At 53.0% G+C, this 115,343-nt stretch carries 104 protein-coding genes, 1 tRNA gene and 8 pseudogenes (2 of these 113 running past the window's edge); 48 read left to right on the top strand and 65 right to left on the bottom strand.

The genetic code is table 11. The annotated features are described in order from the left end of the window. Positions 1–20 carry the 3' portion of a transglutaminase-like cysteine peptidase gene (locus JCM12308_RS02970; protein WP_054782798.1) on the top strand. 601 nt of this gene lie to the left of the window's left edge, so 20 of the gene's 621 nt are visible here — the last part of the coding sequence; its start codon lies beyond the left edge, outside the window; its stop codon occupies positions 18–20. A gap of 77 nt (positions 21–97) precedes the next feature. Here the strand turns inward: JCM12308_RS02970 and JCM12308_RS02965 are convergent, their stop codons facing one another. The 6 genes from JCM12308_RS02965 to JCM12308_RS02940 form a co-directional block, all read right to left on the bottom strand. Next, the gene (locus JCM12308_RS02965) at positions 98–625 is read right to left on the bottom strand and encodes a gamma carbonic anhydrase family protein (RefSeq protein ID WP_054782797.1); all 528 of its coding nucleotides are present in this window, start codon (positions 623–625) and stop codon (positions 98–100) included. Positions 626–680: 55 nt separating this feature from the next. Further along, on the bottom strand, positions 681–995 hold the full coding sequence (locus JCM12308_RS02960; protein ID WP_008547397.1) for a DUF6949 family protein: 315 nt from the start codon (positions 993–995) through the stop codon (positions 681–683). A gap of 256 nt (positions 996–1,251) precedes the next feature. Beyond that, entirely contained in the window at positions 1,252–1,467 is a 216-nt protein-coding gene (locus tag JCM12308_RS02955) for a DUF3126 family protein (RefSeq protein WP_008547690.1), read from the bottom strand. Positions 1,468–1,549: 82 nt separating this feature from the next. Further along, entirely contained in the window at positions 1,550–2,398 is an 849-nt protein-coding gene (cysE, locus tag JCM12308_RS02950) for a serine O-acetyltransferase (protein WP_008547507.1), read from the bottom strand. A gap of 205 nt (positions 2,399–2,603) precedes the next feature. Next, on the bottom strand, positions 2,604–3,476 hold the full coding sequence (locus tag JCM12308_RS02945; RefSeq protein ID WP_054782796.1) for an alpha/beta fold hydrolase: 873 nt from the start codon (positions 3,474–3,476) through the stop codon (positions 2,604–2,606). Further along, positions 3,473–4,225 (bottom strand): alpha/beta fold hydrolase, encoded by a 753-nt coding sequence (locus JCM12308_RS02940; RefSeq protein WP_008547659.1) that lies wholly within the window; start codon positions 4,223–4,225, stop codon positions 3,473–3,475. Before JCM12308_RS02940 ends, JCM12308_RS02945 begins: the two co-directional genes overlap by 4 nt. A gap of 291 nt (positions 4,226–4,516) precedes the next feature. Here JCM12308_RS02940 and JCM12308_RS02935 point away from each other — a divergent pair, with 291 nt between their 5' ends. The 4 genes from JCM12308_RS02935 (at position 4,517) to gpt (ending at position 7,445) form a co-directional block, all read left to right on the top strand. After that, entirely contained in the window at positions 4,517–4,762 is a 246-nt protein-coding gene (locus JCM12308_RS02935) for a zinc-finger domain-containing protein (RefSeq protein ID WP_174519171.1), read from the top strand. A 95-nt stretch (positions 4,763–4,857) separates the two neighbouring features. Next, on the top strand, positions 4,858–6,057 hold the full coding sequence (locus JCM12308_RS02930; RefSeq protein WP_054782795.1) for an FAD-dependent oxidoreductase: 1,200 nt from the start codon (positions 4,858–4,860) through the stop codon (positions 6,055–6,057). 133 nt (positions 6,058–6,190) lie between these two features. Further along, on the top strand, positions 6,191–6,931 hold the full coding sequence (locus JCM12308_RS02925; RefSeq protein WP_054782794.1) for a competence/damage-inducible protein A: 741 nt from the start codon (positions 6,191–6,193) through the stop codon (positions 6,929–6,931). Positions 6,932–6,941: 10 nt separating this feature from the next. Beyond that, positions 6,942–7,445: a xanthine phosphoribosyltransferase gene (gene gpt, locus JCM12308_RS02920; protein WP_014286390.1), complete on the top strand. Its 504-nt coding sequence runs from the start codon at positions 6,942–6,944 to the stop codon at positions 7,443–7,445. A gap of 671 nt (positions 7,446–8,116) precedes the next feature. Here the strand turns inward: gpt and sfsA are convergent. The 4 genes from sfsA to JCM12308_RS32090 form a co-directional block, all read right to left on the bottom strand. Next, the gene (gene sfsA / locus JCM12308_RS02915) at positions 8,117–8,821 is read right to left on the bottom strand and encodes a DNA/RNA nuclease SfsA (RefSeq protein WP_054782793.1); all 705 of its coding nucleotides are present in this window, start codon (positions 8,819–8,821) and stop codon (positions 8,117–8,119) included. Between the two features lie 87 nt (positions 8,822–8,908). After that, positions 8,909–10,360, bottom strand: a complete 1,452-nt coding sequence (locus JCM12308_RS02910) for a TrkH family potassium uptake protein (protein ID WP_008547878.1) — start codon at positions 10,358–10,360, stop codon at positions 8,909–8,911. Positions 10,361–10,594: 234 nt separating this feature from the next. After that, positions 10,595–11,140 carry a potassium transporter TrkG gene (locus JCM12308_RS32095; protein WP_208978209.1) on the bottom strand — a complete coding sequence of 182 codons (546 nt, stop codon included), beginning with the start codon at positions 11,138–11,140 and terminating at the stop codon, positions 10,595–10,597. Beyond that, entirely contained in the window at positions 11,116–12,036 is a 921-nt protein-coding gene (locus JCM12308_RS32090) for a TrkH family potassium uptake protein (RefSeq protein WP_208978208.1), read from the bottom strand. Before JCM12308_RS32090 ends, JCM12308_RS32095 begins: the two co-directional genes overlap by 25 nt. 992 nt (positions 12,037–13,028) lie before the next feature. Here JCM12308_RS32090 and JCM12308_RS02900 point away from each other — a divergent pair. Next, positions 13,029–14,546, top strand: coding sequence for a DUF3360 family protein (locus JCM12308_RS02900; RefSeq protein WP_208978207.1), 1,518 nt, complete (start codon positions 13,029–13,031; stop codon positions 14,544–14,546). Positions 14,547–15,038: 492 nt separating this feature from the next. Then, entirely contained in the window at positions 15,039–16,817 is a 1,779-nt protein-coding gene (locus tag JCM12308_RS02895) for an OFA family MFS transporter (RefSeq protein WP_054782791.1), read from the top strand. 74 nt (positions 16,818–16,891) lie between these two features. Here JCM12308_RS02895 and JCM12308_RS02890 read toward each other — a convergent pair whose 3' ends face one another. Continuing rightward, positions 16,892–17,794 (bottom strand): LysR family transcriptional regulator, encoded by a 903-nt coding sequence (locus JCM12308_RS02890; RefSeq protein ID WP_054782790.1) that lies wholly within the window; start codon positions 17,792–17,794, stop codon positions 16,892–16,894. A gap of 248 nt (positions 17,795–18,042) precedes the next feature. Here JCM12308_RS02890 and JCM12308_RS02885 point away from each other — a divergent pair, with 248 nt between their 5' ends. Next, on the top strand, positions 18,043–18,786 hold the full coding sequence (locus JCM12308_RS02885; RefSeq protein WP_083416699.1) for a L,D-transpeptidase family protein: 744 nt from the start codon (positions 18,043–18,045) through the stop codon (positions 18,784–18,786). A 17-nt stretch (positions 18,787–18,803) separates the two neighbouring features. On the opposite strand, the gene JCM12308_RS02880 is transcribed toward JCM12308_RS02885, so the two are convergent. Beyond that, positions 18,804–18,888: transfer RNA gene (locus JCM12308_RS02880), tRNA-Leu, on the bottom strand. 378 nt (positions 18,889–19,266) lie between these two features. Here JCM12308_RS02880 and map point away from each other — a divergent pair. The 3 genes from map (at position 19,267) to JCM12308_RS02865 (ending at position 23,443) form a co-directional block, all read left to right on the top strand. Next, a complete protein-coding gene (map, locus tag JCM12308_RS02875; protein WP_014286398.1) occupies positions 19,267–20,112 on the top strand; it encodes a type I methionyl aminopeptidase in 846 nt (281 codons plus the stop codon). A 21-nt stretch (positions 20,113–20,133) separates the two neighbouring features. Next, positions 20,134–20,961, top strand: a complete 828-nt coding sequence (gene radC / locus JCM12308_RS02870) for a RadC family protein (protein WP_054782789.1) — start codon at positions 20,134–20,136, stop codon at positions 20,959–20,961. A 175-nt stretch (positions 20,962–21,136) separates the two neighbouring features. Then, positions 21,137–23,443, top strand: a complete 2,307-nt coding sequence (locus JCM12308_RS02865; protein ID WP_208608825.1) for a bifunctional diguanylate cyclase/phosphodiesterase — start codon at positions 21,137–21,139, stop codon at positions 23,441–23,443. 40 nt (positions 23,444–23,483) lie between these two features. Here the strand turns inward: JCM12308_RS02865 and JCM12308_RS02860 are convergent, their stop codons facing one another. Continuing rightward, a complete protein-coding gene (locus JCM12308_RS02860) occupies positions 23,484–24,470 on the bottom strand; it encodes an ArgK/MeaB family GTPase (protein WP_244271817.1) in 987 nt (328 codons plus the stop codon). Then, positions 24,467–27,139: a pyruvate, phosphate dikinase gene (gene ppdK, locus JCM12308_RS02855; protein WP_008548092.1), complete on the bottom strand. Its 2,673-nt coding sequence runs from the start codon at positions 27,137–27,139 to the stop codon at positions 24,467–24,469. The genes JCM12308_RS02860 and ppdK overlap by 4 nt, the downstream gene beginning before the upstream one ends. Before the next feature lie 439 nt (positions 27,140–27,578). Here ppdK and JCM12308_RS02850 point away from each other — a divergent pair, with 439 nt between their 5' ends. The 5 genes from JCM12308_RS02850 (at position 27,579) to JCM12308_RS02835 (ending at position 32,480) form a co-directional block, all read left to right on the top strand. Next, the gene (locus JCM12308_RS02850; RefSeq protein ID WP_208978206.1) at positions 27,579–28,934 is read left to right on the top strand and encodes a tetratricopeptide repeat protein; all 1,356 of its coding nucleotides are present in this window, start codon (positions 27,579–27,581) and stop codon (positions 28,932–28,934) included. After that, complete coding sequence (locus JCM12308_RS28855) at positions 28,919–29,281, top strand: tetratricopeptide repeat protein (RefSeq protein WP_208978205.1); 363 nt, start codon at positions 28,919–28,921, stop codon at positions 29,279–29,281. Before JCM12308_RS02850 ends, JCM12308_RS28855 begins: the two co-directional genes overlap by 16 nt. Before the next feature lie 22 nt (positions 29,282–29,303). Further along, positions 29,304–30,185, top strand: a complete 882-nt coding sequence (locus JCM12308_RS02845) for a 4-(cytidine 5'-diphospho)-2-C-methyl-D-erythritol kinase (RefSeq protein ID WP_054782788.1) — start codon at positions 29,304–29,306, stop codon at positions 30,183–30,185. Positions 30,186–30,594: 409 nt separating this feature from the next. Further along, a complete protein-coding gene (locus JCM12308_RS02840) occupies positions 30,595–32,055 on the top strand; it encodes a catalase (RefSeq protein ID WP_054782787.1) in 1,461 nt (486 codons plus the stop codon). 104 nt (positions 32,056–32,159) lie between these two features. Then, positions 32,160–32,480 carry a hypothetical protein gene (locus JCM12308_RS02835; protein WP_208608824.1) on the top strand — a complete coding sequence of 107 codons (321 nt, stop codon included), beginning with the start codon at positions 32,160–32,162 and terminating at the stop codon, positions 32,478–32,480. Positions 32,481–32,640: 160 nt separating this feature from the next. On the opposite strand, the pseudogene JCM12308_RS02830 reads toward JCM12308_RS02835, so the two are convergent. Further along, positions 32,641–33,653 (bottom strand): annotated as a pseudogene (locus JCM12308_RS02830) (polyprenyl synthetase family protein). Positions 33,654–33,848: 195 nt separating this feature from the next. Between JCM12308_RS02830 and JCM12308_RS02825 the strand changes: the two are divergent. From JCM12308_RS02825 to JCM12308_RS02805, 5 genes are all read left to right on the top strand, one after another. Beyond that, entirely contained in the window at positions 33,849–34,073 is a 225-nt protein-coding gene (locus tag JCM12308_RS02825) for a putative signal transducing protein (RefSeq protein WP_008547375.1), read from the top strand. An 89-nt stretch (positions 34,074–34,162) separates the two neighbouring features. Beyond that, entirely contained in the window at positions 34,163–34,966 is an 804-nt protein-coding gene (locus JCM12308_RS02820; RefSeq protein ID WP_054782786.1) for a tRNA1(Val) (adenine(37)-N6)-methyltransferase, read from the top strand. A 121-nt stretch (positions 34,967–35,087) separates the two neighbouring features. Beyond that, complete coding sequence (locus tag JCM12308_RS02815) at positions 35,088–36,047, top strand: AAA family ATPase (RefSeq protein ID WP_054782785.1); 960 nt, start codon at positions 35,088–35,090, stop codon at positions 36,045–36,047. A 9-nt stretch (positions 36,048–36,056) separates the two neighbouring features. Further along, entirely contained in the window at positions 36,057–37,292 is a 1,236-nt protein-coding gene (locus JCM12308_RS02810) for a vWA domain-containing protein (protein WP_054782784.1), read from the top strand. Between the two features lie 124 nt (positions 37,293–37,416). After that, positions 37,417–37,746 (top strand): nucleoside triphosphate pyrophosphohydrolase family protein, encoded by a 330-nt coding sequence (locus tag JCM12308_RS02805; RefSeq protein WP_008547434.1) that lies wholly within the window; start codon positions 37,417–37,419, stop codon positions 37,744–37,746. 72 nt (positions 37,747–37,818) lie between these two features. Here JCM12308_RS02805 and JCM12308_RS02800 read toward each other — a convergent pair whose 3' ends face one another. Continuing rightward, positions 37,819–38,199 carry a tautomerase family protein gene (locus JCM12308_RS02800; RefSeq protein ID WP_054782783.1) on the bottom strand — a complete coding sequence of 127 codons (381 nt, stop codon included), beginning with the start codon at positions 38,197–38,199 and terminating at the stop codon, positions 37,819–37,821. Positions 38,200–38,293: 94 nt separating this feature from the next. On the opposite strand from JCM12308_RS02800, the gene JCM12308_RS02795 reads away from it, so the two are divergent. Further along, positions 38,294–39,151 carry a LysR family transcriptional regulator gene (locus tag JCM12308_RS02795; protein WP_054782782.1) on the top strand — a complete coding sequence of 286 codons (858 nt, stop codon included), beginning with the start codon at positions 38,294–38,296 and terminating at the stop codon, positions 39,149–39,151. 11 nt (positions 39,152–39,162) lie between these two features. On the opposite strand, the gene JCM12308_RS02790 is transcribed toward JCM12308_RS02795, so the two are convergent. The 11 genes and pseudogenes from JCM12308_RS02790 to JCM12308_RS02740 form a co-directional block, all read right to left on the bottom strand. Next, positions 39,163–39,768, bottom strand: a complete 606-nt coding sequence (locus tag JCM12308_RS02790; protein ID WP_054782781.1) for an AprI/Inh family metalloprotease inhibitor — start codon at positions 39,766–39,768, stop codon at positions 39,163–39,165. A gap of 46 nt (positions 39,769–39,814) precedes the next feature. Next, on the bottom strand, positions 39,815–40,240 hold the full coding sequence (locus JCM12308_RS02785) for an AprI/Inh family metalloprotease inhibitor (RefSeq protein WP_208978204.1): 426 nt from the start codon (positions 40,238–40,240) through the stop codon (positions 39,815–39,817). A gap of 388 nt (positions 40,241–40,628) precedes the next feature. After that, on the bottom strand, positions 40,629–41,108 hold the full coding sequence (locus JCM12308_RS02780; RefSeq protein WP_054782780.1) for an SRPBCC family protein: 480 nt from the start codon (positions 41,106–41,108) through the stop codon (positions 40,629–40,631). A 148-nt stretch (positions 41,109–41,256) separates the two neighbouring features. Further along, on the bottom strand, positions 41,257–41,808 hold the full coding sequence (locus tag JCM12308_RS02775; RefSeq protein WP_054782779.1) for a hypothetical protein: 552 nt from the start codon (positions 41,806–41,808) through the stop codon (positions 41,257–41,259). A 6-nt stretch (positions 41,809–41,814) separates the two neighbouring features. Further along, positions 41,815–42,300 carry a lysozyme inhibitor LprI family protein gene (locus tag JCM12308_RS02770; protein ID WP_054782778.1) on the bottom strand — a complete coding sequence of 162 codons (486 nt, stop codon included), beginning with the start codon at positions 42,298–42,300 and terminating at the stop codon, positions 41,815–41,817. A 267-nt stretch (positions 42,301–42,567) separates the two neighbouring features. After that, positions 42,568–43,667, bottom strand: a pseudogene (locus tag JCM12308_RS02765) (branched-chain amino acid ABC transporter substrate-binding protein). A 205-nt stretch (positions 43,668–43,872) separates the two neighbouring features. Continuing rightward, entirely contained in the window at positions 43,873–44,232 is a 360-nt protein-coding gene (locus JCM12308_RS02760) for a DUF6867 family protein (protein WP_008547540.1), read from the bottom strand. Positions 44,233–44,348: 116 nt separating this feature from the next. After that, positions 44,349–45,080: an ABC transporter ATP-binding protein gene (locus JCM12308_RS02755; RefSeq protein ID WP_008547419.1), complete on the bottom strand. Its 732-nt coding sequence runs from the start codon at positions 45,078–45,080 to the stop codon at positions 44,349–44,351. After that, positions 45,077–45,925 (bottom strand): ABC transporter ATP-binding protein, encoded by an 849-nt coding sequence (locus JCM12308_RS02750; RefSeq protein ID WP_014286419.1) that lies wholly within the window; start codon positions 45,923–45,925, stop codon positions 45,077–45,079. Before JCM12308_RS02750 ends, JCM12308_RS02755 begins: the two co-directional genes overlap by 4 nt. Then, on the bottom strand, positions 45,922–47,256 hold the full coding sequence (gene livM / locus JCM12308_RS02745; protein WP_054782777.1) for a high-affinity branched-chain amino acid ABC transporter permease LivM: 1,335 nt from the start codon (positions 47,254–47,256) through the stop codon (positions 45,922–45,924). Before livM ends, JCM12308_RS02750 begins: the two co-directional genes overlap by 4 nt. Then, positions 47,256–48,191: an ABC transporter permease subunit gene (locus tag JCM12308_RS02740; protein ID WP_008548160.1), complete on the bottom strand. Its 936-nt coding sequence runs from the start codon at positions 48,189–48,191 to the stop codon at positions 47,256–47,258. Before JCM12308_RS02740 ends, livM begins: the two co-directional genes overlap by 1 nt. Positions 48,192–48,905: 714 nt before the next feature. Between JCM12308_RS02740 and JCM12308_RS02735 the strand changes: the two genes are divergently transcribed. Continuing rightward, a complete protein-coding gene (locus JCM12308_RS02735) occupies positions 48,906–49,355 on the top strand; it encodes a flavin reductase (RefSeq protein ID WP_008547823.1) in 450 nt (149 codons plus the stop codon). Between the two features lie 124 nt (positions 49,356–49,479). Further along, a pseudogene (locus tag JCM12308_RS02730) lies at positions 49,480–50,502 on the top strand (P1 family peptidase). A 340-nt stretch (positions 50,503–50,842) separates the two neighbouring features. Here the strand turns inward: JCM12308_RS02730 and JCM12308_RS02725 are convergent. The 5 genes from JCM12308_RS02725 to JCM12308_RS02710 all read right to left on the bottom strand — a co-directional run bounded on the left by JCM12308_RS02725 (position 50,843) and on the right by JCM12308_RS02710 (position 59,409). Then, positions 50,843–53,203, bottom strand: a complete 2,361-nt coding sequence (locus JCM12308_RS02725) for an efflux RND transporter permease subunit (RefSeq protein WP_208978203.1) — start codon at positions 53,201–53,203, stop codon at positions 50,843–50,845. Continuing rightward, on the bottom strand, positions 53,148–53,978 hold the full coding sequence (locus JCM12308_RS32085) for an efflux RND transporter permease subunit (RefSeq protein WP_208978202.1): 831 nt from the start codon (positions 53,976–53,978) through the stop codon (positions 53,148–53,150). Before JCM12308_RS32085 ends, JCM12308_RS02725 begins: the two co-directional genes overlap by 56 nt. Positions 53,979–54,002: 24 nt before the next feature. After that, positions 54,003–55,094: an efflux RND transporter periplasmic adaptor subunit gene (locus tag JCM12308_RS02720; RefSeq protein WP_054782776.1), complete on the bottom strand. Its 1,092-nt coding sequence runs from the start codon at positions 55,092–55,094 to the stop codon at positions 54,003–54,005. Between the two features lie 6 nt (positions 55,095–55,100). After that, positions 55,101–55,670 carry a TetR/AcrR family transcriptional regulator gene (locus JCM12308_RS02715; protein WP_008547377.1) on the bottom strand — a complete coding sequence of 190 codons (570 nt, stop codon included), beginning with the start codon at positions 55,668–55,670 and terminating at the stop codon, positions 55,101–55,103. Positions 55,671–55,923: 253 nt separating this feature from the next. Then, positions 55,924–59,409 carry an indolepyruvate ferredoxin oxidoreductase family protein gene (locus tag JCM12308_RS02710; protein ID WP_054782775.1) on the bottom strand — a complete coding sequence of 1,162 codons (3,486 nt, stop codon included), beginning with the start codon at positions 59,407–59,409 and terminating at the stop codon, positions 55,924–55,926. A gap of 154 nt (positions 59,410–59,563) precedes the next feature. On the opposite strand from JCM12308_RS02710, the gene JCM12308_RS02705 reads away from it, so the two are divergent. From JCM12308_RS02705 to rpe, 3 genes are all read left to right on the top strand, one after another. Further along, on the top strand, positions 59,564–60,049 hold the full coding sequence (locus JCM12308_RS02705; protein ID WP_008547660.1) for an Lrp/AsnC family transcriptional regulator: 486 nt from the start codon (positions 59,564–59,566) through the stop codon (positions 60,047–60,049). Positions 60,050–60,180: 131 nt separating this feature from the next. Further along, positions 60,181–61,170, top strand: a complete 990-nt coding sequence (locus JCM12308_RS02700; protein WP_054782774.1) for a hypothetical protein — start codon at positions 60,181–60,183, stop codon at positions 61,168–61,170. A gap of 96 nt (positions 61,171–61,266) precedes the next feature. Continuing rightward, on the top strand, positions 61,267–61,935 hold the full coding sequence (gene rpe, locus JCM12308_RS02695) for a ribulose-phosphate 3-epimerase (protein WP_054782773.1): 669 nt from the start codon (positions 61,267–61,269) through the stop codon (positions 61,933–61,935). A gap of 62 nt (positions 61,936–61,997) precedes the next feature. Here the strand turns inward: rpe and JCM12308_RS02690 are convergent, their stop codons facing one another. Both JCM12308_RS02690 and JCM12308_RS02685 read right to left on the bottom strand, forming a co-directional pair. Then, positions 61,998–62,765, bottom strand: coding sequence for an HpcH/HpaI aldolase family protein (locus JCM12308_RS02690; protein WP_054782772.1), 768 nt, complete (start codon positions 62,763–62,765; stop codon positions 61,998–62,000). Positions 62,766–62,930: 165 nt separating this feature from the next. Beyond that, entirely contained in the window at positions 62,931–63,254 is a 324-nt protein-coding gene (locus JCM12308_RS02685) for a DUF1476 domain-containing protein (protein ID WP_008548073.1), read from the bottom strand. A gap of 356 nt (positions 63,255–63,610) precedes the next feature. On the opposite strand from JCM12308_RS02685, the pseudogene purC reads away from it, so the two are divergent. The 4 genes and pseudogenes from purC (at position 63,611) to purQ (ending at position 65,685) form a co-directional block, all read left to right on the top strand. Next, positions 63,611–64,374: pseudogene (gene purC / locus JCM12308_RS02680) on the top strand (phosphoribosylaminoimidazolesuccinocarboxamide synthase). Positions 64,375–64,584: 210 nt separating this feature from the next. Then, complete coding sequence (gene purS, locus JCM12308_RS02675; protein WP_008548081.1) at positions 64,585–64,824, top strand: phosphoribosylformylglycinamidine synthase subunit PurS; 240 nt, start codon at positions 64,585–64,587, stop codon at positions 64,822–64,824. A gap of 36 nt (positions 64,825–64,860) precedes the next feature. Beyond that, positions 64,861–64,968, top strand: coding sequence for a phosphoribosylformylglycinamidine synthase-associated small membrane protein (locus JCM12308_RS31265; protein ID WP_014286429.1), 108 nt, complete (start codon positions 64,861–64,863; stop codon positions 64,966–64,968). A 45-nt stretch (positions 64,969–65,013) separates the two neighbouring features. Beyond that, positions 65,014–65,685, top strand: coding sequence for a phosphoribosylformylglycinamidine synthase subunit PurQ (gene purQ, locus JCM12308_RS02670; protein ID WP_054782771.1), 672 nt, complete (start codon positions 65,014–65,016; stop codon positions 65,683–65,685). Between the two features lie 61 nt (positions 65,686–65,746). Here the strand turns inward: purQ and chrA are convergent, their stop codons facing one another. Together chrA and JCM12308_RS02660 are read right to left on the bottom strand one after the other, a co-directional pair. Next, positions 65,747–66,973, bottom strand: a complete 1,227-nt coding sequence (gene chrA, locus JCM12308_RS02665) for a chromate efflux transporter (protein WP_054782770.1) — start codon at positions 66,971–66,973, stop codon at positions 65,747–65,749. A gap of 89 nt (positions 66,974–67,062) precedes the next feature. Then, positions 67,063–67,875, bottom strand: a complete 813-nt coding sequence (locus JCM12308_RS02660) for an AraC family transcriptional regulator (protein WP_008547858.1) — start codon at positions 67,873–67,875, stop codon at positions 67,063–67,065. A 145-nt stretch (positions 67,876–68,020) separates the two neighbouring features. Between JCM12308_RS02660 and JCM12308_RS02655 the strand changes: the two genes are divergently transcribed. Further along, positions 68,021–68,557 carry a peroxiredoxin-like family protein gene (locus JCM12308_RS02655; protein ID WP_054782769.1) on the top strand — a complete coding sequence of 179 codons (537 nt, stop codon included), beginning with the start codon at positions 68,021–68,023 and terminating at the stop codon, positions 68,555–68,557. A gap of 205 nt (positions 68,558–68,762) precedes the next feature. Here JCM12308_RS02655 and JCM12308_RS02650 read toward each other — a convergent pair whose 3' ends face one another. Together JCM12308_RS02650 and JCM12308_RS02645 are read right to left on the bottom strand one after the other, a co-directional pair. After that, complete coding sequence (locus JCM12308_RS02650; protein WP_208978201.1) at positions 68,763–69,671, bottom strand: FUSC family protein; 909 nt, start codon at positions 69,669–69,671, stop codon at positions 68,763–68,765. Between the two features lie 10 nt (positions 69,672–69,681). Further along, positions 69,682–70,665, bottom strand: coding sequence for an HlyD family secretion protein (locus JCM12308_RS02645; protein WP_174519169.1), 984 nt, complete (start codon positions 70,663–70,665; stop codon positions 69,682–69,684). Positions 70,666–71,024: 359 nt separating this feature from the next. Between JCM12308_RS02645 and JCM12308_RS02640 the strand changes: the two genes are divergently transcribed. From JCM12308_RS02640 to JCM12308_RS02615, 6 genes are all read left to right on the top strand, one after another. Further along, positions 71,025–71,537 (top strand): hypothetical protein, encoded by a 513-nt coding sequence (locus tag JCM12308_RS02640; protein ID WP_014286432.1) that lies wholly within the window; start codon positions 71,025–71,027, stop codon positions 71,535–71,537. Positions 71,538–71,761: 224 nt separating this feature from the next. After that, positions 71,762–73,966 (top strand): phosphoribosylformylglycinamidine synthase subunit PurL, encoded by a 2,205-nt coding sequence (gene purL / locus JCM12308_RS02635; protein ID WP_054782886.1) that lies wholly within the window; start codon positions 71,762–71,764, stop codon positions 73,964–73,966. A 114-nt stretch (positions 73,967–74,080) separates the two neighbouring features. Continuing rightward, positions 74,081–74,314: a BolA family protein gene (locus JCM12308_RS02630; RefSeq protein WP_008547869.1), complete on the top strand. Its 234-nt coding sequence runs from the start codon at positions 74,081–74,083 to the stop codon at positions 74,312–74,314. 130 nt (positions 74,315–74,444) lie between these two features. Continuing rightward, positions 74,445–74,780, top strand: a complete 336-nt coding sequence (grxD, locus tag JCM12308_RS02625; RefSeq protein ID WP_008547903.1) for a Grx4 family monothiol glutaredoxin — start codon at positions 74,445–74,447, stop codon at positions 74,778–74,780. A 117-nt stretch (positions 74,781–74,897) separates the two neighbouring features. Next, entirely contained in the window at positions 74,898–75,560 is a 663-nt protein-coding gene (locus JCM12308_RS02620) for an HAD family hydrolase (RefSeq protein ID WP_054782768.1), read from the top strand. A 93-nt stretch (positions 75,561–75,653) separates the two neighbouring features. Beyond that, positions 75,654–75,845: a hypothetical protein gene (locus tag JCM12308_RS02615; RefSeq protein WP_037036196.1), complete on the top strand. Its 192-nt coding sequence runs from the start codon at positions 75,654–75,656 to the stop codon at positions 75,843–75,845. A gap of 597 nt (positions 75,846–76,442) precedes the next feature. Here JCM12308_RS02615 and JCM12308_RS02610 read toward each other — a convergent pair. The 8 genes and pseudogenes from JCM12308_RS02610 to JCM12308_RS02575 all read right to left on the bottom strand — a co-directional run bounded on the left by JCM12308_RS02610 (position 76,443) and on the right by JCM12308_RS02575 (position 83,578). Next, positions 76,443–77,075 (bottom strand): SMI1/KNR4 family protein, encoded by a 633-nt coding sequence (locus tag JCM12308_RS02610; protein WP_054782767.1) that lies wholly within the window; start codon positions 77,073–77,075, stop codon positions 76,443–76,445. Positions 77,076–77,155: 80 nt separating this feature from the next. Next, on the bottom strand, positions 77,156–77,461 hold the full coding sequence (locus JCM12308_RS02605; RefSeq protein ID WP_208978200.1) for a hypothetical protein: 306 nt from the start codon (positions 77,459–77,461) through the stop codon (positions 77,156–77,158). A 291-nt stretch (positions 77,462–77,752) separates the two neighbouring features. Continuing rightward, entirely contained in the window at positions 77,753–78,718 is a 966-nt protein-coding gene (ttcA, locus tag JCM12308_RS02600; RefSeq protein ID WP_054782766.1) for a tRNA 2-thiocytidine(32) synthetase TtcA, read from the bottom strand. Positions 78,719–78,850: 132 nt separating this feature from the next. After that, a complete protein-coding gene (gene rpsD / locus JCM12308_RS02595; RefSeq protein WP_008547786.1) occupies positions 78,851–79,468 on the bottom strand; it encodes a 30S ribosomal protein S4 in 618 nt (205 codons plus the stop codon). A gap of 239 nt (positions 79,469–79,707) precedes the next feature. Beyond that, the gene (locus tag JCM12308_RS02590) at positions 79,708–81,153 is read right to left on the bottom strand and encodes an alanine/glycine:cation symporter family protein (protein WP_174519172.1); all 1,446 of its coding nucleotides are present in this window, start codon (positions 81,151–81,153) and stop codon (positions 79,708–79,710) included. 129 nt (positions 81,154–81,282) lie between these two features. Then, positions 81,283–81,936 carry a hypothetical protein gene (locus tag JCM12308_RS02585; RefSeq protein WP_054782764.1) on the bottom strand — a complete coding sequence of 218 codons (654 nt, stop codon included), beginning with the start codon at positions 81,934–81,936 and terminating at the stop codon, positions 81,283–81,285. A gap of 99 nt (positions 81,937–82,035) precedes the next feature. Next, complete coding sequence (murI, locus tag JCM12308_RS02580; protein ID WP_054782763.1) at positions 82,036–82,809, bottom strand: glutamate racemase; 774 nt, start codon at positions 82,807–82,809, stop codon at positions 82,036–82,038. After that, positions 82,809–83,578, bottom strand: a pseudogene (locus JCM12308_RS02575) (RNA methyltransferase). The gene murI and the pseudogene JCM12308_RS02575 overlap by 1 nt, the downstream one beginning before the upstream one ends. 293 nt (positions 83,579–83,871) lie before the next feature. Between JCM12308_RS02575 and JCM12308_RS02570 the strand changes: the two are divergent. Then, entirely contained in the window at positions 83,872–84,456 is a 585-nt protein-coding gene (locus JCM12308_RS02570) for an HdeD family acid-resistance protein (protein ID WP_008548078.1), read from the top strand. Positions 84,457–84,543: 87 nt separating this feature from the next. On the opposite strand, the gene JCM12308_RS02565 is transcribed toward JCM12308_RS02570, so the two are convergent. Both JCM12308_RS02565 and fabF read right to left on the bottom strand, forming a co-directional pair. Continuing rightward, the gene (locus JCM12308_RS02565; RefSeq protein WP_054782762.1) at positions 84,544–85,134 is read right to left on the bottom strand and encodes a DUF2585 domain-containing protein; all 591 of its coding nucleotides are present in this window, start codon (positions 85,132–85,134) and stop codon (positions 84,544–84,546) included. Between the two features lie 330 nt (positions 85,135–85,464). Continuing rightward, positions 85,465–86,727, bottom strand: a complete 1,263-nt coding sequence (fabF, locus tag JCM12308_RS02560) for a beta-ketoacyl-ACP synthase II (protein ID WP_008547908.1) — start codon at positions 86,725–86,727, stop codon at positions 85,465–85,467. 461 nt (positions 86,728–87,188) lie between these two features. Here fabF and JCM12308_RS02555 point away from each other — a divergent pair, with 461 nt between their 5' ends. The 4 genes from JCM12308_RS02555 to JCM12308_RS31255 all read left to right on the top strand — a co-directional run bounded on the left by JCM12308_RS02555 (position 87,189) and on the right by JCM12308_RS31255 (position 90,803). Continuing rightward, a complete protein-coding gene (locus JCM12308_RS02555; protein WP_008547468.1) occupies positions 87,189–88,406 on the top strand; it encodes an NADP-dependent isocitrate dehydrogenase in 1,218 nt (405 codons plus the stop codon). Between the two features lie 138 nt (positions 88,407–88,544). Then, positions 88,545–89,651, top strand: a complete 1,107-nt coding sequence (locus JCM12308_RS02550; protein ID WP_054782761.1) for a hypothetical protein — start codon at positions 88,545–88,547, stop codon at positions 89,649–89,651. Positions 89,652–89,811: 160 nt separating this feature from the next. Then, positions 89,812–90,312, top strand: a complete 501-nt coding sequence (locus tag JCM12308_RS31260) for a glycerophosphodiester phosphodiesterase family protein (protein WP_244271816.1) — start codon at positions 89,812–89,814, stop codon at positions 90,310–90,312. Next, positions 90,279–90,803, top strand: a complete 525-nt coding sequence (locus JCM12308_RS31255; RefSeq protein ID WP_244271815.1) for a PI-PLC domain-containing protein — start codon at positions 90,279–90,281, stop codon at positions 90,801–90,803. The genes JCM12308_RS31260 and JCM12308_RS31255 overlap by 34 nt, the downstream gene beginning before the upstream one ends. Here the strand turns inward: JCM12308_RS31255 and JCM12308_RS32930 are convergent. The 4 genes and pseudogenes from JCM12308_RS32930 to recA all read right to left on the bottom strand — a co-directional run bounded on the left by JCM12308_RS32930 (position 90,793) and on the right by recA (position 96,015). After that, positions 90,793–91,194 (bottom strand): cyclic nucleotide-binding domain-containing protein, encoded by a 402-nt coding sequence (locus JCM12308_RS32930; protein WP_373282324.1) that lies wholly within the window; start codon positions 91,192–91,194, stop codon positions 90,793–90,795. The two genes, JCM12308_RS31255 and JCM12308_RS32930, sit on opposite strands and share 11 nt — an antisense overlap. Positions 91,195–91,287: 93 nt before the next feature. Then, positions 91,288–91,857 (bottom strand): annotated as a pseudogene (locus JCM12308_RS32925) (ion transporter); the annotation flags it as partial. Between the two features lie 244 nt (positions 91,858–92,101). Next, positions 92,102–94,761 (bottom strand): annotated as a pseudogene (alaS, locus tag JCM12308_RS02535) (alanine--tRNA ligase). A 189-nt stretch (positions 94,762–94,950) separates the two neighbouring features. Next, positions 94,951–96,015 (bottom strand): recombinase RecA, encoded by a 1,065-nt coding sequence (recA, locus tag JCM12308_RS02530; protein WP_014286449.1) that lies wholly within the window; start codon positions 96,013–96,015, stop codon positions 94,951–94,953. Positions 96,016–96,318: 303 nt separating this feature from the next. On the opposite strand from recA, the gene JCM12308_RS02525 reads away from it, so the two are divergent. From JCM12308_RS02525 to JCM12308_RS02515, 3 genes are all read left to right on the top strand, one after another. Next, complete coding sequence (locus JCM12308_RS02525; protein WP_054782759.1) at positions 96,319–97,242, top strand: carbohydrate kinase family protein; 924 nt, start codon at positions 96,319–96,321, stop codon at positions 97,240–97,242. Between the two features lie 32 nt (positions 97,243–97,274). Then, positions 97,275–98,189 (top strand): pseudouridine-5'-phosphate glycosidase, encoded by a 915-nt coding sequence (locus JCM12308_RS02520; protein ID WP_054782758.1) that lies wholly within the window; start codon positions 97,275–97,277, stop codon positions 98,187–98,189. Positions 98,190–98,678: 489 nt separating this feature from the next. Then, complete coding sequence (locus tag JCM12308_RS02515; protein ID WP_041768701.1) at positions 98,679–99,149, top strand: hypothetical protein; 471 nt, start codon at positions 98,679–98,681, stop codon at positions 99,147–99,149. A gap of 79 nt (positions 99,150–99,228) precedes the next feature. Here the strand turns inward: JCM12308_RS02515 and cckA are convergent, their stop codons facing one another. The 7 genes and pseudogenes from cckA to flgB all read right to left on the bottom strand — a co-directional run bounded on the left by cckA (position 99,229) and on the right by flgB (position 105,328). After that, the gene (gene cckA, locus JCM12308_RS02510; RefSeq protein ID WP_008547951.1) at positions 99,229–101,793 is read right to left on the bottom strand and encodes a cell cycle histidine kinase CckA; all 2,565 of its coding nucleotides are present in this window, start codon (positions 101,791–101,793) and stop codon (positions 99,229–99,231) included. A gap of 92 nt (positions 101,794–101,885) precedes the next feature. Continuing rightward, positions 101,886–102,962, bottom strand: a complete 1,077-nt coding sequence (gene flhB, locus JCM12308_RS02505; RefSeq protein ID WP_054782757.1) for a flagellar biosynthesis protein FlhB — start codon at positions 102,960–102,962, stop codon at positions 101,886–101,888. 10 nt (positions 102,963–102,972) lie between these two features. Next, on the bottom strand, positions 102,973–103,746 hold the full coding sequence (fliR, locus tag JCM12308_RS02500; protein WP_008547388.1) for a flagellar biosynthetic protein FliR: 774 nt from the start codon (positions 103,744–103,746) through the stop codon (positions 102,973–102,975). Between the two features lie 43 nt (positions 103,747–103,789). Further along, entirely contained in the window at positions 103,790–104,056 is a 267-nt protein-coding gene (gene fliQ, locus JCM12308_RS02495) for a flagellar biosynthesis protein FliQ (protein ID WP_008547725.1), read from the bottom strand. 56 nt (positions 104,057–104,112) lie between these two features. Then, positions 104,113–104,420, bottom strand: a pseudogene (gene fliE / locus JCM12308_RS02490) (flagellar hook-basal body complex protein FliE). Between the two features lie 35 nt (positions 104,421–104,455). Then, entirely contained in the window at positions 104,456–104,881 is a 426-nt protein-coding gene (flgC, locus tag JCM12308_RS02485) for a flagellar basal body rod protein FlgC (RefSeq protein ID WP_037036190.1), read from the bottom strand. A 42-nt stretch (positions 104,882–104,923) separates the two neighbouring features. Continuing rightward, a complete protein-coding gene (flgB, locus tag JCM12308_RS02480; protein ID WP_075701806.1) occupies positions 104,924–105,328 on the bottom strand; it encodes a flagellar basal body rod protein FlgB in 405 nt (134 codons plus the stop codon). Positions 105,329–105,773: 445 nt separating this feature from the next. Between flgB and JCM12308_RS02475 the strand changes: the two genes are divergently transcribed. Further along, complete coding sequence (locus JCM12308_RS02475; RefSeq protein WP_054782756.1) at positions 105,774–107,192, top strand: flagellar biosynthetic protein FliO; 1,419 nt, start codon at positions 105,774–105,776, stop codon at positions 107,190–107,192. A 13-nt stretch (positions 107,193–107,205) separates the two neighbouring features. Further along, positions 107,206–107,964, top strand: coding sequence for a flagellar type III secretion system pore protein FliP (gene fliP, locus JCM12308_RS02470; protein WP_014286459.1), 759 nt, complete (start codon positions 107,206–107,208; stop codon positions 107,962–107,964). Positions 107,965–108,502: 538 nt separating this feature from the next. Here fliP and JCM12308_RS28845 read toward each other — a convergent pair. The 6 genes from JCM12308_RS28845 to JCM12308_RS02445 all read right to left on the bottom strand — a co-directional run. Then, positions 108,503–110,074: a tetratricopeptide repeat protein gene (locus tag JCM12308_RS28845; protein WP_208978199.1), complete on the bottom strand. Its 1,572-nt coding sequence runs from the start codon at positions 110,072–110,074 to the stop codon at positions 108,503–108,505. Then, positions 110,026–112,392 (bottom strand): hypothetical protein, encoded by a 2,367-nt coding sequence (locus tag JCM12308_RS28840; protein WP_208978198.1) that lies wholly within the window; start codon positions 112,390–112,392, stop codon positions 110,026–110,028. The genes JCM12308_RS28845 and JCM12308_RS28840 overlap by 49 nt, the downstream gene beginning before the upstream one ends. 207 nt (positions 112,393–112,599) lie before the next feature. Next, positions 112,600–113,298 carry a MotE family protein gene (locus JCM12308_RS02460; RefSeq protein ID WP_054782755.1) on the bottom strand — a complete coding sequence of 233 codons (699 nt, stop codon included), beginning with the start codon at positions 113,296–113,298 and terminating at the stop codon, positions 112,600–112,602. Continuing rightward, positions 113,295–113,870, bottom strand: coding sequence for a DUF6468 domain-containing protein (locus JCM12308_RS02455; RefSeq protein ID WP_008548127.1), 576 nt, complete (start codon positions 113,868–113,870; stop codon positions 113,295–113,297). The genes JCM12308_RS02460 and JCM12308_RS02455 overlap by 4 nt, the downstream gene beginning before the upstream one ends. Before the next feature lie 2 nt (positions 113,871–113,872). Continuing rightward, the gene (fliM, locus tag JCM12308_RS02450) at positions 113,873–115,102 is read right to left on the bottom strand and encodes a flagellar motor switch protein FliM (RefSeq protein ID WP_008547509.1); all 1,230 of its coding nucleotides are present in this window, start codon (positions 115,100–115,102) and stop codon (positions 113,873–113,875) included. 11 nt (positions 115,103–115,113) lie between these two features. Next, positions 115,114–115,343 carry the end of a flagellar basal body-associated FliL family protein gene (locus JCM12308_RS02445; RefSeq protein ID WP_008547501.1) on the bottom strand. It continues 268 nt past the right edge of the window, so only the last 230 of its 498 coding nucleotides appear in the window; its start codon lies beyond the right edge, outside the window; it ends in the stop codon at positions 115,114–115,116.

Raw genomic sequence — 115,343 nt, 5'->3', positions numbered from 1 at the left:
TGGCAAGCATCCCAGAGTAAGGCACAAACTACTCATAGCAATAAAAATGCCGCGGAACCTGTCCGCGGCTTTTCTGTTTTAAAGCGCGAATGCACCATCAAAGTTCAACAAGCTGCTCTTTAAAGCGCTGCGCATTCATCACATAACCATCAGCGGAGCGGATCAGCATTGCTTGTGCTTCTTCATCCAGCTCACGAACCACTTTGCCCGGCATGCCGACAACGAGGGAGCCATCCGGAATAACCTTCCCTTCTGGCACCAGCGCATTCGCGCCAACAATGCAGCCTTTGCCGATCTTGGCACCGTTCAGGATCGTGGCACCCATGCCGATCAGCGATCCCTCACCGATTGTACAGCCATGCAGGATAGCTTTGTGCCCAACGGTGCAGTTCGCACCAATAACAAGCGGATACCCCAAGTCCGTGTGAAGTACAGAACCATCCTGAATGTTAGAACGCGCACCAACGTGGATGAGTTCAGTGTCGCCACGCAATACGGCGCCAAACCAAACATTCGCTTCCTCATCCAGTTGCACATGCCCAATCAGACTTGCACATGGCGCGACCCAGTAGTTTCCGTTTTCAGGAACGTTAGGGCTTCTGTCTCCAAGCTTATAAAATGGCACAAGGTTCTCCTAGATTGCACAAATCAAATCCCGCGCAATCTAGCATAGGCCCCGCTTAAAGTGCCAAGAGAAAACTCAAAACAAACGTACCAGAAAGAATGCTCCACATAGCCGTTAAGCCACCTGCGGCAGCAAGCATGCCCGGACTAAAACTCTCCCAGTAATATCCCTGGATCGCATTGCGCATGAATATAAACGGTCCGGCAACCAGCCAAAGGCCGACAACAATAAGCCAGGAGACTGGCCCCTTCATCTCGGCAAAGAACTTCGGCGGCTCCCCCGTCACCAACTGATAAAAACTACCCAGAATACCCGCGGTCACAAACCCGGAAGCCGCTATAAACGCGGCCAACAACAATTCGCCCAGCATGCACTCCCCCACTCTTCGCTGCGTCATCCCAGCTCAATCGCGATACAGTGCAGTTGAAAGCAAATCCTATGCCGCATGCCATCCTCAGTTAACCTATTGTTAATATTTACATATAGGACGGCACTGGAAATATCCGGCTAGGCCAGAGTGGCAAATACGTTTCATTTCAGGATGCAGAGCGCATTCCATGTCTCATTATGATGCAAAAAGGGCCCCGAAACGGAGCCCTTCAAACCTATCAGATTTGCGTGGTGCCTTAGAGGCCTTCCACGTCAATATCGAGGATAGCCATCTGGAAATTCCAGCTCAGTTCGCCATCTTCCTCATCGCGGAAGATCACGCCGAGAAACTCGTCGTTGATATAAACTTCAGCAGAGTCATCTTTACGAGGACGCGCGCGCACTTCAAGTTCTGGCGACTTGAATGTGTTGCGCATGTAGGTTTGCACCTTACGAATTTCATCAGGCTTCACAGCCGTCTCCTTACCAGTTTCACTTCAAACTTGGGGCACAAACTATACAAGTTTATCCTCGTGCCAACCCTAGGAAACTAGCTTATCCTTGTTTGTTTTGCGAGGAAAGTCCTTGACCTTGGCCCAACATTTGATCCATGGCCCGGGCCGGTTGGTCGCAACCAGCTTCGCCCACAACCTTTGCAGGAACACCCGCCACTGTGGTGCATGGCTCAACGTCTTTCAGAACAACAGAACCAGCCGCCACACGTGAGCAATGGCCGATCTCCAGATTGCCGAGAACTTTGGCACCGGCACCAATCAGAACACCCTGACGAATCTTCGGATGACGGTCACCGGAAACCTTACCTGTCCCGCCAAGAGTAACACCCTGAAGGATGGAAACATCATCTTCAATAACGGCAGTACCGCCGACCACAATGCCTGTGCCATGGTCGAAGAACACGCCGCGCCCGATTGGAACCTGCGGATGAATGTCCATCTGGAACACTTCAGAACTACGGCTTTGCAGATAAAGAGCAAAGTCCTCACGGCCCTGAGCCCAAAGCCAGTTCGCCAGGCGGTGGGTTTGCAGCGCGTGGAAGCCTTTGAAGTAAAGGAGCGGCTCAAGAAAACGATCACAGGCTGGATCGCGATCAAAAACAGCTGAAAGATCAACGCGGAAAGACTGCGCGATCTCCGGTGCCTGATCCAGCGCATCCAGATAGGTCTGTCGAATGAGAGAAGAAGAAACAACCACGTGGCCCAGACGGTCCGCCACACGATGAACAATCGCTTCCTCCAAAGAAGAGTGATTCAGCACCGTCTCATACACAAAAGACGCAAGCGCAGGCTCAGAGCTGGCCATGGCTTGAGCTTCTGCTTTCACGCGATCCCAAACAGGATCATGAGAGGCCAGCTCCTTGGGGCTACTTGAAGAAATTTGCACCATGAAAGAATGTTCCTTTATGGATAGGACCTATTCAACCTTACATAGGTGCAGACCATTTCAATCCAAGTCCCACCTAGTCGCTTTGAGTTATCCGCCTATAGTACATCACGCAGTATTGCCATTAGAGAAAGCCCGTACCAAACCCACAACACCAAAGAGAAAGAGAAACTACATTTTTTACGAAATGCAGAACTTCATTCTAATTTCAGGCGGCAGCTTGGTACTCTTTTAGAAATGGCATGATCGCGGCAGTAAAAATATCATTCACATCGCCTGCAACCATATGACCAGCTTCTTTCACATCTGTGAATTGTGCATGCGGAACCAATTCAAGAAATTCATCAACGTGGCTCTGTTTCACAAGCTCTGAAGCCGCACCGCGCACCAGCATGCTCGGCACCTTCAGGTTGGCCGCCGCTTCTAGCAACTGGCTCTGCACCTGCTCTTTCATATCCGCCCGATCAGCATGATGGGTGATAAAGCGCGGATCCCAGTGCCAGCGATACCGGCCATCTTCCCGCAACCGCAGGTTTTTGGAAAGGCCATCCAGCGTTTTAGGGCGTTTTCGATGTGGCAGATAGGAAGCGATCATATCAGCAGCTTCTTCAACACTGCCAAATCCGTCCTCCACCTTTTCCGCCATGAAAGAGAGGATCTTGTTCACCCCGCCCTCGTCAAGGCGAGGCGTCACATCCACGAGGATCACACCAGCAAGAGCACCGGGGCGCAGCGCCCCTTCCGCCAGAATAGATGCGAGACCACCCAGCGAGGCACCGATTGCAATTGGCTTGATACCGGTTTCCTCATGGATCTGCGTCGCCGCGGCTGCAACATCAGCACCGAAATCTGAGAAGAAGTACTTCTCTCCGTCCACCCATGCACTGTCACCATGGCCGCGCATATCAAGACAAAACGCCTGCATCCCTGCATTGGCGATCATCTCCGCAGTCTTGCCCCACGAATGTCTCGTCTGCCCGCCGCCATGCATCATCATCACGGTCTGGCCTTCTGCGCCATACCGGTCAGCGACAATACGGTTGCCATCGGCTCCGATAAATTCGTGGGTACCTCTATTCATGAAAACTGCTCCAAAAATTCTAATGTGCCTTTTTTGAAAATCTTGTCGCCGACAGCCGTCATGTGGTCCCGGTTGGTGATTTCCAGATAGCTGGCATTCGGCATCAGATCAGCAAGCGCTTTTGGATCACCAGCCACATCATCATTGGTGCCGACAGCCACCAGTGTAGGCGCTGTAATGGTCGATACCATGTCCTCGGAAATCGGTTTACGGGCAGACTGCATGCAAGCAGCCAACGCACGTCTGTCAGACTTGGTCTGCTCGGCAAACGCTCTGAAGGCACGACCCGTCCGGTCTTTCACATCAGAGATTTTGTCAGCCAGCAGGCCTTCAATAATCGGCTCAGGATTCCCGACGCCGGAAATCAGGCCATATCCCATACCGCCAAGGGTCAGAGAGCGCACACGATCAGGTGCCTGCAAAGCGCAGAACGCTGAGATGCGGGTTCCCATGGAATAACCAAGCAGATCTGCTTTATCGATATAAAGATGATCAAGCAGCTTCAGCGCATCCTCTGCCATGACAGGCGCGCCGTAATCCTCGCCATTGTAGTACTTGTAGCTTTCGCCGTGACCGCGGTTATCAATCGCAATCACACGGCGACCATCCTTCACCAGCAGATCGACCCAACCAGGGTATACCCAGTTGACGAACTTGTTGGAGGCGAATCCGTGGATCAGCAGGATTGGGTCGCCCTCTCCTTCATCAAGATAAGCGATAGGACGATCGTTATTGTTGAATATTGGCATATTACCTAACGTTTACGTAAAGGAAAACTATGGGATCAAGGGAGGGTAAATGTAAGTATCAAGAAAGAAAAGGCCAAAGACCTATCAATTTGGATTAGTCCCTTAACTATACACACAGAACGAAACAGAACCGTTTTCGCCTTAAAACCTCAGTGCTAGGTGAAAAAACGCAGTACAGTTGTGGACCGCATAGGATGCAGTGCAATCAATCTCCTAGAAAACCTGTTTTTTTACGCAGAACCAATTTATTGTCACCGGCAAAATTTATGTTCCATGGAGCTTGGCAAACAAATGGCCGATAAAGTCGTACCACACTTCCACAACAGCAACGGTGTAGAAGCCATCAAAATTGGCGCCAAAGAGTTCATGTGCATTGGCGCGAAGCCACCACTGGATCACCCGCATGTGTTCCTCGACATGGGTGCTGATGACAACGCGGTTTGCCCTTACTGCTCTACCCTGTACCACTACGACGCCAGCCTGGGTTCTCACGAATCCAATCCAGCTGATTGCGTATGGACACCTGATGCGGCTTAACAGCCGTATCACTTAGACGATAAAACGAATAATCAGTAATCCCGCTGCAATGCCTGTCCCCTGTTTCAGGCAAAGCACGGCAGGAAAGCTGCGCAATGATACCAAGAAATATTGCTATCGCAGGAGCCGGGATCGCCGGTCTTACAGCTGCGCTATATCTCGCCCGTAAGGGCCACAGTGTTTTCCTGTTCGACGCTGCTCCAGAGCTTTCCGAGGTCGGCGCGGGAATTCAGTTGTCTCCCAATGCGATGAGATGCCTGCAGGCCCTTGGTTTGGGCCCTGCCCTCATGGCAAGAGCCGTTTCCCCTTCCAGCGTGAACATTCGCTCCGGACAGGATGGCTCTCAACTGGCAACGGTTCCTCTGGGACGGATCGCAGAAGACCGCTACGGCGCACCTTATTATGTGATCCACCGTGCAGATCTTCAGCAGCTCTTGCTCGAAGCTGTTCAGAACACGCCAGAAGTAACCCTGCGCCTCGACACCAAGATCGACAACGCAGAGATCAGCGGTGACACCGTCAAGCTGAACGGCGCTGCCTTTGCCTCTGGCATAGATGGTGTGCCGGAACTATTTGATCTGCTCATTGGCGCCGATGGCGTGCGCTCCAGCATTCGCCAGAACACTCTGGGCGGAGCACCGGCAAAGCACACCGGCTTTGTGGCCTACCGCGCAACAGCAGAACCACCGTTCAATCTGGAACACCTGCTCAGCACGTCTGGCCTCTGGCTCGCCCGCAACGCGCATCTGGTTCAGTACCCGGTGAAAAACGGCAAACTACTCAACATCGTCGCCATCACCAAAGAAAGCTGGGAAGAAGACACCTGGTCCCATCCCGTTGGCCGTGATGAGGTCCGCAAGCATTTCCGCAATTGGACACCGGAAGCACTGCGTCTGGTCTACCTGCCGGAAACATGGACACGCTGGTCCTTGTGCGAGGTCGACACCCGTCCGGCCTGGACCCAAGGTCCGGTCACTCTCATCGGTGATGCAGCCCACGCCATCCTGCCGTTTTCTGCGCAAGGGGCGGCTATGGCTATTGAGGATGCAGCGGTGCTTTCCAAAATGGTCGACAAACATGGCGCAACGCCTCAGGCGCTTCAGGCCTATGAAGCTGCTCGTCGTCCACGCATCCAAAAGATGAGCAAGCTCGTAAAGTGGAATGACTGGGTCTACCACATGGGCTTCCCGCTGCGCATACCACGGGACATCGTCATGCGCTCCAGCACACCGAGCCAGCTTCTGGACCGGTTGAACTGGATCTATGAGTGGTCTCCAGAAGACGAAGATATCTAAAGCGGACCTCCGGAAAGTGGGCACCAGTTTTCGGAGATGCGCATAAGCAAACGATAAAGCAGTCTGTTCCATCAAGGATCATGTCAAACAGCTTTATCGAAGCATATTGAGTTTCGAAGGAATACAGAAAGCCATGACCAGCAAAATCATCACAGCGGGCTATGTCGTAATCGGCGACGAAATCCTGTCAGGTCGCACCAAAGACAAGAACATCGGCTTTCTAGCATCCTACCTGACCGACATCGGCATCGACCTGAGCGAAGTGCGTGTTGTGCCAGACCTTGAGGAGAAGATCGTCGAAGCGGTCAACGCCCTGCGCGCTGAGTACACCTATGTCTTCACCTCTGGCGGCATTGGCCCAACCCATGATGACATCACCGCCGATGCCATCGCAAAGGCCTTTGGCGTTTCCATTGATCTTGACCCACGCGCTTATAAGCTGCTGGAAGATCACTACGGTGCAGAGAACTTTACCCCTGCCCGCCAGCGCATGGCCCGTATTCCTGATGGCGCGGATCTGATCGAAAACAAGGTCTCCATCGCACCGGGCTTCCGTATTGAGAACGTCCATGTGATGGCCGGCGTTCCTGCGATCATGCAGGCCATGGTGGACGCCATCGCACCGACACTGGAAACCAGTCAAAAGATGCTTTCCGTGACAATTGAGGCTGCTCTTCCTGAGAGTCGCATCGCGCAAGACCTAGGGGAAATCCAGAAAAACTACCCGGAAACCTCAATTGGCTCGTATCCGCAGTCAAAAGATGGAGTATTTTCCACACAGGTTGTTGTGCGATCTAGGTCAAATGATGTACTGGAACAGGCCAGTGAAGCCGTCCGAGCAGCCGTAGAAGCTGCAAAGACAAAATTTCTTTGAAAGAAGACACATGGATAATCAGCAGCAATCCAAAGCATTCCCGGTCTCTTGGGACCAATTCCACCGCGATTGCCGTGCCCTCTCTTGGCGCCTCGCCGACAAAGGCGAATTTACAGCGATTGTAGCCATCACACGTGGTGGCCTTGTTCCAGCTGGCATTATTGCACGTGAACTGGGTGTTCGCACCATTGAGACAGTTTGCATCGCATCTTACCACGACTACGACGATCAGGGTGAGTTGAAGGTCATCAAGCCAATCGATCCAAAAGTGATCGGCTCTGAAGGCGGCGAAGGCATCCTCATCATTGACGATCTGGTCGACACCGGTAAGACAGCAAAAGTTGTTCGCGAAATGCTGCCAAAAGCACATTTTGCAACCGTATACGCCAAGCCAATGGGCCGCGATCTGGCTGATACCATTGTGACCGAAGTCTCTCAGGACACCTGGGTGTACTTCCCATGGGATCTGGGCATGCAGTTCCAGCCACCAATCTCTAAAGATACCGCAGGCTAGTCAGCCCGACGGAAATCTGCAAAAGAGTTTCAAAAGCCTCGGCCTCACCGCCGGGGCTTTTTTCATATCCGTGTCAGCCTATCAAGGCTACTCCAGATAAAACGGATCACGGCCACTCCAACGACACTCAAGAAAACTTATCCCCCTTGCTTGAAAATGCCCCCATACTAATCCCATGCCCACGGGACGGGCAGCTGGCGGACCGTCCGTCAGCGTGTCGTGGGCTGGGTGGGGCTTTTGCAAGGGGTAACGCATCTTGCAAAGGTCCGGTGGCACCGATTTTCAGGCGTGACTGCATGGTCTGAGAGGAAGGGCCCAACCTGAAGGGCATCACGCAGTGGCGTTTGCTGGTCAGAGCAGCACATGTCAGGGGTAGAGGACCTGTTCGGATACGGAAACTTATCTGAGCAAAGCCACTATCCTTCCGGGAAACCGGCTATCATGTCTTTCAGGATAAGAGGCGATGTTGGCCATACCAAAATGCCCGGGCAAGGCGCGTAGCCAATGCCGAAGACTCTATTACTAACCAAATGCGCAGGTATTGCCTGCCGCCTTGCCTCTCCCGGCTTTCGGGATTTCTAGCTTCAACACTGCATGGGAGGCCATGTGGTGATTTCAGTGCAGGATTCCACACTCCATTAAGAGGGCGACAGGCTAGCCTTACATCCGCCTTAGCACCGCACCTCAATAGCCCGATCTGCGATGATCTCATCAGCGGTCAGACGGCAACCAATCGCATAGACCTCAACGCCTGCCTTCGCAGCTGCATCAAAGGCCTCACCGTACTTCCTATCGATGTCACGGGCCAAAACAAGCGCATCGCAGTCATCACGCTGGATCAGAAACACCATAGCGGCACGGTGACCTTCGCGAACCATATCAGCAAGCTCATCCAGATGCTTGGCACCGCGAGCAGTTACTGCATCAGGAAACTCCGCAACACCATCTTCACGAGCCAGCGTCACGTTCTTCACTTCAACATAGGTGCGCTTGTCACCCTCGCCTTCCAGCAGGATATCGATACGGGAGTTCTTGCCGTACTTCACTTCACGGCGCAGCTTGTCGTAACCAGTCAGCTCAGGAATGCGCCCAGCCTCAATGGCTTCTTCTACAAGACCGTTGGGGCGGCTGGTGTTGATCCCCACCATCGCACCATCAATCTCAAGCATCTCCCAGGAATACTTCAGCTTGCGCTTTGGATCATCATTCGGCGTCAGCCAGACTTTGATGCCCGGCTCTTTCAACCCCATCATGGAACCGGAATTGGCGCAGTGCGCAGTGATTTCCGCTCCGCCCTCATCCAGTGTCACATCAGCTAGAAACCGTTTGTAACGCTTAATCAGCCGGCCTGTAACCAGCGGCACATCAAATCGCATCGCGACCTTCCAATTTACTCAGCGCACTCTCCCCCAAAACGGCTTTGGTTTTCGGGCAAAAGTACGCTCCAAAGTGAAGACTGAAGATTATTTGGACCAGAAATCAGGATCCAGAAGAATGAGAACCGTAAACAGTTCCAGACGCCCCAGCAACATCGCTGCGCACAAAATCCATTTCACAGGATCAGGCAGCGGCGCAAAGTTCCCAGCAGGACCAATCATCGTGCCAAGACCTGGACCAACGTTACCAACGGAGGTTGCTGCAGCAGAAACGGCAGTCACCAGATCCAGATGGAACAGAGACAGGATCAGCGTCAGAATACCAACAGTACCGATGTAAACCACGAGGAACGCAAGAACGGAGAACGTCAGTTCAGGAGTCAGATGGGTATTGCCGTAGCTCACGGAAATCACACGGTTCGGACGCACCATCCGGCGCATATGCGCAATCACGGTTCCAAAGAAAACGAGGAAGCGGAAGACCTTGATACCGCCCGTCGTAGACCCGGTACACCCGCCCACAAACTTGAGCAGGAACGCAAGACCAATCACCGGCGCGCCCCAGGAGGTGTAATCCCCCATGGCATAGCCCGTGCCGGTCACCACAGAAATCACGTTAAACGCAGACTGCAGGATCGCACTGCCAAAACTATCTGCATTGCCGGAGGTGCCCAGATAAATCGTCAGAGCAAGAGAGATAAGTCCCACCAACCACAAAAACGCCCGCACCTGCGGATCACGCCAAAGCAACATCGGCTGACCACGCAGCGCCTGAATGATCAGCACAAACGGAAGTGCGCCCACAATCATAAACACCACAGCAATCCAGCCGGTCACCGGGTTGGTGAAGTATCCGAAGGAGTTATCATGCGTGGAATAACCACCGGTCGCGATCGTCGTCAGGCCATGGTTGAAGGCATCAAACATGGTCATACCGGAGAACCAGTAAAGCACGATACAAAGGCTGGTCAGCAGCAAATAAGTCATACTGATCAGGCGGATCAGTTCGATGGAGCGACTAACAATCTTCTCACTCTGGTCAGAGCTTTCAGTCTGGAACAGCTGCATTCCACCAACGCGCAAAAACGGCAAAAGAACGATCGCCATAACGACGATGCCAACACCGCCCATCCACTGCATCAGCGAGCGCCACACTAGCAAACCCGGAGGAAGTGAGTCGAGCCCCGTCAGCACCGTTGAGCCAGTGGTCGTAAACCCGGAAACAGCCTCAAACGCAGCATCCACGTACGCAATACCAAGCCAAAGGAAAGGCAATGCACCAAACGCAGGCAGAGAAACCCAGCACAATGTTGTCAGGATAAATGTCTGGCGTGTATCCAGCCCATCACGCAAAGCACCACCCATGGCAACGATAAGCAACATGCCAACGAGACCAGTGATTAATGCTGAAATAATAAAGGCTTGCCAGTCAGCATTACGCGACACAACATCCACAAATGCTGGGATGAGCATGGCAGCAGCAAGGCCGACATAAAGGTACCCAAGCACACTTAAAACCGGTCGTATGGAAACCAACATCTATACCGCCGACATCAAATCCAATTTAGCCCGCCCGCTAGTCACATATTGTCCCTTCACGGACGAGATTGGAACGGTATGCTCTCAAACATTTATGAAGCATTGGTTTTAGGCCACTTAGTGATATCTGGCAATTGAATTAATCGGGCAACTACCTATTCACACAATAGAATGGGCACAGTCCCCTCGGATATGCCCACTACACAAAAACCAAGATCTCTCAGGGACGTAGCGTCATCGCCAGAATTCAGGGTTAAACAGCACCAGCACAGTGAACAGCTCCAATCTCCCCAGCAACATGGCCGCAGAAAGGACGATCTTCGCACTGCTTGGGATGTCAGCAAAGTTTCCAACCGGGCCAACCACATCACCGAGCCCCGGCCCCACGTTGGAAACCGCAGTCGTCGCCGCACTCATAGCCGTCACCAGATCGAGACCCAGACCACCAAGGATAACCGTAATCAGACCAACCGTAGCCATGTAAACAACAAGGAACGCCAGAACGGAGAACGCAAGATCAGGCGTAATTTTGGTATCCCCATAGCGCACAGGCACCACTTGATCAGGCCGGATCATCTTGTTCATGTAAGCCCGTACGGTGCCGAAGAACACGATGAATCGGAAGATCTTGATGCCACCACTGGTCGACCCCGTACAGCCGCCAATAAACGTCAACATCAGGAAGAAGCCCATCATCGGAGGACCCCAGGCCGTGTAATCGCCAAGGCCATAGCCAGTCGTAGTGATGATGGAGATCACCACAAACAACGCTTCCACCACAGCGCGGCCAAACGTGAACTTGTTCTCGATGCAAGATACAGCGCCGTCATGCTGGAAAGAATGATGATGACAAAGATAAACGCCCGCGCCTGCGGATCCTGAAGCAGCGCCATCGGGTTCTTGGTCAGAGATTTGATTAGAACAACAAAAGGAAGACCGGAAGCCAACATGAAGACCACAGCCACCCACTCTGCCGCCGTGCTCTCAAAGTACGCAAACGAGGCATCATGCGTCGAGAAACCACCGGAAGACAGCGTCGTCATCGCATGGTTCACCGCATCAAACAAAGACATGCCAGAGAACACATAAAGGATCGCACAGGTCAGCGTCAGCATGATGTAGACACCGCCAATCAGACGCGTCAGATCAGTAGCACGTGCCACGATCTTCTCACCGCGATCAGAGCTTTCAGTCCGGAACAGCTGCATACCACCGATACGCAGCAATGGCATAAGCAGGATCGCCATAACGATGATACCAATGCCACCAATCCACTGCGTCAGAGATCGCCAGAACAGCAAACCCGGAGGCATCCCATCCAACCCGATCAGAACAGTAGACCCTGTCGTTGTGAAGCCCGAAACACTCTCAAAGAAGGCATTCTCAAACCCAATGCCAAGACTGAGAAACGGCAGCGCACCACAAACCGGCATTACGAACCACGACGTCGTGGTTAGCAAAAACGCCTGACGAATGGTGAGATGTTCAAGCTTGTAGTTGGCGGTTGAAACCGCAAGCAGCAGACCCAGAAGGCCCACAAACAGAGAGGAAAGTGCAAACGCAATCCAGTCAGGATTGCTGAAGTAGATATCCAGCAATGCAGGCGCCAGCATCAAAATGGCCAGCCCAACCAGAAAATATCCAAGCACCCGTAATACGGGACCCACCGTCGCCATTATATCTCTCATCTCAAGATGGGCGCAGCCTCAGGCAATTGCACCAACAAGCTTTAATCTCAAATCCTACAGAATCCCGGTTAAGCTTCTCAGCAGAAGGGCGCAGTAAATCACTCTGATGATGTTTGAGGTTACTGGACCGTGAAAATCTGAAGGGTCATATCGGACCAGAACAGTCCGGCAGCATGGAGCGTTTATCTACGCCAAAAGTAGAACCCCGCCAAGTTTTTTCTGATCAGGATATCCCCTCGGCATGGGTGTGCAGCATAATAGAACTACAATTCTGCCGTGTGAGACGCCGACTTAGTGTCACCAAAGCACGATTTAAACTCGGAAAAACACGTGCACCGCACATTCCCACAGTACTGCGACAATACTACCTATAAGTCATTCTACCGCGACAGGATGTGACCTTCAGATCACATTTTTCATAAGCCTTAACATGCGCTCCAACTGAATTAATTTCATTATACTATTGTTTTAAATGAGATATTGAAGACTGAAATTTCACTACGCTTAAAAACAAGGCAATTCAACAAAATCAACTAGATAGCTCATATTGTCGCAGTTTTTCGCCTTATAGATTTCATCAATGACACGATAGACTCATACGATTTTATTTAAGCTGCAACCTTCTGCAAGTTCTCGCTGAACACCGTAAGCTTCCCTACGTCATTTCAGGTAGGGCCTTGCGGTACTGAAGAACAGGGGAAGGGTACTCATGGTCTGAATTTGTGGTTTGCAGGGTCCGTTTCAACGACCCGGGAACCCGGAAGGATAGTCAAAGCGAGTTTGTAACCGCTGACGCAGCTGCACTTTAAAACCTCCCATAAAGCTGTAGCTCAAACCCGAAATCCTGACGGTTCCAGCTCCTCCCGCAAACCAGAAATCAAGACCATGAAACGAGATGCCTTCATCAGCTTCGCTCAGCAAGCAAGCGTCATGAAGCCAGCCTCTCCTTTCCCCCGTCAGTTTTATGGAGAATGGCTGTTATGCTTCAGCAGACAGACAAGCACGAAGAATCCTATAGCGAGGCACACAAGCCTGCCAGCGAGTTTGAGCAACGGTCCGATTATCTGGACCACGAACTCCAGATCATGAAACCACGCCGTTGGGGCCTCAACCTCCCAGGCCGCGACTTCCGCTTTGAGATGGAAGATTTTGTTCCGGCAATCGCAGGCACCATCGGCATCTCCGTGATGTACTCTGCGGTTATGACTGCATGGGCAACCGGCCTCACTGCAAAGTGGCCTCACGTTAATCTGGGCGCAGAGTGGATCATCGAGGTGGTTCGTGTTGAGATGCTCATCCCTGCCCTGATCTTCTGCATCATCGGTTCTGGCTTCCTGAACCCACGTGCAAACCTTGCAGGTAACCACGGCCCAATGATCCCTCTCATTGGTTCCATCGCTCTTGCAGGCGCACACCCACTGGCACTGGCAGCCCTCGTCTGTCTCTTCGGCTTGCTCCTCAGCTACTTCAAAGGCGGCTCCCGTCTGGTGAACCTGACCAGTCAGGGCGTTGCAGGTGGCTTGCTCGTGTTCCTCGGCTTCATGGGGGCAAAGGGGCAGATCACATCCCTCTTCACCTGGGCCGGCGGCCTGCAAGCAAAGCATGACCTTGCTTACAGCCTCTCCTACGTTGCTCTGGCAATTTTTGCAGTCAACATCGTCCTTTACGCGTTCCTCGCGAAAGTCGGTAAGCGTTGGCTTGCGATTCCAGCTTGCTCTGTAGTAGCGGTTGTTCTGGCGCTCGCACTCGGCGCTGGTGTTGATCTTCAGTTCACCACAGCTCCTGGCCTGCCAAACATGAACCCATGGTATTGGTGGGGTTCCACTGAATCCGGTTGGCAGCTCGGTATTCCTGGCTTCAACCACTTCGTTGCTTCCCTGCCTTGGGCAATTCTGGCAGTCGCAATGTGGTCCCCGGACTTCCTTGGCCACCGCATTTTCCAGGAACTTAACTACCCTAAGAACACCGATAAAGTTCTGATGGACGTTGATGACACCATGACCTGCTGCTCCCTGCGCCAGTTCACCGGTACATTCTTCGGCGGTGGTAACATCACTTCTTCCTGGGGCACCTACATGATCCCAGCTGCGATCGCGAAGCGTCCAATCCCAGCAGGCGCAATCCTGCTCGGCACCCTCTGCATCGTTATCGCAACCATCGGCTACCCAATGGACGTAGCAGTATGGCAGCCAGTGATGTCCTGTGCTCTTCTCGTCAGCGTATTCCTTCCACTTCTGGAAGCTGGCCTGCAGATGGTGAAATCCAGCAACGACACCAACTCCGCTGGTATCTGCATCTTCGCAGCAATCGTCACCAACCCTGTTCTGGCATGGGCAATCACCATGTTCCTCGACAACAACGGTCTGATTGGTGACAAAGAACGCGCAGAACGTCTGAGCTTTGCAGATCGCATTGTCATCCCAGCAGGTGCAGTTATCATCTGTACTCTGGCAATGGCCGCAGTTGGCATGCTCCCAGGTATTCCAGCCCTGCTGTAATCCTGAGCAATCAAAATCAGAAAAAGCGCATCGCCCAGCGGTGCGCTTTTTTGTATTCGCAACCACTGCGACAATACGCACCTGAGTAAAACCTGACGTCAGTAACGCACAGTACGGATGACAACCATCCTCCAATCTGGCATAAACAAAGACAGCAAGCGAAGCTACTTCTCTGATATTTCAAAATAAATCAGAGCGTGCAAAATTTTTCACCACACTGTCCTTGCTCAACTCCCCACTTCAGACCATCACGAACCAGCTCTGTAATAGATTACATCTATAACGTGATAGACTCTGGCGATTTCAACTCGCCATGTGTTAGATGCAAACTCAACGTATGGATGCAGGCCTCCTCCCTCTCGCCTGCCTCCTAGGCACATCCCCGAAATGGGGCTCGGTTTTCGGAAACAGGATGTAGCTGCAACACAAGATTGAAGCGGTTTGCCGAGCGAGGCGAATGCAAACCGCTTTGATTGCTCTAGGGGTTTGCTGATGTTTAAAATACCAAGCTTTATGCTGAAAGACGCGATTGTCGCCAAGCCGGGCTTCAATCGTTGGCTCGTTCCACCGGCTTCCATTGCAATTCACCTGTGCATCGGCTCAGCCTATGCATGGAGTATCTACAACCCGGCGCTCATCAGAGAAATTGGCGGCATCGCACCAGCAGCTGAAGATTGGTCCCTCAGCTCTGTCGTGTGGATCTTCTCTGTAGCGATCCTGTTCCTCGGCCTGTCAGCAGCAGTTGCTGGCAAGTGGCTGGAAAAAGTCGGTCCACGCTGTGTAGGCACAACAGCTGCCTTCTGCTGGGGTGGTGGCTATATCATTGGCTCAATCGGCATCATGACACATCAGTTATGGCTGCTGTATCTGGGCTATGGCGTTATCGGTGGCTGTGGTCTGGGCCTCGGATACGTCTCTCCGGTTTCTACCTTGATCCGCTGGTATCCTGACCGCCGTAGTCTGGCAACCGGCATGGCCATCATGGGCTTTGGCGGTGGCGCGATCATCGCTGTTCCGCTGAAAAGCTGGCTTCTGGGCCTCTATGCCAAAGCACCAGATTATCTCGGCCCACTCGCCGATGTGCAGACAACCGTAGAAAACGGCATCCGCTACGTACAGGTCGCTGGCGCAAAAGTAGAAGCAATCGTCGTCAGCGCATCACAGGCAGAGGCAGCCTTCGAAGGTGCAAAAGCAGGCGTCTATGTTGCGGGCACAGGCAACACAGGTGCGGCATCCACCTTCCTCACACTGGGTATCGTCTACTTCGTCGTGATGATCCTGGCATCTTTCGCCTATCGTATTCCGGCACCAGGCTGGAAACCAGAAGGTTGGGAGCCTCCGCAGGAAGACCCAGCAAAGCAAGGCCTTATCACCCGCAACCACGTGCATATTGATACAGCTCTGCGCACTCCTCAGTTCTATCAGCTCTGGATCGTGCTCTGCTTCAACGTGACAGCTGGTATCGGTGTGATCTCTGTCTCCAAAACCATGATCTACGAGATCTTTGGCAACGGTATGCCAACCATCGTCGATGGAGCATTCACCGCAACCTACGTCTTGATGATCTCTGTCTTCAACGCCATGGGCCGCCTCGGCTGGTCTACTCTCTCTGACTATATTGGCCGCAAGAACACCTACACCGTCTTCTTCGTACTGGGCTCTTTCCTATACCTGTCCATTCCGCTCATCGCAGCTGAAGCAGGCGCAAGCCCATCCGTGATGTGGCTGGTGATGTTCTACGCAGCAACCATGACCATCTTCACCATGTACGGCGGCGGCTTTGCAACAATCCCTGCGTATCTGGCAGATATCTTCGGCACCAAGTTCGTCGGTGGTATCCACGGTCGTTTGCTCACCGCATGGTCTGCAGCTGGTGTGGCCGGTCCATTCCTCATCACATTCCTGCGCGAACGGTCTGTAAACGCTAAGATCTATGAATTGGCAGAAAAAGTTGATCCAACTGTCTTCCTCCAAACCTTCGGTGAAGGCAAAGAGAAGCTGGCTGAACTCATCGCAGCAAAATCCATCTCTGTTTCCAGATTGATGGAAGTGGCCCCGGAAGGAACAATCGATCCGACCCCTAGCCTCTACAACACAACAATGTATGTGATGGCTGGTTTGCTTGTCGCAGCACTTATTTCCAACCTTCTCATGAAACCAGTCGATCCGAAGTACCACATGGCAGAAGACGCACTGGGTGAAGGAGAAGCTCCAACAACAAAACCGGCAGAAACTGGCAAACGGACCTCAGCGCCAATGCCTGCCGAATAACAAAGCAAACCCAAACAAACTAAGCCCGCGATCTTCGCGGGCTTTTTTTATCTCATCATCAGAAAATGAAAGCTCTACTCAGTAGAGACAGGAAGAACCGGCTTCTTATACTGAGCTGCACACTCTGCCAGTGAGGTAATAATCGCAGGCTCAAGCTCACGCTTTGTCATCACCATGCCGATACTGTGAAAAACAACCGGCTTGATAAGTGGAACAGACACAATCCCTGCTCCCAGCGACAGAGCTGAAAACTCCGGCAAGATCGCACAATAACCAGCACGGATAAAACCACCCAGCGACGGAATTGTCTCCGCCTCGATCTCAGGATCAAGCTCGACACCGAGAAACCTGAGCGTGCTGTCCACCATCATACGGTTCTGTAGGTTAGGCGAAAGCGCGACCATGCCACCAGCATTCACAGCCGTTTCCCACTCCACAGCCTCAGCATGTTGCAAGCGGTGCCCAGCGGGCATGAACAGGCGGTAGTCTTCTTCATAGAGCGTAAAGCTGCTGTGCTTCTTGGCATCACTGAACTGAGTATAGGTGATGCCCGCATCAATCTGATAATCTTCAAGAGCCTTATGGATCTCATCATGGCTCATCAGCTGGATCGTAGCATGCGCATGCGGATGACTTTTCTTCAGGTCCAGAATAAGAGACGCCGTCGCCACATCAGCGGATGGAATAACGCCAATATTGACCTTGCCAAACACCTCAGCGCTCTTGCCAGCAACCTCATTCCGCAGGCTGTTGCAATCCGCAAGCACCTTCTTCGCCCAGACGAGGATCCGCTCCCCTTCTGGCGTCAGTCCATGAAACTTCTTACCGCGCTCAATGATCGGCACGCCCAGCTCAATCTCTAACTGTCGAATTCGGCCAGACAGCGTTGGCTGCGTCACGTTACAAGCCGCTGCAGCGCGGGTGAAATGCCGCTCCTGAGCCAGAGTAACGAGGTATTGTAACTGCCGAATATCCAAGGACGTTCACCCTTCACACAACGCTTGATAGAAATGCTCTATAGCACAATAGAGCAATCAGATCAGAATGGGCACGGACACTAGCATTTGTTTTCTCAAAGAAAAGCAAAACAAATGCGCTGCGTACTTACGCCACAGGAATATCAGAGCGATCTGTTCACAGGGTTCATCGGGCAAACCATCACTTGGCCACATTGCCTCTCTTATCTGCAGGCAACAGTTTTCAGTGATTTGCAATCGGACCTTCCATGGCAAAAACCATTTCACGTCCGCTCCTCTGGGCCGCGGGCACAGCCTTTTTCGTGATGCTGGCAGTTTTTGCCACTTATCTGCTGCTGCCTTACGACCTGCCCGGCTCTGCAAACCTGACAAAAGTAAAAGAGGAACGCCTGCCCGCCCTGCGCGCGGATCTCACCTTCAAAGGTATGGAGCTGGGAAGTCCGGTCTTCTTGAGGGTGTTTAAGGAAGAAAGCCGATTGGAAGCCTGGATCCGATCCGGCAAAACCTATCAGCCTTATAAGTCCTGGGAGATCTGCAAATACTCCGGCGATCTGGGGCCAAAACTGAAAGAAGGCGACGGCCAGTCACCGGAAGGCTTCTACAACGTCTCAGCCAGACAGCTAAACCCGAACAGCCAATACCACCTCTCCTTCAACCTCGGTTTCCCGAACGCTTTCGACCAGTCATTAAGCAGAACGGGTTCTTACCTCATGGTCCACGGCAACTGCCTCTCCATCGGCTGCTACGCAATGACCAATCAGCATATCGAGGAAATCTACCTACTTGTCGAAGCTGCACTGCAAAGCGGACAAGACACTGTCCCGGTTCACATCTTCCCCTTCGAGATGACCGAAGAAAACCTCAGCAAACACAGCAGCTCCAAATGGCATCCGTTCTGGCGCAACCTGAAACAAGGCTACGACCTCTTCGAGCAAAACCGCGTACCACCAGTTGTCTCGGCACAAGAAGGCCAATACCAGTTTAGTATCTAAATTTCAGGGAGAGAGTTTGGTGCGGACGGCGGGACTCGAACCCGCAAGCCCAAGGGCGGCAGATTTTAAGTCTGCTGTGTATACCAATTCCACCACGACCGCTTGCAGGCACTTGAGTACACGAGCAAACCAGCATCGTGCAAGTGCCTGTTTTCCGTTATCCAAGAAGTTCCTGTGACTTACCCCGGGTGACACGACGATCAAAACCGCCATTCTCCCTGCGTTAAACAGGGAAAAACAGCGGCCTTCACAAAATGCGTGCGCAGTTAAGGATCTGACCTTCTTTTTTCTCTATCCCTTTTAGAAATACCCGATATAAGTGGGGAAACACGAGATTACTCCATAGATTGCCCCTAAAAAAATAGGAGAAGCTTCTACGGAGAAGCAGGGCTTGCGAGCTCGCATAAGCGCATTTTACAGTTCCTCATGATGTAATCTGCGCTGGTCCCTGCGCGAACGGAACAAGGAAAAAACGGGAAAATGATTGAGTATGTAGACGCTGCCAAAGCGCCCCTGAAAAACACTGGCCAGATCAAGATTTACAGCCAGGAAGATTTTGAAGGTATGCGCAAAGCAAGCCAGATGACCGCGCAGTGCCTTGATGCACTCGTGCCTCTGGTGCAACCTGGCGTCACGACACAGGACATTGATGACTTCGTTTTCAAGTTCGGCAAGGAGCGCGGCGGCGTCCCTGCAACCCTGAACTATCGTGGCTACACCAAGTCCTGCTGCACCTCCATCAACCGTGTCATCTGTCACGGTATCCCTGATCCAAAGAAGAAGCTGAAAGAAGGCGACATCGTCAACATCGATGTCACTTACATCGTTGATGGCTGGCACGGCGACAGCTCTCGCATGTATCCGGTTGGCAAACTGAAGCCAGCTGCCAAGCGCCTGATTGAAGTGACTCACGAATCCCTGATGCGCGCACTGGAAGTTGCTAAGCCGGGCAACACCACAGGCGACATTGGCCACGCCATTCAGGAGTATGTGGAATCAGAGCGTTGCTCCGTTGTGCGTGATTTCTGCGGTCACGGCGTCGGCAAGCTGTTCCACGACATGCCAAACATCCTGCACTACGGCCAGAAAGGCACTGGCATTAAGCTGATGCCGGGCATGATCTTCACCATTGAGCCAATGGTCAATCTGGGCCGCCCGGACGTACGTGTCCTCAAAGACGGCTGGACAGCAGAGACCAAGGACAAAACCTTGTCTGCTCAGTTTGAGCACTCCATCGGCATCACCTCAACAGGCTGCGATATCTTTACAACGTCACCAGCAGGCCTGTTCAACCCAATGGAACCGGAAACCGGAGCCGCTGCATAAAGCACCAAGCAAGGAGGGGGAATGAAGCAAACCAGTTTCGGGTTTCATGAGGCAACTCCCTCTCCTCAGGAGCAGGCACCTTCCGTGCCTACACTCCCAAACCAGATCCCTCTGGATGAACCGGCACCACGACCGGTCAAGCCTGCCGCCCGGCAGAGCAAAACCATCAAACCAGCAGCCAAACACTACCATGGCCACCGTGCTCGTTTGCGCGAGCGTTTCGAGGAAAACGGCCTGAATGGCCTCCAGTCCTATGAGATACTGGAAATGCTGCTGTTCTCTTCCATCAAACAGGGCGACACTAAACCTCTCGCCAAGTCCTTGTTGGCTCAGTTCGGCTCATTCGCCCAAGTCCTCGCTGCCCCCAAACAGCGGCTGGAGGAAGTTCCCGGTTGCGGACCACGCACCGCAAGCTTCATCAAGGAAATACAGGCTGCGGCCATCCTCTATGCAAAAGCACAGGTTGTAGAACGCGATCCCCTCTCCTCTTGGAGCAAGGTGCTGGAATATGTGCGAGCCGCTATGGCCCACAACGATAAAGAAGAGTTCCGCATCCTGTTTCTGGACAAAAAGAACCGTCTCATCGCCGATGAAGTCCAACAAACCGGAACAGTCGACCATACACCGGTGTATCCACGCGAAGTCACCAAACGCGCACTGGAACTCTCCGCCTGCGCCATCATTCTGGTCCACAACCATCCGTCTGGAGACCCGACACCATCTCGGCAAGATATTGAGATGACAACAAAAATTGCGAGTACTCTGGAACCACTCGGCATTGTGCTGCACGATCACATCATCATTGCCGGCTCAGGACATGTCAGCTTCAGGGGACTGCAACTCATCTGAGTTTCCCATACCAACAGAACTCCATTCACATAAATTTCCCAAGTCATCGATAAAACGCACCTTCTGTACAGGCTCACTCAAGCAAACTTTCAGAACATAAGCATGGGCAAGTGCGTTTACGCATACAATCAAGAGTTTAAAAGGCAGCATGAGTAGAATGCCGATGGCGGGACAATTGAGTTCGAAAACCCCGATTTCTGCAGCAGTATTGGGAAGTGCTTTCGGCAACACGATCACACGTGGCAAGAAAGTCGGCGCCCGTATGATGGCTTTGCTGATCCTTTCTGTGGTCGCTGCCGCCTTGGCCGTTGGCTATGTGGCCTTCTACTGGTCAACACAGCGCGCCCTCGATTTTGAAGTCGAGAAAGAAATTAGGCTGGTTCAGAGTAACCTCAAGGTGTTCCGCAACGGCTTGGCCAACGAGGCAGAGCGTATCGCCATCTCCAACAAGGCCTATGCTTCTGTTCTGTCAGAAGAAAGCAATATCCTACTAGATGAAGACCTGACGCCGACCCCAAGCACGCGCGGGGATAGAGACATCTTCGTGATCCTCAACAAGGACATGAAGCCGCTCTACACCTACCGCCGCGACCTGCCATGGCACAGCGAGGTCTTTGAGGACCAGCTGCGCGGTCAGATCAACGATACGCTGATGGAGCTGGAATCCAAGGCAAACACCAAGCAGCAGGAACTGCGCGTTCCAGAACCTCTGCGCAGTCACGCGCCACTGTCTCTCAGCCTGCGTGATGTCGTCATGGTTGATGGCGCGATTGGTCTCGTCACCGTCGCAGCAATCACACCATCCACCGCGCCGCCAAAAGGCATGCCAGCTGTGGCGGGCTACCTGCTTTGGGTCCGCTCTCTGGACATCCGCTCCATTCGTTCATTCGAAGAATCCACCGGCCTTTCTGAAATGTTCATCACCACGAACAAGCCGAAAGCTGATTTCCAGCGCGTGTCTGTTCCCCTGCTCCGCCGCAGCGGTGAGACAATCGCCAACTTGAGTTGGAAGACCACCGCAGCCTCTGGCGCGATCTTCACCAATTCATCTCCTTATTTCTTGGGAACCATCGCAGCGATCCTGCTGACGACCATCCTCATTCTGCTCCGCTACATCAAAATGACAGACCGGATCCTGCAGAATGAAGCGGATGCAACACACGCGGCTCTCCATGACGCCCTGTGCGGTCTGCCCAACAGAACGTGGTTTGAAGTTTTTGCAGCTGATGTTCTTAAACGCGACCGCCAGAAGCAACGCATCACTGGCATCGTGTTCCTGGATCTCGACCACTTCAAGCAGATCAACGACAGCCTTGGCCACTCCATCGGTGATGAAGTCATCAAGCTGGTTGCTGAACGCCTGAAGGCCTCCATCAATCCGGAAGACAGGGTTGCTCGTGTCAGTGGCGATGAGTTCCTACTGGTGCTGTCTCACCGCACCAAGATGGAAGAGATCATCGAGACCTGCATGTACATCGAGAAGATGCTCTCCGATGCATTCAAGGTCGAAAAACACAAGATCTTGACCACTGCCAGCATGGGTGTGGCCATTGCTCCCGCACATGGTCATGACCTTACTGAGCTGCTGCGCCGCGCGGACATTGCGCTTTATCAGGCGAAGAAGCTGGGCCGCGGGCGTTACGTGCTCTTTGAAAAAGAGATGGAAGATACTCTCCAGATCTCCCGTGAGATTGAAGAGGACATCAAACGCGCACTCAACGCCAACGAGTTCCAGAACTACTATCAACCGATCATGGATCAGTCTGGGACCAACATTCTGGCCGCTGAAGCTCTCATCCGCTGGAACCACCCGAAAAAAGGTCTGCTGCCACCAGCAGCCTTCCTGCCGGTTGCGGAAGAATCCATGCTCATCAATCGCATTGGTGAATGGGTACTGGAGAACGCTATCAAGGACGGTGCAACCCTTGATGAAGTCACCATGTGCGTGAACGTCTCCCCAACCCAGCTGCGCCATCCGGAGTTCCCGGAGTTGGTCAGCAAGCTGCTTGAGAAGTACCAGCTGGAAGCAAATCGTCTGGAATTGGAAGTTACCGAAGACGTACTCATCAACTACTCTGAGACGGTGGTTGAAGTAATCGAACGCCTGCGCAATCTGGGTGTGAAGATCGCACTGGACGATTTCGGCACCGGCTTCTCTTCCCTCAGCTACCTGCGCCGCGATCTGTTCGATAAGATCAAGATCGACCGCTCCTTCATCAATGGTGCAGTTACTGACGCCAAAGCCAGGGAAATTCTGGCAAGCGCAATCACACTGGGTCTGCGCCTCGGCATGCAGGTTTGTGTTGAAGGTGTTGAGGAAGAAGAGCAGAAAGAACTGCTGCTCACCATGGACTGCCCAATGATGCAGGGCTACCTGTTCTCCCGTCCAATCCCGCTCGGCAAATTCCGTCTGTGGCGTGATGATATGGACGAAGAGCTGGAGCAAAAGCCACGCAAAATCAGAGTGGGCGCAGCAGAATAACCTGCGCCCTTCCAAGCCAAACGGCCACTCAGTCTAAGCTCTAAGAAAAACTCTTCCAGAACGCAGCAAACGTCTCACTGGTTTCCTGCTTGAAAGCAAACGGCCTCTTCACCGCCTCTTCCCAACGCACACCAGACGCCTGCAGCACAGCCACTCCATGCTGGCCAAACTGCACTTTCAGCTGATCAACCAACCAGGCCTTCACCTGCTCACCGCGCTGCTGCACTAACTCACCGCGTTCACTCAAAGCAATCACGTGCTGATCGCAGGCTTCAACCAGATCATTCAGCCCTGTGCTATCCAACGCGCTGAGCATCAGAACAGGAACCTTCCAGTCCCCTTGCCGCGCACTCAGGCTCATGGCACCTTCCACATCCGCACGTGAACGACTGGCCACATCGCCCATATCCGCTTTGGTCACGCAGATAATGTCCGGCAACTCCATGATGCCCGCCTTCATGAACTGAAGACTGTCACCCGATCCCGGCTGAATACAAAGAACGCAGCTGTCAGCCACCAGAGCCACATCCGCCTCTGACTGGCCAATACCAACACTCTCAACAATCACTCGGTCCATCACGGCACGCATCAGGATCACAGCTGCAATAGCATGCTCAGAAAGCCCGCCAAGCCGGTCCCGCGCAGCCATGGAGCGTACGAAGATCTTCTGGTCTTCCGGATCTGTCGAAAGACGGGTTCGATCACCCAGCAGCGATCCGCCCGTCACCTGAGAGGAAGGGTCTACCGCAATCACCCCAACGCTTTTGTCTGCGCCGCGGTACTCGGAAATCATTGCATTGGTAAGGGTGGATTTCCCAACGCCGGGAGGACCGGTGAGCGCAACCACATGCGCCATTGGGTTCTGCAGCGCTTCATCCAGAAGAGAGATCAACTGAGGATGCCCCTCATAACTCTCAATCGCGCTGAGCAAACGTGCAAGAGCTGGCTTACCGCCAGCTCTCAACTCTTCAAGAGAGGTAGGAGCCGACTTAGGCCAGCTCCTCACCTTTTTGGTTGGACCACTCACCCCTTATTCCGATGAGCCAGCACTGCCTGAGCAGCTGCAAGACGTGCAACAGGAACACGGAATGGAGAACAGGACACGTAGTTCAGGCCAACAGTTTCGCAGAAGGCGATAGAGGCCGGATCACCACCATGCTCACCACAAATACCAAGCTTGATATCAGCCTTGGTCTTACGACCGTTTGTGGCTGCAAGCTTCACCAGCTGGCCAACCCCATCAATGTCCAGAGACACAAATGGATCCTTTTCCATCACCTTGCGATCCTGATACTTGCCCAGGAAGGACGCAGCATCATCGCGGGAGATACCAAAGGTGGTCTGTGTCAGATCGTTAGTGCCGAAGGAGAAGAACTCCGCAGACGCTGCAATATCTTCAGAAAGAAGCGCAGCCCGTGGCAGCTCAATCATGGTGCCAACGGAGTACTCAGGCTTCTCACCCAGTTCCTTCGCCACAACCTCAGCAGTGCCATCAATGGAAGCACGGACAATATCCAGCTCGCTCTTCAGGCCAACCAGCGGCACCATAATTTCAGGTGTCACCTTGCGGCCATGACGCTTGGAGACATCCAGAGCAGCTTCAAAGATCGCACGTGCCTGCATCTCTGCAATTTCCGGATAGGAAATCAGCAGACGGCAGCCACGGTTGCCGAGCATCGGGTTGAACTCTTCCAACTCTTCCGCACGCTCGCGCAGCTCTTCCGGATCAATATCCATCTGCTTGGCAACTTCAGCAATGTCCTCATCCGTCTTAGGAAGGAACTCGTGAAGTGGCGGATCAAGCAAACGAATAGTCACCGGACGATCAACCATTAGCTCAAAGATGTCGATGAAGTCCTGACGCTGGATCGGCAGCAACTTCGCCAGTGCAGCTTTGCGCTCCTGAACGGTGTCAGACAGGATCATCTCGCGTACAGCAAGAATACGTTCTCCTTCAAAGAACATATGCTCGGTACGGCAAAGACCAATCCCCTCAGCGCCAAAAGAAAGCGCAACCTTCACATCAGCAGGGGTTTCCGCATTGGTGCGAATGTTCATGCGGCGAATATCATCCGCCCATTCCATCAGCTTTTTGAAGTCGCCGGAAAGCTCAGGCTCTTGCATCTGAACCTTGCCAGCCAGCACCTGACCGTTACCACCATCAATGGTGATCACATCACCCTTGCCAAAGCTGCGGCCATCGACGCTCATGATCTCATTGCGCGCATCAACGCGAATGGAACCGGCACCGGCCACACATGGCTTACCCATGCCGCGGGCCACAACAGCCGCGTGACTGGTCATGCCGCCACGGGTTGTCAGAATACCTTCCGCAGCATGCATGCCGTGGATGTCTTCCGGGCTGGTTTCTGTACGAACCAGAATAACAGAGCGGCCATTGGCCTTTTCTGTTTCGGCATCGTCAGAGTTGAACACGATCGCACCACAAGCAGCACCCGGAGAAGCTGGCAAACCAACGGTCAGTTCATCACGTTCGCTGTTCGGATCAATGGTTGGGTGCAGCAGCTGATCCAGAGAAGAAGGCGCAATGCGCTCAACTGCCTCTTCTTTGGTGATCAGGCCGTCTTTTGCCATATCAACTGCAATCTTCAGCGCAGCTTTCAGCGTACGCTTACCATTACGGGTCTGAAGCATCCAAAGCTTGCCGTGTTCAACGGTGAACTCCAAATCCTGCATGTCACGGTAGTGGTTCTCCAGCTTGTCACAGACAGCTTTGAACTCCGCAAACACCTCAGGCATGGTCGCTTCAAGAGATGGCTTTTCAGAATGCGCTTCAATGCGGGCTTTCTCAGTGATGTCCTGCGGCGTACGGATACCCGCCACAACATCTTCACCCTGCGCATTGATGAGGAACTCGCCGTAAAGCGCGTTTTCACCGGTAGACGGGTTACGGGTAAAGGCAACACCGGTGGCAGAGTTCTCGCCTGTGTTACCAAACACCATCGCCTGAACGTTCACTGCAGTGCCCCAGTCCTCTGGGATTTCGTGCAGGGCGCGGTAAGTCTTTGCCCGTGGGATCATCCAGCTCTTGAACACAGCGCCAACCGCACCCCAGAGCTGTTCCTCAGGATCTTCAGGGAATGGACGACCAAGCTCTTCTTCAACCTTGTCCTTGTAGGCGGCTACAATCTCTTTCCAGTCATCACCGGTCAGATCCGTATCAAGGGAGTAGTCATGCTCGTCCTTGAAGTCTTCCAGAATTTCCTCGAAGTAGTCATGGTCAACGTCCAGTACCACATCGGAATACATCTGGATGAAACGACGATAACTGTCATAAGCAAACCGATCGTCATTTGCATCTTTGGCCAGCGCCTCAACGGTCCGGTCATTCAGACCCAGGTTGAGAACTGTGTCCATCATGCCCGGCATGGAAACGCGGGCACCGGAACGCACAGACAGCAGCAACGGCTTCGTCGTGCTGTTAAACTCACGCCCTGTCAGTTCTTCAACGGCGGCAATCGCAGCATGGACCTGCTCTTTGAGCTCGGACGGATACTGCTGACCTTCCTCATAATAGTGCGTGCAAACTTGCGTTGTAATGGTAAATCCGGGAGGGACAGGCAATCCTAGTCTGCTCATCTCTGCAAGGTTGGCGCCCTTGCCTCCAAGCAGCTCCTTCATAGAAGCATCGCCCTCGGTTTTGTTTTCTCCAAAGATGTAGACCCACTTGGTCATAACACCCCCCTTTATTGAGTGAGACATCAACCAATCTCACTTGGAATTGCACCACTGCCTACTATCTGCAATGAACAGGCTCATTATAGCAAGAGACTCAGACCTCGACCTTAGTGTTATTGCGTAAATACTTCTGAATTCTTGAGAAATATCAATATACTTACTTATCCGCAGATACTTGAAAAAATATAGGTTCAATTGAAAGAATGATCGGATACACTCTTTAGAACGCGGTGAGTAATCCGGCTGCTATAAAAACGCCATTCTTCGCTACTAACAGATTGATGTAATATTGAGTCGCAATCGGCTCTCAATGAGAGACATATATGACCCTGACAAGCTCTTTTGCGCTGTTCCGCTCCAATTCTGCTTCTGCTCAGAACAATGGCCGTATGACCTATCATTCTGTTATTAAAAACAGATTTTTCAAAAAGGCTTCATGGCCTCAGCGCTGACGCTTGTCATGTTAGGCACCCCACTGGTGCCAGCTGAAGAAGCAAAAGCAAACTCCCAATCCTTGCCGGCTGCAAGCTCTCTGTCAGGAAGTTACCTGTCAGGCAGAAGCGCCCTTCTCGCACAGGATCTGGCAGCAGCCTCCAACTATTTCACAGCCGCTCTGCAGCGTGATCCGGAGAATTTCTACATTCTGGACCGCGCATTTGTCACATCTCTGGCCAACGGCAATGTTGAGAAAGCATTTCCGCTGGCAAACCAGATTCTGGAAGAAGACAACGAGCATTTTCTTGCGCAGCTGGCCATTGCCGCGCAGCGTATCCACGAAGGTGACTACACCACCCCGCTGCCAGACGCTGTCACTCAGAATGTAAATCCACTCTCTCGTCTCACCTTTGCCCTCGTCTCCGCATGGGAAAAGGCCGGTCAGGGCAAAACGAATGAGGCTATTGAAGACCTGACAAGCACGACAGGTGCGAAGTGGTTTGACCTCTTCATCAATTTCAACGCTGGCCTGCTGGCAGAGTACAACAACGATCCGCACAAGGCCGCTGAGTTCTACAAAGCTGCCTATGAGATTGACCGCGGTGCCCTGCGCAACGCCATCTCCTACACCCGCATGCTCGCCGCATCCGGCAGACAGCAGGAAGCGCTGGACATCGTTGCTGAATACGAACAGCTCATCCCGGAACACCCGCTTCTCGTCTCCCTGAGAGAACAGATTGAAAGCGGTGAGGTGATTGAATCCGTTGCCAAAACACCAGCAGATGGACTGGCTGAAGCTTTGCACGGTCTTGGCATCGCAGTCAGCAAGGAAGGCGAAGAGCTCTCCGCAAACTACTTGCAGCTCGCCATCTACCTCAATCCGGGCAACGACTCCGCACTGATTGGTCTGGCATCTCTGTTTGAGCAGCTCGGCGACAACGAACGCGCCATCGCGTACCTCTCTGAGGTTTCTGAAAGCTCCCCGATGAAACGGGAAGCCGAAATCCAGATTGCCCTGCACTACAACATTCTGGACAATCTGGAAGAAGCCCGCGCCCATCTGGAAAAGCTGGTTGAATCCGATCCAACCGATCTGGAAGCCATCACCTCTCTGGGCAATGTTCTACGTGGTCACTCCCTCTTTGAAGAGGCTGAGACTTCTTATGATCAGGGCCTGAGCACCCTCAACGAAATTCAATCCAACCACTGGACCCTGCTCTACTTCCGCGGCATCACCCGCGAACGTCAGGACAAATGGGATGCAGCAGAAGAAGATTTCCGCGAAGCGCTGACCCTGAAACCAGAACAACCAATGATCCTGAACTACCTCGCTACTCGCTGGTGGATCGGGGCCTGAAGCTGGATGAAGCGCAGAAGATGATTGAACGCGCAGTTCGTCTGCGCCCAACTGACGGCTACATCGTCGACAGCCTTGGCTGGGTCTACTACCGCCTTGGCCGCTATGAAGAAGCCGTCGAAAAACTGGAACGCGCCGTGGCTCTGCGCCCACATGACCCGATCATCAATGACCACTTGGGCGATGCCTACTGGCAGGTCGGCCGCAAGCTGGAAGCCCGCTACAAGTGGAACCACGCCCGCGATCTTGAGCCAGAACCAAAAGATCTGGAACGCATTCTGGACAAGATCGAGAACGGCATGGAAGAAGCTGTTCCGGTCGTCGCCAGCTCTGCAGACAGTAAGTAATTCATAAAGCGATCATATTGCTATGACTTTGGAAGACACAAAGGCAGCACGGGTTGAGGAGTTAGCCCGTGCCAAGGTGAACCTTGCCCTCCACATCACCGGTCAGCGCGAAGACGGTTATCACCTGCTCGACAGTCTGGTCGTCTTTCCAAAGGTGGGTGACCGCATCACAGTGGAAGCTGCCCCGGACCTGTCACTACAGATCACCGGTGACTTTGCAGAAAAGATACAGGGCGATCCTTCCGACAATCTGGTCTACAAAGCAGCACAATTGCTGGCAGAACACGTTCCAAACGCATCCAGCACCCGCATTGAACTGGAAAAATCCCTTCCCGTCGCAGCAGGCATTGGCGGAGGCTCAGCCGATGCAGCCGCAACCCTGCGCGCCCTTGCCAAACTCTGGGGGACCTCTCCGGCGCCGACAGATTTAGCCAGGCTCTCTCTCAGCCTCGGCGCTGATGTACCCATGTGTCTGGAAGAAAAACCAGCCCGCATCCGCGGCATTGGTGAAATCATTGAACCAGTCACAGACTTCCCATCAGGAGCCATCGTGCTGGTCAATCCGATGATCGAGATCTCCACCCCAACCATTTTCCGTGCGCTGGAAAAGAAAGATAACGCGCCTCTGCCAGAAATGCCGGAAGAGTTTGAGAGCATGAAGGCCCTCGCCAGCTGGCTCAAGTCCTGCCGCAACGACCTGCAAAAGCCGGCGATTTCACAGGCTTCCGAAATCTCAGAGGTACTGGACCTTCTGGCCTCCCAGCCAGACACCCTCCTCGCCCGTATGTCCGGCTCCGGCGCCACCTGCTTCGCCCTTTGCGAAACCCTGAAGGACGCCCAATCCATCGCCACCCACTTGCAGGACCTCCACAGCGACTGGTGGATCCGAGCGGCAGAGGTGTAGGTTGCCCCGGCGACCATCTAACCAACGCGCAAACTCGCATTGCTGCCAGTGCCTTTTTTCTGAAAAGCCGTTGATGCAGCTAAGCGGTTCCAGGATGGGGGCTCACCTCCCATCTTTCCCTCCAAAGCAAACTCACCTATCTCCTCACTGATTCATTCGATCGTTTATGAGCAGAACACATGTGGCTTGAACCTGCTCTATCTCGCAATTCATATGCAATCCGCAGTTGTCCTCAGGTAACTTCTACAATGATCTCTGACTTACAAGCAGATAAAACCCAGGCAAACCCTGTCTTTCCCACGCGTTAAGATGGCATCATCAAGACTAATTATGGCTCAATAAGTTTATCTGATTTTGTTTTTCTCCCCTCCGAAATCATCCTTCGGGAATAACAAGACGCGGAGAGAAAATGACTGATAAGCCCCAATTGACCACCGCCTTCGGTTCCCCCGTTCCAGACAATCAAAACATCCAAACTGCCGGACCTCGCGGCCCTGCTCTGCTGCAGGATGTTTGGTTCCTCGAAAAAATGGCCCACTTCGATCGTGAGGTTATCCCTGAGCGCAGAATGCATGCCAAAGGGTCAGGAGCTTACGGAACGTTCACGACAACCCATGACATCACCAAGTTCACCCGAGCGAAGATCTTCTCTGAAGTTGGCAAGAAGTCTGACTTGTTCATGCGCTTCTCTACTGTGGCAGGTGAACGTGGCGCAGCTGACGCAGAGCGTGACATTCGCGGCTTCGCTATCAAGTTCTATACTGAGGAAGGCAATTGGGATCTGGTGGGCAACAACACACCGGTCTTCTTTCTCCGCGATCCGCTCAAATTTCCGGATCTGAACCATGCCGTAAAACGTGACCCGCGCACCAACATGCGCAGCGCCGATAACAACTGGGATTTCTGGACGAACTTGCCGGAAGCTCTGCATCAGGTGACGATCATCATGTCAGATCGCGGTATTCCAGCAACTTACCGCCATATGCATGGTTTTGGCAGCCACACCTACAGTTTCATCAACGCAGATAACGAACGGTACTGGGTTAAGTTCCACTTCGAAACCCAGCAAGGTATCAAAAACCTGACGGATGAAGAGGCTGCTCAGATTGTTGCCCATGACCGTGAAAGTCACCAGCGCGATCTCTATGACAGCATCGAGAATGGTGATTTTCCGAAATGGAAACTCTCTGTCCAGATCATGCCAGAAAAAGAAGCCGGCAATTATCACATCAACCCGTTTGATCTCACAAAGGTATGGCCTAAGTCAGATTATCCGTTGATCGAAGTTGGCGTGCTCGAGCTTAACCGGAACCCAGAGAACTACTACGCTGAGGTTGAGCAGGCTTCATTTGCCCCTTCAACAGTCGTGCCTGGCATCAGCTTCTCTCCCGATAAAATGCTTCAGGGCCGCCTGTTCTCTTATGGTGATGCGGCGCGGTATCGGCTTGGCGTTAATCACTCACAAATCCCAGTCAATGCCCCGCGCTGTCCATTCCATTCCTACCACCGCGATGGAGCCATGCGGGTTGATGGCAACAACGGGTCACGTATTGGATATGAACCAAACATGTTTGGGGAGTGGCAACAACAACCAGACTTCTCCGAGCCACCGCTTTCCATTGAGGGAGCTGCTGGTCATTGGGATCATCGAGAGGATGAAGATTATTACTCCCAGCCGGGTGCTCTTTTCCGCTCAATGAATGCTGAGCAGAAAGAGGTGCTGTTTGCAAACACAGCCCGCTCGATTGGCCCTGCACGCATCGAAATCCAGCACCGTCATGTCCGCAACTGTTACCGGGCGGACCCTGCTTATGGAACCGGTGTTGCAGAAGCACTCAACATCAACATTGCAGATGTGAGCGACATTTAAGTTGCATTGATAGCCACAGATCAGGGGCGCGGCAGACGCCAACTACCCATCAGAAAAAGCCCCTGATCTACAATTGCCGAACTACATCCTAAGGAAAAAATTCAATGGATCGCAAAGGTGAAGACACGCATATCAATCGACGTGCACTTTTAACGGCCGGCTCTACGATGGCTGTCGCCACAGGGGCAACTGTCGTTGCGAGCAATGCCTGGAGCGCAAGCAACAACGAGGATGATCTGAGCGCCAAAGTCCTCCAGATCATATCAGAACTGGAAGCAGAAGACGGTTCCGAGCTTGCGGCAATTACCTGGTCAAAACAGCATATTGCTAACAGATTGCGGGCAACACTTGATTTGCCGATTGAGCAAGAAGACTACAACAAAAACTACCGAGACTATTACGCCCACAAGCTACAATCGGCGTGATTTAGGTAGATTTTTCAAGGCACTGCTGCATCGTTAATTGAAGCAGGCAGCAGTGCTAACTTCTCATGAACTCAGAGAAAAAGCTTTCCTCCTCACCCAACAAAAAAACGCCGGGCATTTCTGCCGCGGCGCTATTCAATTTCTTCGGGTTGCTCTCTTCTCAGCTCACGCGAGCGATACAGAAGTCTACGGCTTCTTTGAGAGCCTGTTTGGCTGGGCCGTCTGGGAAGACGGAGAGAGCATCAATGGCTGATGCGCCGTAGTCACGAGCACGCTGAACAGTGTCAGCAAGAGCACCAGTGTCTTTCAGCAGCTTGATCGCGTGGTCCAGATCGCCGTCCTTGATGTCGCCGTCTTCCAGACAACGCTTCCAGAACGCCTTGTCCTCATCGCTGCCACGCTCCATGGCGTAGATAACTGGCAGAGTGATCTTACCTTCGTGGAAGTCGTCGCCAACGTCCTTACCGAGATCAACGGTTGCCCCGCCATAATCCAGCGCGTCATCAACCAGCTGGAAGGCATAGCCAAGCTCAAGGCCGAACTTGCGCGCTGCTGCACGCATCTCGTCGCCCTTATCCGCAATCTCAGGGCTCACTTCACACGCCGCTGCAAACAGCGCAGCAGTCTTTGCTTCGATCACCCGCAGATACATGTCGTAAGTCGTTGTTGTATCCTGAGCCGCGCCCAATTGCAGAACTTCACCTTCAGCAATGATCGCAGAAGCTTCAGAGAGGATGCGCAGCGCTTCCAAAGAGCGCACATCAACCATCATCTTGAAAGCCTGACCCAGCAGATAGTCACCAACCAGCACGCTGGCCTGGTTGCCCCACAGCTTGCGGGCTGCCAGTTTGCCACGGCGCATATCGCTCTCATCCACCACATCATCATGCAGCAGAGTTGCAGTATGCATAAACTCAACAGATGCAGCGAGAATGACATGCCCCTCGCCCTCGTAACCAAACATCTGGCAAATGCCAGTGTCAGCATAGGGCGCAAACGCTTCCCACCTGAATCGATCAGATGACGCGCAATTTCCGGGATCAGCTCAACATTAGAACCGGCTTTGGAGAGGATCAGCTCGTTCACCTTCTCCATGTCACCAGAAACGAGCTCGACTAGCCCTTGAATTCCAGCTGGTTTGGCTGTCTGTGATTGAAGACCAACAACGCCCACGGGATACCTCTATTTTGATTCCAACGGGACAATAGGTTGGTAGTTAGGCTCGGGCAAGCTTTAGTAAGAATTTGCTGCCAATAAAGTAGTGTCCAATGGATAATTTACCAATCACAATTAGTTTTTTTCACAATACCAACCCTAACCTGCATAATTTCTGGCGTAACAGGCAACTCCCATTAAGAGGACACCATCGTGGAAGAACTCATCAGAACAACAGACCCGGTCCTCATCTCTCATCTTGAAGCCCTGCTGGGAGAAGCGGAAATCATCTACTTCGTCGCCGACACCAACATGAGCATTCTGGATGGCTCACTTGGCTTTCTTCCGCGCCGGATCATGGTTGAGGCAGATCGATTGGACGAAGCCTGTCAACTTATGCGCGATGCAGGTCTTGAGCACTACCTAAAAGACGCGTGAAAACTTCTCGTTAGATAAACAATAGGGATTGCATGAAAATCGGCAGCCTGTATCAGTGCCTTATTGCATTTATTTGATCCGGCACCGCCATGACCAACCCAGAAACACCTGAAACACCACAGCCAACCACGAAGGACAAATTCCTTGGTGGGAAAGTTATGGTGGAACAGCCAGCCAAAGGCCGCCATCGCGCCGGGCTGGATGCAGTGTATCTGGCTGCCTCCCTACCGGAAAGCACAGCGGGAACACTTTATGATCTGGGCACTGGCGTCGGCACCGCAGCCTTTTGCGCCGCTCACCGTCTGCCTGCGATCAAAGCCGTGGGTGTAGAGGTCGATCCTGTGACCGCAGCGCTGGCCCGCAAAGGTCTGTCCCTGCCGGAAAACGCCAGTTTCGCAGAGCGTGTGTCTATTCTGGAAGCCAACCTCACCGCTAAGGGCAGCATTCGCCACCAAAGTGGACTGGGCTCATCAATCGCAGATCATGTGATCATGAACCCGCCTTATTACGACAGCACGCGCTTTCGCGTCACGCCTCAGTCAGACCGCGCACCGGCGCATGCTCTGGATGAGCGCGGCATCGAGCCGTGGATTAAAACCGCTAAAGACCTGCTGAAGGATGGCGGCACGCTCTCCATCATCTTCAGAGCAGACGGACTGCAAGATCTTCTGGGCCCAATGCAACGCCGCTTCGGCGCGATCGACATTATCCCGATCCGCCCAACAGCAGACGCTCCAGCCACCCGGATTATCGTGCGCGCTGTGGCTGCCAGTCGGGCTCCGTTGCAGATCCTTCCCGGCTTCACCCTGCACGAGGAAGCTGGCGGTGCCTTCACGGCCCAAGCCACAACTGTGATGCGCGATGGCAAGGGCCTAGGCCTCACAAACCGCTAGAACGCACAGGCCGTTCATCTGGCAACAATCCGCTTTCAATATACGTTTTTCTCCCTATTATGATCGGGGTGCGCAAATCAAAGCGCGACGAAACATAAGACAGGGCGGGAGCGGATTATCTATGAGCGGCAAGGTTGATCTACCAAACTCCATTGAGGAAACCCTCACGCTCTTAAGTTCGGGCGGGTATCTGGCAGATCGTGCGCTCGCAACCGTGCTGCACCTGTCTTTACGCATGCAACGCCCGCTGTTTCTGGAAGGTGAAGCAGGCGTCGGTAAAACCGAGATCGCTAAGGTCCTCGCAGCCACCCTCAACCGCCCCCTCGTCCGTTTGCAATGTTATGAGGGTCTGGATATCTCCTCCGCCGTTTACGAGTGGAACTACGCCGCGCAGATGGTCGAGATCCGCATGGCGGAAGCTGCTGGCAGTGTAGACCGTGAGAACCTCAACACTGCTCTTTACAGCCCACGCTTCCTCATCAAACGCCCAGTGCTTCAGGCGCTGGAGACCACAGAACTCGGCGCACCGATCTTCCTGATTGATGAACTCGACCGCACCGATGAAGCCTTCGAGGCGTTCCTGCTGGAAGTGCTGGCAGACAGTCAGGTGACCATCCCGGAACTCGGCACCATCAAGTCCGAGGAACCGCCGATCACCATCATCACCACCAACCGCACGCGAGAAATCCACGACGCACTGAAGCGCCGCTGTCTCTATCATTGGGTGGATTACCCAACCGCAGAGCGCGAGCTTCAGATTGTACAGACCAAACTGCCAACAGCAGCAGCCACGCTTTCAGCACAAGTCGTCGCCTTCGTGCAAAAGCTGCGCGAAGATGAGGCTCTCTTCAAAAAGCCCGGCGTTGCTGAAACGCTAGACTGGGCCACCGCGCTCACTGAACTGCAAGAAGTCGCGCTGGATCCGGAGATGGTCTCCGATACCCTCGGCGTGCTGCTCAAGTATCAGGAAGATATTGACCGCATCAAAGGCTCCAGAACACGTGCGATCCTTGATGAGATCCGCATGGAAGCCAACTCACAGGCCACCATCGCTGGCAGCATGCCTGCCCAAACAGTGTAGCCTCACCTGATGCAGGACGACTTCTCCCCCTCTCCCCGCCCACCTCACGGGCGCATCACGGAAAACATCGTCCACTTTGCCAGAACCCTGCGCAAAGCGGGTCTGCCTGCAGGGCCGTCCTCTGTGGTGGATGCAGTGAGCGCGGTCACCATCAACGGCATTGAGAACAAGCAGGACCTCTACTGGACCCTGCACTCCGTCTTCGTCCACAAACGCGACCAGCAGTCGGTCTTTGACGAAACCTTCCGCCTTTACTGGCAAAGCAAAGGCCTCGTCGAAAAGATGCTGGCCCTCCTCTCTCCCGTTGCTCCAGCCGGACAACGCGAACCGGAAAAGCCACGCGCAGCCCAATCCCGCGTCGCCAACGCGTTTGAAGCCAACAAACAGCGCGAGGCGAAGGAAACCAAACCGCTGGTGGAGGTCGATGCTCGCTTCACCGTCTCGGAAAAGGAAGTCCTGCAGAAGAAGGACTTCGCTCAGATGACAGCTGAGGAGATCGCGGAAGCTCGCAGATCCCTCGCTCATCTCACCATGCCAGCCGATCAGGTCAGATCCCGCCGCTTCAAGCCGGTGCACTCCCACACAATCGGCAAACAGGTGGATGCCCGGCGAACAATACGTGCCACGCTGAAAGCGGGTGGGTCCATCATCGACCTCAAGCACAAAGCACCGGCACAGGTCCATCCACCCGTGATTGCCCTTTGCGATATCTCCGGCAGCATGAGTCAGTATTCCCGCATCATGCTGCACTTCCTGCATGCTCTGTCAGAAAAGCGCAAAACTCATACGTTTCTGTTCGGCACCCGCCTCACCAACATCACCCGCGCCCTGCGTATGAAGGACCCGGACGAGGCCCTCACAGCTTGTACCGATGAGGTGGAGGACTGGTCCGGCGGCACCCGCATTGCCAGCTCCTTGCAAACCTTCAACCGCACCTGGTTGAGACGCGTCTGCCACGGCGGGCCAATCGTCCTGCTCATCACGGATGGGCTGGAACGGGAAGCGTACGAGGAGTTGTCCGTTGAGATGGATCGTCTCCACAGATCTTGCAGACGGCTCATCTGGCTCAATCCGCTGCTGCGCTACGATAAGTTCGAGGCCAAAGCCCGCGGAATTCAGGCGATACTGCCGCATACCGATGAGTTTCGGGCAATTCATTCACTGGATGCAGTCAAAGATCTTTGCCTCGCCCTGAATGACAAGCGCATAAATAGCTCATATGATGCCACGCAGAGATTCCTCTAGTGTGTATCTCCGAAAAGTGGGAACCGGTTTTCGGATAAAGATACGCTCTAGCAAAAGTTCCCGCCAAACCTTCGGCTCGCCTGCGTGAGACCGCGCAGAAAGCCCAACCTTTCTGTCCGACCCGATGACATTCAAAGTACTTCTGCACATTGTAAAAACAGTCTCAGCAATCTACGCCAAACGGTTCAACATCAACCGTGATGAGATCTGGTATCTTGCCAAACTTCAGGAAGAGCTCGGAGAGCTGACAGCAGCCCATATGAAGGCAACCCGCCGTGGCCGCTCCGGTTCCGCAACACCAAAAGAGTTGCACGCCCAGAAAGAAGACGAAGCCGCAGACCTGCTGGCCCACCTTCTGCTCTACGCGGACCGCAACAACCTGGATCTGGAAAAAGCAATCCGCCGTAAGTGGATGGCCCACCTGCCAGCGGAAATCATGGACAAGCAAGTCTGATACAACCTCGTATCAGGCATTGCTAAATCTCCCCCATCAGCTGCAGGCGCAACTGACAGGGTAACTGCGCGCTCATGCGTACTGCGCAACGCCATTGCCAAGCGACCAGTTCTCTTTTTCAACCTCAACCAGATTGATGAAGACATCCTCAGGCCGGATTTGAGGGCTCTCTCCCAGCAGCTCAACAATCCGCCGAAACAGTGCCTTCTTCTGCTCAGAGCTCCGCGTGTTGTTGAGCGTGATCTGGATGAAAACCAAATCCTCACTTCGGGCGATGTTCAGGTAGGACGCCCCAAAACGGAAGTTGGCACTCGTGTGCTCGGTAATCACCATAAACTGATTGTCCTCCGGCGCATCCAGCGCATCCCGCATGGCATGATAGACACCATCAAAGATAGCCTGCCGATAGACATCAGATTTCCCTGAACGCAATGAGATATGGACAAGTGGCATGACGGTTCCTCCTTTAAGTCATGGAGAGAAACCTAGACGCACACCATCCATTTGAATATACAATGCCTAGCGATATCAGTTATTGAACACTTAAATGACAAACCGACCCCTTGATCTCGACGCCGTGCAAACCTTTGTTCGCATTGCAGAACTTGGCAGCTTCACGCAGGCTGCTGAGGCGCTTCAGACAACCCAGTCGACAGTAAGTTTAAAGCTGAAACGGCTGGAAAAGCGGTTGGGTTGCCAGCTGATTGAACGGACACCGCGTTACGTTCAGCTCTCAGCAGAAGGCACCACGTTTCTGGAGCATGCCAGAGAACTCCTGAAACAGCACGACCATGCCCTCGCTTCCCTCACCAACACACGTCAACGTCTGACCATCGGCATCAGCGATCACGTTGCAGGACCAGAACTCCCACTGCTGATCGCCCGCATGAACGCGCAAGACCCGCAGCTTCTCATCGAGATCAGGATTGGCTCTTCAGGCGATCTCCTCAAGAGCTTCGACAGGCAGGAACTCAGCACCGTCATCATCCGCCAACATGCAGACAGAAAGGACGGTAAGCTTATCGCAAATGAGAAGTTTGGCTGGTTTGCCTCTCAAGACTGGCAGCCCCGGGCAGATGAACCGCTTCCCATCGCCACCATGCCTGAGCCATGCGGCGTGCGCATCATGGCGGGAAAGCTGCTTGATGACGCTGACATCCCGTGGACGGAAGTGTTCGTCGGTGGAGGTGTGACAGCTGTATCTGCCGCCGTCATGGCCGGATTGGGCGTTGCAGCCCTTGCAAGGCGGATGTTGCCAATTGGAGCGGTAGACGTAGGAGAACGGCTGGCACTACCCGCTTTGCCATCCTTACCAATCATGCTGCATACAAGAGTGAAGGCCCCCAAGAGCAAAGACGCCATCACCGCGCTCTCAGCAGCACTTAAGAGCGCAGTGCCTGCCTGAACACCAATGCCTTACCGCGCAATAGTAATTGGCTTGCTGTTGCTGGCCAGTTGGCCTTCCCAACGGTTCCATTCAGTCATGCGCATGCTGCCTTTGGCGCGGGAGAAGTTGTCGAACAACACGAGCTCCTGCCCCTTCATCCGCCAGTTGGAAACGAAGAACAGATCCCCATCCATGCAGTGATTGAAGCTGGCAGCAAAGCCTTCATCCTTGGGTTCAGTGCTGAGATTGAGCTGGCACACGCGGTCATCAGAGTTCAGATAAACCGTCCATTTGCCAACCATATCATCGGCTTTCACAATGGGCTGAGACCTGCGCTCCTCTTTCTTGCCAAGAGCTGCTGCGGCCACAACACCCGCCAGAAACGCCGTGGCGGTGCCGGGATCAACACTACCCTGCGCAGAACTGGTGGTGGTCTCAGTCACAACAGTTCCATCTGCTTTGCGATAGGTTTTGCTCTGCGTGGTCTGGTCCTGCGCCACCGCGGCCTGAGCATCAGCAGCGCTGGCAGGTGGCCGCGCTGCGGGTGCAGGTGCGCTGTAGGTTTCCCCGCCGCCTCCGGCACTTTGACAGCCAGCAAGCGCCAACAGGCTTGCAGCAACAACAAACTTCCTCATGTCATTCCCCCCAAAGAATACGTTGGGTCTTATTGCCCGTGCCGGATCAGACGAAGCGCAGGTCCCCACCCGCTTTCGCTTCCTTCCAGCTGCCCACCTCATTTTTATGAAAAGACCCGATCACCTCACTTCTGTGATCGTAAAGGACAAGAGCATCCTCTTTTGTGTTCCAGGCCCAGACATTTGGCCTGCCGGAACACACGGAGCTCGCCGAATAATTCTTGCCAAACTGCGCTGTTTTCAGCTGCAGCGCACACGGTTTTTGCCCTTGTTTGCGCACCACAGACCACTTGCCAGCAAGTGCAGTGACAGCAGCCAGCTCTGCTTCGGTTTTTCTGGCGCGTTCAACAACGGGTTTTTCGTTAGATTTTTTAACCGTCGTCTCAGCCAGTTCCTCAACACTGTCGCTAATGTGCGGCACGCAGCCGGACATGATCAAACAGGTTGAAATTAAAAGGGTTTTGATCCGCATGTATGCCCCTGACCATGCACAGACAAACCGCTTAAACGCCCCACATCAGCTGCCTGCACCCATATCCTTCAATCTTCCAATATAGAAAAATTGAATCAAATTGATATTTTACCCTAGTAAACCTGGGAGTGATTTGAACAGACAAAACTCTGAAGTATTCACTATTAAAGTGAGTTCCTCATACGCATCACAGCATACAACACCATGAATACATAAGGTAATTCCTCGAATTACAGAGAGAATATTCCACTATACTGCGGGTGAGGGATCATCCTGCTTTAGTAAGCCGGCAAACAGAACCAAAATGCTATCCGGCTTTAATCAGCACTGCACCTGGCATGTACTGAGCGGCTTTACACCTGAGCAACAGCAGATCAGCAGCTGGCATTCAGGCACCGGACTGTTCGCGGAGGGACCACTCCAGATAACCAGCCAGCCTCACCAGAGAGGCTTGCCAACCTCCACGGGTCGCCTCGATCATGTCAGCACCCACCATGGATGTGACCTGAACAGTCACACTAAGCTCAGTCGCACTGCCCTGCTCTTTTAGAACTACCGTGATCAGGGAAGCACTCAGCAGCATATCACCGGTTGAGACCCGCTCGGTAAACAGCAAGAGATCAGGGCGACGAATGTCGTGATAACGCGTCTCAACACGAAATCGCAGATCACCTTTCTGGCCGCACTGGTGGACATCCAAACCACCAACGCGAAAGTCATTTTCTAAAAATGCAATGGCTTCATCATCAGAAGGTACACCCCAAACCGTCCGGGCGTTCGGATCCTCCCAAGCCGCAAACACCTCCTCAATAGATGCCTCCAGCTTTTCACGAATGATGATCGTGTCATGTTCAACCGCCTGCCCCATAACTCCCCCTCACGCATTGGCTGCAACAACCAAGCCTACGCCGTTTCTCACCTTAGGGAAACAGGGCTATATGCAAAAGAGATAAGAGGCCGGGCCTGCACACACGGCTTCGGTACTATCAAAACACGCAAGGCTTCACAGAGCCAGCTCACCCTTCTTGAATAGGACGACAGAAAGAACCGGATTTTTGAATGGCTTCCAGCGGCACCAGGTTTAGCATGTACTCTTCGGACTGCGCCTCTGAGTGTCCAAGCGCGACGAACTGATAGACACCATCCAGCCAGCACCCTTCCTGCGTAAACTCGGGAAGCTCATAAAAGTCCAGCGACCGCACATCATCCTTTGGGCCGTTGTCATCAAACAGCCACTCAATCACAATCGGGATCGGCTGGCCCGTGCTTCTTTTGATCTCAATGAGTTCTTCCCGCAAAGCACTGCAATACTGCTCATCCAACGTGCCCAGCTTCACCCGCAGGTGGCCCATCAACCCGTGATAGGCAGGCGGCGGATAGGTAACTGTGTAGGTAAAAGGTTCAGCTGGTTCCCCTTCAGGCGTATCGACGGGCATTGCCGTCACTTCCCAGCGCGGCACCGGTGTTTTGCCGTCACCAGCCTTGCACACCGGCAGATCAATCTGCGCAGCCTGAACGGAGCTAAAGCTAACCGCAGTAAAGACAACCAAACACGCCCATAATCTCATCAGGCCTTAATCTCCCAAAGGTGTTGCAAACTCTGACAGTTGAAGCGCCCACAAAGCCGTTATGCGGTTAAAACACTCCATCCCAAGCACCGGCGCCAGTGTTCCCTTAGGGTTCATGGCAAAAGGAATGTTGCAGGCGTTGTTTCGAAAGGCCTTCCAGTTCCGAGTGGATTCAACAAGCTCGGTCTTCGTGGCCTTATTCTCGTTCCGCCTCAACTCCTTTTCAGAGTTCGAAATCATCTTTTCCCAAAGCGCCGTTTCCCGTGAGTAACATTCCCGCATGCCCATGCTGGTCTGGTCCTGCAACTTCATGGCGCAATGTTCAAACACCTTTCCAATGCACTGGACTCTGTTGGTGAACACAAGCCCCCCTTTTTGCAGGCACTCATGAAAGACCTTAATCTCATCAGCTCGTGGCTGGTTCGGCCCTTGAGCAAGGGAAACAGCAGAGGAACTCAAAAACGCAAGAAACACCAGACACCGGATGATCATGGCACACCTTCCATTAGCGCGTATCTCCGGAAAGTGGACACCGGTTTTTGGCAAAGATACGCAAAACAAACGCAAGCAGTTCACCTGCAACTGCTTTGGGAAGGTGCTAGTTTACGCACTGAACCTTAAGCCCGCTGTAGGTTACTGTAATCAAGCACTTTCAGCCTTAATGGTGTTCTGCCAGTCTCGCTAAACTGCAACAAAAAAGGGTTCCGGAGCAGCGCCCCGAAACCCTCATAAAACCTGACAATAATCAGGTCTTAAATCTTAGCGGTAACCGTAGGAACCGTCTTTCCACTCGTACCAAACGTAACCTGGCAGAGACACGTCGCCCTTCTCGTTGAAGGACAGCTCACCAAGAACTGTGTCAAACTTGCCTGCGTTCAGCTTTTCTACAACTGCGTCGTAGTCGGTGGTGCCAGCTTCAGCAGCAGCCGCCGCCCATGTCTGGATCGCAGCGTAGGTGTAAAGTGCGTAACCTTCAGTGGTTTTACCAGCAGCTTCAAGAGCAGCCACAACAGCAGCAGCTTCTTCGTTGTTACGTGGATCCGGTGGGAAGGTCATCAGAGTGCCTTCACCAGCAGGGCCAGTGATGGACCAGTACTCATCAGTCACCAGAGCGTCACCAGAAACCAGAATGGTGTCCATGCCCTGATCAACCATCTGACGCTTCATCAGACCAGCTTCAGTGTGGTAACCACCAACGTAAAGAACGTCGACTTTTTCAGACTTCAGCTTGGAAACCAGCGCGGTGTAGTCTTTTTCACCAGCGGTGTAAGCTTCATAAAGCGCTTCCTGCTTACCAGCAGCATTCATCACAGCTTTGGTCGCATCAGCAAGACCTTTACCGTAAGCGGTCTTGTCGTGGATCACAGCAATGTTCTTGCCGCCGAACTCTGTCGCAAGCGTAGTACCGGCAACTTTACCCTGCTGGTCATCACGACCACACACGCGGTAGGTACCAGGGCCTGGACGCTCGTCGGTGTACTTCGGGTTGGTAGAAGCTGGGGTGATCTGGATGATACCCTCTTCAGCGTATACCTGAGAAGCTGGGATGGAAGAACCGGAGCAGAAGTGACCAGCCATGAATGCTACGTTTTTACCAACCATCTGGTTCGCAACCGCAACAGCCTGCTTAGGGTCACATGCATCATCGCCAACTTCCAGAACAAGCATCTCGCCGTTCACACCGCCAGCAGCTTGATGTCAGCAACAGCCTGCTCAGCACCAGCTTTCATCTGCGCACCAAACGATGCGTACTGACCAGTCATTGGGCCTGCAGTAGCAATAACGATTTCAGCCATAGCCGCGCCAGACATTGCCATAGCAGCAACACCGGCAACGCTCGCCAAAAGATACTTTTTCATAAAAAACTCCCCGAGTCAGGTGCATTTCTCAATTGAAATTGAGCGGGAAACGCAACCGTCTCCCACCAGAGCAGGCAAACCCCTCGCCTGCTCAATGCTTCCGACAATGAGACCTCTCCGTACTCATCATCTGGATGCCTAGCCAGAAACTAGTTTGAACCAGAACTGACCGAATGCGCAACAATTATCTAAGTAATTTTGCGAATTAGTAATTATCTTGCTGGCCCGGCTTCAACTTCCAGCCAAACGGACCTGTCTTTTGATAAAGCCAGCTGTATTGAGTCACCATCTGGTTGGTGCGGGTCACGCGGTAGCTCACCAGCGCAATGCCGATGAGAATGGCGTAGTCCACCACCAGATATTGAATAGACAGCAGCGGCTCTTCAAACAGCGCGAACGACAGAAAACGCATCGCCAGCGACAGCAGGAAGATAAACCAGAACAGGATCGGCAAAGGCCGCCACGTGGTCGCAATGGAACGACCCGTGGCTGCAGCTGCCAGCCCGCCAAGAACAACAACCAGCATGATAAAGGCAGGCATCGAGCTGCCATAAAGAATACCCATCTCTAAGCCTCCGTCGAGCGCATTCCCGAAAAGTGGGAACCGGTTTTCGGACAAGGATCCGCGCAAAAACAATTCATTAGAGCATCTCTCAAAATTTCATCTGTCATAGCCATGCTCTAATGTGCGCCGCCTTCAAGATAAGCCGCTTTCACCTCTTCACGAGACAGAAGCTCCTTACCTGTGCCGGTCATGGTGATTGTGCCGTTGACCATCACGTAGCCCCGGTGAGCCAGCTTCAGCGCGTGATACGCATTCTGCTCAACAAGGAACACGGTCAGACCATCGGTCCGGTTCAGCTCAGCAATCGCCTCAAAAATCTGCGACACGATAATCGGTGCCAGACCCAGAGACGGCTCATCCAGCAGAAGAAGACGCGGACGGCTCATCAGCGCGCGGGCAATCGCCAGCATCTGCTGCTCACCACCGGAAAGCGTCCCACCGCGCTGCTGCTGACGTTCTTTCAAACGCGGAAACAGCTCAAACGCACGGCGCAAGTCTTCTTCAAAGTGCTCGTTCCCAGCAACCATGCCGCCCATCATCAGGTTCTCCAGAACCGTCATGCGTGGGAAGATACGGCGCCCTTCAGGAGATTGAGCGATGCCAGTGCGCATGATCTCGAAGGTCGGCTTGTAGGTGATGTCCTCACCGCAATACGACACCGAGCCATGACGGGCCTGCGGCGTACCGCAAACGGTCATCATCAGGGTCGATTTGCCGGCACCATTGGCACCAATCAGCGTAACGATCTCCCCTTCATACACATCAAGATCAACACCATGCAGCGCTTGAATCTTGCCGTAGAAAGTTTGAACACCGCGAATGCTCAGGAGTGGTTGTTGTGCGCTCATACGATGCCCACCTCCTCTTCAACCTGATCAACTTCATCATCCTCAACACCCAGGTAAGCCGCAATCACATGCGGATCGTTCTTCACGAACTCAGGGGTGCCATCAGAAATCTTCACGCCGTAATCCAGCACCACAACGTGGTCGGAGATTTCCATCACAACAGACATGTCATGCTCAATCAGCAGAACAGACGTGTCATGCTCTTTACGGATGTATTGAAGCAGAGTGTTCAGCTCCAAGCTCTCTTTCGGGTTCAAACCAGCAGCTGGCTCATCCAGGCAAAGAAGCTCAGGACCGGTACACATGGCACGGGCAATTTCCAGACGGCGCTGATCACCGTAGGAAAGGTCCGCAGCAGGCGCATCAGCCCGATCAATCAGATCGATCCGCTCCAGCCAGTACTTGGCAGTCTCAATCGCATCCACGTTGGACTTCTTGTAGCCGCCCAGACCGAGCAGACCACCAATCGTCCAGTTGGAAGCAACCATCAGCGGATTGTGCTGCGCCACCATCAGGTTTTCCAGAATGGTCATACCGCCAAACAGACGGATGTTCTGGAAGGTACGGGCAACTTTGGCCTCAGCCGTAATCTTGAAGTCCGGCTTGCGCTCCAGAAGATGCTTTTCTCCGTTGGAGCGGTTCATCACCAGACGACCTTCAGTCGGCTTGTAGAACCCGGTGATGCAGTTAAACACTGTGGTTTTACCCGCACCGTTCGGTCCGATAAGCGCAGTAATATCACCGCGCCCAACATTGAAGCTCAGGTCACCAACAGCGGTTAGACCGCCAAAGCGCATGGTCAGGTGTTCGACCTTCAGAACAGGGTTGTTGTCCCAGGTGCTCATCCGTGGCCCTCCTGAACAAGATCGGCAGATATACCTTTTGCGTTTTTGGAAAGTGCCACACTCGGCGTTCTGCTGGAAACAAGCCCACGAGGCTTCCAGACCATGATGACAACCATGATCAGACCGAAGACAAGCATGCGATATTCTTCAAACTCACGGAAGAACTCGAAACCGCCGATCATCACAACTGCCGCAATCACAACGCCCATTTGCGAACCGAGACCACCCAGCACCACGATCGCAAGAATGATCGCAGATTCAAGGAAGGTGAAACTCTCAGGAGAAATAAAGCCCTGACGTGTTGCGAAGAAGGAGCCAGCAAACCCGCCGAACATCGCGCCAAGAGCAAACGCTGTCAGCTTGGTGTTGGTGGTGTTGATGCCAAGCGCACGACACGCAATCTCATCTTCACGCAGCGCTTCCCATGCACGACCAATCGGCATTCTGCGCAACCGCATAGTCACGAAGTTGGTGACCATCGCCATGATAAAGATGAGGTAGTACAGGAAGATAATGCGATGGATGCTGTTGTACTTCAGGCCGAAGAAGTCAGCAAAACCGCCTTCACCACGGGTGAACTCCAGACCAAAGAAGCTTGGGCGCGGAATGCCGGAAAGACCATCAGGGCCACCGGTAAACTCGTACCAGTTCAGCAGAACCACTCGGATAATCTCACCAAACGCAAGCGTCACAATGGCAAGGTAGTCCCCTCGAAGCCTCAGAACCGGGAAGCCCAGAATGATGCCCCAGAACGCAGCCAGAATACCGGCCAGCGGAAGACAGATCCAGAAGGAGAAGCCGAAGTAGTGCGCCAGCAACGCGTAGGAATAAGCACCCACCGCGTAAAAGGCCACATAGCCAAGGTCCAGAAGACCAGCAAGGCCAACCACAATGTTCAGGCCCCATCCCAGCATCACGTAGGTGAGCACGAGGATGGCAAGGTCAATGTACTGACGGGAGCCACGGGAACCGAGCCAGAACATCAACGCAAACGGAAGCACAACAGCCAGCACCAGCATGCCGTATTTCAGCATGTTCGCACTGCCGGTACCCAAACCACCTTTTGGCAGGAACCCGGAAATCCCGATGCTTGGTGCATCTTCGCGCTTCCAGAAGAACATGTTCAGAAGGAAGCGACCGGCGAACACAACAATCACAGCGGTGGCAACCGCCAGCCAGCGGTGTTCAAGGAAGAGTTCGGCACCACGGCCAGAGGCAACATCAACCTTGAGACCCACCATGACACAGGCCAGTGCGAAGGTAATAACCGCACCACCCAGACTGTCTTTCAGGCTTGCAACAAGCAAGCTATCTCTTTGTCTTGCTTGCATTATACCTTCTCCACCTCAGGTTGGCCGAGAAGACCTTCCGGCATAAAGATGAGCACGATCGCGAGGATCGAGAATGCGGCCACGTCCTTGTACTCAACTGAGAAGTAACCGGACCAGAATGTCTCGATCAGGCCAATCAACAGGCCACCAAGCATCGCGCCCGGCAGGGAGCCAATGCCACCCAGCACCGCAGCGGTAAACGCCTTAACACCAGCAAGGAAGCCAATGTAGAAGTCAACAACGCCGTAATAGAGAAGGAACATCAGACCGGCGACAGCTGCCAGAGAAGCACCCATGACGAAGGTCAGCGAGATGGTGCGGTCGACGTTCACGCCAAGCAACGCTGCCATCTTACGGTCCTGCTCACAGGCACGCTGCGAACGGCCAAGATTTGTATTGTTGATGAGGTAAGTAAACCCAACCATCAGAATGACGGTGGTCACCACAATCAGGATCTGCACGTAAGACAGGTTGACGATAAAGCCAGAGCCGTCAGCACCACCATCAGTCAGCTGAAATCCTCCCGAAATCAGCGGCTGAAGTGGTTTGTTTTTCGCGCCTTGAGAAACCTGAACAAAGTTCTGAAGAGCAATTGATGCACCAATTGCAGTAATCAGCGGTGCAAGGCGGAATGAGCCACGCAAAGGCCGATAGGCAATACGTTCTACTGTCCACCCCCAAACAGCAGTCAGAGCCATGGCCACCACAAGAACGAGGGCCAGAGCCAAAATCAAAAGAAGCACCGGTGTAGCGGCAGTAATGCCAAGTGCAACAATTAGAATAAGTGCAACGAAAGATCCGACCATGAAGATATCGCCATGGGCGAAGTTAATCATGCCGATAATGCCATAGACCATTGTATAGCCAATGGCGATGAGCCCATAAATGGACCCAAGCGTCACACCATTGATAAGTTGTTGGAGAAAGTAATCCATGTTTTATTTTGTTCCCCGCATGAGATCAGCTTTTAGTTGCTGTCCAGTCTGAATGCCTCCGAATTCAGACCCCAATATTTTATGGTAAGCCGACCTGTAAGTATATTACCCATACTTATAAGTCCGTATTTTGGAATTTTCCTATTCTTTATGCGCCGCAAACGCATTTTTATTTCATAGAACCCAAAATCTGGACTTATTCCTACTCCCGACAATCCGCTAGGACAGGCTCTGAGATCAGAGCACCACAACCAATGCGTGAATATTTCTCATCCGTAGAATGCCTCTTCCCTATTCTGTAATATATCACAGCTGATGTATACTGACCATATCCAGACAAAAACTGCAAGATGGTACCCGGGATTTTTTGAAGATTTCCAATCTGCCAGCTCGCGAAGGCACGATTGAGCCTTCTAATTTCTACTAAAATTCCGTATCAGCAAATCACGGCTCCAAAACGAGAGGGAAGCCCTCGGTATATTAATCAGTTTTTAGCAGTAGAACTAGCTTTTCTCAGCAAATGGCTATAACTACTCTAATTGAAATACCTGTCGTTTTTGGGCGACTGAAAAGTACTAATGAATATTGTACAGTGTGAAACACAGATCATATCTGTGGGAATATCTTGGAACGAACTGGATGACGACAGCTTTAACAATGGCGCCCGCTGATAATACGAGCAAAAGTCTGGCCTCTCATGAATTTAGAGAGGCAATGAGTCGTTTAGGCGCTTCAGTTCACTTGCTTGCCAGTGCCGGTTCTGCCGGTCGCGTTGGCGCAACAGTTTCATCTGTCTGCTCTGTGTCAGATGATCCGGCCACCCTGCTCGTCTGCCTCAACCGCAGCGCAAAGGTGAATCAGATCGTCAAAGACAACGGCGTCTTTTCCATCAACACACTCATTCATGACCACACTGATCTTTCCAACGTCTTCGCAGGTCAGGGCGACCTGTCAATGGAAGAACGCTTCGCAAAAGGAAGCTGGGGCACTCTGGCAACAGGAAGCCCGATTTTGGAGAGCGCACGCGTCAGCTTTGACTGCCACATTAAAGAAGTGACTGAAGTTGGCACGCACTCTGTTATATTCGGCGAGGTGGTCGCAGCACGTCTGGGTGAATTTGCACCTGCTCTGATCTACCTTGATCGGAACTATCATTCCGTCTGAATTTGGTCCTAAGTTCCCATTTCGGAACCAGGCCTACAGCAATAAAAGAATTTTCTGCACCAATCGCGATGGACCTGTCGCGGTTGTGCATCTGCATATTTCGACATTGATTTAGGGAAAAACGATGACACCAGCACCGCGCAATCTGATAACCGACGTTCCGGGATTGAAGGTCGGCAATGCCCATTGCGAAAAGACCAAGTCCGGTGTCACGGTTCTCATACCCGACGAACAGGCCGTTGCGTCCGTCGCCATTTTGGGCGGCGCTCCAGGCACGCGCGATATCGCTCTTCTGGAACCAGAGCAAACCGTCAACGCCATCGACGCCCTCGTGCTGTCCGGCGGCTCCGCATTCGGGCTGGATGCAGGCAGCGGCGCACAGGTGCGACTGGCAGAACTCGGCAAAGGTTTCAAAGTTGGCAGTGCAGTCATTCCAATTACCCCCACAGCTATTCTATTCGATCTCCTCAACGGGGGGATAAATCCTGGGGCAGAAAACCAGTCTACCGTGAGATGGGCATCGAAGCGGTCGACAACGCTGGTGACGATTTTGAGCTCGGCTCAGCAGGCGCAGGCTTTGGCGCCACCACCGCAGACCTCAAAGGCGGCCTCGGCTCTGCCTCCCTCTCCCTGCCCCGCGGCGGCACAGTTGGTGCCCTCATCGCGGTAAACGCATTAGGCCGCCCCACCATCGGCGACACGCCATACTTCTGGGCCGCTCCAAGCGAGCAAAACGGGGAATTCGGCGGTCTCGGCTGGCCAGCAGAAATGCCGGGCATGGACCGCACCGTGCAAACCAAGTTCACTCTGGGCACAATCGATCTGTCCCCGAACACCAACACCACCATCGGCATCGTTGCCACTGATCTGATCCTCACCAAGTCCGAAGCCAAGCGCATCGCCACCGCCGCCCACGACGGTTATGCCCGCGCCCTCTGGCCAGCGCCACACCCCAATGGATGGTGACCTGCTCTTCGTGATCTCAACCGGCAAACGCAAGATGCAAGACCCGATGGTCGAACTGCTCGAACTCGGCGCCTACGCCGCTCAGACTGTCTCCAGAGCTATCGCTCGCGGCGTCTACAACGCGACGGAGTACCCTGGTGACACAGTACCAACATGGAAGAGCCAACACGGATCACGGTAGATTTGAATTCCGTATCCTGATATTTCCGTTAAGGTAAAGCTCACATAGCAACGCAAGCAAACCCATAAAAACGCAAGTTTGCGCAAAACAACGCAAATCGACGCAAACCGGTATAATGTGCTGGAGTTTTGGATCGAGCTCACCAGGGGTGGGAGCCGGTATTCAAGGCAGTTTTGCTCTCTTGAATAAGTGCCGAAAGGCAAAAAAGATGCGCCGCCTCTGGTGTTGGGGGCAGAGGCGACGCGGGGGAGCAAAGGACGGAGTGTTGCGGTAAATATACGCCGCCCTTTGCGTATCTCGGAGGTCTTCCCGGTTTTAGATAACCGGGAAGACCTTTTTCTTATGCCGGTTCCGGCTCAGCCTTCTGACCGTCAGAAACTTTTTCTTCCAGTTTTTTCAGAGGCTTGTCTGCTTCACCTTTACCTGCACCCTTTGTTGGATGAATGCGGTAGAAGATGATGAACAGCAGCGGAACAGCAATCAGCGTTAACACCGTCGCAAACGCCAGACCACCCATAATGGTCACAGACATACTCGCGAACATCGGATCAACAATCAGCGGAGCCATACCAAGGATCGTCGTGATCGCCGCCATAGACACCGGACGCAGACGAGACACACTCGCACGAACCACAGCGTCAAACCGGTCTCCACCTTCTTCAAGCTGAAGGTCGATCTCTTCCAGCAGCACGATCGCGTTCTTGATCAACATGCCTGACAGAGACAGCACACCAAGGATCGCCATGAAGTCCAGCGGCAAACCTGTACCCAGCAGACCAATCACCACACCGTTGACAGACATCGGTACGATCAGCCAGATGATGAGTGGTTCCCGAACCTTAGAGAACAGCAGGATGGAGATAACAATCATCACAAGGAAGGTGACTGGAACCTTACTCCCCAGCGATTCATTCGCATCCTGAGAGTTTTCGTACTCACCACCCCACTCCATGGAATACCCATCCGGCAGCGGAACAGCCTCAATCGCCCCCCGAATTCGGGCATGAGCAACCGACGCCAACTCATCCGGCGCACTTGCACCAAGCACACTCAGCGTCTTCACGCGGTCCCGCCGACGGATCAGAGTATCTTCAGCCACGGTAGAAATACCGGAGGTAACCTGATCAATCGGCACGTACTTGCGCTGCTGAGAACTCCAAACCAGAGTGTTTACAAGAGCTTCAGAGGCAGTCTCACCTTCACCACGCTGACGCTTCACGATGATCGGAATGTCTTCATCCAGATCACGATAGCTACCAGCACGGATACCGTCAGAGGTAAACTGGATTGCAGTAGACAGATCCTGACGAGTGATCCCAGCAATACGCGCACGCTGTTCGTCGAACTTCGGCTGCATCACCAACTCACGCTCACGCCAGTCAGTACGTACATCACTCAAGCGATATTGAGGATCCTTAAAGATCGCCATCATCTCTTCAGAGATCGCCCGCAGAACATCCGCATCCGGACCCGTAATACGCGCCTGAACATCAGCACCAGACGGAGGACCAAACACCAGACGCTCGGTATAAACCTGTCCCTGAGGCAGCTCCTGAACACCAAACTCACGGATCTTCAGAGCCAAATCATCAATGATATCAGTATTCTCAGTGCGTACGATCACCTGACCATAGTTGGAGCTTCCATCCTGAGCAGAGTATGTCAGCATGAAGCGGGTCGCACCCTGACCAATGAAGGTATTGGTAGAAACAACACCCGGCAGAGACAGGATCTCGTTCTCCAGCTTCTCCATATCACGCGCAGTCGCATGAATGTCGGTACCATGCGGCAGCCAGTAGTTCACGTAGAACAGCGGCGTTGCAGAGTTCGGGAAGAAGGAGTTTCCAACAAACTGGAAGGACCAGAAGCAAACTACAGTTACACCAATAAGAGCCGCCAGAGACAACCAGCGCAGTTTCAGGGTCAGAACCAGGATCTTACGGAACAGGGTATAAAGAACACCACGGTACGGATCATGCTCGTCACCAGTGATGGCCGCCATCTTGAAAAAGTACTTACCAAACAGCGGTGTAACGAGGATCGCAAAGAGCCAGGACATCAGCAGGGAAATGCCAACAACCGCGAACAGGGAGAACATGAACTCACCCGTACTGTCGCTGGAAAGACCGATACCTGAGAACGCCATGATGCCGATAACAGTTGCACCCAGCAGCGGCCACTTGGTCTGCTCAACAACGGTCGACGCAGCTTTGATAGGCCGCATACCACGCTGCATGTTGATCATCATACCTTCAGCAACAACGATCGCGTTGTCTACCAACATACCCATGGCGATCACGAGAGCACCAAGCGAAATACGCTCAAGCTCAATACCACCAAGTTTCATCAGCAGGATAGTTGAAAGCACGGTCAGCAGCAGAACAGAACCCACCACAACAGCAGCACGCCAGCCCATGAAGATGCCGAGCACCACAATCACAATGGAAACAGACATCACAAGGTTCCATACGAAGGAACCAACAGCCTGATCAACCACACGGTGCTGTTCGTAGATCGGGATGATTTCCATGCCAACTGGCAGGTTCGCACGCAGCTCGTTCAGATGCGCTTCAACGCCCTGACCAACAGCCACAATGTTTGTGTCTTCAACAGCAGCTACACCAAGAGTAACAGCGCGCTGTCCGTTATGACGAACCAGAACACTTGTTCTCAGGCTCTTCGACAGAAAGCGTAGCCACATCAGACAAGCGCACCATCGCAGTAGAACCCGGATTACCGATCACCAGATCCTGAATGCTGCGGTAGCTGTCAAAAGCGGAAACAGTTGAGATGCGAATACGCAGATCACCGGATACCGTGGTACCGTTCGCCTGAATAGCATTCTCTGCATTCAGCACGTTCTGCACGTCAGCAATGGTGATACCCAGCTGTGCCAGACGGTCCTGATCCATCGCAATGACGATCTCGTCTTCAGGCGCACCAAGGATGGAAACCTTCGCAACGTTGTCGACAGTCAGCAGTTCACGGCGCAGTTCCTTGACGGTCTTACGGATATCCCGGTTGGAGTATCCATCAGCTGTCAGGGCATAGTACATGCCGAACACATCACCGAAGCTGTCGTAAACAATCGGAGTGCGAACACCGCTTGGCAGGTTCGGCATCTCGTCGTTCACTTTACGACGCAGCTCATCCCACACCTGTGGCAGCTCAGTACCATCGTAGATGTCCTTCATCTCAACCTGAATACGGGAGAGACCCGGTTCAGAGGTACTACGAACTTCCTTCAGCTGAGGCATCTGCTGAATGGCACTTTCGAGCCGTTCAGTAACTTCTTCTTCTACTTCCGCAGCGCTCGCACCCGGATAGGAGGTGATCACCTGCGCTTCTTTAATTGTAAATGCCGGATCTTCCAGTCGTCCAATGCCGCCTAGAGCCCAAATGCCACCAAGAAGAGCAATCAGGACAACCATCCAGACATTGACCGGCTTCTCAATTGAGTAGCGTGCAATATCCATTTCAAAAACTCCTAGACGCTACTCTTACAGCTTTGGCACGATCTGCTGGTTTTCACTCAGATGGCTCACACCTGCTGTCACGATCATTTCGCCGTCCTTCAGGCCGGAGAGGATCGGAATGAAACCACCCAGTACGGTACCGAGTAGAACCTTACGGCGACCAACGCGCTTTTCACTCTCATCAACAACCCAAACGTAAGAGCTCTTGTCTGGCGCAGAACCGATAGCAGAAGTTGGGACGAAGAACGCAGTAGCACCTGCTGCATCAAGACTGTTGAGCTTCACTTTCACGCTCGCAGTCATGCCAGGGATGATGTTAAAGCCAGCATCATTGTCCATCGCCAAAGTCACGCGGTAAGTCTGTGCAACCATGTCAGCTTCAGTGCTGTGCTCGCGGTATTCCAGCGGAAACACTTTGCCCGGATGAGATGGGAACTCAGCGGTCATTTTCAGCACGGAAGACTCTGTTGCCTGAGCAAACAGTGTTTCTGGTACGTTGATGTCGATGCGAACTTCACTCACGTCCTGTACGCGTGCGATGCTGGTACCAGCATTGATGATCGCGTAGTTGTCGAGCGTACGGGAAGTAACAATTGCGTCGTATGGGGCCACAATCTTTGTGTAACCAAGGTTTTGCTTGGCACGATCAAGGGTCACTTCAGCAAGGTCAAATGCAGTTTTTGCGTTATCGTACTGACCTTCAGAAATAACCTGTTTGTCTTTCAACGTTTCAAAGCGCTGCAGGTCTTTCTTCTTTTGCTCGTAGTTGACCTGAGCTTCACGAAGAGCGTTCTCATAATCAGTTGGGTCAAGCGCAGCAATCAAATCGCCCTTTGCAATGCGCTGTCCTTCAACGATTGGTAGTTCGACAAGCTGGCCGGATACCCGGAATGCCAGATCAACGGTCTGAACCGCATCAACACGTCCTGTGAAATTACGTGTGAAGAGATCATCAACCTCAGAAACGACCATGACACGAGCTGGGCGCGGCGCTACCGTTTTAGGTGCTTCCGCGATTTCCTGCTCCTGACAGCTTGCAAGCAGCAGAGCAAGTGCCCCAACAAAAATAGGCGCGCCCAGGCGTCCTATTCTACTTTTTCCGCTTATTTTCTGCATTTTACCTTAGTTTCCAGCTTCAGCGTTCAATACTGCGTGTCGGGAGTTCTGGGAGGAAATTTCCAACACGCGATCAATAAGTTCATCGATTTCACCAGCACTGCAGTGTTCAATGTCCAGAGCCTGGCGATAATAAAGTCCGTCAATAATGAGCAAACACATGTGCCCCAACACCGGGTCACTAATCTCACTGCTGATTGCTCGACCGAACTCAGTGCTCATATCCTGAAATTCAGCAACCAATTCAGGCTCTTGGGCAGCAAGAGCAAACAGTGCTTTAGGTGCGGTCTTCTCTCTATATTCCTTATAGATCTGAAAGCTTGCCCTCAAAATTGGGCAGGCCACCCCCTGCTCTGTCAGCTTGTCACTCAACGCGTAAGTCCGTTCCCGAACTTCGGTCACAACCCGGCGGATCACCCCAAGCAAAAGCTCTTGCTTGCTCCGGAAATTGTAAAGCACTCCGCCTTTGGACATACCGGCCTCAGCCGCCACGGCATCAATGGTCAGCTTGCGCGTCCCTTCAATGCAAACCAGACGCTCGACTGCATCCAGAATATGTTCCGCTGTTGTTTCCACGTTGGTATCCCTCTCCACTCTCGGAGCCTTGTACCGTCTGGTCGGTTTCTGTACCGTCCAGTCGGTTTTTGTACCGTCCAGTCGGTTTTAGAGGAAGACCAAAAAAAAGACAAGTTCGAATTTTGAGAAAATCGAGATAGCTGCCCGTAGGAAACCGCATAGCAAGAAAAAGGTCACGTAACTGTGACTTGAAACACAAAATGCCGACCCCATAGGGATCGGCATTTGTTGATTTTCCGCCAATAACTGGATGTTATTCGGCTGCTTCTTTGAAGGTCACCGTGGTTGGATCTTCCTCAAGTCGACCAAGCAGCTCTTCGCGCCGTAGTTGCGCAAGCCGCATGTTCTCGTCTTTGATCGGACCATAGCCGCGAATAGAATCAGGCAAATTCAAGAACTCACGCAGGAGACCATAATTTGCCGTTCCCAGCTTTCCGCAGGCAAGACTAAGGTCATCACGGTACTGTTTGATCAATGCACGCTCTTCCTTCCGTTCACGTGCATACCCAAACGGATCAAGAGCTGTTCCACGCAAACTACGGAGTGAGACAAGCATTTCAAATGCCTTGAAAATCCAAGGACCAAAGGCCCGCTTTTGCGGGCGCCCAGTCTTTGGATCAGGCTTACTAGGCAAGAATGGCGGCGCCAGCATCAACTGCAACTCACCTGGATCTGCAAACTGAGCTTCCAGGTTCTTGCGGAACTCAGGCTCACTATAAAGACGCGCCACTTCGTACTCATCTTTATAAGCCATCACCTTATAAAGCATCTCAGCGGCAGTGTGGGTGATCTCAAGAGAACCCGGACCAAACTCCTCGTCCTTCGCACGGATCTCGGTGATCTTATCGAGATACTTATTGGCGTAGGATTTGTTCTGGTAAGCCGTCAACTCCTTGGCAAAGAAAGCAATCTTCTCATCCAGCGTCATCACCGCAACGGCTTCCTGACGTGGAAGCACTGCGAAGATCGCATCTGGGTTGGAGTAAAGAACACGACCTGCATGGAAGGCATTGATGTTCTTCTCAACCGCAGCACCATTCAATGAGATGGCATTCTCAATCGACTGTGCTGAGATTGGCAGTGTGCCAGCCTGATAAGCCAGACCGATCAGCATCATATTGGTGTAAATCGCATCACCAAGCAGCTTCTCAGCGATATTCGCCAGATCATGTGCTCTCAGATCAAGCGTACCCTGCTCAAGCGTTCGTTTCATCTTGTGCTCATCAAACGACAGCTGCTGCTTCATAACGAATTCTGAAGTCGGCGTGACGTTTGTGTTCACAAAACCATGCGTTCTGCTCTTGTGATAAAGCGACAGCTGTTCAGCCTTACTTGCAACCAGCATGTCACTCGCAATGAGCACATCCAACTGTGCAGGCGGAACACGTGGTCCCTCAATCGTGTCGCTTGCTGCTGCAAAACGCACGTGAGAGGTCACAGGACCACCCTTCTGAGCAAGACCAGTCATATCCAGCGTAGATGCTTTGATGCCGTCAATATGTGCTGCCATCGCAATAATAGCGGAAATGGTCGTCACCCCCATGCCGCCAATACCAGCCACCAGCAGGTTGCGAGTGTTCTCAAGCGAAGGAAGCTGAACTTCAGGCAACTGCTTCACGTATTCATCCAGCGCAAAGTCCGCTGGCTTGGCCTGACGCAGCTTGGAGCCCTTCACATAAACGAAGGATGGACAGAAACCCTTCACACAGGAAAAGTCTTTGTTACAGGACGACTGATTGATGCGGCGCTTTTCACCAAACACCGTCTCAACGGGCTCAACGGAGAGACAGTTGGACTGTACAGAACAGTCACCACAGCCCTCACAGACACGATCATTGATGAACAAGCGAAGATCCGGATCAGGATACAATCCTCTCTTACGCCGACGACGCTTCTCAGCAGCACAGGTCTGATCAAACACGATCGCTGAAACGCCTTTGAACTCTTTGAGTTCGTTCTGCACCTTCATCAAATCATCGCGGTGATGCACAGGCTCGGTCAGTGCCAGATCCTGACGCCCTTGATAATCATCAGGATGCTCGGAGAGCAGAACCACCCTCTCAACACCTTCGGCATGAAGCTGATTGAGAAGCTGAGGAACCGTCAGCGATCCATCGATCTCCTGACCACCTGTCATCGCAACAGCGTCATTATAAAGGATCTTGAAGGTAATCGGCACACGCGCCGCCACAGCCTGTCGGATCGACAGAATACCGGAGTGGAAGTAAGTTCCGTCACCCATATTCGCAAACACATGCTCATCACGGGCAAAGTGCGCCTGTCCAACCCACAGCGAGCCCTCACCACCCATAGCAATCTGACCATCAGTCGTCCGGCCATTAATCTCGGTCATGGCATGACAACCAATCCCCGGCATAGAGCGAGACCCTTCAGGCACCACGGTAGACGTGTTGTGCGGGCAACCAGAACAGAAGAACGGAGAACGAGCAGCAAGCTCGCCATGTCCCTGCGCCCACATTTGCTGGCGCATCATGGAATCAGCAACAGACCGCATCTCGTCATTGATGTACTCCCGAGGCAGGAAGTTCATAATCACGCGGATCATCTCATCAATGGAAAGCTCCAGCACATCAGAGAGCAATGGCTCACCCTGCGCATCTTTCTTTCCAAGGATCTGCGGCTGCTGATCACTTGGCCAGTTATAAGCAATCTCTTTGATCTGTGGTTCGATGAACGCACGCTTGTGTTCAACAACCAGAATCTTCTCAACACCGCGCGCAAAGCTTGAAAACGCTGTTGGCTCCAGCGGATAAGGCATACCCACCTTATAAACCGCAAGCCCGATCTCCTTGGCACGCCGATCCGTAATACCCATCAGACGCAATGCCTGACACAGATCACGGAACGCCTTACCTGTGGCAACCATGCCGATTCGAGGCTTCTGCGCTCCATAGGCTACATGATCCAGACGATTCGCTTTGGCATAGGCCAGAACCGCTGGCATGCGGATATCACGCAGCAAACGCTCCGTTTCCAGACGGTTGCCGAGCAAAAGCACCCGGTTCAACTCCGCATTCTTGCGCGGATCAAACGCAGCGGGGCGTGAGAATGACAAACGCTGAGGGTCTACGGAAACAACACCAGATGCATCCATCGTATCTGCAAGGCAAATCAATGCACTCCACAGACCGGTGTAACGCGACATCTCAAACCCGTGCAGACCAAAATCTAGCACTTCCTGAATGTCAGCCGGGTTGAGAACAGGGATTTCTGCGTGTTGGAAGAAAAACTCGCTTTGTGCCGGCAAAATGGAAGATTTTGCCAGATGGTCATCGCCAGCAAGCGCCACAACACCGCCATTTGGGTCGGTTCCAGAAGCACTTGCCTGATGCAGCACATCTCCGGCTCTATCAACACCTGGCGCCTTCCCGTACCAGATGCCGTAGACACCATCATAGGCAGAACCTTTTCCGTGCTGCCGAACTTTTTGCGATCCCCAAACCGCTGTTGCACCCAGTTCCTCATTCACTCCCGGTTGAAACTGAATATCCAGCGGATCAAGATATTGACGTGATCTTTGAAGCTCCGTGTCGTAGCCAGCGATTGGAGAACCGCGGTATCCTGAGATAAAACCGCCTGTTTTCAATCCGTTAGCTCGATCCAAACGACCGCGGTCCAACGCCAGTCGTACCAGTGCCTGAATACCGGTCAGGTAAACATTGCCTGTTTCAGCTGTGTATTTATCATGTAAGCTGATCGGTGGCACACTTACATTCATTCAATGAGCTCCTCTCCCATCATGCTGTGGACGGTCCCCCCCGCCAAAACCAATTCTTTCGTCCTAGCCCATAGTGATCCTTTTTTTGCGTGCTTTCTGTGCTATCCTACCGACAAATACGTACTCAGTCGAAAAATTATTCCTAAGAGGGCATATGAGCGAAAATTCCTTATTGGACCCATCCGACATCCGAGTTCTGCGCATTCTGCAAAAAGATGCATCCCAATCCATCGCAGATATCGCCAAAGAAGCCGGTATGAGCCAAACTCCTTGCTGGAGGCGAATTAAGAAACTCAAAGAGACTGGAGTGATCAAACAGACAGCAGCTCTGGTTGATCGCGAAGCAGTCGGTCTTGGCTTTCTCGCATATGCCTTTGTTAAGCTCACTGTGCCCAGCCGCGAGAACATGGAAACATTCGACAGGCTTATTGGGGTATGGCCCGAAGTTGTTACATGCGAACGCATCACCGGCGCAGTGGACTATCTCATCAAAGTGGTCGCCACAGATATAAAGTCCTATGACGATTTCCTTCGCTTGAAACTTCTGGACAACGCTCTGGTCTCAGATGTTCAGTCCCGCATTGTAGTTTCGACAATTAAGGAAACAGTTGCGTTACCGCTTAAAGAGTTTGTCAGTTAAAGTTTCTGACACAGCCTAATCGGAGTTAGTTTACGCGCGGTCGCCGAAACTCCGAAATGTTTGCTCAAACTCGACTGATATGGTTTAGTCGCGCGATCTCTTGCACTTATAGATTTCGCGTGGACTAAACATTGCCCTCCCCCACATTCGTTATAAGCGGCCTCAAGCTGATCAACGCACTCCTGCGTTTTCTGGGACGAAACGGCACCAATGCCGTGGCGATCTCAATCTTTCTCGGCCTCTTTCTGCCCGGCATTGCAGAAGCCCTGCGCATTCTTTTAACGCCTGCCATCTTTATTCTGCTGACACTGAGTTTTATTCGCGTCGACAACACTGCAATCGCACAGCAGCTCACACATCCTCTTCCAGCAATCGCGGCAGTCCTCTGGCAAATGCTGCTTCTGCCCCTGCTGGCAACTTTGATCTGCCTGACAATCGGTCTGGATCAGATTGATCTCGGCGTGCTCACCGCACTGTTCATGGTCTCAGCGGCACCGCCCGTTATGTCCACGCCAATCTTCATCTGGATGTTTGGCCTCAACGGTGCGCTCGCACTCACCATCTCAACACTCGCACTGATCATTGCACCGTTCAGCACGGCCTTGTTTGCGTACCTGTTGCTGCCAGACACCTTGCAGGTTGCCCCACTCTCACTGGCCACCAATCTGGCCATGTTCCTGATCGGCTCAGCGGGTTTAGGTCGCCTGCTCTATTACGTGCTTGGTGCTGCGCGCATCAACCAGGCCACAGATCACATCAACGGCATCAATTGCGTTGTGCTATTCATCTTTGCCATCGCGGCTATGGATGGAGTAACCGACTTTGCGCTGACCGCTCCATTCAAGGCGACCGCCCTTTTCATCGGTGTCTTTGCCATCGCTGGTGTTCAGCTGCTCATCACATTCCTGATCTTCTATCCAGCAGGCAAGCAAACCGCCTTCATCGCCGCTTATGGTACAGGAAGCAGAAACCTGGGCCTGATGGTTGCTGCATTAGGCGGCACAATCCCTGAGCTTGCGTGGCTCTTCTTCGCTTTTGCTCAGTTCCCCATCTACCTGCTGCCGTGGATCTTACGACCCGTTGCCATGCATATCGGTAAGACTGAAACATCTGCCCCTTAAAGCACGAGTGGCAGTTACGCTGTTCGCACCACTTGCTTCTCTCTTGTGTCCATGTTAGCCGCACAGCAAATGGGCACATCAAGGAGAATCCCTGCCATGGCACAGCCGCTCGTTATCGCACCTTCCGTACTTGCATCAGACTTTTCCAAGCTGGGGCAAGAAGTTCGTGATGTTGTAGAAGCTGGAGCCGACTGGATCCATCTGGATGTTATGGACGGTCACTTCGTTCCAAACATCACCTTTGGTCCGGATGTCATCGCAAAGCTCCGCCCTCACACCGACAAGGTGTTCGACACCCACCTTATGATCGAGCCGTGCGACCCATACCTTGAAGCCTTCGCAAAGGCTGGTTCCGACTACATCACCGTTCACGCTGAAGCGACCACCCACCTGCACCGTTCTCTGCAGGCGATCCGTGCCCTTGGCAAGAAAGCTGGTGTCTCGCTGAACCCTGGCACACATGAAAGCTGCCTGGAGTACGTTCTGGACAGCGTAGACCTGATCCTCGTCATGACCGTCAACCCAGGCTTCGGCGGACAGAAGTTCATTTACTCTCAGATTGAGAAAGTGGCCCGCATCAAAAGCATGATCGGTGATCGTCCAATCCGCATCCAGATCGATGGCGGCATCACTCCGGAAACTGCGCCATTAGTCACTAAAGCTGGCGCAGACACACTGGTTGCCGGCTCAGCAGTGTTCAAAGGCGGCAGCGTAGAAAGCTACCGCGAAAACATCACAGCCATTCGCACAGCTGCTCAGGTTTAAGTTCTGATCCATAAACGCAAAAGGCCGCCTGAGAGGCGGCCTTTTTTGTATGCAATGCAATCTTAATCGAGAGCTTTAGCAGCCTCTGATGCTGCACTCATAAACAAGGTCGAATCTGTTCCAAACGTCATGAACTGATAACCAGCGGCCTTCGAGTGCTGCAAATGACCTTTGGAAACACAGTAGATCCCTGCAATCTTTCCAGCAGCGCGTGTTTTCTCGGCAATATCCTTCTGCATCGCTAATGATGCATCTGCCACAGGCTCCACACGCTGCCCACCAGAAACAGTCAGTGACAGGTCAGCAGGCCCGACAAAAACACCGTCCAATCCATCAACAGCAAGAATATCCTCCAGAGCTTCATAGGCTTCCGGCGTCTCAATCATCGCAATAGCTAGTGTCTTCTTATCTGCAGAAGCAAAGTACTCATCCATGGTGGTGCCAGAGGTCATCGTCGCCCCCACTGCACCATAACTGCGCGAACCAAGCGGTGGGTACTTGCAGAACTCAACGAGCTTCTTCGCGTCTGCCACTGAGTTGATCATCGGCGCGATAATCACCTCCGCGCCCATATCAAGCAGCCAGCTGGCATTCTTGAAATCATCAACGCAGGTTCGTGCCACAGCATGACCACCGCCAATGATGATCTCCCGAATAGAATCACGGGCATCAGCTGTCGTCAGCAAGCCATGCTGCAAATCCAGAGTGATTGCCTCGTAACCACTTTTCAGAAACAGATTCGAAAAGATCGGAGATGGCAGGCTTGCCCACGCGCTCACAACGGTTTGCCCTACACGCAGTTTTTCTGCCAGACACATTTTCTCAGTCATGCAATGCCTCATCTGATCGAGCATAGGCACCATCAACCACGTAGCACCAGCTCTTAAACGCATTTGTCATTCAAACAAAAAAGCCGTCTCCCTCACAATATCAAGGGAAGACGGCAAATTCTTTTGTGAAGCGCCCATCAGATGGGCCAGCTTGAGGGGATCAGCTTACGCTTCCTCAGCAACTTCCTTCTTCGCAACAGCCATCAGCTCTTCCATAGTGCGGCGAATCTGGTGTTCAGACTGCTCAACACCTGCATCAGCAAAATCCTTGGAAATACGAGCAAAAATGTCTTCGTCGCCTGGCTCTTTAAGATCAGTTTGTACGATCTTGTTGGCGTACTCTTCTGCAATGTCCCCGGCCAAACCAAGCTTCTCAGCAGCCCACTGCCCCAGCAGCTTGTCGCGCCGCGCAGTCGCCTTGAAAGCAAGCTCAGAACCCATTGCGAAACCGCCTTCAAACGCATCAGCTCGTTTGTCGAACGTGGTCATCTATTCCCTCCTAGCTCAGACAATGTAAAAAGGTCCCTCCCCTCTTACAAGTCACGCTATAACTTACGTGAATCATTGTACGCAACTTCTATTTGCAGGTCAAAAGCCATTAGTTGTAGTCAGTGGTATATCAAATGGTGGTAACGCCATTCGAATTACCCATTTGTGCTTTATCAAAAAGTCGGTTAAGTTCCGCGCCGCATAGCGGGATCGCGATTTTCGCAATGACGAAAGATGCGAAAACCAATGCTGGAGGAACATTTGCAGTCTTTTGGCTCGAGTGCTTTGAAAGACATCTGGTTTACGCCCCGACGTCACCCGTACGACTTGTTCTACAAACGCAATGGTACGTGCCTATGAACCGCCGTCGGCGAATTTACGAAGCAAGGCCAAGATTCTCTATGAGGGTCCTGAGCCGGGAACGCTGATTCAGCACTTCAAAGATGATGCAACAGCCTTCAACAACGAAAAGCATGAAGTCGTTGATGGAAAAGGTGTCCTGAACAACCGGATTTCTGAGTACATTTTCAACAATCTGAATAACATGGGCATTCCAACCCATTTTATTCGTCGGTTGAACATGCGCGAACAACTGATCCGTCAGGTGGAAATCATCCCGATTGAGGTCGTTATCCGCAACGTTGCTGCAGGTTCTCTGTGCAAACGCCTGGGATTGGAAGAAGGCACTCAGCTTCCACGCTCCATTATCGAGTTCTACTACAAGAACGACGAACTTGGAGATCCGCTGGTTTCTGAAGAACACATCACCGCTTTTGGCTGGGCCGCTCCTCAGGAGCTTGATGACATCATGGCACTCGCCATCCGCATCAATGACTTCCTATCCGGTCTGTTCATGAGCGTTGGCATCCGCCTCGTTGACTTCAAGATCGAACTTGGACGTCAGATCGAAGGCGACATGATGCGCATTGTTCTTGCGGACGAGATTTCTCCAGACAGCTGTCGCCTGTGGGACACATCCACAAACGACAAGATGGACAAAGACCGCTTCCGTCAGAACATGGGTGGTATGGTTGAAGCCTATCAGGAAGTAGCCCGCAGGCTCGGCATCCTGATCGACAACGACCGTCCGGGACACTCTGGACCAGTGCTAGTCAAGTAATCAATGAACGGGCCCGTGAGGCCCGTTTTGCATTTTTGGGGCAAGCTATCTACCGCACGGGTATTGAACTATCTCACTACCTTGGCTCGTTTTTGCTTCCCCAGCATAGATTCCCGCGTTATGAACGCGCGCAAAGAATGGATTTGGGCGACAGGCGCAATGCAGTCCGCTTAAATCTCCCATATTGGTAAGGAAGGACCAGTTAGAACCATGAAGGCACGTGTGACCGTCACTCTTAAGAACGGTGTTCTCGATCCCCAGGGCAAAGCAATCGAAGGCTCCCTTGGTTCTCTTGGTTTTGAAGGCGTTGAAGGCATTCGCCAGGGTAAAGTGTTTGATCTGGAGCTGGCTGACCGCAGCGAAGCACAGGCCAAAGCTGACATTGAAGCCATGTGCGAACAGCTGCTGGCAAACACCGTCATCGAAAATTACTCTATCGAGCTGCTTTAAGCTGTAACCGATAGACGAACCTGCGAGGGCAAAACCGTGCAAGACGATACAAGCCGGATCATCCGTTTCATGGTCATCAAGGCGATCATCTTTATTGGCTTGCCAGCTGCCCTCTCTGTTCTTGCGGTGTTTTTACTCCTGTAAAACCTCGTCTGTGACAAGCGGCCCTCCATCCAAGAGGAAACATTCATGAAATCCGCAGTGATCCTATTCCCCGGCTCCAACCGTGACCGCGATATGATCAAAGCGCTGGAGCAAATCTCCGGCCAGCCTGTTGCCACAGTATGGCACACCGAAACAGAACTGCCGGAAGCAGATCTCTACGTCCTTCCGGGCGGTTTCTCCTACGGTGATTATCTGCGTTCAGGTGCGATTGCAGCTCGTTCCCACATCATGCCAGCTCTGAAAACAGCAGCTGATCAGGGACGTCATGTTCTGGGCGTTTGCAATGGCTTCCAGATGCTGACTGAAGCTGGCCTTCTGCCAGGCGCTCTGATGCGCAATGCATCCCTGCACTTCGTTTGTAAGGAAGTCATGCTGGAAACCACCAGCACCAACAGTGCCTTCACATCCCACATGGAAAAAGGCAAGGTCTGGCGCTGCCCGGTGGCTCACCATGATGGCAATTATTTTGCTGATGCAGAAACGCTGAAAGAATTGGAAGGCGAAGGCCGCGTGGCATTCCGCTATGCTGACGGCACCAACCCGAATGGTTCCATCAACGACATCGCTGGCATCACCAACGCAAAAGGCAACGTCCTTGGCATGATGCCTCACCCAGAAAATCTCATTGAAGATCTTCACGGTGGTGTTGAAGGCCGCGCGCTGTTCGAAAGCGTCATGCAGAGCCTTGCAGCTTAAACTGCACGCACACTAACTTTTTCAAAACCCGGATGCTCAGCACTCCGGGTTTTTTCATGCCTCAGATGAATGCAAACCCGATCCCGGTCAAGCCCAGCAGCACCACAACAACCCATGGCGGAGACTTGAAAGAAACCAGCAGCACAAAGCCACAAAGCGCCGCTGCAAAATCCTTAGCCTCCAAGATTGCACTGGTCCACACAGGTGAATAAAGCGCAGCACCGAGCACACCAACCACAGCCGAATTAGCACCTGCCATGATCCCACGCGCAGAAGGCGTCTGCCGCAGCACAGCCCAATAGGGCAAACCGGCAATCAAAAGCAGAGCTCCCGGCAAGAAGATGCCAATCAAAGCAACACACGCTCCAATCCATGGTGCGTATCCAGTTGGCATCTCAGCCCCCAGATAACCGGCAAACGTAAAGAGTGGTCCCGGAACTGCCTGCGTTGCACCATATCCGGCCAGGAACGAACTCTCACTGACCTGCCCTGTTCCAACCACTTCCGCCTCCAGAAGCGGCAGCACCACATGGCCACCACCAAACACGAGCGAACCGGAATGATAGAAGCTTGCAAACACACCAAGCAGCGGATCAACAATCCACTCGCTCAGAACAGGCAGGCCAAACAACAAAACAGCAAATAGCACGACAGCTAAAAGACCAAACCGTCGTCTTGGAGCAAACAGCACCTCATGAACGTCGGCTTTGGGTTCAGATCGGCAGAACAGGAAACCACCTAAGCCACCAGCAACAATCGCAGCAATCTGCCCGCCAGCACCGCCCAGTGCCACAACTAAAACCACTGCCAATACTGCAAGCCCGGCCCTAAGCTGATCTGCACAGAAGTTACGTGCCATCCCCCAAACCGCCTGCGCCACCACAGCGACGGCAACCAGCTTGAGGCCATGGATCAAGCCCATTCCAACAGGCCCATCAAAAGCGCTGGCCCAATATGCAAAACCAAAGAGCAGCAAAGCGGAAGGAGCGGTAAATGCAAAGAATGCTGCAAGCGCCCCAAGCGGTCCTGCCCGCATCAAACCAAGACCAAACCCAACCTGACTACTCGCAGGCCCCGGCAGAAACTGACAGAGCGCAACCAGATCTCCATAGGCTTCCTCCGAAAGCCACTTCCGTCGCTTAACCAGCTCCTCTCGGAAATACCCAAGATGCGCAATCGGCCCGCCGAAGGATGTCAGACCCAACTTCAGGAAAGCAACAAAGACCTCTAACGCATGGCCCTGAACATGTTCCTCAGGAAGATTTGTCGGACGTTCTGCAAAACTCATGGATGGCTCAATCGTATTCTGAATAGAAAGCGGAGCAGCATATAAAGCAGAGTTGTGACATTAGGACAAATACACAACGCGCCCCAGTATTAAGCAGCCACAACTGTTTTCAATGCAACATTGCGAGGCAACTCATTGTAACGCCGTTGATAGGCACGGGACAATGCCGTCGGTGACGCAAAGCCAACACGCGCTGCCACACTCTTCAATGGGCGCCCTGCCTCCAGATCCAGCTTCGCCAGTGCCAGACGCCAGTTGCTTAGGTACGAGCCCGGCGTTTCCCCCATCACATCCTTGAAATGAACCGCAAACTGAGTACGCGACATGCCCGCAACTTCAGCGAGGGTCTCCAACCGCCATTGCTTTGCCGGTTCCTCATGAATAGCCACAAGCGCTTGCGCTAGATTTGGGTGCGCAAGCCCAGCAATCAATCCGCTGCATGCTGCACCAGAACGAACCGCATGCCGCAGCAACCGGATAACCACGACCTCACAAAGCCGGTTGATCACCGCCGCTCCACCACAGCGTGGAGACAACACTTCCTCCACCATCAGATCCGCAAGGCTTTCCAGCTCAGGCGCATCCTGCAGATAGATCTCGACATAGTCCGGCAACGCCGTACTCAGCTGAGACCCCGGACCACCGAACTCCACCCGCGCACCTGCAAGCACAATGGTGTCATCGCAAATACGCTTGATCTCAGTCGGGTTGTTGGGACTGGAAGGAAGGAACACGAGCTTCCGAAAACCGTGCATGCAACGAAGGATGAAAAAGTTGCCCTGAAGCACCTCATCCTCTGTGTTGTGAAGGATATGCGCCTCCACCTTAAAGCGCTCAATAAGCGAAGACAGACGGTCGTATCGCAGCTCTCGTGGTTTCACTTCAGCTAGCTCAGTGGCCATATCCGAACTCTCGATCAGTTTTTTCGAACAAAAGGCAATTAAACGTTCAATAACATAATAGCTACAAATCGACCACCGCTAATTGCCTTTTCAAAAAACGAAATGAGCAAAGCTACAAGAAGAATACTTAGCTCAGGAGAATAATATGCTGATCCCTCGCAAGCCAGTCCCAAGCTTATCTGCGAACCTCGTTGGTGGTGGTACATTCGATCTGTCAGCCGACGCTTCTGATTTTGCTACTCTGGTTGTCTTTTACCGTGGTCTGCACTGCCCCATCTGTGCAACCTACCTGAAGGAACTGGAACGTCTGACACCGGAGTTCGAAGAACGCGGTGTGAAAACCATTGCTCTCTCCACCGATACAGAGGACCGTGCCCAAACATTCTCCAACGCAATCAAAGCAGACAAACTGCGCGTTGGGTATGGCGTTTCTCTGACCAAGGCGCGTGAATGGGGTCTGTTCATTTCAGCAGGCCGCGGAAAAACGTCTATCGGTATTGAAGAACCAGATCTGTTCGCAGAACCAGGCCTGTTCTTCGTAAAGCCTGACGGCACACTTTACTTCGGGAATGTGCAGACTATGCCATTTGCACGTCCTGACTTTAAACCAATGCTCGGTGCTCTCGACTTCTGCATCAAGAACGATTATCCCGCCCGCGGTGAATACACCGGAGCTCTATAATCAATTTTACCACAAACACTTTCTTGGTGCTCAGAGAGGCTGTGTTTTCGCAGCCTCTCTTTTTTATGTCTTTTTGACACGAGGCTTTCGTGCCTTCTTCTGATTGATGTGCTCAATATCTGGAAAGTCTGCCCCCTGCCAAATGCGGACAACAATCAAGACACAGATCGCAATCACAGCCCCCAAAACAACACCCACTAATCGGTCAATAACCTGATTGAAGTTGTCGACCGGACCTGCAGACGCCAGCGCCGCAATCACAAACGCATACCCACCTGCGTTCCTGCATAAGCCCAGTAACTCTTGCCGTGGTGCACCGAGCTAGGAAGAACAACCCGATTGCAAGCAGCAGCGCCCACCAGAAAAACGACTGTAACCCGAGCCCGATCAGACCGAACCCCATCAACCCACCGATGAGACAGCCCAGACTTCGGTTCAAAGCAAACTTCTTCACGGACACAACCGGCCCATAGAGCACAACAAGCGAGGTAATGATGATCTGCACCATCGCCGCGAGTTCATGACCCACGTATATGATCGGTGCCAGCATCGCGACAGCTGCCCCGCTCAAACACAGCGCAATCACCCAGCTCTTATCCATGGTGTCGATGTTGGGCGTCAAATACGGCCCAACTCCAACACCTAAAGACGTTTCCTCGAGGAAGTAATAGGAGACAACAGCAGCCGTCATCACCCCGATGGCAACCGTAATTGTTCGGTCAACCATCAGGTAAAACAACAGATCGATTTCCAGCAGAGAAATATAAATGGCCAACATCGCAGTCACGATCCCCATCAACCAGGCATAGGCATAGTTCGGGCTCGCCATTCGCTTATAAATCGCCAGTGCTGCAAGGCATCCAACCGCAATCATCTGGAAGACTTCATAGTTCTTAACTGCAACCGCGATCCAGTACCCGGAAAACCCACCGGCAATGGTGCCAATCACACGTTGAATGCCTTTGCGCCAGACATTGGTCCAGTCCGCATTGGCCACCGTCATCGCGGACATGGCCGCCCACCAAGGATCATCCGCATCAACAATCAGAGCAATGACAGAGGCGAGTGTGACCATCAGGCTGGTGCGGAGACCGATAGCGTAGTTGAAGAACATGGCGCCTCCTCTAATGCACAAGGAAGATGCGAGCATCTCCCCCGTGCATTGGAACGTGGTCCTCTAAAAACTCCCCCATATCAATTTCGACCGGAAACCGCTGCGAAAGCCGGATCCAGTCGGTCGTCAATGGTATGTAGGGCAGCACCCTTGGGTCCTGATCCATTCGGGAAATACCTCGCCCAATGGACCGGACCGTCCCCTTGTGAACTCGGTATGGATCACTGGAGACCTGAAAATATACCGTTTGCCCCGGTTTCAATCGGGCCGCATGCCTCTCAATCAGGTTCGCAATGATCCGCCAGTTGGTGTTCGTGATAAGCGCCATCTGCGGAATGCCCTGAAGCACATAGTTCCCCGGGTTAACCGTGTACTCACTGACCACACCATCCACCGGCGACAGCAAGGAGGACTTTCGAAGGTTATACTGCGCCAGAGCCGTTGCCGCCTGAGAAGCCTCATAGGTCGAGCGTTGCACTTCCACCTGATGCGCCGCGGCCCGCAATGTATCTCTCGCCGAATCCGTTTCCGCATTCGCTTCTTCCAGCGAGAGTGTGATGTTGTCGAGACGCTGTTGGGTGACGAAACCATTGTCCGTCAACTCCTCAAAGCGCTGCTGTTGAGCTGAGAGATTAGCAACCTTAGCAACGGCAGCAGTCACCGCAGCCTCGGCAACCTGCACCTCTGCCTCAGACCTGCGCAGGTTTGCCAGAGACATGGCTTCCTGCGCCCGCGCTTCCTGAACCGCCAAAGCAAAAGGTTCAGGATCAATCTGCATCAGCAACTCACCAGCTTTTACAGCTTTGTTCCGGTCAACAGGAACCTCGGTGACAAATCCGGAAATTTCAGGAGAGACACGCACCACATCTGCGGAGACATAGGCATCCGCGGTGTACGTGAAGAAATAATCAATAACAACATAAGCGCCGATCAAGGCGCATGCGCCTAAGATCACCTTGATCGGACCACTTATGTGAAAAATGCCTCCAGGCACCCTTTATCTCCGCTCACCTGACACTACGCAAAACATAAGCATCGGCGAATTCTTGTTAGACAAGCCGGTTATTAGCACCGGCAAAAGGCGCCCATTTGGAGGCACGTGAAAGCATCGCAAATGAGGGTTTTGAAATCGTGAAAATGATCCCTCCAAATTCTAAGTAGCTAGTAAATACAGTAGGTTAACGAAGATTTCCGAAGCGTAAAATTTTAGCGCCTGCTCATTGCATAACGCGAAACAAAACCCTAACCAGTTCAAAAGGACATGATTGAAACAGCCTCTCAGGTTGTGGTTGCATCGCGAAAACACATGCGCCTTGCTAAATCGCCGGGCAAACCTGCAAAGGACTATCTGTGATGCCACCCCTTGCGAAAAGACTTGCCGTCCTCGGAACCGTTTTCGCCACAGCAGTTGGAGCCACCGCTCTTTCTGCCAATGCAGCACAGGTCAACGCCAGAGCAGCAGGGTTCTCTCACACCGGTCAGCTCGCAACCTTCGGTCTCTACAACAACGCCATCATTACCGACCAGCTCAACCTAAAGCGCATCAACGCAGACTACGTATTCCTCAGCGACAACCCAGAAGATCCATTCGACTTCGTATCCGGCAGCTGCTTCGGTGGTGCGGTCGTTAAGAACATGCAGGTACAGGGCGGCGGTGTTTGTAGCCTGAAGGACAAGAACGGCGCACCATTCGCCATCAGCTATGAGATCACGGGCATCAAAGATGGACGGTACTCTGGCAATTGGGCCATTCTGGGTGGCGATGAAAAATGGGCAAACGCCAAAGGCAGCGGAACATGGAGCCGCACCAAGCTGCCGAACATGTCCATGTCCGTGACAACTCTGCAGGGCGAAGTCACCTTCTGACCACCGCAAACTGCGCATTTGGGGCTGAAAAATTTTTCAGCTAATTCAAAAGATTACAGCTCTATATGATTTAAACAGAGTGACTTGTCGTCAAGCTGCAAAAAACCATGCCTTGGCAGCAAAAAATCCAAAAAAGCGGCCTCTACAGTTTCCATTTTTCTATGAATCCTGTTAAGCAGCCCGTGACATTTGGCCCCGGCGCACAGCGCCCAAATTTTCTGAGTGTGATGATCCAAAATAGCGTTAAGATCACCCCCGAACTCATTGAGGCCCACGGTCTTAAGGAAGATGAATATGCTCACATCCTGGAGCTGATTGGCCGAGAGCCAACCTTCACCGAGCTTGGAATTTTCTCCGCAATGTGGAACGAGCATTGCTCCTACAAATCCTCCAAGAAATGGTTGAAGACACTCCCGACCACTGGCCCTCGCGTCATTCAGGGACCAGGCGAAAATGCAGGCGTTGTGGACATCGATGATGGCCAGGCTGTCGTCTTCAAGATGGAAAGCCACAACCATCCATCTTACATCGAGCCTTATCAGGGCGCGGCGACCGGCGTTGGCGGCATTCTGCGCGACGTGTTCACCATGGGCGCTCGCCCTGTCGCAGCCATGAATGCGCTGCGCTTCGGTGAGCCGGATCATCCACGCACGCGCCACCTCGTTTCCGGAGTTGTTTCCGGCGTTGGTGGCTACGGCAACTCCTTTGGCGTCCCAACAGTGGGCGGTGAAGTTGAGTTCCACAAATCCTACAACGGCAACTGCCTTGTAAACGCCTTCGCAGCTGGTCTTGCTGATGCAGACAAGATCTTCCTGTCCGAAGCAAAAGGTGTCGGCCTCCCAGTCGTTTACCTCGGCGCAAAAACGGGCCGCGACGGCGTTGGCGGCGCAACAATGGCCTCCGCTGAGTTCGATGATTCCATCGACGAAAAGCGCCCTACCGTTCAGGTAGGTGACCCGTTCACCGAAAAATGCCTGATGGAAGCCTGCCTTGAGCTGATGAAGACCGGTGCGGTTATCGCTATTCAGGATATGGGCGCAGCTGGCCTCACCTGTTCTGCAGTTGAGATGGGTGCAAAAGGCAACCTCGGCATCGAGCTCGACCTCGACAAGGTTCCTGCTCGCGAAGAAAACATGACCGCCTACGAAATGATGCTTTCAGAAAGCCAGGAGCGTATGCTCATGGTACTGGAGCCATCCAAGGAAAAAGAGGCGGAAGCCATCTTCACCAAGTGGGGTCTGGACTTCGCAATCTGCGGCATCACCACGGATACCCTGCGCTTCGTTGTAAAACAGCACGGCGAAGTAATGGCTGATCTGCCAATCAAGGAACTCGGCGACGAAGCTCCGGAATATGACCGTCCATGGACACAGTGGCCAGAGCCGGACGAAATCGCTGCAGCCAACGTTGAAGAACCAGCAGACTACAAAGAAGCTTTGCTGAAGCTACTCGGTGGCGCAAACGGCTCTTCCCGTCGCTGGGTTTACGAGCAGTACGACACCCTCATTCAGGGCAACTCTGCTGCAACTCCGGGCGGTGATGCAGGCGTCATTCGCGTAGACGGCACAGACAAGGGTCTGGCCTTCTCCGTCGACGTGAACCCACGCTACTGCTACGCAAACCCTTATGAGGGTGGCAAGCAGGCAGTTGCAGAAACCTACCGCAACCTGTCCGCAGTTGGCTCCCTGCCACTGGCAATCACCGACAACCTAAACTTCGGCAATCCTGAAAAGCCAGAGATCATGGGTCAGTTCGTTGGTTGCTTGAAGGGTATCGGCGAAGCCTGTGAAGTGCTGGAAACCCCAATCGTTTCCGGTAACGTTTCCCTTTACAACGAAACCTACGGCGAAGGTATTCTGCCAACACCAGCCATCGGCGGCGTTGGCCTGCTGAAAGACGTCACCAAACGCGTCGGCAGTGCATTTGTTGCGGAAGGCGAAACCATCGTCGTTCTGGGTGGTAAGGGCAAACACCTCGGCTCTTCCCAGTACCTGCAGGAAGTTCTGGGCCGTGAAGAAGGCGCTCCTCCTCCAGTCGATCTGGAAGTTGAAAAGCTCACCGGCACCTTCGTTCGTGAGGCAATCACCGAAGGCCGCATCACAGCTGCACACGACATCTCCTCAGGTGGTCTGGCTGTTGCTCTGGCTGAAATGGCGATCAAAGGCAAGCTCGGCGCAACTGCAAAAGTGACCGGTGACCATCCTCATGCCATTCTGTTTGGTGAAGATCAAAGTCGCTATGTTGTGACTGTGGCAGAGGAAAAACTCGCTGCCTTCTTGGAAGATGCGATCGACGCTGGTATCAGCACAGAAGAAATCGGTAAGACTGGTGGTGATACTCTGGTTCTTGGCGATAAAATCAGTGTGTCAGTTGAAGAGCTGAACAATGCTTTCGAGGGATGGTTCCCGCATTTTATGCAGGCGAGCTGATACTCGTCCACCGAACTGCTAAACTGAGTTCTAAATAAGATTCGCTTCTCTCTTCATTCGTGGTGAGAGAAGCAGCCAAACAGAAGCAACCCAGTCGGGCAAGGAGGCACACTCATGGCCATGGACGCAGGCGAACTACAGACCCTTATTAAAGAGGCTTTGCCGGACGCACACGTGGAAATTAGAGATCTGGCAGGTGATGGTGATCACTACGCAGCTGTCGTCATCTCAGAAAGTTTCCGCGGTAAATCCCGCGTACAGCAGCACCAGATGGTGTATCAGGCTCTTAAGGGTAAAATGGGCGACGATTTGCACGCTTTGGCGTTGCAGACCTCAGCTCCGGAATAACAGAACACGAAGGTGCGACCTTTTTCTTGCATTACCCATGCAAGTTCCCATATGAGTGGCCGCACCACGAACAAAATACAATCACGGTCACCGGGCTTTGACCCCGGTCGAGCGAAAGGAACTCGACGAAATGAGCGATATCCAAAACTGGATCAAGCACGAAGTAGAAAACAACGATGTTGTGCTCTTCATGAAAGGCACCCCAAACTTCCCACAGTGTGGCTTCTCCGGCCAGTCAGTGCAGATTTTGGACTACATTGGTGTGAAGTACATCGGTCATAACGTTCTGGAAGACGATAACCTCCGTCAGGGCATCAAAGACTACAGCCAGTGGCCAACAATCCCACAGCTCTACGTCAAAGGTGAGTTCATCGGTGGCTGTGATATTATCCGTGAGATGTTCCAGTCTCAGGAACTGCAGGCTCTGTTTGCAGAAAAAGGCATCGAGATCGCACCAGCTGCATAAGTCTCTGCTGAAACGACATTTTCCAAAACGGGCCTTCACACGAGGGCCCGTTTTTTGTTGCCAAGCTGTCAGAACCGAATAGTTTGAACCATAGTTTTTTCAGTAAGCAGACAGTACATGTTCAAGACCATTGTTTTCGATTTGGATGGCACCATTTGCCATCACAAGGCCTCCTATCCCAAGATGTTCTTTGAGATCTTTGGCGAGCAGTTCAATAAGCATAGCGACACCTGGCTGCGCCATATGCTGCACAACGGAGAGCATACCGGCCTTGAAGCTGTTCAATCCTGCTTTCCGGAACTATCACCTGAGGAACAAAAGAACGCGTTAGATACGTTCACACAGCGTTGGTCGGAAGCTCAGGTACCATTCACAGGCATCTTTGAAGCAATGGCACTCCTTAAAACTAACTTTGGCTGTCAGATCGGTGTGATGACGAACGGTCCCTCTCAGTTTCAATGGGCTGTCATGAACAAGCTCGGCCTCTCAGAGCACGTTGACTTCGCCTATGCCAGTGGAGACCCCTTCCCCGCAGAATGCAAGCCAAGCATTCCGCTTCTCCGCAAACTCCAAAGCCAGCACAACTTTGAAGCCGATACTGCACTCTTCATCGGAGACAATCTGGAGAAAGACATCAAACCCGCGCGGGAAGCTGGATGGAGTGCATTGCATGTCGCCCCGCATGACAACAAGTCGGAGCCTCTGCCTCTCTCTGACTTCATTGAGGCAGCAAAACAGGACAGTCTTTTAAGGGTTAACTGGAGCAGCCTGACGGCTTAACCATCCTGAACGCCAAATGAACATTGCTCTCAGAGCTCTCTCACATTCCCCTTGCTAAAAACGTCTCATCAACAGTTCATCGGGGGATGAGAGATGCAAGTTTATCTGAGAGTTTTGCTCCTTGGCATAATCACAGGAACCACCATGGGAGCCGTCGCGGCAAGCATCACGCCAACCACAAAGGAAGGTCTGGCTCGCTACGAGTGCAACCATATGACAGTGTTTCAGAAACCGTCCTTACTGAACGGCCCTGACGCCTGTAAGTACTATGGTGGAATGAAGTGAGAGCTCAGCTGCACTCATACTGATGCGTCAGTACGGTGACTGTACCCTCTCTGAGATTGAAGCGATCAGTTTGCTTGCTACAACTATCGCATAGGGGGATAATTTGAGGACGGCTGCCGCTAAGCCATCTGACATCTGCGCCTAGGGTGGGTTTCTTATGGCAATCTGCATTACTGCATTTTGACGGCCAGTCACGCTTGGAGTGTTTGATCCAATGCAGTTTCCAGGAACCGCACTGACAGGATTCAGAAGCAGGATTTCTCCGCTTTCGCCATCCAATGCCATTCAGGCCTTCAATCACCATATTCATAGCTGCCTCCAATGCCTTTGGTGAAAAATCACATCGAGAAACTAAAAAATATCGCCCCTCAAACCGGGACCTGACCGCTGAAATGTATGTCCTTATTCGACTTTAGTTACAGGTTCTGGATACATTCTTTATCGAATAGGTAAAATCGCGTATCTTTTGCAATTATTTCATGCCATTTACGAATTTTTATTACCTAACAAGAGTTTAAAATTCTGTCTGGATTCTCTGATTTCACGAATGTGACTGTAGTTACTCGGTGCACATGCTGATAGCCAATGCATCTCACTTCAATCGACTACCTTTAATCTGATTTTGGTCCCATCAGGAACATCGGCGAGTTGAATAGCTAAGTTTGCATAAACTCGCATCGCTTCGACATTGTTGCAAAGGTACAAGTTTTCTATGGAGTACTCGCCTCCAAGTACAAAAGGAATTTTCGGGCAAAGTCTCATGTTAGCCGGCAGTGGGCCGTGCTTACTTTGCCAATCACGAGCTAAAGACCAACCAGTAAGAGTGTTATAATCTTCCAATACAAGACCTGCCCAATCTTCAATATCTCGAGCGAGATATTCCAGTTCACCAGTCTCTGGATCGAAGCTATGAACAGCGCCTTCGAATAAACAAAACTGATTGCCGAGAACATCCTCTGCAAAGAAAATGATCTTAGCATCCAGCATGCCATAGCCATCTCGCCACAGTTGGTTATCGTTCCACCGCGTCAAACTCATTACTTCTTGGCTAGGTGTGAGCGGCAACACATGCAATGCGCATTCGAACGCATAGAAGCCATTTCTCCGCTTAAGAAGATCAATCAACCCGGTCGCTGATAGATCTACCTTGTTGACCGAAGTATTGCCTCCTAGTAGCTCATTTCCTGCCAACTCTGGGCTGGAGAGTTCTAAGAGCTTGGAAACATTCATGCACATTAATGAACCTAAGAAAACTGGTTGAGAATCGAACTAAGACATCAACTAAAACAAACAATAATTCTGGGAACTAATCAAACCCCGGCAACACCACGAAACTGCTCGATCTGCTGTGCCATCTCTTCAGGTGTTTCTCTGTAAGAACCTGGAAGAATGCCATCGATGCCTAGACCGCGAACGGCTTGCGCGTAAGGGAACTTGCGTTTGCCTTTCAAATCCAGCACCACGCGCTTGCCCAACTTGACGCCCATGAAGGTCAACGGTTTCACACCAACCGCATCCACCTCTTCCCAAGCCAATCGGCGCTTAACCAGTGCGCGGTGATACACGATCCCTTCGCGGTTGATCTCAACATAGTTCAAGGAAGGCAGATAGAACATGCAGCTGTGCCGAGTGCGATGGTGATACCTAGCAAAAAGAATGTAGCAACCCCAATGCCAAACACCTCCTCTAACAACGGAGAAAGCGCAGCAAACCCGTGCAGCTGTGAGAACACGGCAAACATCACAGCAACAAACAGGTTCTGCAGAACCAAGCAGTGTTACGAGCCCGAAAACGAAGTGGTGCCATCTTTCAATCCTGTACAGCTCTTCAATCTATGCCCCAAGAGCAAAAAAGCCGCTGCATCAAATGATACAGCGGCCTGAAGTATTTAGAGGTCGCCCAAGAGGCTAAAACTCGTTGCCGAATAACTTCTCAGTCATCGCCTCAGCAGCTGCACATGGCTCCTGATCGCTCTCACCCTTCTCACCGGTGTTCGGACGCAGGCCAACAAAATCAAACGCCTGCGCATCGTGCAGGTGTGATGGACGCACATGTGCCAGAGCGCGTGCCATAATGCCCAGACGACCCGGTGTTTCCTTTTCCCACTGTTGCAGCATGTTCTTCACCTGAACGCGCTGCAGGCCATCCTGAGAGCCACATAGGTTACAAGGAATAATCGGGAACTCCATCGCCTTGGAGAACTTCTCAATGTCTACCTCTGATGAGTTCATCAGCGGGCGCAGAACCATCAGATCGCCCTCATCGTTCACCAGCTTTGGCGGCATGGAGGCCATACGGCCACCGTGGAACATGTTCATCATGAAGGTTTCCAGCGCATCATCGCGATGGTGCCCCAGCACAATCGCCTCACAGCCCAGCTCACGCGCAGTGCGATAAAGAATGCCGCGGCGAAGACGGGAGCACAAAGAACAATAGGTCGAGGTCTCTGGCAGCTTATCAGTAACGATGCCATAGGTGTTCTCGCGCACGATCAAATTCGGGATCTCATATCGTTCAAAGAACTCAGGCAGAATGTGTTGAGGGAAGCCCGGCTGGGACTGATCCAGATTGCAGGCGATCAGGTCAACAGGAAGAAGACCGCGCCACTTCAGATCCATCAGAACCGCAAGCAGGGTGTAACTGTCCTTACCGCCAGACAGGCAGATGAGCCATTTAGTCTTTTCCGGGCTCGCACCATCCGGCACCATTTTGTAATCAGAGATCGCCTGGCGTGTCTCACGCAGCAACCGCTTACGCAGCTTCTTAAACTCAACCGAACTTGGCACCTCACGGAACAGCGGATGGCAATCAGGATCGAAAACTTTGCTTTCAGCAGCTATATCGGTTGCGTGTTCTGCGCTTAACTGACTCATGGCTTTATCTTATCTTTACTCGTTATTCATCCGGCGATGATGAATGCAATTCGTTGCGGCAGGAGTAGCACCGCAAAATGAAAAGGGCCACCCAAAGGGTAGCCCAAATCAAATCGTTCAGGATCAAACCTATTAGCGGGAATAGAATTCCACAACCAGGTTTGGTTCCATCTGAACTGGGTAAGGCACGTCACCAAATGCTGGGATGCGGGAGTAAGTTGCAACCAGCTTGTTGGTGTCAACGTCAATGTAGTCAGGAGTGTCACGCTCAGCGGACTGTACTGCTTCCAGTACGATTGCCAGCTGCTTGGACTTCTCACGAACTTCGATAACGTCGCCAGGCTTACACATGTAAGAACCGATGTTTACACGACGACCGTTTACGTTCACGTGACCGTGGTTGATGAACTGACGAGCAGCAAACACAGTTGGAACGAACTTTGCGCGGTAAACAATAGCGTCAAGACGGCACTCGAGCAGACCGATCAGGTTTTCAGAAGTATCGCCGCGCTGACGGGAAGCTTCATCATAAACTTTGCGGAACTGTTTCTCGGAGATGTTGCCGTAGTAACCTTTCAGCTTCTGCTTTGCGCGCAGCTGCACGCCGAAGTCAGAAAGCTTGCCTTTGCGGCGCTGACCGTGCTGACCTGGACCGTATTCACGGCGGTTAGCTGGAGACTTTGGGCGACCCCAAATGTTCTCACCCATACGACGGTCAATTTTATACTTGGCGCTCTGGCGCTTAGACATCGCAGTTTCCTTTGCGTTGATCTATAATTTTAAAGGAAACGCGCCCTCCTTTTTCGCTGCAAACACAAAAGCTTACAAGCGACTGACAGCAGTTACGGCAAATAGCGCATGCCGAACCACACGGGTGCGTAAAATCAAAGCGGCTCCATCGGGGCCGCCCTGAACAGCGCATTCCTATTGAAAATGCGCCCAAGAGTCAACGAAATATGACAGCAAACTGCCCAGAAACATAGGCCTGATCAGTACCGCTTCTGCGCTTCCTCACCACGCTCCTTGCTCCAGATCGTGGCATCCACGCCCTCAGACAGCTCAGGATGCTCAGCAACGTCGAACAAGGGCTCCTTCCCTTCCTTCAGCTGCTTGATGTAATCCTTTGTGATCAAAGAGACTTTTGGCGCCAAAAGCACAATCGCGATCAAGTTGATCGTCGCCATCACCGCCATAGCTGCATCTGCTGCGTTGAACACCGTATCAACGGTCTGCAATGATCCCCAGAACACCATGGCCAGAGAAAGGATACGCAACACCGTCAGGCCACCTTTCCAGCCATGTTCCAGATAGATCATGGCGTTCTCCGCGTAGGAATAGTTTGCAACGATAGACGTGAACGCGAAGAACAGAATCGCCACTGCGATAAAGTAGACACCAAAGTCCCCCACATGCGCTTCAGCCGCTGATTGAGTGAGCGAAATACCTGTCACACCGGTCGTAGGATCATAAATGCCGGAGAGCAGGATAATCAGCGCAGTCGCCGTACAAATCACGATCGTATCAATGAACACGCCCAGCGCCTGCACAAAACCCTGAGAAGCCGGATGATGCGGATCAGGAACGGCAGAGGCAGCCACGTTCGGCGCAGAGCCCATGCCCGCTTCGTTGGAATAAAGCCCACGGCGAACACCATTGAGCAGCGCTGCCATCACACCGCCAGTCACACCACCAACAGCTTCTTCCAATCCAAACGCATGCGCCACAATGCTCCAAAGAACACCCGGAACCTGCTCAAAGTTCACCGCCAGAATACCAAACGCGATCACCACATAAGCAATCGCCATGAACGGAACGACAACCTCAGCAAAGTGCGCGATCTTACGCAAACCGCCAAAGATAACGAGACCAGCGGCCACCACAAGCACGGCACCAGTCACGATCTCCGGCATATCAAAGGCACTGTACATGGCATCTGCGATGGAGTTGGACTGCACGGCAGAGAACACAACACCAAACGCAAAAATCAAAGCAATTGCAAAGATATGGCCGAGGAGCGGGCTCTTTAGCCCTGCCGCCATATAGAAAGCTGGACCACCACGAAACTGCCCTTCATCATCCTCAACCTTATAAAGCTGAGCCAACGCACTCTCAGCATAAGCCGTCGCCATGCCAACCAGCGCAACCATCCACATCCAGAAGATAGCGCCCGGCCCGCCCAGCGTCAGCGCAACAGCAACCCCTGCGATGTTACCCGTACCAACACGTGACGCCAGACTGGTACATAAAGCCTGAAAAGGACTGATCCCGTTGCGGTCTTCATGACGGGATTTGAGCAGAACACTGAAACATTGTCCGAAATATCGAAACTGGATGAACCCCAGCCGAATGGTGAAAAACACACCAACAGCAAGCAATCCATAAAGCAGAACATAGTTCCAGAGGATGGCGTTGGTGTAATCGACGACAATGTTGATGATATCCAAGGCTTCGACTCCAGCAAATCCGCAGGTGTCGACTGGCTATCAAAACAAATTCAAGATCCGCCTAGAACAACCACTTAAATAAGAGAGGATTTGCGCCAAGCCCCGCAACAATCCAGCAACCTATAGAAGCCTCAGTGCAATGAAAGCTCTATGAGCTATCCAAGCCAAACCATGGATAAGCAATCCCAGCACCACATAGGGAAACCAGTCAGCCGTCATGACATCAGTGATAATGTCTGGCTGAAGCAATGTTCCTCGATTGCCGAGTTCAACAGGCCGTGCCGCTGCAAGATCAAGCGTCCGGATCTGACCGCCTTCTGAGAAGAGAACAACTTCACTCGCATTGAGAATTTTGTACATGGCATATCCCATGGACCCGACGAACGCCATCACCTTTGGGACAGCCAGTCGCGTCTTGCGCTCAACATCCATTACCAGCCCGCCGAGCACTGGTGTGACAAGCACAATCAGGAAACTGAAACCAAGAAATGTCGTTTGTCCAACAGCAAGCGCCTGCTGCTCAGGTGTTTGAGCTTGGGCAGCCAAATCCCCAAGGAACGGAAGGACCCACTGCATTAGCTCAGTAACAGCCTGCGGGGGTAAAAACGTGCCCACCGCGTAAGCTCCTGAATAAGCTAGGTAACAGTTGGATACGATCAGAAGACCGGTAAGAACCTCGAATACCCGGAGCTGCATGAGGTTATGCTGTGCAATGTACGGATCAAGGAGAAAGTACTTCTGCCCTTTGTAAGAGCGAATGAGAGAATTCAACATGGCAAATCACTTAATAATAGAAATGCCATCAGCATAAGTCGGCACCGCACCTCATCCAACAGATGAGAAAGGCAACTCTCACACGTGATTAATGCGGGCTTAACCGGTCACAAAAAACAGGTCTTCACACCCCACTGCAACGCGTTCACGTTTGAGCACATCTGTCAGGCGGCGGGCAATGGCTGGGGCTGGGTCAATCCAGGTCACAGGCCATGGAGCCACCTGTTCCATCTCTTTCTGCAGAAACGGATAGTGCGTGCAGCCAAGCACAACGCAGTCCGTACGCTTTCCGCTTTTCTCGACAAAGCAGGGCGCGATTTCGTGGCGGAGACGATCAAGATCAACCGCGCGACCAGCCAGCTTGTCTTCCGCCAACGCAGCAAGACCGGTAGCACCAACCAGAGCGATATGGTGCTCCGGGGCAAAGTCAATGATGAGATCCTGCGTGTAATCGCGCTTCACAGTTCCCGGCGTCGCCAACACCGCAAACACACCAGATTTCGTCTTCTGCGCAGCTGGTTTGATCGCAGGCACCGTGCCCACCACAGGCACATCAAGGAACTTCCGCAAGCGCTGGAGCACCAGTGTGGAAGCTGTATTACACGCCACCACAACCGCACTCGGCTGCCATGCATCGCTCACGGAACTCACCAGAGAGGCAATATGATCCCGAAGAGCATCCGCCTCCCAATCTCCATAGGGAAAAGCCGCTCGATCCGCCAGATAAAGCAGGCCTGCATCGGGCAACGCCCGTTTAATCTCACGTTGAACAGAAAGCCCTCCGACACCACTATCCAGTACCAGCACACGGCCAGACACATCTGGCTGCATATGCAGAGGCTGGAACGGAACAACCGGAGAGCCGTTCAACATTAATCTTGATCCTTCACACCATACTTTTCGAAGCAGGAAATCACACCGCGCAGTATGCGCACTTCATTATCGGTGAGATCTGCTTTCTGAAAGATGTTGCGCAACCTACGAATTGTGACTGGCTTTTTCTCGACAGGACGGAAGAAACCACGCGCGTCCAGACCGGATTCCAGATGGTCAAACATCCGTTGAATGGATTCCTGAGTTGCAGGCTCTCCCTCGTAATCATCTAATGAGAAAGGCAATGCACCCGCTGTCGCCACGCGGCGCCATTCATAGGCACATACCAAAACAGCCTGAGCAATATTAAGGGAAGCATAGGTTGGATCAACCGGCAGCGTCACGATCTTGTTCGCAAGCGCCACTTCATCATTGTTCAGGCCCCAGCGTTCGCGACCAAACATGTAACCGGATGGAATATCACGCAGACCCTGAGCCACACTCTCATTAGCAGCTTCATCAGGCCCAACAACCGGCTTTGGAATATCGCGGCTGCGCGCCGTGGTCGCAAAAACCAGCTTCAGATCAGCAACAGCTTCCTCCACACTGTCAAAAACCCGAGCAGCATCAATCACATGATGAGCCCGGCTGGAAGCAGAGCGCGCTTTTTCACTCGGCCAACCATCACGCGGTTGATCAGGCGCAGATCATGCAGGCCAAAGTTGGCCATCGCACGGGCAACCATGCCGATGTTTTCGCCAAGTTGAGGTTCACAAAGGATCACAACAGGAGGAATGGCGGTGTTTGTTTCAGGAGTGCTTTCAGACATGCCGATCCTCTAGCCGATAAGGCTGAAAATTACCAGAGTAGTTTTGGCCAGAATGGCCCCATGAAACACAAAATCCCATCAGGATTAGCCTGAGGTTTTCCAGCGGCGATAACTCACCACCAGCACCTCAGTCCTGCGAAATCGTGTGAGAGCTCTGACTAGTCACCTAAAGAGGGTAAAATTCGGCGAATTCAATCAAGAGTAAAGCTGTGATTTGCTGTTACCTAGAGAGTTAGCCGTTTCAATGCAGCCTCTGAATGGCCCGACCCTCTACGAAGGAGACCCCGACGACTATGCCTGGACAAGAACCCAACACAGGTGGCACCCCGCCTCCAAATGTCCCGGACCTCACGCAGTTAGTGCGTGACAACTGGTGGAAATTCCTGGTGCTCGGAGTATTGATGGTGATTGGTGGTACGATTGTGTTGGTCATACCATACGCGTCCTCCATCGCAGTAGCACTGGTTATCGGACTGGTTTTAATCGTCGTCGGGGTTCTTCAACTCTGGCATGCCATGCAGGTGAAAGAATGGGGAGGCTTCCTCTGGCAGTCCCTCATCGGCATCATCGCATTGGTTGGCGGCATCGCGATCTACTACAACCCTGTAGCGGGGACAGAAGCACTCACGCTGGTGCTTTCCGTTGTCTTCATTGCACAGGGCATCGCACAAGCCATGTTCTCCTTCCGCCTACGACCTCACAGCAGCTGGGGCTGGATCCTCGCGTCCGGTATCATCGCAATTGGCGCAGGCCTGATGATTCTGCTCGACTTCCCCGGCTCAACAGCGTGGGCACTTGGCCTCGTTGCTGGCATCTCGATCATGTTCAACGGATGGAGTTATGTCGCCATCGCCCTTGCTGCTCACAAAAAGCAATAGGGCGTTCGCTTCAGGCGTTCATCGATAGCTTAAGTTCAAAGATAAAAGGCCGCGCAATCATCCATGAGCGCGGCACTTTTATGTAGATCAGTAGGCTTGCATCTGCCATTCACGGATCGCATCCAGCGGATAGACCAGCATGATCACATTGAGGGTCAGGTTATCCCGGATGATCGAACCAACAATCAACTCCATCGCAAGGATCAGCACAACTGTCAGCCATACCGGCAAACGAGCCGCCAGCCAGAAGCCGAAGATCATCCAGATAATATCGAAGACGGAGTTGAGAACACTGTCACCGAAGTAATCCAGCGCAATCGTCGCTTCCCGATAGCGATTGATGATGAAGCTGGAGTTCTCGACGATCTCCCAGGCCGCTTCCACAATAACAGACAGCACCAGACGGAAACCCATCGGCCAACCGGCACCGCCCGTAAACAACCGCCCCATCCACCAGAACAGGGCATAAAACAGCATGCCGTGGATGATGTGCGAAGGCGTATACCAATCAGCAATATGCTGGCTGTTGTCCGAACTGTTGACGTCCCACGTCCAAAGCTTGATCTCTCCGCACTTACAGATCGGCTCTCGCCCCATGGCAAAAAGAATGACGGCTGTCAGGACAAGCAGGAGAACGGTGATCAAAGCATAATGCTTGTTATTCAATCGACTGAGCATCAATCAGACTTTCAATATCTACGTAAACGATGAGCATAGCTGTGAAGGATGAACAGGACCTTCAAAACAGAATGCGTATATAAGTAATACCTAAACCAGCTTGATAAAACAGCAAGAACCATGAGCCGTTTTAAGCTGATTAAGCGCGCTTAATCGACCAATGTGGCAAAAAGAAAAAAGGCTCAAAAGATCTCTGAGCCTTTCCCAAAACTTCTACCCTCTCCATATCGCACAGCCCACATCAGATGGCTATTAAGCCACCAAGGCAGCGCTTAAACAGGGGATTAAAGCAACTCGTAGTTTCCGCAGAATGGCAACCTGCTTTAATCCTCAGCCTGGCTTTCCAAAAATGACAGAGGCGTTCACGCCCCCAAATCCAAAGCCATTGGACATGACGTATTTGAGGTCCTTTTCCTTGGACTCATTGGCCACCAACTCAAACTGAGAAGCAGCCTCATCCGGCTCTTCCAAGTTCAGTGTTGGTGGAAGCACCCCTTCCCTCAAAGCCATGATGGAGGCAATCGCCTCAATCGCACCAGCTGCACCCAGAAGGTGACCAGTTGCCGACTTGGTTGAGGAAATAGCCAGATCTTTTCCGCGATCTCCAAACACAGCCTGAATGCCAGCAATCTCTGCCGCATCTCCAACCGGTGTCGAGGTGCTGTGCGCATTGATGTAGTCAATGTCATCGGGATTGATCCCGGCCTGCTTCAAAGCCTTACGCATAGCAGCCTGACCACCCGCGCCATCCGGCGGGGAAGCCGTCACATGATGTGCATCCGCTGAAGTGCCATATCCAAGGATTTCAGCAAGCGGCGTAGCTCCACGCTCAAGCGCATGATCCAACCGCTCAATCACCAGCATCGCAGCCCCTTCACCCATCACGAACCCATCGCGGTTCCTGTCAAATGGGCGGGAGGCTTTGTGCGGTTCCTCATTAAAGCCACTGGAAAGTGCACGCGCAGCAGAAAAGCCAGCAAACGACACTGCATCGATGCAAGCCTCAGCTCCACCGGCAAGTGCCACATCCGCTTCACCGCTCTTGATCATGCGAACCGCATCACCAATCGCCTGCACACTGGCCGCACATGCCGTCACAGGTGTTCCCAGCGGGCCTTTGAACCCGTTGGCAATGGATACCTGCCCAGCTGCAAGGTTTGCCAGAAAGCTTGGCACAATAAACGGAGAGAGCCGCCGCGGGCCTTTGGTCTCCACGGTGCGTGTGGCTCCGGTCATGGCAGGGAACCCGCCAACACCAGAGGCAATAATAGTGGCCGTGGCTTCCTTGTCTTCATCCGTTTCCGGATACCAACCAGCCTGGTCAACGGCTTCCTTGGCTGCAACCAGAGCATAATGGATGAACAGATCCATCTTCTTCTGATCTTTGAAAGGAATGGCCACACTGGCATCGAAGCCAAATTCATCTTCATCAATGGAGGGAACCTGCCCTGCCACCTGGCAAGCCTGCTCACTTCCATCAAATCTGGTAAGAGCGCGAATACCGCTTCTGGAAGCTACCAGACGCTCCCAAAACGGGTTGATCCCAACACCCAGGGGTGAAACCACCCCCATACCGGTTACAACAATCCGCATCTTCCCTAACTCCTAAGCTAAAGAACGCAGCAACCGACTCCTGCGCGCTCTACAAAATGCTCGCGTCCCAATTATGGCGCCATCTAATGGTCAGAGTAATTGGATATGTTTTGAGAGTTAAGAGCAAACTACGCAAACACAACTCTTAGTGGATAACATCTTGGGATATCGGAACAATCGGTTCCCAGCCTCTCACGAGAGTCTCCGACAATCACTCCCCGAAAAGAAAGAGGGACTGCGGAATTATAGACAGCAATTCAAACCATCGTTGAGCGCAAATACAGTTGAAATAGCAAATTGTTAGCGGCAACCACTTCAGTGCGGCATACGAATTTGGTATTACTGGCACTCCAACCGCAGATTTCCACTGGCATTAAATTGCGCACATGTGTATACACATGGCAACTTGAGCCTTAACCGGCTCCATTGTCACGTACCTAATAAACACGAGGTCTACTAATATGGCGAAGATCAAGGTAGAAAATCCAGTCGTCGAGCTCGACGGCGATGAGATGACCCGCATCATTTGGCAGTTCATCAAGGACAAGCTGATCCATCCTTATCTGGACATCGACCTGAAGTACTACGACCTCGGTATCGAGTCTCGTGATGCAACTGATGACCAGATTACCGTTGACGCTGCTGAAGCGATCAAGAAATACGGTGTTGGCGTTAAGTGTGCGACCATCACTCCAGACGAAGCACGCGTTGAAGAATTCGACCTGAAGCGCATGTACCGCTCTCCAAACGGCACCATCCGTAACATCCTGGGTGGCGTTATCTTCCGTGAGCCAATCATCATGTCCAACGTTCCACGTCTGGTTCCAGGTTGGACTCAGCCAATCATCGTTGGCCGTCACGCATTTGGTGATCAGTACCGCGCGACTGACTTCAAATTCCCTGGCAAAGGCAAGCTGACTGTTAAGTTCGTTGGCGAAGATGGCACCGAGATCGAACACGAAGTGTTCGACGCACCATCCTCCGGCGTTGCAATGGCAATGTACAACCTGGATGATTCCATCCGTGACTTTGCTCGTGCATCCATGAACTACGCTCTGGGCCGTAAAGTTCCTTGCTACCTCTCCACCAAGAACACCATCATGAAAGCATATGATGGTCGCTTCAAAGACATCTTCCAGGAAGTCTACGAAGCTGAGTTCAAAGAGAAGTTCGAAGCAGAAAAAATCTGGTACGAGCACCGCCTCATCGATGACATGGTTGCAGCTGCAATGAAGTGGTCCGGTGGCTACGTTTGGGCTTGTAAGAACTACGACGGCGACGTTCAGTCCGACACCGTTGCACAGGGCTTCGGTTCCCTCGGCCTGATGACTTCCGTTCTGATGTCACCAGACGGACGCACCGTTGAAGCTGAAGCTGCACACGGCACCGTGACCCGTCACTACCGTCAGCACCAGAAGGGTGAAGAGACCTCCACAAACTCCATCGCATCTATCTTTGCATGGACCCGTGGTCTGGCTCACCGCGCAAAGCTGGACGACAACGCTGAGCTGAAGAAGTTTGCTGAAACTCTTGAGCAGGTATGTATCGACACAGTTGAAAGCGGTCACATGACCAAAGATCTGGCCCTGCTCGTAGGTCCAGATCAGAAGTGGCTCACCACAACTGGCTTCCTCGACAAAGTCGACGAAAATCTTCAGAAAGCAATGGCAGCTGCATAAGCTCAGCCTCTGCTGGATTTCCGAAAAGGGTGCCTCCGGGCACCCTTTTTGCGTTTAAAGCCCCGTCAAATCTGAGAGGCACCAAAGCAAGACAACATTCTCCTTTCCCAGCTTACCCTCACTGAAAAGGAGATAGTCATGCAGAATGCACTCTCACTACTGACCGCAAGCATCCTCTTATGCTCAGCTGCCTACGCACAGGAGCAGCCCATCACCGCCAAGAAAGTTGGCACCTACTTCCAACTGGAACTGCACCGCCCGGACGGCAAGCACTCCTACTTTGTCATGGACACAGGCTCCACCGGCATCGTCGGCTCAGCGAAGTTCTTTACGCCTACAAAGGACGAAAAATCCAGAGGAACATGCGTCCCCTTCGGATACTCCAGCTCAGGCAACAGCTATGCGGGATACATCGTCAAAAGAGACCTCTCCTTCGGCACCATTGGCCAGCAGCCAACAAAACACCTGAAAGACTTCCCGGTCTACGCCGCCGTGCAGCGGTGTCCGGCAGGTAAGACACCCAATTGCTCCAGCACACCGCCCGAAGGCTGCACCCTCAACCCGCAAGTCTACATGATGGGTGTCGGCTTTGATCAGGCCAGCAGCTTCTCTCAGACAGACGACGACAGCAACGCCATCAACAACCCCTTCCTGAACCTTGACGACACCGACGGTAAACCACTCCCGCAGCAGAACTATGCGCTGAGCAGCGTCAAAGCAGGCAGCCTTGCCCTTGATGTTTATCTCGCCTCACCCCAAAACCCGCTGCCCAACCGCGGGCAAACCATCACGGTGCCACTCTCAAAGCCAACAGACAGCGCAGAAACACTCATAACCCCACAGCTGGCGTTTGCATTGCGAGACAAAGCAACCGGCAAGCCGGTCTTCCCAACAGACGCCCCGCAACCAGTCCGCTTCTTACCGGATACAGGCATCAGCTACGGCATCCTCTCGGTTGCTGGCAGTTCAGCCCCATGCTGTACAGAAGGCACTTCAAAGTCAAAAATCGATACATCAGCTTACGACTTCCAACTCTTCGCCAACCCAGAGAGCAAAGTCCCTCTCACCAACCTTTCCTATGGAGCAGACCAACCACTCGGCCAATCCGCCAGATGGTCTTTGAACCACCCTGCAGGCAGCACCCTGTTCTTCAACAGTGGCCAGCTCTTCTTCCAGAATTGCAACTACTTCTACAACCCTGCCAGCTCTGAAATCACATTCAGTTGTCACACAGCAGATCAATAAAGCAACAAGCACAACGGGCTGTTTCGAGCCTCCAAACAGCCCGCACTTTAAGAGAGGATAATCGACAAAGCCTTGAGTGCGCCCAAACAACGCCTAAGTGCGAACACAATCCAAATTCAACCTGAGGGCACGGTGTTCATTTCAAACCGGTGCTCTTCTCATGTTTAAAAAGATTGCGCTCTTCCTCCTGCTCGCTGCCGCAGGCATCTACCTTTACAACGCGTCCTGGCTGACGTTTGATCCTTCTTCTGGAAAGCCCAAATTTATCGCCCATCGCGGCGTGCACCAGACCTATCACCGCGAGAACCTGACCAACAAAACCTGCACGGCAGAGCGCATCGACACGCCTTCCCACCCCTATCTGGAAAACACCATCGCCTCCATGCAGGCCGCGTTTGAGGCCGGGGCAGACATCGTCGAACTGGACATTCACCCAACCACCGACAACAAGCTGGCCGTGTTCCACGACTGGACGGTCGATTGCAGAACCAACGGCTCAGGCATCACACGGATCATTCCCTCGCAGAGCTCAAAGCCCTGGACATCGCCTTTGGATACACCGCCGATGACGGCAAGTCCTACCCGCTCAGAGGCACCGGCATTGGTGCAATGCCAGAGCTGGACGAAGTGTTTCTCGCCTTTCCGGAAAAGAAATTCCTGATCAACTTCAAGGAAAAAGAACTCCGCTCCGCCAAGCTACTACTGGCAAAACTGGAGAAGCACCCTCAATGGAAACAGCAGGTCTGGGCCGTCTATGGAGCACAAAACCCAACTCAGTACATGGCTGAGTCCACCGCAAACACCATGGGCTTCGACAAGGCCAGAACCAAAGCCTGCCTAAAGGAATACATCGCACTGGGATGGAGCGGTTACGTCCCACAAACCTGCAGAAACACGGTGATCACCGTGCCTTCAAACTACGCATGGGCCGTCTGGGGCTGGCCAAACAAGTTTCAAAGCAGACTGAAAGCATATGGAAGCGAGATCATTCTGGCCGGGCCTTACAAATCACAGGGCGCAGGTGCTGGGATAGATACGCCAGAGCAACTTCTGGAAGTTCCAGCCATCTTCAACGGTTACATCTGGACGGATAAGATAGAAGCACTGGCCCCTTACATCAGAAAGGAGAGCCCAACCGAACCTAGGAAGTAAACTCCACATCCACGTGGTGCGCTTTACGCTCATCAATCGCTTCATCAATGATCTTCTTCGCCACGGCGGGTTTGCGATCCATGAAGCGACGTAGATCATCCATCTTGAGCACCATCAGCTGCACCGGTGTTTTGGCAACAGCACGCGCACGCCGTTTGTGGTGGCCAAACAAAGACGCCTCCCCAAAGTGCTCCCCTTCTCCATGAAGCACCCGGTGATCGTCAAAAACTTCTTCCACCTCACCAGAGGCAATCAGGAAAAGACTGTTCCCATCCTCTCCCTTCTCACAGATGGACTGCCCGGCTGGCACACTGTGGGAATGCAGAAGCTCAGTAACGGCTGCGATTTCAATAGCAGAAAGCCGCTCAAACAGCGGAATAGTAGCCACCATGCCCCAGGTCACCACGAAATCACGGCTATGGATTTCGCGGGCAAAAGCGGTGCCCACAATGCCCACCGGCAACGCAAACAAGCAGTAGCCCATCAACATCACGATACTCGCAATCATCTTGCCAGCAGCTGTCACCGGAACCACATCGCCGTATCCAACTGTTGTCAGGGTTGAGAACGCCCACCACAGAGCAGCTGGTATCGTGCCAAAATGCTCCGGCTGAGCGGCATGCTCCACACTGTAAAGCAGCGTTGCAGCAACCAGCACCACACCCAAAATCAGCACAAGACTGCCAACAATCGCCCGCTGCTCCGCAACCACAGCTGACACAAGCGACCGAACAGCAGGTGAGTAACGTGCGATCTTCAAAAAGCGGAACAGGCGCAAGATGACCAGTGATTTCCAGCTGATACTTGCAAAGAACAGAGAAAGCCAGAACGGCACCACCGCAACAAAATCAACCACGGAAAGCGGCTGCAAGGCATAAACCACACGCGCTTTCAAAGGCCCATACTTCTTCAGCGGCGGATGCAAATCAGACACCCAAAGGCGCAGCAGATACTCGATCGCGAAAATAGATCCGGCGATGATATCAAGAAGAAAAATCTCCCAGACATACACTCCGCCAATGCTCGGCTCCGTCTCAAGAACCGCAAGACCCACATTCACAACGATGAAGACGATCAAAATGGCATCTATCTGCTGAGCCAGGCGATTGCCCGCACTGCTGCGCTCCAGCAGGTTGTACACTTTCAACTTGATCGAGTTAGCCACCAAAGCCCCACAAATGCCCGAGCATCAAAAGAAAAAAGGAAATGCAAAAGTCGAATAACTTCAAAAGTAACTAACAAAAAATAAAGGGGAGATTAAATCCCCCCTTCATGAAACTCAGATTATCAGGTCAGCTTTAAAGCGTTTCAAGATGCGCCTTGATTGCAGCAATCGCTTCTTCTGCTTTGCCAGCATCAGGCCACCAGCCTGCGCCATGTCAGGGCGACCACCGCCACCACGACCACCAAGAGCCGCAGAACCGATGCGCACAAGATCAACTGCACTTGCAGTTTCGCTCACGTCCTTGGTTGAACCAACAACGATCGCTGCCTTGCCATCTTCAGCTTTGCTGATCAGCACCACAACACCAGAACCGATTGCAGTCTTGCCTTCATCAGCAACAGACTTCAGATCCTTCGGGTTGATGCCTTCCAGCACACGCGCCATCAGCTTGAACTTACCAGCCTCAGTCACACCAGCGTCTCCGCCGGAGCCACCGCCGCCCATCGCAAGCTTCTTCTTCGCTTCAGCAAGTTCACGCTCCAGCTTCTTGCGCTCGTCCAGAAGACCCGCAATACGCGCAGGAACATCAGCAGCAGAAACCTTCAGCAGGCCAGCAGTTTCGCGCATCAGCGCATCCTGCTCAGCCAGATACTTACGGGCTTCATCACCGGTCAGCGCTTCAATACGGCGCACACCAGCAGCTACCGCACCTTCGGAAACAACAGTCACAAGGCCGATGTCACCAGTGCGCTTAACGTGTGTACCACCACAAAGTTCAACAGAGTAAGACTTGCCAGCCTTCTCGCCGGTTGTCGCTGTTCCCATGGAAACCACGCGAACTTCATCGCCGTATTTCTCGCCGAACAAAGCCATCGCGCCAGCTTCAATCGCTTCATCAACTTCCATCAGAGAAGTCTCAACAGCGCCATTCTGCAGCACGATCTCGTTCGCAAGAGCTTCAACCTTGGTGGTCTCTTCCGCACTCACAGGCTTTGGATGTGAGAAGTCGAAACGCAGACGCTCAGGCGTTACCAAAGACCCCTTCTGAGCCACGTGAGTACCAAGCACTTCGCGAAGCGCTTCATGTACAAGGTGAGTTGCTGAGTGGTTGGAGCGAATGGCACTGCGACGTGCATGATCCACGATCAGCTCCAGCGCATCGTCCACATTCACGTCACCACTTTCAACACGAACAGAATGCACAAACAGGCCGTCAGCTTTCTTCTGTGTGTTGGTCACAGTGATGGAAACACCGTCAGCAACCATGGTACCACAGTCGCCAACCTGACCACCGGATTCACCGTAGAACGGGGTCTGGTTGAGGATCAGAGAACCTTCTTCACCCTGCTTCAGAACTTTGACTTCTTCGCCGTCCTTCACAAGGCTCAGCACAACACCTTCAGCCTTTTCGGTTTCATAACCGAGGAACTCAGTAGCGCCTGCCTGCTCTTTGATGGAGAACCAGATCGCATCCGTCGCTGCATCACCAGAACCCGCCCAGGCAGCACGCGCTTCAGCACGCTGGCGCTCCATTGCGGTGTTAAAGCCATCAGTATCAACCGCGATCTCACGGTTGCGCAGGGCATCCTGTGTCAGATCAAGCGGGAAACCGTAGGTGTCATAAAGCTTGAATGCAGTCTCACCGTCCAGCTGATCGCCGGAACCCAGAGAGCTGGTCGCATCTTCCAGAAGGCCGAGACCACGCTCAAGCGTTTTGATGAAGCGCTTTTCTTCCAGCTGAATGGTTTCTTCAATGAGCTTTTCCGCACGTGGCAGCTCAGGGAAAGCCTGACCCATTTCACGAACCAGAGTTGGAAGCATCTTGAAGATGACCGGCTCTTTTGCACCAAGCAGGTTCGCGTGACGCATCGCGCGGCGCATAATGCGGCGCAGAACGTAACCGCGACCTTCATTGGATGGCAGAACACCATCAGCAATCAGGAACGCCATGGAACGCAGGTGATCAGCAATCACGCGGTGGCTTGCCTGTGCTTTGCCAGCAGCTTCAACACCAGTCAAATGCTCAGAACTCGCGATCAGAGCCTTGAACAGGTCGATCTCGTAGTTGTTGTGCACGCCCTGCATGATCGCCGCAAAACGCTCAAGACCCATGCCGGTGTCAATAGACGGACGCGGCAGGTCGATGCGTTTATCAGCCAGCTGCTCATACTGCATGAACACAAGGTTCCAGATCTCGATAAAGCGGTCACCGTCTTCCTCAGGAGAACCTGGAGGGCCACCCCAGATCTGCTCACCGTGATCGTAGAAAATCTCGGAGCAAGGACCACAAGGACCGGTATCACCCATCGCCCAGAAGTTGTCTGAAGTAGGAATGCGGATGATCTTCTCATCAGCAAAACCAGTCAGCTTCTTCCAGATGTTGAAGGCTTCATCATCCTCGGAGTAAACGGTCACAAGCAGCTTATCAGCAGGCAGGCCGTATTCTTTGGTGATCAGGTTCCATGCGAGCTCAATCGCGTTTTCCTTGAAGTAGTCACCAAAGGAAAAGTTGCCGAGCATTTCAAAGAAGGTGTGGTGACGCGCAGTGTAGCCAACGTTATCCAGATCGTTGTGCTTGCCGCCTGCACGAACACATTTTTGCGAAGATGTTGCACGCACGTAGTCCCGCTTTTCCAAGCCGGTGAATACGTTCTTAAATGGCACCATACCCGCATTTGTAAACATCAATGTCGGATCATTGCGTGGCACCAATGGACTAGAAGGAACAACCTCGTGTCCGTTTTTTGCAAAGTAGTCGAGAAAAGCCGACCGAATTTCGTTGACGCCACTCATAGGTCTTGATGTCCGTCTCGTTTTCTAGTGGGCAGCTACTTCAACAATCACAGCCGCCAAATTGCAGGGTATGCGCATCCGGAAAGATGCAACAAAAATTAGTATCTGCCGCGTTTTAGCCATCTGCAGCAAATCTGTCCATAAAACCCTACAAAAAAAGAGGCTGGATAAATCCAGCCCCTCTAAACTCTATTGGTTTTCCGCAGTTTTTTCCGGATCATCAATCGCTTCAGCAATCAAACCCGCATTCTGCCGGATTGCAAGTTCGATCTCTTCCGCCAGTTCAGGATTCTCTCGCAGGAAGGTTTTCGAGTTCTCACGCCCCTGCCCAAGCCTCTGACTGTTGTAGGAGAACCAAGCACCCGACTTCTCGACAATGCCGCCTTTAACACCAAGATCCAGCAGTTCACCCATTTTGGAGATGCCTTCGCCATAGATGATGTCAAACTCAACCTGCTTGAATGGAGGTGCCAGCTTGTTCTTCACCACCTTCACGCGGGTCTGGTTACCAACGATTTCATCACGATCCTTGATCGCACCGATACGGCGGATGTCCAGACGTACAGAAGCGTAGAACTTCAGCGCGTTACCACCGGTTGTCGTCTCAGGAGAACCGAACATCACACCGATCTTCATACGGATCTGGTTGATGAAGATCACCATGGTGTTGGATTTGGAAATGGATGCGGTCAGCTTGCGCAGTGCCTGGCTCATCAGACGAGCCTGCAAGCCTGGGAGCGAATCGCCCATCTCACCTTCAAGTTCAGCTTTTGGTGTCAGAGCCGCAACGGAGTCGATCACCAGCACGTCAATCGCGCCGGAACGAACCAGAGTGTCTGCAATTTCAAGCGCCTGCTCACCAGCATCTGGCTGGGAAATAAGCAGGTCATCAATGTTCACGCCAAGCTTGCGTGCATACACCGGGTCCAGTGCGTGCTCAGCGTCAACAAATGCGCAGATGCCGCCGTCGCGCTGCGCAGACGCCACAGTGTGGAGTGCCAGCGTGGTCTTACCGGAACTTTCAGGCCCGTAGACCTCAATGATACGTCCCTTAGGCAGACCGCCGATGCCCAGCGCGATATCCAGACTGAGAGAACCAGTCGAAACGCTCTGGATTTCTACGGCCTGTCCCTGGCCCATGCGCATAATGGAGCCTTTACCAAAGGCTCGTTCAATTTGGGAAAGCGCTGCATCCAGTGCTTTATTTTTGTCCATCTGATTGCCCTCAACAAGGCGAAGTGAAGTTTGTGCCATACGTTCTCATCCCTTATTTCACGATGGACGTGCAGTTTCAAAGTCAGTTATTTGTACTCACTTTGTTCCAACTTCGCAATACCTGATAACTAACTAATAAAAATGGATTAATTTCAATACGTTCTCCTATTGTTCAACATGTAGATAACTTTTCCTGGCACCTGTTTGGAGGCACACATCTGGAATCAAACCTCAAAAATGCACTTTTGATACATCACCCACAGTCTGTATTTGCTCGTAGCTTGCTTTGGCCAACCAACTTGCATATCAACGGTCTTTCGATGTCGGGAGGAAGAATTGGTTATGTCGTCTAAACAGGTCGGAGTAATCGGAGCAATCCATCTGGACAGGATTGCCCATGCAGATCGACCCTTCAAACCGGACACCTCAACACCAGGGAAAATTATGTCCCGCGCAGGAGGTGTTGGAGCCAACATTGCACGCGCCATGGCGCGGTTGGGCATGCAGCCGACAATGCATGGATGTCTGGGTGACGACGCCGACGGAGCGTTCCTCGCAAAAAGCCTGTCAGAATGCGGAATTAATACATCCAGCATCAAGACAGTAGCTGACGGAAGAACCGGATCATATCTGGCCCTTCACAACCCGGATGGCACACTATTCTCAGCCATTTCGGACAGCGAGATTACCTCCAGAGTGAGTTTTTCAGAAGCAAATCCAATTCCGCAAGCACTGCTGAACTGCGATATCTGGCTCTGCGAAACCAATCTGGAAGAAGAAACGCTTCTCACGCTCGCCAATTCCAAAGGGGATCGCCTTCTGGCCGCTGATACGGTCTCAATAGCAAAGGCACCAAAACTTCGTCCCCTTCTCTCCCAAATTGACATTCTTTTCACCAACACAGATGAAGCCACGGCCCTGCTGGATTGCGAGCCGGGGGAACTTTCCGCAGAAGAGCTGGCCCAACAGCTGGCTGCAAAAGGTATTCCTACCGTTCTGGTCAGCAACGCCAACAAGCCACTGGCTCTTCACTGTGCAGGCAGCACAAGTTCGCACACTCCATTTTCTGTTGTTCCCGTGGATGTCACCGGCGCCGGTGATGCCTTCATTGCAGGCTTTCTTTATGCAAGCTGCCTCAATGAAGACCCATATTCAGCAGTAAAGAGCGGGCTTGCTTCTGCATCCATTACAGTGGAAGCGACCGGCGCCGCGCCGGAAACGCTTTCACCCCAATCGCTTAAAGCTCGTTTATTAGAACATGCCTAAGCACCAACAACATACGAAAGACTGGGAAAACCATGGGAAGTTCAATTAAAATCCATCATTCAAAAGAAGTTGCAGAAGCTCTCAGCAGCGGCGCTCCAATCGTTGCGCTGGAGTCCACAATCATTACCCATGGCATGCCGTACCCGCAAAACGTTGAAACAGCACGCGAAGTTGAACAGATCATCCGCGACGGCGGTGCCGTTCCAGCAACCATCGCAGTGCTCAACGGTGAACTCCACGTCGGCCTGGAAGACGAAACTCTGGACCAGCTGGCTAACGCCAAAGACGTGATGAAATGCTCCCGCGCGGACCTGTCCTTCGCAATGGCTCTGGGCAAGAACGGCTCCACCACAGTTGCAGCAACCATGATGGCAGCACACGCTGCTGGCATCCGTGTCTTCGCAACCGGCGGCATCGGCGGCGTACACAAGGGCGCTGAAACCACCTTCGACATCTCCGCAGATCTGGACGAACTGTCCCGCACCGCTGTCTGTGTTGTCTCCGCTGGCGCAAAAGCACTGCTCGACATCCCGAAAACTCTGGAAGTTCTGGAAACCCGCGGCGTGCCAGTCATCGGCTTTGGCTGTGAAAACGTACCTGCATTCTGGTCCCGCGATTCCAAGATCAAAGCGCCTTACCGTCTGGATGAAGCAAACGACATCTCCAAGCTGATCAAGTTCCGCGAGAAGTTCGGCGATCACGGTGGCATGCTCGTAACCAACCCGGTTCCAGCTGAAGATGAAATCCCATCTGACGAAATGCAGGTGTTCATCGATGCGTCTATCAAGGCAGCTGAAGAACAGAACATCACCGGCAAGGACGTAACACCATTCGTTCTGCAGGATATCTTCGAGCGCACAGCAGGCCGCAGTCTGGCAACCAACATTGCGCTGGTTAAGAACAACGCAAAGCTTGCAACAAAGATCGCATGCGGTCTGACCGATTAAGTTTTTGCAGGCATCTGCCTTATAAGAATCCGGGTTGGAGCCTCCAGCCCGGATTTTTTGTGGTCTAAAGCGTATCGCTGAAAAGTGAGCACCGGTTTTCAGATGAAGATACGCAAGATCAAAGGCTGAAGCAGTTCATTTGCCTCAACTAAAAAGCGAACTGCTTTAGCCACTTGTGCAGAGCTTTCCCCACGCTTCCAATCAACTCAATACATGCAGAGGTTTTCACGTCTCTTTGATCGAAAGATTCCGTTGTTTTTCCGCCCCGATTATTTTAGGTGTTCTAAAGCTATAGAACTTTACATCGCTGTGTTTTTATTGGCGCATCTGCATCTTGTGGTCATATAGTACTCATCAAAACGCCATCTGGCGCGCATATGTGAAAGAGGCCAATCCAATTTATTGGGTGGTTCCATTGAAATCACGCCCAACAGAGTTTCGCGGTTGGCGGCAGTTGCATCGGCTTTTGTCACCCGCAGGATTTACGCTATGAAGAAACTTATTTTTATCGGATTAACGGCAGCTCTCGCAGCTTGCCAAAGCGGCCCATCCACTCGCAGCGGGCAACCATCCATCCGCGCGGACGCCGATTCTCAAACCATTCAGATCAAAGCTTCGCCTGAAGTTGTGCGCACTACTCTGGTCAACAGCGCAAGCGCCAAAGGCACCATCGTTCAGCAAAACGAGCCAAACATGGTGGTAATGGAAAGCTATGTGCGCGGCGACAACGCTGTACTCGACAATGAGTTTGGCCCGTCAGATTCTGGCGAGCGCGCCTACCGCATCCGCGTTCGCTTCTCCGGCACGCAGTGCAGCACCAACGTTGTGCAGGACCTCGCGCTGGTCAACAACATCTACACCTCGCAGGAACAGTCCTTCCAACTGCCAGGCAATCCAGGCTCCATGCAGAGCCTGCAGCGCTTGAAGTCCAACGCGGAAAACTCTTCCGGCTGCGTCTGATAAGCAGCGCATATAGATATCAAAAAAGCCGGAGAGCAGACCATGCTCTCCGGCTTTTGTATTTCGAACTAAGAAAAGGCTAAGCCCGTTCCTGTGTCTTGGCTTCCAGCGTTTCTTTCACCGTGGTTGCCAGCTGTTTCAGCGTGAATGGCTTCGGCAGGAAGGTAAAGCTTTCCTCCGCCGGCAGGTTCTTCTCAAACGCATCCTCAGCATAGCCGGAAACAAAGATGATCTTCAGATCAGGACGTGTCTTGCGCAGCTCAATCAGCAGGCTTGGTCCATCCATCTCCGGCATCACAACGTCAGAAACCACAAGGTCAACCGCCCCGCCGGTCTCTTCCATCACTTCCAGAGCCTCAGTGCCAGAACCAGCCTCAAACACCTCATAGCCACGACCACTCAGGGCGCGTGCTGCAAAGGCCCGCACAGCCTCTTCATCTTCAACAAGAAGAATAGTTGCAGAACCTGTCAGGTCCGCTTCGGTCGCTTCCTGCTCAGGCTTAACCTCAACGACCTCTTCCTTCTCGGTGGTGATGTGGCGCGGGAAGAAGATGCGGAACGTTGTGCCGACACCTACCTCACTGGTACAGAACACATAGCCGCCGGTCTGCTTCACGATGCCATAAACAGTGGAGAGTCCAAGGCCGGTGCCTTTGCCGACATCCTTTGTCGAGAAGAACGGCTCGAAGATCTTGTCCATCACGTCCTGAGACATGCCGTGACCGTTATCGGCCACCTCAATCAGCACGTACTCACCCGGAGGCATACCGCGTGTGTTCTCGTAGGTCTTGGACGCGTCCTCATCTACGTTCAGCGTCCGGATGGAAACTTCACCGCCTCCTTCCATCGCATCACGGGCGTTCACCGCAAGGTTCACGATCACCTGCTCCAGCTGGTTCACGTCAGCCATCACCGGCCACAGCTCACGGCCATGCACCAGCTTCAGCTCAATCTTTTCACCCAGCAAGCGGTCCAGAAGGATGGAAACATCCGCCAGCACATCCGCCAGCGCCAGCTCCTGTGGGCGCAGTGTCTGACGGCGGGAGAACGCAAGCAACTGGCGCACAAGGCCAGCAGCCCTGTTTGCATTCTGCTTGATGTTCATGATGTCCTGGAAGGCCGGATCCGTTGGACGGTGGCTTGCCAACAGCAAGTCAGAAAAGCCGATAATCGCGGTCAGAACGTTGTTGAAGTCATGCGCAACACCACCAGCCAGCTGGCCAATCGCCTGCATCTTCTGGCTCTGCGCAAACTGAGCTTCCAACGCACGCTGCTGAGTGGTCTCTAGAACGTAAATCACAGCCGCATCTTCACCGGCCTGCCCGTCCTGAACAGCAGACACGTAGAAGGTCGCGGAACGAGGATCGCCATTGCCCTCAAGCGAGACATCCAGCGGTGCAATCTCGCTCTTGCCCAGCGCAGCTTCTTCCAGCGCGCCCTGCAAGGCAGCACGATCATTCTCAGCCACAAACTCGGTCAGCTTCACATCTTTGCCAAGGCCCTCGCCCTGCTCAAACAGGCGCATGAACGGACCGTTGGTGCGCTCAACACGGCCATTTTTGTCGATAGAGGCAATCGCGACCGGTGTGTTGTTGAAGAAGCGGGAGAAGCGCACTTCAGCAGCACGCAGCGCTTCCTCATCATCATTGCCAGCAGAACGGTTGATCACCAGCGTCCGGCTGTCACCAGCAAGGCCATCAGCGCCAAACGGAACACGGTGCACAAGGCGAACCGGCAGGCCAGTGCCGCTGCGCGTCACCAGATCAATATCAAAGCTTTCGGTTTTAACTTCACCCTCAGAACCCTGCAGAGCTTCAACCAGAGCTGCCCCTTCTCCGCGCACGATGTCCTTCAAAGACAGTTCGCCGGAGATAAACTGGGTCAAATCATAACCAAGCCAGTCCGCCAGGGTCGCATTCAGATAAACCAGCTTGCCAGTGCTGTCAGAGGAGAAGAAGCCGCACGGCGCATGGTCAAGGAAGTTAATCACGCGTTGCAGTTCCTGGAAGGAGTTCTCCTGCTCGGTCCGATCACGGGTAATGTCAGAAACCTGCCAGATGGTAATGCCGCTATCCACGCCAACAGCAGCATCCTGCTCCAGCGGGCGAACGGTAATGCGATACCAGCGCGCGCCGCTGGCAACTTCACCAACAGCGTTCGGCAGGCGCACTTCTTCTGTCGCGTATCGCCCTGTTCGTACAGCTTGCGAAAGCCGGAATATGGCATCTGCGGCGTCAGGATCCGAAGAGAACACCCGCTCCACCGTGCGCACATCAGCTGGTCCGCGCGCGCCCGTCAGCTCAGCATAGGACTGGTTTGCGTAGATGATGCGGCCATTATGATCAGCCAGCAACACGCCATCATCCAGCGAGTTCATGAAGGATTCGGCCAACGGATTGCGGTGGGATTTGGAGATGAACCGTAACAGGCCAATGGCCATGGCAAACAGCGAGAACACCCCAACCACAGCCAGAACACCCAGCAACCCCAGAATGTAAGGCTCGGCCTGTTCTTTGCGCATCAACGCGAAAGCGGCTGTTGCTGCGACAAGGCCGAGTGCAAGCAGCATCAAGGCCCCAAGGCTGCCCCCCTTGTCTGTCCTGTCAATCACCGGCTCAGGTCGCCGCGCTTCGGTCTTTGTCATCTTACCCTCTCTACGGCCACCCGCAGACACCTTGACTTTTTCGCCATGAGAATAATCCGCTCAAAAGCCGACACTCCAGCACTCCCGCGCTGTTAAGACCGCCAGCTCTTCTTTTTACGCAGCTGCATGACATAACCAATCACCTTCGCAACCGCGGCGTAGTGCTCCTCAGGCACATAATCGTTCAACTCAATCGATGCGTACAACGCACGTGCCAGTGGAGGGTTCTCCACGATCGGCACATCAGATTCTTTCGCAACCTCTCGAATGCGGAGCGCCAGGTCATCCACCCCAAGCGCAACACACTGCGGTGCTCCCATGCCCTCTTCATAGCTCAGAGCAACCGCGTAGTGGGTCGGGTTTGTAATAACAACCGTCGCATCCGGCACACTTGCCATCATTCTGTTGCGTGAACGCTGAAGGCGCAACTCTCGAATTTTGGCTTTAATCTTGGGATCACCCTCAGATTGCTTGTATTCCTCTTTCACTTCCTGCTGGGTCATCTTTTGCTTTTCGAACCATTTTTTGCGCTGCCAGACCAGATCGGCCCCGGCAACAACAGTCATAAGCGCAAGAATTGCCCCAATCACCATGATGGCGAGCTCACGAACCTCCTCCAGCACAAGCCCCGTTTCTCTGAACACCACCGTGTCCAGCCGGTCTCTTTCCGGCCACAACACCAGAAAAACCACCGCCGCCACCGCAATGATCTTCACCAGCCCCTTCAGGAAGTTGGCGAGGCTGTCTTTGGAGAACAGTCTCTTCATCCCCGAAAGAGGCGAGATCTTGTTCAGCTTCGGCTTCAATCGCTCTGCAGTCCAAAGCGGTTTATGCTGAACCACGTTCCCAACCACGGCGAGCGCCATCAGCGTCAGCAACGGCAGTGCCACCACACCAAGTATTTCGGGCCCAGTTATTTCTAAAAGGAAAACAAGCGCACCCGGATCAACAGCAATTGTGTCCGCATGGGCAAAAAACCCCTTTAAAATCGTAGAAACGCTCGAAACCATTGTGGGCGCGAGGAAAGATATCACCAAAGCGGTCCCCACCAACGAGAACCACGAGCTCACTTCCTGCGATTTTGGTATGTCCCCTTTCTCGAATGCATCATCGAGCCGCTTTTGCGTGGGGTCCTCGGTTTTCTCCGAATCGTCGGTATCTTCAGCCATCAGCTCCTCGCTAATTCAAAAGGAACGGCTGAAGTGCTTCGCGGAACTCTGACAGATAGTAACCCATCAGAGTGGAAAGCAGCAGCAGGAAGATGCCAAAGCCAATCATGATGTTGACCGGCATGGCGATGAAGAAGATCTGCATCTGAGGCATCAGCTTATTCAGCAAGCCCAGACTGAAGTAAAACACGATCCCGACCACAATAAACGGCGCGCCCAGGCGCACAGCCACGGAGAACATGTGCGTCACCGTCTCAACCGCCAACGTGGAAAGATCGCCAACCGGCAGCGGATTGCCGGGAGGAAACAGCACGAAACTGTCCTGCATGGCCGCAATCATCACGTAGTGCAGGTTCGTCACGAACACCATGCAAATGCCAAGCACGTTGAGGAAGTTACCCATCAACGCCCCCTGCTGGCCAGAGTTCGTCGCATCCCCGCCCATCGCAAATGCAAGGCCGGATTGGTTCGCCATGATCGTTCCAGCCACTGAGAGTGCGTAGGAAATCAGCTTCATGGACAAGCCAATGAAGAACCCAACCATCAGCTCACCACCCAGCAACGCCAGAAGCTTGGGCAAGCTGCTCATCACATCATCAGGATAGAGATTGGAGTTGATCGGCAGGAACACATAAGTCAGCAGCAGTGCGATGGTCAAACGAACGCGAACGGGAATGAAGGTTTCACCAAATGCTGGCACGAGCATGATCATCGTACCAATACGCGCAAACATCAGCAGAAAGCTAACGACGATCACCGGTAAAAAATCCAGATTGATCGTCACAGAATTGCCCCCAGAATGCGCGTCGCCTTGCGCTGTATCTCGCTCAATATCCGGAGATAATCAACCCGGCAATGCGGTTTGTAAAAGAATTCATCAACTCCCCCATGAAGGGAAGCGTCACAAGCAACGCAATAAAGATGCTCAGGATCTTGGGAACAAACACCAGCGTCTGTTCCTGAATTTGTGTCAGTGCCTGAAACAGCGCCACAATCACACCAACCAGAAGCCCGATAAGCATAACGGGGGCCGACACCAGAATAAGTGTCCATATGCCTTCGCTGGCAATATCCAGCACTTCTGCTCCGGTCATTGTGTTCTAACCACCATTTCCCTTAGTTCACTGACACCTCACATAAAGCGAACCAATCAGATTGGCATCCGCATAATTTCTTCATACGCAGAAATAACGCGGTCACGAACAGAAACAACGGTTTCCAGAGCCAGCTCGGTCTCTGCAACAGCGGTCACAACATCAACACATTGGCCTTGCCCTGCAGCAAATCGAGAGACTGCACATCAGCAATCTGGCCACTCTCATTGATCTCGCTGATCGCAGACTGCACCATATTGCCAAAGGCGCCGCTCTTATCACCAGACTCACTGGCAGCTTCAAGCGGGTTGCTCAGCTTTGCTGTGTTCGCATATGCACTGGCAGCAATAGAAGCATTAGACATGATTGTATCTCCTTCCGGTATCAGCCAACCGGTCATCAACCTCTAAGAATGTCGAGTGTTTTCTGCATCATGGAGCGGGAAGACTTCACCACGTTCAGGTTTGCCTCATAAGAACGTGTGGCTTCCTGCATGTCCGCCATCTCAACCAGCGTGTTCACATTCGGCATCTTCACATAGCCTTTGTCGTTCGCTGCCGGATGGTCTGGCTCATAACGCAGCTTGAACTCGCTCTTGTCCTCACGAACCCGGCCAAGCTTCACCAGTTCAGCCTCAACCTTGGCGTCAAAGCTGCTGGAAAACGTAGGAACCTTACGGCGATACGGATCCTCACCTGGTGTCTGACCAGTGGAATCAGCATTCGCAATGTTTTCTGCGATCACACGCATACGTCCCGTCTGAGCTTTCAGACCGGATGCCGCAATAAACATCGACTTAATAAAATCCATGGGCCCCTCCCACATTTGCTCCGATGCCGCTCACACCACAGCAACTGCTCTCAATCATCACTTCAGCGCGCTCTTCAACATGCCAAGGCTGCGAGAATAAAGGCTCGTCGCAGTCTGGTAGTCGATCTGGTTCTGAGCGATCTTCATCATCTGCTCTTCAAGAACCACGCTGTTGCCATCTGGTGTTCTCTCAAAGCTGGACGCCTTGGAAACTTTCGTCCCAACGCCCGCGCTGATACCCCCGCTGGTAATATGCCCGGCACTGGTCACCACAGGGCGCAACGCCCCGGTTCCCTGCTCTGCATCCACCATGTCGGAGAAGCTCAGTTCCTTAAGGTCTTTACTGCGGTATCCCGGCGTGTCCGCATTTGCGACGTTTTCCGCAAGCACACCCTGACGTTGTTGGTGCCATTGCATTTTCTGGCGCAACGCCTGAAACATCGGGAGATCAGTTAAGGCCATCTGACAGCACAACCTATGAGAACAGATTTGTTAAATTAAACTAGGAAGAAAGTGCCTAGGCAATGGTTAACAAAAGGTTAATATTAAGGTTCCATTAAGAATTACACACCGAAGAAACCTTAAAAAGCAGGGGAATAGCCAAAATCACGCTCCGGCGAGTCACCGGACAGAATCAACACCTTCAGAACCTATTAAGAATTGCGGCAGCGGGAGTGGAAAATTTTGCCCAGCTAGCAAAATTCACCTAGCCAAGAGGCCCATTTCGCGATTTTCGCGCAAAAACTCGGGTAACGCCACAAACTTCACCCTTCTAAACTGTTCATTCTACATAAACTATAGGTTACAAATGCGCGCATGAGTTAATGCGGGGATTCGTACCCCAGTTCCGGGCTGTTTGCTCATGCAGATGGTCCGCTGAATGTTGAATACGAGTTGAGGAACATTCATGCCTGACTGGCTGGCCCAAACCACCGGTATGTCTCAGGGAAGCGCGCAGCTTCTTGCTGTCGTACTGGCCATGCTGATTATCGCGGTTCTCATCGCGGTTTGCATTCCGCTTTTGAAACGCTTTGCCCGAACCAGCTACAAAGGTTCGCGAAGTCGCCAGCCTCGTCTGGCCATCATGGATGCAACCGACATTGATGCGCGGCGCAGACTTCTCCTCGTGCGCAGAGATAATGTCGAGCACCTCATCATGATTGGTGGTGCCAATGATGTTGTGGTCGAACAGGGCATCATCCGCGGCATGCCGGTTTCTACGCCGCCGCGTGGACAGATGTACGCAGGCAACGGCCAGACCGGCGCAGCACCAGCATCTGTTGAGCAGGCTCAGGGAACGGGCGAGCAAACTGCACGCCTGAACTGGGGGGAAGAGGCAGCTCCAGCTCCAGCGCCAACCCCGGCTCCTGCTCCGGCAGAACCAAAACCAGCACCAACGGTTGCAGCTCCTCAGCGCGAGAAGGTTGTCGCAGCACCACAGACCGCACCACTACGCGCTGCAAAGCCGATGGCTGCAGCTCCTGCTCCAGCGGCTACAGCAAACAAACCAACAGCGCTTCAAACGCCTACCATTGGCGGCGCGCGCGGTGTTCAGAAGGTAGCAGCCCGTCCGATCTCCGCACGTCCGGCACCTGCTCGTAATGTTGGCTTCAACCAGCCAAAGCCTGCGCCAAAAGCAGCGGAGCCTCAGGCACCTGCCGTAGAAAAGCCAGCACCGAAGGCCGCTGAACCAAAGGCACCCGTTGCTGAAAAACCTGCTGCAAAAGCTGAAGAGCCAAAGGTTGAGACAGCGCCATCCAACAAGCCAATTCCAAAAGCTGCAATGCGGCCACCAATGAATGGCCCGGCAGCAAAGGCAGCCAGCGCCTTCATGCGTCCACGTGTCAACGAGGCTCCAGCCAAAGCACAGGACGAAAAGAAGGAAGAGCCGAAGCCGGAAGCAGCTCCAGCAGATAAGCCTGCTGCAACTCCGGAAAAGCAGGCCGCTGAGAAACCAGCAGCAACGCCAGAAAAGGCAGCTGAGGCAAAACCTGCCGAACAGCCAAAAGAGCCTGCAGCCAAGGCGGAAGCAGAAGCAGCGCCAGTAGCAGAGCAAAAGCCTGCGAAGACTGAAGACCAGAAGCCGGCACCTGCAAAGACAGAAGAAAAGCCAGCAGAAAAGTCTGAAGCGAAGAAGCCTGCAAAAGCGGAAAAAGCTAAAGAGCCTGCCAAGCAGCCAAAACAGGAAGAGAAGCCAAAAGCCTCAAAGCCAGCTGCGAAGAAAACAGACAAAACACCACCTAAAGAAGACCCGCAAGAAGCCATGGATGGCATCGCAAAGGAAATGGCAGACCTGCTAGATGACATTGAGGCCAACACTAAATAATTTTGCGGGATTGGTGAAAGCAAAGTTGGGCGGAAGCAAAGGGCAAATTGGCCTTTTGGTTTTCGCTCTCTTGCTTTTCTGGTTTGGTCCTGCCGCCGCACAAAGCATCTCAATTGACTTCGGCGGTGGAGAAGGCGATTCCGTAACAGAGCGCGCCGTTCAGCTGGTCATGTTGTTAACGGTGCTTTCTCTTGCACCAAGCATCCTGATCATGGTGACAAGCTTCACACGTATCGTTGTGGTGCTCTCCCTACTACGCTCAGCCATCGGCTTGCAGACTGCCCCGCCAAACGCAGTCATGCTATCCCTTGCCTTGTTCCTGACAGCATTCGTCATGATGCCTGCCTTTGAAACCGCATGGGATCTCGGCGCAAAGCCCATGATTGAAGGAACCATTGAGCCGCAGGAAGCGTTTGAGCGCGCCTCCGAGCCGTTCCATCAGTTCATGCGTCAGCAGGTGCGTGAATCTGATCTGCTGCTCTTTCAGGAACTCGCCAAGGCACCGACACCAGAAACACCTGAAGACTTGAGCCTGCGCGTTCTGGTACCTGCCTTCATGATCAGCGAACTACGCCGCGCCTTCGAGATCGGCTTCCTGCTGTATCTCCCGTTCCTGATCATCGACCTCGTGATCGCATCCGTTCTCATGTCCATGGGTATGATGATGCTGCCACCCATCGTGATCTCCCTGCCCTTCAAGCTCATCTTCTTTGTGCTTGTCGACGGCTGGCAACTGATCGCGGGCAGTCTGGTCCGAAGTTTCGGCGGTTAGCGCCGCTCTAATCACAGAAAGTACGTCAGGGCTTGGCAGCATTTCACTAAGCTCTGGCGACACCCTCACAAAACTTATCCCCCTTCCCAAAATCCGTCCTATCCTAACTCTCGTGCCCACGCATTCGGGCAGGAGTGGACCGTCCATTCCGTGGCGTGGGCGGGGTTGGGCTACCGGCGTGAGGTAACGCATCGTGTCGGGAGGTCCGGTGAAGCGCCATACCCTATTGAGACCACAGTGGTAGTAGGGAGCTTGGGGTCGTTCCGGAGGGCGTCCGGTGGTGACAGGAAACTGTCAAAGGTACGGAAGCGCATCTGTGATGCGCAAACGTGCCTGTCGCGTCTGTCCGAGAGGGAGCCCGCGTGTTCATGATAAAAGGCCCGGGCGAGGCGAACAGCCAATGCCGAAGAAACATTTCTAACAAGTAGCGCAGGCAGAGCCTGTTCGCCTTGCTCCACCCGTGAGAAACGGGGTCCTCAAACACAAACACCGCAGGGCAAGCCATGCGGTGCTAAAATTGTTTCAGGAAAAGACCGGCTTAAGCCGCGCCATCACTCTTATCAGTGGGATAGAGCGAAGCCTCTTCTGTCGGAACAATCGGTGTCGCTGACAGATACTGTCGTCTGTACTCCTCAAGGAAGGACACCAGACTATCCCCGCCCCCGATTGACTTGGCCACATTGAGGAACTCAACGCCGCGGTCTTCAATCGGCCGGGTTACGACCTCAAAGGTCTCAGCCTGAGGAGACTGGCTCATCTTCTGAGAGTACTTTTGGCGCAAACGCTCAAGACCCAGACTGTCCTCTGCCAGCGTGTAGGCAATCGCAGCACGGATCACATCAACACGCTCATGATCGGCCAGCGGCACTTCATCAGACCAGCGGCTGCCATTCATCTGCTCTAGCTGCTCACCCGCCTTCTGCCAGGACCGGGCAGACCAAAGCGTGTCAGCCCGCAAACGGTCCACGTCAGACCCGGACATGTTGCGGACCAGTTCCAGCGCAAGATCAGGTCGGCCACTCTCACTCAGAGCTCGCGCCTCAACAATGTTCCGCTGACGCTGCAACGCAGCTGGCAACTGCCCCTGACGGGTCTGGGAGAGCACACGAAGCGCTTCCTCCGGCTTCCGGTTGAGCAAGTAAACAACAGCAAGATCAGCCGCAATCTGCGCACGGGCCGCACCCTTCAGGCGCTTGTCGATCTGGTGCCGCAACACGGAGGCCGCCTGATCCAGCAGATCCATATCGATCAACCGGCTGGCCAGCATCCGGGCCATCTCATCACCCTGACGACCAGCAGGCACCAGCTCACGGAAGTCATAGAACAACGCAAGCGCCTTCACAGGTTCCAAAGCCTGCGCTTTACCCTCAAGAAACAGAGTTGCAAAAACAGAACCCATTTCTTGCTGAATGTTCGAAGTGATCTCAGCGCCCGCATCAGATTGCACTGCCTGAGACATCGCCTCAAATGCCCGGCGATAATTGCCTTCCTGCGCATGCAGCTGAGCCATCAACCGCAAGGTTTTCAGCTCAGTCTCATCACCACGCCAGGAAGCAGCCAGACCTTCTAGTTCGGAGAGAGCCTCATCCGCATCAATCAAACCATCGCGATAGCGCAGCTTCACACTCAGAAACTTCGCTTCAGCCGCCTCCGGCCCATCGCTGGAGCGCACCACCAGATCATAAACGTCCAGCGCTTCCTGAGAACGACCAGAAGCATCCGCAATCCGGCCACGCAGCAAGTCATACTGGATCGCCTGCTCTTCGTTCACATCAGACGGCTCAATCTGAGAAAGGGCCCCAAGCGCCTTGCCGTAGTTGCCAAGCGCCAGATGCGTCTTCGCAGCAGCAAGGTTGAAATACACCTGCAGCATCACCGGGTAGTTCGCCATAACAGCAAGCCCACGCCCCAGATTGGCATGCGCCCCCTGCCAGTCCCCCAGCGAGGAATGCGCAAAGGTCCGCCAAACCGCAGCATCAGGACTGCTCGCCAGTTCTGGCGCAGCCAGATACTCCAGCGCCGTTCCCGGACGCGCTGCCAACATCTGCGCAGCACCCATCATCACGTTAAACGTGGCATCTTTTTCGATAAGCGGATCGTCTTCTTCCATGATCGCAAAGTGCCAATGGCTTCCTGAGCAAACCCGCTAGAGAGAAAAAAACGCGCCATATCCAGCCGCGGACCACTCAGCTCCTCAGGATCAGCCCGCGCAATAGCCTCTTCGTGAGCACGAAGGTTGCGCATGTAATCCTCAGGCTTCTGCTGGTGCAGCTGAGAAAACTCAATCAGCCCCGGCTGGGTCGGATCTTTCACATGAGCGCCAATGGTCGTCCCCTTGGAAAGACCTCGATTGGAGATCTTCAACCCATCAGGCCGGGAGATCACCAGATCCTCACCGGAAAGCTCAACATCAATGCCATCCGCACTCGGAACAACAGCAAGCCCCTGCGAGCTCCGCAAAATCTGAACCTGAGGGAACCGATGCGATTTCAAAATACCGCGAACAGGCGCAGCCCCACTGACCACATAAATGCGATCACCAACGCTCTTGTCCGTCAACACATGAAGACGCCCACTCTCGCCAAACGGCAAACGCAGAACATTGGAGCCATCGCCCTGAACGTTCCGCTCCACATCAACCGGCTCGGTCTTTGTCGAAATGGAAGGCCCCAGAGTAATCGCCCAGGCTTCATCCTGATACTCGATGGAAATCAGCGTGGTCCGCTTCAGGTCAAACCGCAGCACCTGCGCCGCATCAACTTCTTCAAGCTCAACGTTACGAGCCAGATCACTCAAAACAGCAGGAATACCGCGCCCATCAAGATGCTCCGTGCTATCAAAAACAGCCCAGACCTTGTCATTCCGGCGGAAAACAGCAGCTCCCACTTCACCCTCAAACGGGAAGACGAGACGCACAGTATCGCCAATACGGTAGGTTTCAACACCAACAACCTGACCAGCAGCATCGTTCTCTTCTTGAACGATGCTCTCTGCAGAAGCCCGGCGTGCAATCGGCAAGTCCTCGGCGACATCTGTCACCACAGGAGCCGTCGCAATCACAGGTTCACTCTGCTTTGCAACTTCATCATCAAGCGCCAGTGGAATAGATGTCTGCCCACCCGCATTGACAACCTCAGCAATCAGGTCCGTTTCCGGAATAACCTCAGCAGCAGAAGCCTCAGCAGTTTCCTGAGTAGCAGGTGCTGGAGCAGCCTCCGGCGCAGGCGCTTCAACCACAACTTCCGGCTCGGCAGCCTCTGGTGCACGCGCAGCAGCAGCACGAAGATCTTCTTCCGATGGCTTCGACTGCGGAATATCCGCTGGAGTCAGTCGGTCGACAGGCTCTCCAATCCGCTCAAGCTCAGGCTTGGCGACAGGCAATGGCATCTGCGCAAACTCAAGCCCCTCGGCCTCTTCACGAGGCTGGGGCTGCTGCACCTGCTGCGGTGCAGGCATCAAACTTCCCGGCGCATTGGCAGGCTGTTGGGCAGCCACAGGTGCCGGAGCAGAGGCGTTCTTATCACCCAACGTGTTGATCACATTGGCCGCTCCCTGAGGAACATCACCATTGCCAAACAATTCGTCACGGACTTCAGCAACACGTGGATCCAACTGCCCGATATCTTCAGGCGTCACATCCACAATCAGCTGCTTACCTTCCTGAAACGAACGCACATCAACACGCGGATCAACAATCATGTTGAAGATGAGATCATTGTCACGGGTCTTGGAAGCCACGTCCAAAACCGTTCGCGGCAAACTGGCCTTGAACTGCGAGAGATCCAGATCAGCAGCCTGATCAAACTTGACGCGAATGTTGTTTCCATTACGCTCAAACGAGCTGCCAACGTTCACATTCCAGTCAAAGATCAGACGCGTAAACGTCGGATGCTCACCGATCCGCAGCTTGACCTTGATTTCCTGATCTTCAAGTGCGTTCGCTTCTTCCAGCACCCGGATACGCTCAAGCGCCTCCGCAGCCCGGCGCGCCAGCTCGTCCACCACATCCTGCGGCAACGAAGGCGGGCGCCCTTCATAGCTGGAAGGCAGAAGATCAATAAATAGCTTCTCACCCGCTTCCATGCTGTTGATGTTCAGCGGCTGGCGCAAAGCAAAACGCAGCGCCGCACCATCAGGATCAGTTCGGGCAATGGAGATGTAATCCATCAGCGCTTCCGGCACATCATCAACATCCGCCTCAATCCCTTCAGGGAAAGAGATGCGCAGAACGCTGGTGGAAATGGAAGCTTCATAGGGAGGCAAGAGCGAGCGGTCCGGGAATGTAATCACCATCCGCGCAAAGGTGCCGGTGTCTTCAACCTCAACAACAGCCGGAGCAGGCTCAGCCCACGCACTCAAAACGCTGCTTCCCAGCGCAGTGGTGGCGAGCATCAGTGAGACAAGCCAGGCTTTGCCTTTGACCTTCACAATGCGTGCTCCATGCAAGGCACGACGCGCAGATATGGTAAAGTGGCGCGCAGAAAGGAACGCTTCTGCCTATCCCCATTGTCGCCCCCAAAGTCGCGCATGCCCGATTCTTACTCCCTAAAATTAATTAGGTATCTGTAACAATTGGCTATTAACGCAAGCTTACAGACTCCAGCATCAGGAGCGAAAAACCGCCAATTGGTTCCGTTAATTCCCCTGAATCTTCGGGAGAATTGTGGAAGTGGTCTTCACATTGCGGCTTTCACCAGCCGCCAAAGCAATAGTGAGCTGCTCAGCCATCTCCGGATCCATCTCGGAAAGCACATCCGCCATCTTACGCGGCTGCATCTGCTTGACCACTTTCAGCATGATGTCCAGATCCAGACGGTTGAAGATACGTGCAGCATTTTTTGCCTTCATGCTCTCATAGATCTTCACCAGATCCATGATCTCTTCTGCAGCCTGCTTCTCTTTGCGCTCAACTTCAGAATCGATCTTCGCTTCCAGCGCTTTCAGCTCCTGAAAACGCTTGTTCAAGCGCGCTTCAGCCGCGGCAAGAACCTGCGCACGCAACTCCAGATCTTTCTCACGCTGGTTCAGCGCATCACGGCGATTCCCAAGACTGTTCAGAACAGCAAGTTCAGACACAGAGTTGGTCGGAACACCACTGTTCTTCACACCTTCAGCATTCTGAGCAACCTGAATTTTCCTGGCACCAGAAGGATTTGGCAGCACGCTTGGATCTGGTACCGCTTCCGTCTCAGCCACAGCAGGTGCGGACTGCTGAGCATCCGCAACACGAACAGCACCGATCGGATAGGTATCACCCAGAAAGAACCCAAGCAGCTTCAAAACAAGGAGGGAGCTACCAGCAAAAACGACGATCGGAAGAAGTCTCAGTTTCATGCTACGCGGTCCTGCGCTTGCCTGCGAAAGCGCTCAAGACGCGCAGCAGATTCGTTAGCAGCCTCGCGAATATCGCGGGTCACAGAGCGTGCTGGTGCCTTTGGAGCTGGCGCACTGCGCGGTTCAACCGGTTGAGCAAATTCCTGATCCGCAATGATTCCAGCAGCAAGTCCCTCAGCTGCGGTCTCATATGTGCGCGAAGCAGGAGCAGCATGGGCAGCAGGCGCAGCCACACGCGTATCACGATCTGCCAGAGCCCGATCAGCAACGCCGCCGATACGGTCCAGAACATCCTCACCAGCACCCAACTGATCAGTCAGCTTGCGGGAAACAGCCTCTGCCTCTCCAAGGCGCGCACCAAGAGTACGGTCCGCGTTGCCAGCAGTGGACTTGAGACCCAGAATCGCGCGCTCTGCAATTTCCGTTGCTGTAATCAGCTCAGAAATCGTGGCACGCAGGGACTCTTCATCAGACCGCAGGCGGCTGAGACGTCGGTTAAGCGTCCAGCAGTAGCCGATGGTGATCACCAGAAGAACAGCAACAATGCATTCAATGATAAGACCTAGGGACATGACTAGTTTGTCTCCAGTTCGCTTTGCAGGGACTTCTCAAAAGCGGCGAGCGTCATTTTCGGCTGCTTCAGCTTCTTTGAAATTTCGATAGAAATTCGGTCATCAACATGGCCCATGAGGCCTTCTGTCAACTGCACCCCACCGCATTTCACCTGAACGGGATCACGCGGGCCGGTATCAAACAGCAATGTCTGACCAACTTCCAGATTCAACACCCGCTGGAGCGGGATAGTATTTTCGTAAAGGACGGCATCAACTTGCACTTCAGAGGAGTAAACCTCCGTTGCAAGGTGCTCTTCCCAAATAGGATCACGCCCGAACTTCTCACCCATGAACATCTGCAGAAGCAGGTCACGGATAGGTTCAAGGGTCGCATAAGGCAGAACAATCTCAACCTTGCCGCCGCGATCTTCCATGTCGATACGCAGCTCAACCATGATAGCAGCGTTTGCCGGACGGGAGATAGCAGCAAAGCGTGGGTTCGTCTCAAGACGTTCAAGCGGGAAGCTTACTGGAGAAAGCGGCCCAAAAGCCTGCTCAGCATCCAGCAAGATGATCTCGATCATCCGGCGAACCAGATTGCTCTCAATTGTCGTGTAAGGACGCCCTTCAACACGTGTTGGTGAAGACCCACGACCACCGCCGAGCAATACGTCAATGATGGAGTAAATCAGAGAGCTTTCAACGGTAACAAGACCAAACCCGTCCCATTCCTTTGCCTTGAACACACCAAGGATCGCAGGAAGTGGAATGGAGTTCAGATAATCACCAAACCGCACGTTGGTCATGGAGTCCAAAGAGACTTCAACATTATCCGACGTGAAGTTGCGCAGAGAAGTCGTTGTCAGACGCACAAGACGGTCAAAGACAATCTCAAGCATCGGCAGGCGCTCATAAGACACCATCGCCGAGTTGATAAGCGCGCGAATACCGCCTTCATCACCGGTCAGAGAACCATCCAGCGTAAAGCCCAGAAGGTTGTCGATCTCTTCCTGATTGAGGATACGGTCCGCACCACGAGACGCACTTTCAAGGTCCGGCTCGCTGTCATCGATCATGGCAGCCCATTGAGCTGCAGCCTCTTCGCCGCCCTCTACACCTTGTTCCTGAAGCGCAGCACCCCAGGCAGCAGCAAGGTCTTCGTCGCTATCACCGCTGCCACCTTCAGAAAGGGCTGCGTCCCAAGCGTCGTCCATGTTTTCGTTTTCAGGGAGGCTATCGGTATCTGACATATGCCGCTCCCCTACTGGATCAGGATCTCTTTAAAGAGAACCCCTTCGACCTTGGCTGGATAGATTGCAGAGTTGATGCGGCGCAGAAGTTGCTCCTTCAAGCGGAACAGACCAGCAGATCCCTCAAGATCAGCAGGGCGCAGCTCGCGAAGGTAGATCTGGAAAGCATCAAGAATGCGAGGAAGGTACGGCTCCACCTGAGAAACCATGCTGTCGCTCTCAACTTCAAGAGCGATGCGGA

Origin of the sequence: Pseudovibrio denitrificans JCM 12308, from assembly GCF_001310815.1 — a bacterium.
GTDB classification, from domain to species: Bacteria; Pseudomonadota; Alphaproteobacteria; order Rhizobiales; family Stappiaceae; genus Pseudovibrio; species Pseudovibrio denitrificans.
The sequence above is the reverse complement of the archived record's forward strand: the minus strand, read 5'-3'. Positions and strand labels throughout refer to the sequence as shown.

Coding starts and splice junctions, on each gene's coding strand:
- JCM12308_RS02930 (WP_054782795.1), top strand. CDS start 4,858: ATGATACCAAGAAATATTGCTATCGCAGGAGCCGGGATCGCCGGTCTT.
- JCM12308_RS02895 (WP_054782791.1), top strand. CDS start 15,039: ATGTTTAAAATACCAAGCTTTATGCTGAAAGACGCGATTGTCGCCAAG.
- JCM12308_RS02940 (WP_008547659.1), bottom strand. CDS start 4,225: ATGCCAATATTCAACAATAACGATCGTCCTATCGCTTATCTTGATGAA.
- JCM12308_RS02795 (WP_054782782.1), top strand. CDS start 38,294: ATGACAAACCGACCCCTTGATCTCGACGCCGTGCAAACCTTTGTTCGC.
- JCM12308_RS02455 (WP_008548127.1), bottom strand. CDS start 113,870: ATGTCCCTAGGTCTTATCATTGAATGCATTGTTGCTGTTCTTCTGGTG.
- JCM12308_RS02820 (WP_054782786.1), top strand. CDS start 34,163: ATGACCAACCCAGAAACACCTGAAACACCACAGCCAACCACGAAGGAC.
- JCM12308_RS02780 (WP_054782780.1), bottom strand. CDS start 41,108: ATGGGGCAGGCGGTTGAACATGACACGATCATCATTCGTGAAAAGCTG.
- JCM12308_RS02550 (WP_054782761.1), top strand. CDS start 88,545: ATGCAGAATGCACTCTCACTACTGACCGCAAGCATCCTCTTATGCTCA.
- JCM12308_RS02605 (WP_208978200.1), bottom strand. CDS start 77,461: ATGTTCTATCTGCCTTCCTTGAACTATGTTGAGATCAACCGCGAAGGG.
- JCM12308_RS02805 (WP_008547434.1), top strand. CDS start 37,417: ATGACATTCAAAGTACTTCTGCACATTGTAAAAACAGTCTCAGCAATC.
- JCM12308_RS02785 (WP_208978204.1), bottom strand. CDS start 40,240: ATGCGGATCAAAACCCTTTTAATTTCAACCTGTTTGATCATGTCCGGC.
- JCM12308_RS02800 (WP_054782783.1), bottom strand. CDS start 38,199: ATGCCACTTGTCCATATCTCATTGCGTTCAGGGAAATCTGATGTCTAT.
- JCM12308_RS02815 (WP_054782785.1), top strand. CDS start 35,088: ATGAGCGGCAAGGTTGATCTACCAAACTCCATTGAGGAAACCCTCACG.
- purQ (WP_054782771.1), top strand. CDS start 65,014: ATGAAATCCGCAGTGATCCTATTCCCCGGCTCCAACCGTGACCGCGAT.
- JCM12308_RS02615 (WP_037036196.1), top strand. CDS start 75,654: ATGCAAGTTTATCTGAGAGTTTTGCTCCTTGGCATAATCACAGGAACC.
- JCM12308_RS02630 (WP_008547869.1), top strand. CDS start 74,081: ATGGCCATGGACGCAGGCGAACTACAGACCCTTATTAAAGAGGCTTTG.
- fliM (WP_008547509.1), bottom strand. CDS start 115,102: ATGTCAGATACCGATAGCCTCCCTGAAAACGAAAACATGGACGACGCT.
- JCM12308_RS02655 (WP_054782769.1), top strand. CDS start 68,021: ATGCTGATCCCTCGCAAGCCAGTCCCAAGCTTATCTGCGAACCTCGTT.
- JCM12308_RS02840 (WP_054782787.1), top strand. CDS start 30,595: ATGACTGATAAGCCCCAATTGACCACCGCCTTCGGTTCCCCCGTTCCA.
- cysE (WP_008547507.1), bottom strand. CDS start 2,398: ATGGTGCAAATTTCTTCAAGTAGCCCCAAGGAGCTGGCCTCTCATGAT.
- JCM12308_RS02610 (WP_054782767.1), bottom strand. CDS start 77,075: ATGAATGTTTCCAAGCTCTTAGAACTCTCCAGCCCAGAGTTGGCAGGA.
- purS (WP_008548081.1), top strand. CDS start 64,585: ATGAAGGCACGTGTGACCGTCACTCTTAAGAACGGTGTTCTCGATCCC.
- sfsA (WP_054782793.1), bottom strand. CDS start 8,821: ATGCGATTTGATGTGCCGCTGGTTACAGGCCGGCTGATTAAGCGTTAC.
- JCM12308_RS02525 (WP_054782759.1), top strand. CDS start 96,319: ATGTCGTCTAAACAGGTCGGAGTAATCGGAGCAATCCATCTGGACAGG.
- JCM12308_RS31260 (WP_244271816.1), top strand. CDS start 89,812: ATGTTTAAAAAGATTGCGCTCTTCCTCCTGCTCGCTGCCGCAGGCATC.
- JCM12308_RS02570 (WP_008548078.1), top strand. CDS start 83,872: ATGCCTGGACAAGAACCCAACACAGGTGGCACCCCGCCTCCAAATGTC.
- JCM12308_RS02515 (WP_041768701.1), top strand. CDS start 98,679: ATGAAGAAACTTATTTTTATCGGATTAACGGCAGCTCTCGCAGCTTGC.
- JCM12308_RS02910 (WP_008547878.1), bottom strand. CDS start 10,360: ATGTTGGTTTCCATACGACCGGTTTTAAGTGTGCTTGGGTACCTTTAT.
- JCM12308_RS02750 (WP_014286419.1), bottom strand. CDS start 45,925: ATGAGCACCTGGGACAACAACCCTGTTCTGAAGGTCGAACACCTGACC.
- ppdK (WP_008548092.1), bottom strand. CDS start 27,139: ATGACCAAGTGGGTCTACATCTTTGGAGAAAACAAAACCGAGGGCGAT.
- JCM12308_RS02585 (WP_054782764.1), bottom strand. CDS start 81,936: ATGTTGAATTCTCTCATTCGCTCTTACAAAGGGCAGAAGTACTTTCTC.
- JCM12308_RS02960 (WP_008547397.1), bottom strand. CDS start 995: ATGCTGGGCGAATTGTTGTTGGCCGCGTTTATAGCGGCTTCCGGGTTT.
- JCM12308_RS28845 (WP_208978199.1), bottom strand. CDS start 110,074: ATGGAAGAAGACGATCCGCTTATCGAAAAAGATGCCACGTTTAACGTG.
- JCM12308_RS02775 (WP_054782779.1), bottom strand. CDS start 41,808: ATGAGATTATGGGCGTGTTTGGTTGTCTTTACTGCGGTTAGCTTTAGC.
- JCM12308_RS02885 (WP_083416699.1), top strand. CDS start 18,043: ATGGCAAAAACCATTTCACGTCCGCTCCTCTGGGCCGCGGGCACAGCC.
- JCM12308_RS02520 (WP_054782758.1), top strand. CDS start 97,275: ATGGGAAGTTCAATTAAAATCCATCATTCAAAAGAAGTTGCAGAAGCT.
- JCM12308_RS32090 (WP_208978208.1), bottom strand. CDS start 12,036: ATGGCGACGGTGGGTCCCGTATTACGGGTGCTTGGATATTTTCTGGTT.
- JCM12308_RS32930 (WP_373282324.1), bottom strand. CDS start 91,194: ATGGTGGCTACTATTCCGCTGTTTGAGCGGCTTTCTGCTATTGAAATC.
- JCM12308_RS02475 (WP_054782756.1), top strand. CDS start 105,774: ATGCCTGACTGGCTGGCCCAAACCACCGGTATGTCTCAGGGAAGCGCG.
- JCM12308_RS02925 (WP_054782794.1), top strand. CDS start 6,191: ATGACCAGCAAAATCATCACAGCGGGCTATGTCGTAATCGGCGACGAA.
- JCM12308_RS02710 (WP_054782775.1), bottom strand. CDS start 59,409: ATGAATGTAAGTGTGCCACCGATCAGCTTACATGATAAATACACAGCT.
- JCM12308_RS02725 (WP_208978203.1), bottom strand. CDS start 53,203: ATGTGGCTACGCTTTCTGTCGAAGAGCCTGAGAACAAGTGTTCTGGTT.
- JCM12308_RS02685 (WP_008548073.1), bottom strand. CDS start 63,254: ATGACCACGTTCGACAAACGAGCTGATGCGTTTGAAGGCGGTTTCGCA.
- JCM12308_RS02900 (WP_208978207.1), top strand. CDS start 13,029: ATGCTTCAGCAGACAGACAAGCACGAAGAATCCTATAGCGAGGCACAC.
- JCM12308_RS02660 (WP_008547858.1), bottom strand. CDS start 67,875: ATGGCCACTGAGCTAGCTGAAGTGAAACCACGAGAGCTGCGATACGAC.
- JCM12308_RS02735 (WP_008547823.1), top strand. CDS start 48,906: ATGAGTCGTTTAGGCGCTTCAGTTCACTTGCTTGCCAGTGCCGGTTCT.
- JCM12308_RS02845 (WP_054782788.1), top strand. CDS start 29,304: ATGACTTTGGAAGACACAAAGGCAGCACGGGTTGAGGAGTTAGCCCGT.
- murI (WP_054782763.1), bottom strand. CDS start 82,809: ATGTTGAACGGCTCTCCGGTTGTTCCGTTCCAGCCTCTGCATATGCAG.
- JCM12308_RS02755 (WP_008547419.1), bottom strand. CDS start 45,080: ATGAGCGCACAACAACCACTCCTGAGCATTCGCGGTGTTCAAACTTTC.
- flgB (WP_075701806.1), bottom strand. CDS start 105,328: ATGGCCTTAACTGATCTCCCGATGTTTCAGGCGTTGCGCCAGAAAATG.
- flhB (WP_054782757.1), bottom strand. CDS start 102,962: ATGGCTGAAGATACCGACGATTCGGAGAAAACCGAGGACCCCACGCAA.
- flgC (WP_037036190.1), bottom strand. CDS start 104,881: ATGTGGGAGGGGCCCATGGATTTTATTAAGTCGATGTTTATTGCGGCA.
- JCM12308_RS02790 (WP_054782781.1), bottom strand. CDS start 39,768: ATGAGGAAGTTTGTTGTTGCTGCAAGCCTGTTGGCGCTTGCTGGCTGT.
- ttcA (WP_054782766.1), bottom strand. CDS start 78,718: ATGAGTCAGTTAAGCGCAGAACACGCAACCGATATAGCTGCTGAAAGC.
- JCM12308_RS02640 (WP_014286432.1), top strand. CDS start 71,025: ATGCCACCCCTTGCGAAAAGACTTGCCGTCCTCGGAACCGTTTTCGCC.
- JCM12308_RS02935 (WP_174519171.1), top strand. CDS start 4,517: ATGGCCGATAAAGTCGTACCACACTTCCACAACAGCAACGGTGTAGAA.
- JCM12308_RS02555 (WP_008547468.1), top strand. CDS start 87,189: ATGGCGAAGATCAAGGTAGAAAATCCAGTCGTCGAGCTCGACGGCGAT.
- map (WP_014286398.1), top strand. CDS start 19,267: ATGATTGAGTATGTAGACGCTGCCAAAGCGCCCCTGAAAAACACTGGC.
- JCM12308_RS02770 (WP_054782778.1), bottom strand. CDS start 42,300: ATGATCATCCGGTGTCTGGTGTTTCTTGCGTTTTTGAGTTCCTCTGCT.
- JCM12308_RS02810 (WP_054782784.1), top strand. CDS start 36,057: ATGCAGGACGACTTCTCCCCCTCTCCCCGCCCACCTCACGGGCGCATC.
- JCM12308_RS02720 (WP_054782776.1), bottom strand. CDS start 55,094: ATGCAGAAAATAAGCGGAAAAAGTAGAATAGGACGCCTGGGCGCGCCT.
- JCM12308_RS02460 (WP_054782755.1), bottom strand. CDS start 113,298: ATGAAACTGAGACTTCTTCCGATCGTCGTTTTTGCTGGTAGCTCCCTC.
- livM (WP_054782777.1), bottom strand. CDS start 47,256: ATGCAAGCAAGACAAAGAGATAGCTTGCTTGTTGCAAGCCTGAAAGAC.
- JCM12308_RS02850 (WP_208978206.1), top strand. CDS start 27,579: ATGGCCTCAGCGCTGACGCTTGTCATGTTAGGCACCCCACTGGTGCCA.
- JCM12308_RS02705 (WP_008547660.1), top strand. CDS start 59,564: ATGAGCGAAAATTCCTTATTGGACCCATCCGACATCCGAGTTCTGCGC.
- radC (WP_054782789.1), top strand. CDS start 20,134: ATGAAGCAAACCAGTTTCGGGTTTCATGAGGCAACTCCCTCTCCTCAG.
- fliQ (WP_008547725.1), bottom strand. CDS start 104,056: ATGACCGGAGCAGAAGTGCTGGATATTGCCAGCGAAGGCATATGGACA.
- cckA (WP_008547951.1), bottom strand. CDS start 101,793: ATGACAAAGACCGAAGCGCGGCGACCTGAGCCGGTGATTGACAGGACA.
- JCM12308_RS02690 (WP_054782772.1), bottom strand. CDS start 62,765: ATGACTGAGAAAATGTGTCTGGCAGAAAAACTGCGTGTAGGGCAAACC.
- chrA (WP_054782770.1), bottom strand. CDS start 66,973: ATGAGTTTTGCAGAACGTCCGACAAATCTTCCTGAGGAACATGTTCAG.
- fabF (WP_008547908.1), bottom strand. CDS start 86,727: ATGCGGATTGTTGTAACCGGTATGGGGGTGGTTTCACCCCTGGGTGTT.
- JCM12308_RS02650 (WP_208978201.1), bottom strand. CDS start 69,671: ATGTTCTTCAACTACGCTATCGGTCTCCGCACCAGCCTGATGGTCACA.
- JCM12308_RS02945 (WP_054782796.1), bottom strand. CDS start 3,476: ATGAATAGAGGTACCCACGAATTTATCGGAGCCGATGGCAACCGTATT.
- JCM12308_RS02835 (WP_208608824.1), top strand. CDS start 32,160: ATGGATCGCAAAGGTGAAGACACGCATATCAATCGACGTGCACTTTTA.
- gpt (WP_014286390.1), top strand. CDS start 6,942: ATGGATAATCAGCAGCAATCCAAAGCATTCCCGGTCTCTTGGGACCAA.
- grxD (WP_008547903.1), top strand. CDS start 74,445: ATGAGCGATATCCAAAACTGGATCAAGCACGAAGTAGAAAACAACGAT.
- JCM12308_RS32085 (WP_208978202.1), bottom strand. CDS start 53,978: ATGGATATTGCACGCTACTCAATTGAGAAGCCGGTCAATGTCTGGATG.
- JCM12308_RS02620 (WP_054782768.1), top strand. CDS start 74,898: ATGTTCAAGACCATTGTTTTCGATTTGGATGGCACCATTTGCCATCAC.
- recA (WP_014286449.1), bottom strand. CDS start 96,015: ATGGCACAAACTTCACTTCGCCTTGTTGAGGGCAATCAGATGGACAAA.
- JCM12308_RS02760 (WP_008547540.1), bottom strand. CDS start 44,232: ATGGGTATTCTTTATGGCAGCTCGATGCCTGCCTTTATCATGCTGGTT.
- rpsD (WP_008547786.1), bottom strand. CDS start 79,468: ATGTCTAAGCGCCAGAGCGCCAAGTATAAAATTGACCGTCGTATGGGT.
- JCM12308_RS02565 (WP_054782762.1), bottom strand. CDS start 85,134: ATGCTCAGTCGATTGAATAACAAGCATTATGCTTTGATCACCGTTCTC.
- JCM12308_RS02740 (WP_008548160.1), bottom strand. CDS start 48,191: ATGGATTACTTTCTCCAACAACTTATCAATGGTGTGACGCTTGGGTCC.
- rpe (WP_054782773.1), top strand. CDS start 61,267: ATGGCACAGCCGCTCGTTATCGCACCTTCCGTACTTGCATCAGACTTT.